The sequence below is a fragment of the Luteibacter sp. HAY1-4A genome (assembly GCF_056755355.1).
In genome coordinates this window covers 1-102,361 of the sequence record NZ_JBNDHZ010000008.1, presented here as the reverse complement: position 1 = coordinate 102,361, position 102,361 = coordinate 1, and the positions used below count along the sequence as shown (strand labels likewise).

The 102,361-nt window shown below is 66.7% G+C and carries 92 protein-coding genes, 1 pseudogene and 1 riboswitch; of the genes and pseudogenes, 48 read left to right on the top strand and 45 right to left on the bottom strand.

Going from position 1 to position 102,361, the window contains the following annotated elements; translation table 11 throughout:
* Window positions 1-80: 80 nt before the first annotated feature.
* From frr to ACPYOD_RS04230, 12 genes are all read left to right on the top strand, one after another.
* Window positions 81-638: a ribosome recycling factor gene (gene frr, locus ACPYOD_RS04285; protein ID WP_481300490.1), complete on the top strand. Its 558-nt coding sequence runs from the start codon at window positions 81-83 to the stop codon at window positions 636-638.
* A gap of 21 nt (window positions 639-659) precedes the next feature.
* On the top strand, window positions 660-1,394 hold the full coding sequence (gene uppS / locus ACPYOD_RS04280) for a polyprenyl diphosphate synthase (RefSeq protein WP_481300489.1): 735 nt from the start codon (window positions 660-662) through the stop codon (window positions 1,392-1,394).
* 12 nt (window positions 1,395-1,406) lie between these two features.
* The gene (locus ACPYOD_RS04275) at window positions 1,407-2,225 is read left to right on the top strand and encodes a phosphatidate cytidylyltransferase (RefSeq protein WP_481300488.1); all 819 of its coding nucleotides are present in this window, start codon (window positions 1,407-1,409) and stop codon (window positions 2,223-2,225) included.
* A 2-nt stretch (window positions 2,226-2,227) separates the two neighbouring features.
* On the top strand, window positions 2,228-3,412 hold the full coding sequence (locus ACPYOD_RS04270; protein ID WP_481300487.1) for a 1-deoxy-D-xylulose-5-phosphate reductoisomerase: 1,185 nt from the start codon (window positions 2,228-2,230) through the stop codon (window positions 3,410-3,412).
* A gap of 45 nt (window positions 3,413-3,457) precedes the next feature.
* The gene (rseP, locus tag ACPYOD_RS04265; RefSeq protein WP_481300486.1) at window positions 3,458-4,801 is read left to right on the top strand and encodes an RIP metalloprotease RseP; all 1,344 of its coding nucleotides are present in this window, start codon (window positions 3,458-3,460) and stop codon (window positions 4,799-4,801) included.
* Between the two features lie 150 nt (window positions 4,802-4,951).
* On the top strand, window positions 4,952-7,375 hold the full coding sequence (gene bamA / locus ACPYOD_RS04260; protein ID WP_481300485.1) for an outer membrane protein assembly factor BamA: 2,424 nt from the start codon (window positions 4,952-4,954) through the stop codon (window positions 7,373-7,375).
* Window positions 7,376-7,531: 156 nt separating this feature from the next.
* Complete coding sequence (lpxD, locus tag ACPYOD_RS04255; protein WP_481300484.1) at window positions 7,532-8,560, top strand: UDP-3-O-(3-hydroxymyristoyl)glucosamine N-acyltransferase; 1,029 nt, start codon at window positions 7,532-7,534, stop codon at window positions 8,558-8,560.
* A 5-nt stretch (window positions 8,561-8,565) separates the two neighbouring features.
* On the top strand, window positions 8,566-9,030 hold the full coding sequence (gene fabZ / locus ACPYOD_RS04250) for a 3-hydroxyacyl-ACP dehydratase FabZ (RefSeq protein ID WP_481300494.1): 465 nt from the start codon (window positions 8,566-8,568) through the stop codon (window positions 9,028-9,030).
* Window positions 9,027-9,800, top strand: a complete 774-nt coding sequence (lpxA, locus tag ACPYOD_RS04245; RefSeq protein ID WP_481300483.1) for an acyl-ACP--UDP-N-acetylglucosamine O-acyltransferase — start codon at window positions 9,027-9,029, stop codon at window positions 9,798-9,800. Before fabZ ends, lpxA begins: the two co-directional genes overlap by 4 nt.
* Window positions 9,801-9,890: 90 nt before the next feature.
* Entirely contained in the window at window positions 9,891-11,099 is a 1,209-nt protein-coding gene (lpxB, locus tag ACPYOD_RS04240) for a lipid-A-disaccharide synthase (protein ID WP_481300482.1), read from the top strand.
* A 132-nt stretch (window positions 11,100-11,231) separates the two neighbouring features.
* Window positions 11,232-11,924, top strand: a complete 693-nt coding sequence (gene rnhB / locus ACPYOD_RS04235) for a ribonuclease HII (protein WP_481300481.1) — start codon at window positions 11,232-11,234, stop codon at window positions 11,922-11,924.
* A 108-nt stretch (window positions 11,925-12,032) separates the two neighbouring features.
* Window positions 12,033-12,398: a hypothetical protein gene (locus ACPYOD_RS04230; protein ID WP_481300480.1), complete on the top strand. Its 366-nt coding sequence runs from the start codon at window positions 12,033-12,035 to the stop codon at window positions 12,396-12,398.
* Window positions 12,399-12,447: 49 nt separating this feature from the next.
* Here the strand turns inward: ACPYOD_RS04230 and ACPYOD_RS04225 are convergent, their stop codons facing one another.
* From ACPYOD_RS04225 to moaA, 5 genes are read right to left on the bottom strand one after another with little or no spacing between them, the layout of a single operon-like run.
* Window positions 12,448-13,638 carry a molybdopterin molybdotransferase MoeA gene (locus ACPYOD_RS04225; RefSeq protein WP_481300479.1) on the bottom strand — a complete coding sequence of 397 codons (1,191 nt, stop codon included), beginning with the start codon at window positions 13,636-13,638 and terminating at the stop codon, window positions 12,448-12,450.
* On the bottom strand, window positions 13,638-14,576 hold the full coding sequence (gene moaCB / locus ACPYOD_RS04220; RefSeq protein ID WP_481300478.1) for a bifunctional molybdenum cofactor biosynthesis protein MoaC/MoaB: 939 nt from the start codon (window positions 14,574-14,576) through the stop codon (window positions 13,638-13,640). Before moaCB ends, ACPYOD_RS04225 begins: the two co-directional genes overlap by 1 nt.
* A complete protein-coding gene (locus ACPYOD_RS04215) occupies window positions 14,573-15,058 on the bottom strand; it encodes a molybdenum cofactor biosynthesis protein MoaE (RefSeq protein WP_481300477.1) in 486 nt (161 codons plus the stop codon). The genes moaCB and ACPYOD_RS04215 overlap by 4 nt, the downstream gene beginning before the upstream one ends.
* A gap of 2 nt (window positions 15,059-15,060) precedes the next feature.
* Complete coding sequence (locus tag ACPYOD_RS04210) at window positions 15,061-15,312, bottom strand: MoaD/ThiS family protein (protein ID WP_481300476.1); 252 nt, start codon at window positions 15,310-15,312, stop codon at window positions 15,061-15,063.
* A 25-nt stretch (window positions 15,313-15,337) separates the two neighbouring features.
* On the bottom strand, window positions 15,338-16,312 hold the full coding sequence (moaA, locus tag ACPYOD_RS04205) for a GTP 3',8-cyclase MoaA (protein ID WP_481300475.1): 975 nt from the start codon (window positions 16,310-16,312) through the stop codon (window positions 15,338-15,340).
* Between the two features lie 87 nt (window positions 16,313-16,399).
* Here moaA and ACPYOD_RS04200 point away from each other — a divergent pair, with 87 nt between their 5' ends.
* From ACPYOD_RS04200 to ACPYOD_RS04165, 8 genes are all read left to right on the top strand, one after another.
* Complete coding sequence (locus ACPYOD_RS04200; protein ID WP_481300474.1) at window positions 16,400-17,377, top strand: XdhC family protein; 978 nt, start codon at window positions 16,400-16,402, stop codon at window positions 17,375-17,377.
* The gene (locus tag ACPYOD_RS04195) at window positions 17,374-17,982 is read left to right on the top strand and encodes a nucleotidyltransferase family protein (protein ID WP_481300473.1); all 609 of its coding nucleotides are present in this window, start codon (window positions 17,374-17,376) and stop codon (window positions 17,980-17,982) included. Before ACPYOD_RS04200 ends, ACPYOD_RS04195 begins: the two co-directional genes overlap by 4 nt.
* A 101-nt stretch (window positions 17,983-18,083) precedes the next feature.
* On the top strand, window positions 18,084-18,911 hold the full coding sequence (locus tag ACPYOD_RS04190) for a cytochrome b/b6 domain-containing protein (RefSeq protein WP_481300472.1): 828 nt from the start codon (window positions 18,084-18,086) through the stop codon (window positions 18,909-18,911).
* Entirely contained in the window at window positions 18,904-19,659 is a 756-nt protein-coding gene (locus ACPYOD_RS04185) for a molybdopterin-binding protein (RefSeq protein ID WP_481300471.1), read from the top strand. Before ACPYOD_RS04190 ends, ACPYOD_RS04185 begins: the two co-directional genes overlap by 8 nt.
* Before the next feature lie 167 nt (window positions 19,660-19,826).
* Window positions 19,827-20,219, top strand: a complete 393-nt coding sequence (locus tag ACPYOD_RS04180) for an HU family DNA-binding protein (RefSeq protein WP_413625629.1) — start codon at window positions 19,827-19,829, stop codon at window positions 20,217-20,219.
* 925 nt (window positions 20,220-21,144) lie between these two features.
* Window positions 21,145-21,531, top strand: coding sequence for a BlaI/MecI/CopY family transcriptional regulator (locus ACPYOD_RS04175; protein ID WP_481300470.1), 387 nt, complete (start codon window positions 21,145-21,147; stop codon window positions 21,529-21,531).
* 1 nt (window position 21,532) lies between these two features.
* Window positions 21,533-23,347, top strand: coding sequence for a M56 family metallopeptidase (locus tag ACPYOD_RS04170; RefSeq protein ID WP_481300469.1), 1,815 nt, complete (start codon window positions 21,533-21,535; stop codon window positions 23,345-23,347).
* An 87-nt stretch (window positions 23,348-23,434) separates the two neighbouring features.
* A complete protein-coding gene (locus ACPYOD_RS04165) occupies window positions 23,435-24,100 on the top strand; it encodes an HAD-IA family hydrolase (protein ID WP_481300468.1) in 666 nt (221 codons plus the stop codon).
* Window positions 24,101-24,116: 16 nt separating this feature from the next.
* Here ACPYOD_RS04165 and ACPYOD_RS04160 read toward each other — a convergent pair whose 3' ends face one another.
* The 5 genes from ACPYOD_RS04160 to ACPYOD_RS04140 all read right to left on the bottom strand — a co-directional run bounded on the left by ACPYOD_RS04160 (window position 24,117) and on the right by ACPYOD_RS04140 (window position 28,589).
* Window positions 24,117-25,463, bottom strand: a complete 1,347-nt coding sequence (locus ACPYOD_RS04160; protein WP_481300467.1) for a sulfite reductase subunit alpha — start codon at window positions 25,461-25,463, stop codon at window positions 24,117-24,119.
* A complete protein-coding gene (locus ACPYOD_RS04155; protein ID WP_481300466.1) occupies window positions 25,460-26,500 on the bottom strand; it encodes an FAD:protein FMN transferase in 1,041 nt (346 codons plus the stop codon). Before ACPYOD_RS04155 ends, ACPYOD_RS04160 begins: the two co-directional genes overlap by 4 nt.
* 118 nt (window positions 26,501-26,618) lie before the next feature.
* The gene (locus ACPYOD_RS04150; RefSeq protein WP_481300465.1) at window positions 26,619-27,428 is read right to left on the bottom strand and encodes a DUF4198 domain-containing protein; all 810 of its coding nucleotides are present in this window, start codon (window positions 27,426-27,428) and stop codon (window positions 26,619-26,621) included.
* A gap of 14 nt (window positions 27,429-27,442) precedes the next feature.
* The gene (locus ACPYOD_RS04145; RefSeq protein WP_481300464.1) at window positions 27,443-27,955 is read right to left on the bottom strand and encodes a DUF2271 domain-containing protein; all 513 of its coding nucleotides are present in this window, start codon (window positions 27,953-27,955) and stop codon (window positions 27,443-27,445) included.
* A 10-nt stretch (window positions 27,956-27,965) separates the two neighbouring features.
* Entirely contained in the window at window positions 27,966-28,589 is a 624-nt protein-coding gene (locus ACPYOD_RS04140) for a PepSY-associated TM helix domain-containing protein (RefSeq protein ID WP_481300463.1), read from the bottom strand.
* A gap of 166 nt (window positions 28,590-28,755) precedes the next feature.
* Here ACPYOD_RS04140 and ACPYOD_RS04135 point away from each other — a divergent pair, with 166 nt between their 5' ends.
* The 3 genes from ACPYOD_RS04135 (at window position 28,756) to ACPYOD_RS04125 (ending at window position 31,851) form a co-directional block, all read left to right on the top strand.
* Window positions 28,756-29,430: a response regulator gene (locus tag ACPYOD_RS04135; RefSeq protein ID WP_481300493.1), complete on the top strand. Its 675-nt coding sequence runs from the start codon at window positions 28,756-28,758 to the stop codon at window positions 29,428-29,430.
* On the top strand, window positions 29,423-30,835 hold the full coding sequence (locus ACPYOD_RS04130; RefSeq protein ID WP_481300462.1) for a sensor histidine kinase N-terminal domain-containing protein: 1,413 nt from the start codon (window positions 29,423-29,425) through the stop codon (window positions 30,833-30,835). Before ACPYOD_RS04135 ends, ACPYOD_RS04130 begins: the two co-directional genes overlap by 8 nt.
* Window positions 30,836-30,987: 152 nt before the next feature.
* On the top strand, window positions 30,988-31,851 hold the full coding sequence (locus ACPYOD_RS04125; protein WP_481300492.1) for an alpha/beta hydrolase: 864 nt from the start codon (window positions 30,988-30,990) through the stop codon (window positions 31,849-31,851).
* Window positions 31,852-31,867: 16 nt separating this feature from the next.
* Here ACPYOD_RS04125 and tsaB read toward each other — a convergent pair whose 3' ends face one another.
* The gene (gene tsaB, locus ACPYOD_RS04120) at window positions 31,868-32,557 is read right to left on the bottom strand and encodes a tRNA (adenosine(37)-N6)-threonylcarbamoyltransferase complex dimerization subunit type 1 TsaB (RefSeq protein ID WP_481300461.1); all 690 of its coding nucleotides are present in this window, start codon (window positions 32,555-32,557) and stop codon (window positions 31,868-31,870) included.
* On the bottom strand, window positions 32,554-33,888 hold the full coding sequence (creD, locus tag ACPYOD_RS04115) for a cell envelope integrity protein CreD (protein ID WP_481300460.1): 1,335 nt from the start codon (window positions 33,886-33,888) through the stop codon (window positions 32,554-32,556). Before creD ends, tsaB begins: the two co-directional genes overlap by 4 nt.
* Window positions 33,889-34,081: 193 nt before the next feature.
* Here creD and ACPYOD_RS04110 point away from each other — a divergent pair, with 193 nt between their 5' ends.
* Window positions 34,082-34,303 (top strand): hypothetical protein, encoded by a 222-nt coding sequence (locus ACPYOD_RS04110; protein WP_481300459.1) that lies wholly within the window; start codon window positions 34,082-34,084, stop codon window positions 34,301-34,303.
* Here the strand turns inward: ACPYOD_RS04110 and yoaA are convergent.
* Window positions 34,300-36,207 (bottom strand): DNA repair helicase YoaA, encoded by a 1,908-nt coding sequence (gene yoaA, locus ACPYOD_RS04105; RefSeq protein WP_481300458.1) that lies wholly within the window; start codon window positions 36,205-36,207, stop codon window positions 34,300-34,302. The genes ACPYOD_RS04110 and yoaA overlap by 4 nt on opposite strands.
* 48 nt (window positions 36,208-36,255) lie before the next feature.
* On the opposite strand from yoaA, the gene ACPYOD_RS04100 reads away from it, so the two are divergent.
* Window positions 36,256-39,009: a valine--tRNA ligase gene (locus ACPYOD_RS04100; RefSeq protein ID WP_481300457.1), complete on the top strand. Its 2,754-nt coding sequence runs from the start codon at window positions 36,256-36,258 to the stop codon at window positions 39,007-39,009.
* A gap of 138 nt (window positions 39,010-39,147) precedes the next feature.
* Here ACPYOD_RS04100 and ACPYOD_RS04095 read toward each other — a convergent pair whose 3' ends face one another.
* Window positions 39,148-39,570, bottom strand: a complete 423-nt coding sequence (locus ACPYOD_RS04095; protein ID WP_481300456.1) for a DNA polymerase III subunit chi — start codon at window positions 39,568-39,570, stop codon at window positions 39,148-39,150.
* 10 nt (window positions 39,571-39,580) lie between these two features.
* Complete coding sequence (locus tag ACPYOD_RS04090; RefSeq protein WP_481300455.1) at window positions 39,581-41,074, bottom strand: leucyl aminopeptidase; 1,494 nt, start codon at window positions 41,072-41,074, stop codon at window positions 39,581-39,583.
* A 97-nt stretch (window positions 41,075-41,171) separates the two neighbouring features.
* Here ACPYOD_RS04090 and lptF point away from each other — a divergent pair, with 97 nt between their 5' ends.
* Both lptF and lptG read left to right on the top strand, forming a co-directional pair.
* Window positions 41,172-42,275, top strand: coding sequence for an LPS export ABC transporter permease LptF (lptF, locus tag ACPYOD_RS04085; RefSeq protein ID WP_481300454.1), 1,104 nt, complete (start codon window positions 41,172-41,174; stop codon window positions 42,273-42,275).
* Window positions 42,275-43,372 (top strand): LPS export ABC transporter permease LptG, encoded by a 1,098-nt coding sequence (gene lptG / locus ACPYOD_RS04080; RefSeq protein WP_481300453.1) that lies wholly within the window; start codon window positions 42,275-42,277, stop codon window positions 43,370-43,372. Before lptF ends, lptG begins: the two co-directional genes overlap by 1 nt.
* Window positions 43,373-43,391: 19 nt before the next feature.
* Here the strand turns inward: lptG and ACPYOD_RS04075 are convergent, their stop codons facing one another.
* Window positions 43,392-46,889: an ATP-binding protein gene (locus ACPYOD_RS04075; protein WP_481300452.1), complete on the bottom strand. Its 3,498-nt coding sequence runs from the start codon at window positions 46,887-46,889 to the stop codon at window positions 43,392-43,394.
* Between the two features lie 123 nt (window positions 46,890-47,012).
* On the opposite strand from ACPYOD_RS04075, the gene ACPYOD_RS04070 reads away from it, so the two are divergent.
* The 5 genes from ACPYOD_RS04070 (at window position 47,013) to ACPYOD_RS04050 (ending at window position 51,677) form a co-directional block, all read left to right on the top strand.
* Window positions 47,013-48,464: a GTPase gene (locus tag ACPYOD_RS04070; RefSeq protein WP_481300451.1), complete on the top strand. Its 1,452-nt coding sequence runs from the start codon at window positions 47,013-47,015 to the stop codon at window positions 48,462-48,464.
* A 102-nt stretch (window positions 48,465-48,566) separates the two neighbouring features.
* A complete protein-coding gene (locus tag ACPYOD_RS04065) occupies window positions 48,567-49,190 on the top strand; it encodes a YceI family protein (protein ID WP_481300450.1) in 624 nt (207 codons plus the stop codon).
* Window positions 49,174-49,758, top strand: coding sequence for a cytochrome b (locus tag ACPYOD_RS04060; protein ID WP_481300449.1), 585 nt, complete (start codon window positions 49,174-49,176; stop codon window positions 49,756-49,758). Before ACPYOD_RS04065 ends, ACPYOD_RS04060 begins: the two co-directional genes overlap by 17 nt.
* Entirely contained in the window at window positions 49,755-50,321 is a 567-nt protein-coding gene (locus ACPYOD_RS04055) for a YceI family protein (protein WP_481300448.1), read from the top strand. Before ACPYOD_RS04060 ends, ACPYOD_RS04055 begins: the two co-directional genes overlap by 4 nt.
* A gap of 9 nt (window positions 50,322-50,330) precedes the next feature.
* Window positions 50,331-51,677: a DUF697 domain-containing protein gene (locus ACPYOD_RS04050; RefSeq protein ID WP_481300447.1), complete on the top strand. Its 1,347-nt coding sequence runs from the start codon at window positions 50,331-50,333 to the stop codon at window positions 51,675-51,677.
* Between the two features lie 133 nt (window positions 51,678-51,810).
* On the opposite strand, the gene ACPYOD_RS04045 is transcribed toward ACPYOD_RS04050, so the two are convergent.
* Window positions 51,811-52,035: a glutaredoxin family protein gene (locus ACPYOD_RS04045; protein ID WP_481300446.1), complete on the bottom strand. Its 225-nt coding sequence runs from the start codon at window positions 52,033-52,035 to the stop codon at window positions 51,811-51,813.
* A gap of 78 nt (window positions 52,036-52,113) precedes the next feature.
* Between ACPYOD_RS04045 and ACPYOD_RS04040 the strand changes: the two genes are divergently transcribed.
* Complete coding sequence (locus tag ACPYOD_RS04040) at window positions 52,114-53,496, top strand: L-serine ammonia-lyase (RefSeq protein WP_481300445.1); 1,383 nt, start codon at window positions 52,114-52,116, stop codon at window positions 53,494-53,496.
* Between the two features lie 99 nt (window positions 53,497-53,595).
* Here ACPYOD_RS04040 and ACPYOD_RS04035 read toward each other — a convergent pair whose 3' ends face one another.
* Window positions 53,596-53,976, bottom strand: a complete 381-nt coding sequence (locus ACPYOD_RS04035; protein WP_481300444.1) for a hypothetical protein — start codon at window positions 53,974-53,976, stop codon at window positions 53,596-53,598.
* 161 nt (window positions 53,977-54,137) lie between these two features.
* Between ACPYOD_RS04035 and ACPYOD_RS04030 the strand changes: the two genes are divergently transcribed.
* Window positions 54,138-55,811 carry an APC family permease gene (locus ACPYOD_RS04030; RefSeq protein WP_481300443.1) on the top strand — a complete coding sequence of 558 codons (1,674 nt, stop codon included), beginning with the start codon at window positions 54,138-54,140 and terminating at the stop codon, window positions 55,809-55,811.
* Between the two features lie 865 nt (window positions 55,812-56,676).
* Here ACPYOD_RS04030 and ACPYOD_RS04025 read toward each other — a convergent pair.
* The 3 genes from ACPYOD_RS04025 to metX are packed head-to-tail and all read right to left on the bottom strand — an operon-like array spanning window position 56,677 to window position 59,972.
* Window positions 56,677-57,741, bottom strand: a complete 1,065-nt coding sequence (locus ACPYOD_RS04025; RefSeq protein ID WP_481300442.1) for a homoserine dehydrogenase family protein — start codon at window positions 57,739-57,741, stop codon at window positions 56,677-56,679.
* Window positions 57,738-58,931 carry a cystathionine gamma-synthase gene (gene metB / locus ACPYOD_RS04020; RefSeq protein WP_481300441.1) on the bottom strand — a complete coding sequence of 398 codons (1,194 nt, stop codon included), beginning with the start codon at window positions 58,929-58,931 and terminating at the stop codon, window positions 57,738-57,740. The genes ACPYOD_RS04025 and metB overlap by 4 nt, the downstream gene beginning before the upstream one ends.
* A 3-nt stretch (window positions 58,932-58,934) precedes the next feature.
* Window positions 58,935-59,972: a homoserine O-succinyltransferase MetX gene (gene metX / locus ACPYOD_RS04015; protein ID WP_481300440.1), complete on the bottom strand. Its 1,038-nt coding sequence runs from the start codon at window positions 59,970-59,972 to the stop codon at window positions 58,935-58,937.
* An 89-nt stretch (window positions 59,973-60,061) separates the two neighbouring features.
* A riboswitch (SAM riboswitch) is annotated at window positions 60,062-60,174 on the bottom strand.
* 268 nt (window positions 60,175-60,442) lie between these two features.
* Here metX and ACPYOD_RS04010 point away from each other — a divergent pair.
* On the top strand, window positions 60,443-62,044 hold the full coding sequence (locus ACPYOD_RS04010; RefSeq protein WP_481300439.1) for a peptide chain release factor 3: 1,602 nt from the start codon (window positions 60,443-60,445) through the stop codon (window positions 62,042-62,044).
* 1 nt (window position 62,045) lies between these two features.
* Here ACPYOD_RS04010 and ACPYOD_RS04005 read toward each other — a convergent pair whose 3' ends face one another.
* Window positions 62,046-63,704: an FAD-dependent oxidoreductase gene (locus tag ACPYOD_RS04005; protein ID WP_481300438.1), complete on the bottom strand. Its 1,659-nt coding sequence runs from the start codon at window positions 63,702-63,704 to the stop codon at window positions 62,046-62,048.
* Window positions 63,705-63,836: 132 nt separating this feature from the next.
* Here ACPYOD_RS04005 and ACPYOD_RS04000 point away from each other — a divergent pair, with 132 nt between their 5' ends.
* The 5 genes from ACPYOD_RS04000 (at window position 63,837) to ACPYOD_RS03980 (ending at window position 70,760) form a co-directional block, all read left to right on the top strand.
* Window positions 63,837-64,742, top strand: a complete 906-nt coding sequence (locus ACPYOD_RS04000) for a CPBP family intramembrane glutamic endopeptidase (protein WP_481300437.1) — start codon at window positions 63,837-63,839, stop codon at window positions 64,740-64,742.
* 100 nt (window positions 64,743-64,842) lie between these two features.
* Complete coding sequence (locus tag ACPYOD_RS03995) at window positions 64,843-68,370, top strand: response regulator (protein ID WP_481300436.1); 3,528 nt, start codon at window positions 64,843-64,845, stop codon at window positions 68,368-68,370.
* A gap of 1 nt (window position 68,371) precedes the next feature.
* Window positions 68,372-69,211, top strand: a complete 840-nt coding sequence (locus tag ACPYOD_RS03990; protein WP_481300435.1) for a CheR family methyltransferase — start codon at window positions 68,372-68,374, stop codon at window positions 69,209-69,211.
* Window positions 69,208-69,777 (top strand): chemotaxis protein CheB, encoded by a 570-nt coding sequence (locus ACPYOD_RS03985; protein WP_481300434.1) that lies wholly within the window; start codon window positions 69,208-69,210, stop codon window positions 69,775-69,777. Before ACPYOD_RS03990 ends, ACPYOD_RS03985 begins: the two co-directional genes overlap by 4 nt.
* Window positions 69,774-70,760 carry a diguanylate cyclase domain-containing protein gene (locus tag ACPYOD_RS03980; RefSeq protein ID WP_481300433.1) on the top strand — a complete coding sequence of 329 codons (987 nt, stop codon included), beginning with the start codon at window positions 69,774-69,776 and terminating at the stop codon, window positions 70,758-70,760. Before ACPYOD_RS03985 ends, ACPYOD_RS03980 begins: the two co-directional genes overlap by 4 nt.
* 28 nt (window positions 70,761-70,788) lie before the next feature.
* Here ACPYOD_RS03980 and ACPYOD_RS03975 read toward each other — a convergent pair whose 3' ends face one another.
* Entirely contained in the window at window positions 70,789-71,664 is an 876-nt protein-coding gene (locus ACPYOD_RS03975; protein ID WP_481300432.1) for a LysR substrate-binding domain-containing protein, read from the bottom strand.
* 91 nt (window positions 71,665-71,755) lie between these two features.
* Here ACPYOD_RS03975 and ACPYOD_RS03970 point away from each other — a divergent pair, with 91 nt between their 5' ends.
* A complete protein-coding gene (locus tag ACPYOD_RS03970; RefSeq protein ID WP_481300431.1) occupies window positions 71,756-72,769 on the top strand; it encodes a YeiH family protein in 1,014 nt (337 codons plus the stop codon).
* A gap of 13 nt (window positions 72,770-72,782) precedes the next feature.
* Here ACPYOD_RS03970 and ACPYOD_RS03965 read toward each other — a convergent pair whose 3' ends face one another.
* From ACPYOD_RS03965 to ACPYOD_RS03925, 9 genes are all read right to left on the bottom strand, one after another.
* Window positions 72,783-73,562, bottom strand: a complete 780-nt coding sequence (locus ACPYOD_RS03965) for a CPBP family intramembrane glutamic endopeptidase (protein ID WP_481300430.1) — start codon at window positions 73,560-73,562, stop codon at window positions 72,783-72,785.
* A 93-nt stretch (window positions 73,563-73,655) separates the two neighbouring features.
* Complete coding sequence (locus ACPYOD_RS03960) at window positions 73,656-73,970, bottom strand: non-heme iron oxygenase ferredoxin subunit (RefSeq protein WP_481300429.1); 315 nt, start codon at window positions 73,968-73,970, stop codon at window positions 73,656-73,658.
* Window positions 73,967-74,500 carry a GNAT family N-acetyltransferase gene (locus tag ACPYOD_RS03955; RefSeq protein ID WP_481300428.1) on the bottom strand — a complete coding sequence of 178 codons (534 nt, stop codon included), beginning with the start codon at window positions 74,498-74,500 and terminating at the stop codon, window positions 73,967-73,969. Before ACPYOD_RS03955 ends, ACPYOD_RS03960 begins: the two co-directional genes overlap by 4 nt.
* A 108-nt stretch (window positions 74,501-74,608) precedes the next feature.
* Window positions 74,609-75,856, bottom strand: coding sequence for an aminotransferase class V-fold PLP-dependent enzyme (locus tag ACPYOD_RS03950; protein WP_481300427.1), 1,248 nt, complete (start codon window positions 75,854-75,856; stop codon window positions 74,609-74,611).
* A 20-nt stretch (window positions 75,857-75,876) separates the two neighbouring features.
* Window positions 75,877-77,196 (bottom strand): Fe-S cluster assembly protein SufD, encoded by a 1,320-nt coding sequence (gene sufD / locus ACPYOD_RS03945; protein WP_481300426.1) that lies wholly within the window; start codon window positions 77,194-77,196, stop codon window positions 75,877-75,879.
* Window positions 77,193-77,978: a Fe-S cluster assembly ATPase SufC gene (sufC, locus tag ACPYOD_RS03940; RefSeq protein ID WP_167124348.1), complete on the bottom strand. Its 786-nt coding sequence runs from the start codon at window positions 77,976-77,978 to the stop codon at window positions 77,193-77,195. Before sufC ends, sufD begins: the two co-directional genes overlap by 4 nt.
* An 18-nt stretch (window positions 77,979-77,996) precedes the next feature.
* Window positions 77,997-78,407 carry an ACT domain-containing protein gene (locus ACPYOD_RS03935; RefSeq protein WP_481300425.1) on the bottom strand — a complete coding sequence of 137 codons (411 nt, stop codon included), beginning with the start codon at window positions 78,405-78,407 and terminating at the stop codon, window positions 77,997-77,999.
* Window positions 78,407-79,867, bottom strand: a complete 1,461-nt coding sequence (gene sufB / locus ACPYOD_RS03930; protein WP_481300491.1) for a Fe-S cluster assembly protein SufB — start codon at window positions 79,865-79,867, stop codon at window positions 78,407-78,409. Before sufB ends, ACPYOD_RS03935 begins: the two co-directional genes overlap by 1 nt.
* 14 nt (window positions 79,868-79,881) lie before the next feature.
* Complete coding sequence (locus ACPYOD_RS03925) at window positions 79,882-80,316, bottom strand: SUF system Fe-S cluster assembly regulator (protein ID WP_481300424.1); 435 nt, start codon at window positions 80,314-80,316, stop codon at window positions 79,882-79,884.
* Window positions 80,317-80,564: 248 nt separating this feature from the next.
* Here ACPYOD_RS03925 and ACPYOD_RS03920 point away from each other — a divergent pair, with 248 nt between their 5' ends.
* Complete coding sequence (locus ACPYOD_RS03920) at window positions 80,565-80,903, top strand: P-II family nitrogen regulator (protein WP_481300423.1); 339 nt, start codon at window positions 80,565-80,567, stop codon at window positions 80,901-80,903.
* On the top strand, window positions 80,893-82,218 hold the full coding sequence (locus ACPYOD_RS03915) for an ammonium transporter (RefSeq protein ID WP_481300422.1): 1,326 nt from the start codon (window positions 80,893-80,895) through the stop codon (window positions 82,216-82,218). Before ACPYOD_RS03920 ends, ACPYOD_RS03915 begins: the two co-directional genes overlap by 11 nt.
* Window positions 82,219-82,236: 18 nt before the next feature.
* Here ACPYOD_RS03915 and ACPYOD_RS03910 read toward each other — a convergent pair whose 3' ends face one another.
* Window positions 82,237-84,804: a dermonecrotic toxin domain-containing protein gene (locus ACPYOD_RS03910; protein ID WP_481300421.1), complete on the bottom strand. Its 2,568-nt coding sequence runs from the start codon at window positions 84,802-84,804 to the stop codon at window positions 82,237-82,239.
* A gap of 210 nt (window positions 84,805-85,014) precedes the next feature.
* Here ACPYOD_RS03910 and ACPYOD_RS03905 point away from each other — a divergent pair, with 210 nt between their 5' ends.
* Window positions 85,015-88,032: a dermonecrotic toxin domain-containing protein gene (locus tag ACPYOD_RS03905; RefSeq protein ID WP_481300420.1), complete on the top strand. Its 3,018-nt coding sequence runs from the start codon at window positions 85,015-85,017 to the stop codon at window positions 88,030-88,032.
* Window positions 88,033-88,050: 18 nt separating this feature from the next.
* Here the strand turns inward: ACPYOD_RS03905 and ACPYOD_RS03900 are convergent, their stop codons facing one another.
* Genes ACPYOD_RS03900 through ACPYOD_RS03890 form a run of 3 tightly spaced genes read right to left on the bottom strand, consistent with a single transcriptional unit; the run spans window position 88,051 to window position 90,546 of the window.
* Entirely contained in the window at window positions 88,051-88,539 is a 489-nt protein-coding gene (locus ACPYOD_RS03900; RefSeq protein WP_481300419.1) for a RidA family protein, read from the bottom strand.
* Between the two features lies 1 nt (window position 88,540).
* Window positions 88,541-88,948, bottom strand: coding sequence for a c-type cytochrome (locus ACPYOD_RS03895; RefSeq protein WP_481300418.1), 408 nt, complete (start codon window positions 88,946-88,948; stop codon window positions 88,541-88,543).
* Window positions 88,945-90,546 carry a flavin monoamine oxidase family protein gene (locus ACPYOD_RS03890; protein WP_481300417.1) on the bottom strand — a complete coding sequence of 534 codons (1,602 nt, stop codon included), beginning with the start codon at window positions 90,544-90,546 and terminating at the stop codon, window positions 88,945-88,947. Before ACPYOD_RS03890 ends, ACPYOD_RS03895 begins: the two co-directional genes overlap by 4 nt.
* A 134-nt stretch (window positions 90,547-90,680) precedes the next feature.
* On the opposite strand from ACPYOD_RS03890, the gene ACPYOD_RS03885 reads away from it, so the two are divergent.
* The gene (locus tag ACPYOD_RS03885) at window positions 90,681-91,691 is read left to right on the top strand and encodes an aminoglycoside phosphotransferase family protein (protein WP_481300416.1); all 1,011 of its coding nucleotides are present in this window, start codon (window positions 90,681-90,683) and stop codon (window positions 91,689-91,691) included.
* Complete coding sequence (murU, locus tag ACPYOD_RS03880; RefSeq protein ID WP_481300415.1) at window positions 91,688-92,365, top strand: N-acetylmuramate alpha-1-phosphate uridylyltransferase MurU; 678 nt, start codon at window positions 91,688-91,690, stop codon at window positions 92,363-92,365. The genes ACPYOD_RS03885 and murU overlap by 4 nt, the downstream gene beginning before the upstream one ends.
* Before the next feature lie 15 nt (window positions 92,366-92,380).
* Here the strand turns inward: murU and ACPYOD_RS03875 are convergent, their stop codons facing one another.
* The 5 genes from ACPYOD_RS03875 to ACPYOD_RS03855 all read right to left on the bottom strand — a co-directional run bounded on the left by ACPYOD_RS03875 (window position 92,381) and on the right by ACPYOD_RS03855 (window position 96,479).
* Window positions 92,381-92,653 (bottom strand): hypothetical protein, encoded by a 273-nt coding sequence (locus tag ACPYOD_RS03875; protein ID WP_481300414.1) that lies wholly within the window; start codon window positions 92,651-92,653, stop codon window positions 92,381-92,383.
* 181 nt (window positions 92,654-92,834) lie between these two features.
* Window positions 92,835-93,857, bottom strand: coding sequence for a flagellar motor protein MotB (gene motB, locus ACPYOD_RS03870; RefSeq protein ID WP_481300413.1), 1,023 nt, complete (start codon window positions 93,855-93,857; stop codon window positions 92,835-92,837).
* 6 nt (window positions 93,858-93,863) lie between these two features.
* Entirely contained in the window at window positions 93,864-94,718 is an 855-nt protein-coding gene (gene motA / locus ACPYOD_RS03865; RefSeq protein ID WP_481300412.1) for a flagellar motor stator protein MotA, read from the bottom strand.
* Window positions 94,719-94,796: 78 nt separating this feature from the next.
* Window positions 94,797-96,110: a two-component system sensor histidine kinase NtrB gene (locus tag ACPYOD_RS03860; RefSeq protein WP_481300411.1), complete on the bottom strand. Its 1,314-nt coding sequence runs from the start codon at window positions 96,108-96,110 to the stop codon at window positions 94,797-94,799.
* A 108-nt stretch (window positions 96,111-96,218) separates the two neighbouring features.
* The gene (locus ACPYOD_RS03855) at window positions 96,219-96,479 is read right to left on the bottom strand and encodes a hypothetical protein (RefSeq protein ID WP_481300410.1); all 261 of its coding nucleotides are present in this window, start codon (window positions 96,477-96,479) and stop codon (window positions 96,219-96,221) included.
* A 203-nt stretch (window positions 96,480-96,682) separates the two neighbouring features.
* Between ACPYOD_RS03855 and ACPYOD_RS03850 the strand changes: the two genes are divergently transcribed.
* A complete protein-coding gene (locus ACPYOD_RS03850; protein WP_413625573.1) occupies window positions 96,683-96,922 on the top strand; it encodes a hypothetical protein in 240 nt (79 codons plus the stop codon).
* A gap of 80 nt (window positions 96,923-97,002) precedes the next feature.
* Here ACPYOD_RS03850 and secF read toward each other — a convergent pair whose 3' ends face one another.
* The 4 genes from secF to tgt form a co-directional block, all read right to left on the bottom strand.
* Window positions 97,003-97,968: a protein translocase subunit SecF gene (gene secF, locus ACPYOD_RS03845; RefSeq protein ID WP_481300409.1), complete on the bottom strand. Its 966-nt coding sequence runs from the start codon at window positions 97,966-97,968 to the stop codon at window positions 97,003-97,005.
* Between the two features lie 13 nt (window positions 97,969-97,981).
* Window positions 97,982-99,856, bottom strand: coding sequence for a protein translocase subunit SecD (secD, locus tag ACPYOD_RS03840; RefSeq protein ID WP_481300408.1), 1,875 nt, complete (start codon window positions 99,854-99,856; stop codon window positions 97,982-97,984).
* A 69-nt stretch (window positions 99,857-99,925) separates the two neighbouring features.
* Window positions 99,926-100,273, bottom strand: a complete 348-nt coding sequence (yajC, locus tag ACPYOD_RS03835; RefSeq protein ID WP_481300407.1) for a preprotein translocase subunit YajC — start codon at window positions 100,271-100,273, stop codon at window positions 99,926-99,928.
* Between the two features lie 240 nt (window positions 100,274-100,513).
* A complete protein-coding gene (gene tgt / locus ACPYOD_RS03830; RefSeq protein ID WP_481300406.1) occupies window positions 100,514-101,644 on the bottom strand; it encodes a tRNA guanosine(34) transglycosylase Tgt in 1,131 nt (376 codons plus the stop codon).
* A gap of 115 nt (window positions 101,645-101,759) precedes the next feature.
* Here tgt and ACPYOD_RS03825 point away from each other — a divergent pair.
* Window positions 101,760-102,361: pseudogene (locus ACPYOD_RS03825) on the top strand (hypothetical protein); the annotation flags it as partial.

The window sequence follows — 102,361 nt, the reverse complement described above, 5'->3', positions numbered from 1 at the left end:
AGATGTGTATAAGAGACAGGCACGGCCCTCGCCGGCCGCGCTGCTATACTCGCGTGCTACCCGTTCCACCGGACAAACCCATGATCAACGACATCAAGAAAGATGCTGAGACCCGCATGGGCAAGAGCATCGACTCGCTCAAGCACGACCTGAAGACCATCCGCACCGGTCGCGCGAATCCGTCGATCCTCGAGAACATCAAGGTGCCCTACTACGGCACCGACACCCCGCTCTCCCAGGTGGCCAACGTCACCACGCCGGACGCGCGCTCCCTCTCGGTGAAGCCGTTCGACAAGAGCATGGTCGGCCCGATCGAAAAGGCCATCATGGCATCGGACCTCGGTATCACCCCGACCACGATGGGCATGGACATCCGCCTGAACTTCCCGCCCCCGACCGAGGAGCGCCGCAAGGAGCTCGCCAAGAGCGTGGCGAAGGAAGGCGAGCAGGCGAAGATCGCCATCCGCAACGTGCGCCGCGACGCCATCCAGCACGTGGACAAGCTGCTGAAGGACAAGACAATCACGGAAGACGACAAGAAGCGCGCCGACGACGACATCCAGAAGCTGACCGACAAGTACGTCAAGGAAGTGGACGACGTGGTCAAGGACAAGGAAAAGGAGCTGATGGCGCTCTGAGGCGCCATCGGTCCGGCACCCATGGCAGCGAAGCCCGTCGACCGGGTTCCCCGCCACATCGCCATCGTCATGGATGGGAACGGCCGCTGGGCGAAGCAGCGCCTGCGTCCGCGTCCGTTCGGTCACCACGCCGGCCAGAAGGCGGTGCGGGAAGCGGTGGAGTTCTGCCTGCGCAAAGGTGTCGCCTCGCTCACGCTGTTCGCGTTCTCCAGTGAGAACTGGCAACGCCCCGCCACCGAGGTGTCGGCGCTCATGGAGCTTTTCCTGAAGGCGCTGGACAAGGAAGTGGACGAACTGCACGGCAACGGTGTGCGCATCCGCTTCATCGGCAATCTCGACGCCTTCGCGCCGGAACTGCGCAACCGCATGCTCGGCGCCATGGAACGCACGGCCGGAAACACCGCGCTCAACATGAACGTGGCGGTGAACTATGGCGGGCGCTGGGACATCGCCCAGGCGGCGCGTCTCGCCGCCGAAGCCGTCGCGCGGGGCGAGTTCGCCGCCGCCGACATCGACGAACAACGCCTGCACGGATACACCTGCCTGGCCGACCAGCCTCCGCTCGACCTCTTCATCCGTACGGGCGGCGAGCGCCGGGTGAGCAACTTCCTGCTCTGGCAGATCGCCTATGCCGAGCTCTATTTCACCGACACCCTGTGGCCGGACGTCGACCATGCATGCCTCGCCGAGGCGCTGGACGATTACGCTCGCCGCGAGCGCCGTTACGGGCGCACGGGCGAACAGGTCACGGGCTGACGCCGGAATCCCATGCTGAAGCAACGCATCACCACCGCCGCGATCCTCATTCCGCTGGTCCTGGCGCTCATCCTGCTGCCACCCACGACCTTCTTCGCGTCGCTGGTCGCCATCGTCTTCGTCGGCGCCGCGTGGGAATGGAGCCTGCTGTCGGGCTGCCGCACCCAGGCCGGCCGCGGCATCGTCGCCGCGGCGGCCGCCGCCATCTTCGTCGCGCTGATCGCCGTGCGCACGCCTGGCCTTCTCCTCATGCTGACCCTGATCGGCGTCGCATGGTGGATCGGCTGCTGCTTCTGGCTCCGCCATTTCACCTTCGCGGCCGCGCCGAATGCCGAGAACCGCATGCTCAAGCTCGGCGTGGGTGCGTTGGTGATCGTGCCCTCGTTCGCTTCGGCCATCCTGCTGCACGCAAGCAGCCGCGGGAACTGGTGGACGCTGCTGGCCCTCGTGATCGTATGGGCCGCCGACACCGGCGCGTATTTCAGCGGCCGGCATTTCGGGCGGCGCAAGCTCGCGCCGCGCATCAGCCCGGGGAAGACCTGGGCGGGCGTTTATGGCGCCATTGTCGCTGGCGGGTTCGTCGCCGTGCTCGGCGGTTTCCTGATCGGCGTGCGTGACGGCGGCCAGCTCGTCGGACTGCTGCTGCTCGGTGTGGTCACCGTCGGCATCGCCGTGGTGGGCGACCTCTTCGAGAGCCTGATGAAGCGCCACGCCACCGTGAAGGACTCGGGCAACCTGTTCCCGGGCCATGGCGGCCTGCTCGACCGCCTGGACAGCGTCTTCGCGGCCTTGCCGGTGTTCGCCGCCGGCAAGCTCCTGCTGGGTCTTTGACCATGACCGTGCGCCAGGTCGCCGTGCTCGGTGCCACCGGGTCCATCGGCGGCAGCACGCTCGACGTGGTCGCGCGCCACCCCGATCGCTTCCGTGCCAGCGTGCTCGCGGCGAATCGCGACACCGAGGGCCTGGCCGCGCTCTGCGCGCGCTTCCGGCCCGACCTCGCCATCGTCGCCGACCCCGCGATGGAAGCGGACCTTTCCCGGCGCCTCGCCGCGGCAGGAGTGCGCTGCGATGTCGCCAGCGGCGCCGACGCCGTGACCACGGCAGCCGCCGGGCCGCTCTGCGACACGGTGGTGGCCGCCATCGTCGGCGCGGCCGGTCTCGATTCCACCCTCGCCGCGGCCCGCGCCGGAAAGCGCCTGCTGCTGGCGAACAAGGAATCCATCGTGATGGCGGGCGCCTTGTTGCTCGAAGCCCTGCGCCAGGGCGGCGGCGATCTCATCCCCGTGGATTCCGAACACAACGCCATCTTCCAGTGCCTGCCGGGCGGCCGGCCGGACCTCGGCCGCGCGGGAGTGCGGCGGATCATCCTCACCGCGTCGGGCGGCCCGTTCCGCGGGCGCACCCGGGCCGAACTCGGCCGGATCACCCCGGACGAGGCCTGCGCCCATCCGAAATGGTCGATGGGGCGGAAGATCTCGGTGGACTCGGCCACGCTGATGAACAAGGGCCTGGAGGTCATCGAGGCCCACCACCTGTTCGCGGCGCCGGTCGACGCCATCGAAGTCGTGGTGCACCCGCAAAGCCTGGTGCATTCGCTGGTCGACTACGTCGACGGCTCGGTGCTGGCCCAGCTCGGCAACCCGGACATGCGCACGGCCATCGCCTGCGCCCTCGCCTGGCCCGAACGGATCGAGGCCGGCGTAGCCCCGCTGGACCTGGCCGCGCACGCGCGGCTCGATTTCGAAAATCCGGATACCGACACCTTCCGCTGCCTCGCCCTGGCCTTCGCGGCCCTGCGCGAGGGCGGCGACGCCACCGCCATCCTCAACGCCGCCAACGAGGTAGCCGTCGAGGCTTTCCTGGCCGGCTCCCTCCCCTTCCTCGGTATCGCCGAGGTCGTCGAACGCGTTCTCGCGGAACTGCCGGCCCAACCCGTGGTCGATGTCCAGACCCTCGTCGCCCGCGACGACGAGGCGCGCCGGGCCGCCAGGGGCGTGCTCCACCGCGCTTACTGCTAAACTCGCTCCACCCAAACGTTTTTCCACCGAGACCCACCCTCCCCGATGAGCCCCGTACTAGGTTCCGTGTTCTGGCTACTGGTCACGCTTGGCGTGCTGGTGACCTTCCATGAATTCGGCCATTACTGGGTCGCGCGCCGCTGTGGCGTGCGGGTGCTGCGTTTTTCGGTGGGCTTCGGCCGTCCGCTGTGGCGCCGCGTGGCGAAGGACGGCACGGAATACCAGATCGCCGCCATTCCGCTCGGCGGCTACGTCAAGATGCTCGACGCCCGCGAGGGCGACGTTCCCGCCGCCGAGCGCGGCCAGGAATTCACCGGCAAGTCCGTGTGGAAGCGTATCGCCATCGTGGCGGCGGGCCCCGCGTTCAATCTCCTCTTCACCATCGCCGCGTTCTGGGCGATGTATATGATCGGCAAGCCCGACGTGGCGCCCATCGTCACCGCGCACCAGGGCACGGTGGCGGCCGCGGCCGGCATCCGTCCGGGCGACCGTCTCGTCGCCATGAACGGCGATCCGGTCAACAACTGGAGCGACGCCACCGAGGTCCTCGCCAACGGCCTGCTCGGCAGCGAGCCGTTGCCGGTCAGGGTGCAGGGCACCGACGGCGCGCAGCGCGATGTCGTGCTGCCGCTCCAGCGCCTGGAAGGCGGCGGCGACATCGGCAAGCGCTTCACCCAGCTGGGCATGAGCCTGCAGGCGCCGCCGGTCGTGGGCGAGGTGGTCAAGGGCGACCCGGCCTCCCTCGCGGGCATCCGCGCCGGCGACCGCATCCTCAGCGTCAACGGCAAGCCCGTTTCGGATTTCGACGACTTCACCAGGCTCGTTCCGGAACAGGCCGCCATTTCCCCGAAGCTCGCAGTCGCCGTGCAGCGCGACGGCCAGACGAAAACCTTCGAGGTCACCGCGCGCATGAAGTCGGAGCAGGGCCAGCCGGTCCGCTGGCTCATCGGCGTGGCCCGCCAGCCCCTGGAAGAGGCCACCCTGCGCTACGGCCCCGCGCGTGCCTTCAGCGAGTCGCTGCGCGCCACCTGGACCGGCACGACTTCCACCTTCAACCTGATCGGCAAGATGCTTTCGGGTGAGGCGTCCACCAAGAACCTGTCCGGCGTCATCGGCATCGCCCAGGTGGCAAACGACTCGGCGAATCGCGGCCTGGGATGGTTCCTCAACTTCCTCGCGCTGGTGTCGCTCAGCCTGGCCATCCTGAACCTCCTGCCGATCCCGGTCTTGGACGGTGGACACCTGCTGTATTACCTTATCGAGTTGATCAAGGGCAGCCCGGTCAGCGAACGCACCATGATCGCTGGCCAGTACGTGGGGATCGTCCTGCTGTTCACTTTGATGGGGCTGGCGTTCTTCAACGACATCCAACGAATGCTTGTCTCGTGAGCCACCAGCTCGCGACGCAACCGTATCACCCAGGCTCCTGGCGCTCCCGCGCCCTGCGCCGAACGACGCAAGGCAAGAGTCTTGCGCGTGCTCCTCTTCGGTCGCCGGCCTCGTCCGCTGTCGACTGGAATTAACCCAACGGAATCGACGATGAAGCGTATCGCCGCCCTGATCCTGCTTGCCTCCCTGTCCGCCAATGCGCTTGCTGCCTTCGAGCCGTTCGTCGTTTCCGACATCCGTATCGATGGCCTGACGCGTATCGCGCAGGGCACGGTGCTGAGCTACCTGCCGATCGAAAAGGGTGAAACCCTTAGCGACGACAAGGCGCAGGCTGCCATTCGCGCCCTTTACCAGACCAAGTTCTTCAGCGACGTGGAACTCGACCGCCAGGGTGACATCCTGGTCATCAAGGTCATCGAGCGACCCGCCATCGCCAAGCTCACGCTGCGCGGCAACAAGGACATCAAGGAAGATGACCTCCGCAAAGGCCTGAAGGAGATCGGCCTGGCCGAAGGCGAAACCTTCGACCGCCTCTCGCTGGACCGCGTGCAGCAGGAACTCATCCGCCAGTACTACAACCGCGGCAAGTACAACGTCTCGGTCGACCCGCACGTGACGAAGCTCGACCGCAATCGCGTGGCGATCGACATCGAGATCCGCGAAGGCAAGGCGGCGAAGATCAAGGAGATCAACGTCATCGGCAACAAGGCCTTCAGCGACAAGGACATTCGCGACGGCTTCGAGTCGAACACCACGAACTGGCTGTCCTGGTATTCCAAGGACGACCAGTATTCGCGCGAGAAGCTCTCCGGCGACCTGGAGAAGCTCAGCAACTACTACATGAACCGCGGCTACGCCGACTTCGGCATCGACTCCACCCAGGTGGCGATCAGCCCGGACAAGCGCGCGATGTACGTCGACGCCAGCGTGAAGGAAGGCGAGGTCTATACCGTCTCCGACGTGAAGCTCCTCGGCGAGCTCATCCTGCCGGAAGAGACCCTGCGCAAGCTGGTCTTCATCCATAAGGGCGACACCTTCAACCGCGGCGCCATCGAAGCCAGCACCGACGCCATCAAGGGCATCCTCGCGAACATCGGCTACGCCTTCGCGAAGGTCACGCCGATTCCGAAGCTCGACAAGGACAAGCGCACCGCCGACCTCACGCTCTTCATCGAGCCGGGCAAGCGCGTCTATGTGCGCCGCGTTGTCTTCCAGGGCAACACCCGCACGGAAGACGAAGTGCTCCGCCGCGAAATGCGCCAGCTCGAAGGCGCGTGGTACTCGCAGGGCGCCATCGATCGTTCGAAGACCCGCCTGCAGCGCCTCGGTTACTTCAAGACCGTGGACATCGACAAGGCGCTGGTTCCCGGCACCGTCGACCAGGTGGACCTCACCGCCAAGGTGGAAGAACAGTCCGCCGGCTCGCTGATGTTCGGCGTGGGCTACTCGCAGTACTCGGGCATCATTCTGTCGGCCTCGGTGTCGCAGAACAACTTCCTCGGTACCGGCGACCGCTTCTCCATCGCCGCGGAAACCAGCACGTACTACAAGCGCGTCAACGCCAGCTACACCAACCCGTACCTCACCGATTCGAACATCTCGATCGGCTACAACCTCGGGTACAGCAAGCTCGACTACGGCGACACCGACCTCGCCAACTACACCTACAGCACCAAGTCGTTCGAAACCACGGTGTCGATCCCGATCACCGACTTCGACAACGTGTCGACGAGCCTCGGCGTCAGCTCGAACCTGATCAACACCTCGTTCTACACGCCACAGGAACTGGTGGCTTACCAGAACGCGCTGGGCAACAAGACGATCCATTCGTGGACGTCCAGCCTCGGTTACTCGCACGACACGCGTAACAGCTACTGGGCGCCCACCCGCGGCGGCCAGCTCACCGCGTCCGTTTCGGGCGCGCTGCCGGGTTCCACCGTGCAGTTCTACAAGCTGTTCGGCGAAGCCAACCATTACTGGCCCATCGGCAAGGGCTTCGTGCTCTACCTCGACGGCCAGATCGGCTACGGCAAGACCTACGGGCAGACCTACGACAACGACGGCTACCTGATCAACGCCGACGGCACTCGCGGCGCGCAGATCTACAAGAAGGGCGACAAGATCGACTTCCCCTTCTGGGAGAACTACTACGCGGGCGGCGTGCGCGACGTGCGCGGCTTCCAGGACAATACCCTGGGTCCGCGCCTCTGCGACGGCCTCTCCACCACGCGCGAGCCGGATGCCAAGGGTCGCTGCTCCGGCGGTGCCTACACCTACGGGCAGCCGGTCGGTGGCGCGTTCAAGGTGTTGGGTACCGCGCAGGTCTTCCTGCCGCTGCCCTTCCTGAAGGACGTGAACACTGCCCGCGTGTCCTGGTTCGTCGACGTCGGCAACGTCTACAAGAACTACGCCGCCTTCGACGCCAGCGAACTGCGCGCCTCCACGGGCCTCTCGCTGCAGTGGCAGGCGCCGATCGGCCCGCTGATCATCAACTTCGCCGTGCCGTTCCGTAAGAAGGACGCCGACAGCCGCTTCGTCGAGCGCATCCAGTTCACCTTCGGCAACACGTTCTAAACAGACGAGACATGTGGGAGCCGGCTTGCCGGCGATCCCGCGGCAGCGGGCAAGCTTGTCGCAAGCGGCCATCGCCGCTAAAGCGGCTCCCACACGAAGACCCTGTAGAATTACGGGGGTGGCCAACCAGCCACCCCTTTCTTTTGGGAGCTTTCCGTGAGCGGAATTCCGCAATTCACCCTTGCCGAGCTGGCAGAGCGCTTCGGGCTGGAAGCGCACGGCGACCCGTCCACCACCGTGGACGGTGTCGGTACGCTGGCCACCGCCACGCCGAACCAGTTCACCTTCCTCTCCAATCCGAAGTACACCTCGCAACTGGCCGATTCGCAGGCCGGCATCGTCGTGCTCAACGCCGACGCCTTGCCGCTGCGCAACGGCGCCGCGCTGGTCGCCAAGGATCCCTACGTCGCCTACGCGAAGATCGCCGCGCTGTTCGAGCGCCACGCCGATGCGCCGCACGGCATCCACGTGAGCGCCGTGGTGGCCCCCTCCGCGCGCGTCCACCCCACGGCCAGCGTGGGCCCCTGTTGCGTCGTCGAAGACGGCGCGGTGATCGAGGAAGGCGTGGTCCTCGGCCCGCATTGCACCATCGGTCCGGGATGCGTGGTCGGCGCGGACTCCCGCCTGGTGGCGCGCGTGACGCTGGTGATCCGCGTCACCCTCGGAAAGCGCGTGCTGGTCCATCCCGGCGCCGTCATCGGCGCCGACGGTTTCGGCATCGCCTTCGACCGCGACCGCTGGGTAAAGCTGCCGCAGCTCGGCGGCGTGCGCATCGGCGACGACTGCGAAATCGGCGCGAACACCACCATCGACCGCGGCGCGCTGGAAGACACCGTGCTGGAAGAAGACGTCCGCCTCGACAACCAGATCCAGATCGCCCACAACGTCCATATCGGCGCGCATACCGCCATGGCCGGCTGTTCCGCCGTGGCCGGCAGCGCGAAAATCGGCCGCTACTGCCTCATCGGCGGTAACGCGGGCATCCTCGGACACCTCGAACTGGCCGACCGGGTTACCATCACGGCGAAAAGCCTCGTGACCGCCTCGATCAGGGAACCCGGCGAATATTCCTCGGGGTCCCCGCTGCAGGAAAACCGCCTGTGGCGGCGCAACGCGGCGCGCATGAAACATCTCGACGAGTACGCGCGCCGCCTTGCGGCGCTGGAAAAGGACAAAGGGCAATGACCGAAATGAAAGCTGCCGTGACGCTCCCCGTGAACGTGGAGGAGATCCAGCGGCTCCTGCCGCACCGCTACCCGTTCCTGCTGGTGGACCGGGTGATTTCGATCGATCCCGGCAAGACGATCACGGCGATCAAGAACGTCAGCATCAACGAGCCCTTCTTCCAGGGTCATTTTCCCGGCCATCCCGTCATGCCCGGCGTGCTCATCGTCGAGGCCATGGCCCAGACGGCGGGCCTGCTCACGCAGATCACCAGCCAGGTGGACGGCCAGTCCGGCAGCCCGTTGTTCTACCTCGTGAAGGTGGATAACGCGCGCTTCTCCGCCGTCGTGGCGCCCGGCGACCAGCTGGTGATGGAGGTATCGCTGAAGCGCCTCATCCGCGGCATGGGCCTGTTCGAGGCCAAGGCCTCGGTGGATGGCAAAGTGGTGGCCTGCTGCGAACTGATGTGCGCCGCAAGGAGCGACAAATGATCCACGCCACCGCGCAGATCGATCCGTCCGCGCGCATCGCGGACAACGTCAGCATCGGTGCCTACAGCGTCATCGGCGCCGACGTGGTCATCGGCGAGGGCACCACGATCGGCCCGCACGTGGTGATCGAAGGTCCCACCACCATCGGCCGCGACAACCGCATCTCCCAGTTCGCCTCCATCGGAGGGCCGCCGCAGGACAAGAAGTTCAAGGGCGAGCGCACCGAACTGGTCATCGGCGACCGCAACCTCATCCGCGAATTCGTCACCATCAACCGCGGCACCGGCGACGGTGGCGGCATCACCCGCATCGGCGATGACAACTGGCTGCTGGCCTACGTGCACGTAGCACACGACTGCCAGATCGGAAACAACGTGGTGTTCTCCAATTACTCGGCGCTGGCCGGGCATGCGGAGATCGGCGACTGGACGATCCTCTCGGGCTTCTCCGGCGTGCACCAGTTCTGCAAGGTGGGCGCCCACGCCTTCATCGGCATGGGCTGCCTCGTCGGCTCCGACGTGCCGCCATTCGTGATGATGGCCAACGAAACCCGCGGCCGTCCGCGCGGCATCAACAGCGAAGGCCTGAAGCGTCGCGGCTTCGACACCGCCCGCATCGCCGCCATCAAGCGCGCCTACCGCACGCTGTACATGGCCGGGCTTCCGCTGGCGGAAGCGCGCGAGCAACTGGTGGCGCAGGCCGAAGGCAGTGAAGACGTGCGCCAGATGCTCGAGTTCCTCGACCGCAGCGAGCGGGCGCTCGCGAGGTAACGATCGCCGGCGCTACCATGGCGCCGACGATCCGTCGCCCCTGCGCAGGCAGGGGCCCAGCGCCTTAGCCGGCTGGGGAATCCCATCACCATGCAGCAGACCCGACCTTCCACCGACGCCCCCCTGATTGCCCTGATCGCGGGCGAGGACTCCGGCGACCAGTTGGGCGCCGATCTCATCAATGCCCTGCGCCACCGCTATCCGCGAGCACGCTTCGTGGGCATCGGCGGGCATCGCATGGTCGAGCGCGGATTCGAATCCTGGTACGACATCCGCGAACTCTCGGTCATGGGCTTCGCCGAGGTGGTGAAGCACCTCCCGCGCCTGCTTCGCCTGCGCCGGGAGTTACTGGCGAAGCTGTTTGCCGAGCGCCCGGCGCTTACCGTCGGCATCGACGCACCTGATTTCAACCTCGCCGTGGAGCGCAAGCTGCGGGAAGGCGGGCTCACGACGGCGCATTATGTAAGTCCCTCCGTTTGGGCTTGGCGCGAGAATCGCGCTGCGAAAATCGGCCGATCGGCCGCGCGCGTGCTCTGCCTGTTTCCCATGGAGCCGCCGATCTATGCCAAGCATGGCGTGGACGCCCGCTTCGTGGGTCATCCCCTCGCCGACCGCTTCCCCATGGTGTCCGGGCGCGACGCCCCACGCGAAGCACTTGGCCTGCCGCACGACGCGCCGGTGCTCGCGGTGCTGCCCGGCAGCCGGCCCAGCGAGATCGAGCGCACCGGCGCCATCTTCATCGAGGCGGCGAAGCGCGTGGCCGGGGCCATGCCAGGGCTGCGCATCGTCGTGCCCGCGGCGAACGAGCGGGTGCACGCGCGCCTCGCCGCGCTGCTCCAGGATTTCCCGGGCGTGCCGCCTCTGCTCATCGATGGGCACGCACACGAGGCCATGCTGGCTGCCGACGCCGTACTGCTGGCGTCAGGCACGGCCACGCTCGAAGCGATGCTCGCCAAGCGGCCGATGGTGGTGGGCTACCGCGTGTCGCCAACCAGCTACCGCATCGCCAAGGCCCTGCGCATGCTGAAGACCGACGTCTACAGCCTGCCCAACATCCTCGCCCGTGCCTGCGGCCTCGGCCGGGAGCGCCTGGTGCCGGAGTTCATGCAGGACGACTGCACTCCCGAGAACCTCGCGCGCGCCACGCTGGAGCTTCTGGCGGACAGCGAACGCCGCGGCGCCATCGTCGCCGCGTTCGAATACCTGCACCAGGAACTCCGTGGCGGCCTCGAAGGCCGCGCCGCCGACCATGCGGCCGACGCGCTGGCCGATCTCATCACGCCAAGCCATTCCTTGTAGGAGCCGCCATGGCGGCGAGGGGAACATGCGACAACGCTTCACCGCTCCGTTGGCTTCTCGCCGCCATGGCGGCTCCTACAGCATCGGGTCGGGACTTGCCGCTGCCTTGCCTCGGACAGTACCCTCCCCGCCATGCCTCGCCGCCGTAACGTCACCTCCCAGCTTGCCCGCGACCTCGTTGTCGCCGGCGTGGACGAGGCCGGACGCGGCCCCCTGGCCGGGCCGGTGGTGGTCGCGGCGGTGATCCTCGACCCCACGCGCCCCATTCGCGGACTCGACGACTCGAAGCAGTTGCCCGAAGCGGTGCGTGAGAAGCTGTACGGCCGGATCGTCGAGCGCGCACTCGCCTACTGCGTGATCTTCGTGGAGCGCGAAGAGATCGACCGGATCAACATCTTCCAGGCGACCATGGTCGGTATGACCCGCGCCCTCCGGGGCCTGTCGCTGACGCCGCACATGGCCCTCGTGGACGGCAATCGCCTGCCGCGCACCCTTCCCTGCGAAGGCAGGGCGGTGATCGGCGGCGACGGCTCGGAGCCCGCCATCAGCGCGGCGTCCATCCTCGCCAAGGTCAGCCGTGACCGGCACATGACGGCCCTGGACAGCGTTCACCCCGGCTATGGCTTCGCCCGGCACAAGGGCTATGCGGTGCCCGAGCACCTCGAGGCCCTGGACCGGCTGGGCCCCTGCGAGGTGCACAGGCGCAGCTTCGCGCCCGTGAAGCGCTGGTTCGAGCCCGAGGCCGAACCGGCGCCGATGGACGATCTTTTTGCCGGATCCGTGGACGACGAACCGGCCCTCCTCGTTGCCGGGGTGGCGGCCTGACCTGGCCTTTTGGCCTAGCCTAAAGTCCTGCAGCACCCTGCCGATACGAAGGCTAACGCCCTCCTCCAAGGGTTGGCGTAGCCCTTTCCCTATCGACAGGTAACACCCATGAAGAAGCTCGTCATCGCCATCGCGCTGTTTGCTGCCGCTCCCTTGTCCGCCCAGGCCGCGTGCGCCGCCAAGGACTTCACCATCGACGGCTTCGCCGTGAAGCTCCAGCAGGGTGCGGGCCAGCCGCGCTTCAGCATGAAGGGCAACCTGGTGAACAAGTGCGCGGAAGCAGCCGCCGCGCAGATCCGCATCGACGCGAAGGACGCTTCCGGCAAGGTCGTTGCCAGCAAGCAGGGCTGGCCGGCCGGCACGTCGAACATCGAACCGGGCAAGAGCGTCGACTTCGACCTCGGCCGCCTGTTCCGCTACTCCGCCGACATGCAGGACTACACGGTCGTCGTGTCGGACGTGAAGGCCTGGTAAGACCGGCCCCGGCGCGGGAGCCGCCTTCGCGTCTCCCGCGTCAGCCCGTTCAAATGGCGAGCCAGGGCACCTTCTCGCCCTGGACGAACGCCGTGTCCCGCGCGCGCAACCAGACCAGGGCATGCGCCGAGGCCAGGTTGCTCAGCATGTGCGACTCCTGGCGCGGCAACAGTTCCAGGGACGCTGCGCCGTCCGTCAGGTCCACGCGCATGCGCACCAGCCTGTCGCGTTGCGGGTCGGCCTCCACGGGCGCGGCAAGTACGCCACTGCGCCACGAGGGCTGTTCGCCTGTTTCACCTTCGAGTTGCGCCAAGACGGCGCGTGCATGCACCGCGAGGCAAACCAGCACCGCACCCGGATTGCCCGGCATACCGAGCAGCACCTTGCTGTCGCGCATGCCGAACCACAGAGGCTTGCCCGGCTTCTGCGCCACTTTCCAGAAGATTTCGCGTACCCCCAGGCGGTCCGCCACGAGCGGAACGAAGTCGCGGTCGCCCACGGACACGCCACCGCTGGTGACGACCAGATCGGCGCTGTCGAGCGCCGCGCTCATCGCCTCCTCCAGCGCCGCTTCGTCGTCGCGCACGTAAGCGACGACAGGTTCACCGTATCCGTTCTCCACGAACCAGGCGCGCAGCAGCGGCCCATTCGCGTCGTATACCTGACCCGGCTCCAGCGGCTCGCCGACACGCGCAATCTCGTCACCCGTGACCAGCACCGCGACCCGCGGACGGCGGTAGACCTCCACCGTGTCGATGCCCGCCATCGCGAACGCGGCGAGCAGCCCGGCCGTGATTCGTTTGCCCGGTTCCGCGAGGGTGGCTCCGGCGACCAGTTCCTCGCCTTCATAGCGAACCGCTTCACCCTTACGCACCGCTTCGCGCAGCAGAATGCCTTGACCGGTCCGCTCGACGATCTCCTGGCGAGCCACCGCATCGGCGCCAGCGGGAAGCAACCCACCGGTGAGGATGCGCACGGCCTGCCTCGCAGCGACCGTCACGTCCGCTGGTGCGCCGGCCGCGGACGTGCCGACCAGCGTGCGCGGTGACAGACCGTCCGCGGCCTGCACGGCGTAACCGTCCATGGCGCTCTGCGTGAAGCGCGGCAGCGAGATTCGCGCCTTGGGCGCCTCCGCGAGCACCGAACCCAGCGCCAGTTCCAGCGGCACGCTCTGTGTGGGAAGCGCACGAACCGTCGACCGATACCGCGACAGCGCATCCGCCAGGGGAAGAAGGGCCATCAGGGAGATTCCCCGTAACCGCCCGGATGCCTGCCTCCGGCGCGGCCGGTTTCCAGCAAATGGATCAGGCCCGGCAGCGTTGCCGCCAGGGACTCGCTCGCACCGCCCCGGCTTCCGGGGAAGGTAACGACGAGCGTGTCACGCGCATAGCCGGACACGCCGCGCGAAAGCATGGCGAACGGCATGCGTTTCTGGCCGAAGGCGCGAGCGGTTTCCATGATGCCGGGGATCTCTACGTCCAGGAGCGGACGTACGGTGTCCACGGTGATATCGCGCGGACCCAGCCCCGTGCCGCCCACGGTGATGACGAGCGAGACACCGCCCTCGACGAGCGATCCGAGGAGATTGCCCAGCACGACGGCATCGTCGGCGATCACGGCGTACTCCACCGGATCGAAACCGGCCTCGATAAGGGCATCGCGCACATACGCGCCCGCGGTGTCCGTCTTCGCGCCACTCGCGACCGTGTCGGACAGCACCACGACCGCGGCGCTGCGCGGCTGCGCCAGCGTGCGCCGGTAGTGCGACTTGCCGCCGGTCTTGCGTTCGAGGCGGCAATCCTCGATGTGCAGTTCGTCGGGCTCCGCATAGGGCTTCAGCATGTCGTAGAGCGTGAGCGCCGCCAGGCTGGCCGCCGTCAGTGCTTCCATCTCCACGCCGGTCGGCCCGATGGTCTGCACCTCGGCGATGACGCGGACGGAAGTGTCGCTTAGCTCGTAGTGCACGTCGGCCCGGTGGATCGGCAGCGGATGGCACAGCGGAATCAGTTCGTCGGTGCGTTTCGCAGCGAGGATACCCGCCACCCGCGCGGTCTTCAGCGGATCGCCTTTTTCCGTATCGCCGCTGCGCAGCAGGTCGATGCAGGCGGCGGGAGCATGAAGGGTGGCGGTGGCGCGTGCGACGCGCAGGGAATCCGGTTTCTGGCTGACGTCTTTCATCCGTGGCTCGTATGAGAATGGTGGCGATGCGCTGCCGGGGCGCCTTCATCCAGGTCGTCCCGGATACAACAGCCTTCCACGAAGGCGCTGCTGCCGTCCGTGTAGAACTCTTCCTTCCATATCGGCGCGCCATGTTTCACGGCGTCGACCGCGTAACGACAGGCCTCGAAGGCCTCCGCGCGATGCGGCGCACGCACGACGCACACAATGGCGATGTCGCCGATGGAAAGGTCGCCGAGGCGATGAACGATGCGCACATACGGTACGCCGTAGCGCTCGCGCGTGGTGTGCTCCACCTCGCGGATCACCTTCGCCGCCAGCGGCTCGTGCGCGGTGTACGTGAGATGGCGCACCGAGCGCCCCTCATGATGGTCGCGCACCGTACCGACGAACAGCGCGAGGCCGCCGCATTCCGGATGGGCGTCCAGTTCCAGCAACGGCTCGACGGCCACCGGTTCGTGGGAAAGAACGGCAGGGTTCATGCTCAGCCTCCCGCTACCGGCGGCAACAGCGCGATCCGCCCGTCGGCGGGCACGGCGTCGGCGCGGCGCACGATGGTGTCGCCCGATACGCAGGCGCAGCGTTCCAGCGAGCCTGCAAGTTCAGGGCGCGCGCGCGCGAGCAGCGCCAGCGCGTCGCCGATGGTGGCGACTTCGTCGGCGGCATCGACGCGGCATTCCTTCGTGCCGGCCAGCCGTTCGAGGTTGGCAAAGAGTTCGAAGACGATCGCTTTCATGGGCTTCCTGGCAAAGGGCGGCGATTCATCCGCCCATGGCATGCATGGTCAACGGGCGGTCCACCGGGCCGGGGCGCGATGCATAGCCGGCGTCTTTCAGCCACACGGCCTTGGCGATCTGCGCGGCGAGCGCCGCATCGTCGATGCCCTCCCGCATGCGCGCGCCAAGAGGCATGCCCACGGGCGAGAAGAGGCAGGTAAAGAGCTCGCCCGTCGCGGTAATGCGCAGCCGGTCGCAGGTGGAGCAGAACGGATTGGAGACGGTGGAGATGACGCCCAGCGCATAGTGACCGTCGACGAGGTACGGAGTCGCGGGGTCGTGACTGCGCGCCTGCGTGTCCACACGGTGCGTCCGACCGATGGCCTCGAGGATTTCGGCCTCGGACACCACAGCGTCGCGCTTCCAGTGGCCCGGCGCGTCGAGCGGCATGTATTCGATGTAGCGCAGCGGCAAGCCGCGCGCCATGGCCCATTCGAGCAACGGCACGATGTCCCGCTCGTTGTCGCCCCGGATTACCACGGCGTTGAGCTTGACCCTGGCCCCGGCGTCCGCCAGGGCGTCGATGCCGTCCAGCACGGGCGCGATCTCGCGGCGGGTCAGGCGGCGGAAGGTATCGGGGTCGACGGCGTCCAGGCTGACGTTGAAGTCGTCGATACCTGCCTCGACCAACTCGCGCGCCTTGGGGGCGATACGCGAGGCATTGGTGGTCATGGAGAGGCGTGACAGTCCGCGCTCGCGGAGGGCATCGATAGCGCGCACGCACTCGAGCAGGTCGGGGCGGAGCAGCGGTTCCCCACCGGTCAGGCGAATCTGGTCGATACCGTGGTCGACGAACAGCCCGGCCAGCCGCACGATCTCGTCGCGCTTCAGCAGGCTGGCACGCGGAAGCCAGTCCGGATGCTCCGGCATGCAATAGGTGCAACGGAAGTTGCAGCGGTCGGTAAGCGATATCCGCAGCTTGCGCTTGGTACGTCCGTGGCGGTCGATGAGTGGGGACATGGTCGCCTTAGGAGAGCACGTAGGGCGTGAGACGGGTGTTTCGGCCGTGTCACGCCCCTTCTGGCGCAATCGTGCCAGACTTCGGCCATGAGTGCCTTGGACACATCAACCACCGCCCCCTGGCCCGTCTGGCCCGACTACGCCCTCGTGGAAGACCTGCTGCCGTCGCTGCGGGAATTTGCGCACCGGGGGCGCGTGGCGTTGGCCACCCTGGTCAGCGTGCAAGGCCCCTCGCCGCGGCCGCTGGGCAGCGAGATGGCGATCGCGGCCGACGGCGCCGTCGCCGGTTATGTCTCTGGCGGATGCGTGGAAGCCGCCGTGGCCGCCGAAGCCTCGATGGCGCTGGCGGAACGCCGCCCTCGCCTGCTGGACTACGGGGTCGGCAGCGACGTGCTCGACATCCAACTCAGCTGCGGCGGACGCATCGGCATCTTCGTGCGCGAGCTTCGCGAAGCGACGTCGTACGTCCACGCCCTCGGCGTGGCACGCCGGGAGCGGCGCACCGTTACGGTGCTCTCGGAAGCCGCCACGGGGGACTGGGATATTCGCGACGGCGTCTGCTCCGTTAACGATGGCGCGTACGCCGTCGTCCATCGCCCGCCGCTGCGCCTGGTGGTGGCCGGCGGCGATCCGGTCACGCTGGCAGTGGCTCGCCTCGCGCCGCTCCTCGGCGTGGAAGTGGTACTGCTTCGACCACACGGCCCGGCTTCGCCTCCTGTCGGCGCCACGCTCGCCGGCTACGACGCCCGCTCGCTGCGGGTGGCGCTTGCCGATCTCGCCCTCGACGATCGCACGGCCGTCTATTCGCTCAGCCACGACGCCCATGTGGACCACGCCGTCGCCTCGCACGCGCTGGCGTCGCAGGCTTTTGCGGTGGGCGTGCTTGGCAGCCGGCACAAGATCGACGCGCGGATGCAGCGCCTGCGCGACGACGGCATCCCCGAACAGGCATTCGAGCGCCTGCGCCTGCCGGCAGGCCTGCCGATCGGCGCACAGACGCCGCACGGCATCGCCTTGTCGATCCTCGCCGAAGTCTGCCAGCGCGATCGTGCGCGCGAGGGATGAACACAAACCATGACGCGGTGATCCTCGCGGCCGGCGGCAGCCGCCGGCTCGGGCGCCCCAAGCAGTTGCTCGCCCGCCAGGGCGAAGCGCTGATCGCGCGGGTCGCCCGGATGGTGCTGGCCACGCGGCCGGAACGGACGATCGTGGTGGTGGGTGCGCATGGCAACGAAGTCACGTCCGCGCTGGGCACCCTGGACGTGCAGGTGCTGGTGAACGAACTCTGGACCACCGGCATGGCGTCGAGTTTGCGGCTTGCGGCCGGAGAACTGGCCGGCCGTGAGCGGCCGGCGCTCGTCACCGTGGTAGATCAGCCGGCACTCGAGGCGCACCACCTCCTTGCCTTGATCGATCTGCACGAAGACGACCGCGACACGGTCACCCGCTACGGCGACTCACTGGGCGTCCCGGTGGTTCTCCGCGCGTCGACCCTGTCGCGCGGGATGGAACTGGAAGGGGACGCCGGCTTCCGCCACCTCTGGCACGACCTGGCGCCGCGCAGCATCCGCGCCGACGAACTCGGCGCCGATCTGGACGACGAAGCCGACCTCCGCCGCGCCGTCGCGGCCGGATGGCTGGACGACCCAGCAGGGACCAGCCCGCTGTAGGAGCCGCCATGGCGGCGAGGCAATGTCCCGCGCCTGAGGGTGGGCTGCAAGAAATTGCCCGCTGGCACGGTCATACTCCAGGTCGCCCACCGGGAGTTCCCATGCCCAATACACGCCTCGTCTATCGGCACCGCTGGCCCGTGCGCGTGATGCACTGGATCAACGTGGTGTGCCTTTTTGTGCTGCTCGGCAGCGGCCTGCAGATCTTCAACGCGCACCCCTCGCTGTACTGGGGCCAGCGCTCCGATCCGGGCACCGCGGTGCTTTCGCTGCAAGGCGGCGTCGACGCGCAGGGGAACCCGCGCGGCACCACGCACATCGGCAGCCACGCGTTCGATACCACCGGTGTGCTCGGCGCCTCGAAGGTGAACGGGCAATGGCGGTCGCGCGGCTTCCCCGCCTGGGCCACCATCCCGGGTCCCGCCTGGCTTGCCATGGGCCGCCGCTGGCACTTCTTCTTCGCCTGGCTGTTCGTCGCCAACGGCATCGCCTACGTGGGCTGGTCGCTTTTCAGCCGGCACCTCGCACGAGACCTCGTGCCGACGCGAAACGACTGGCGCGGCATGGGCCGCTCGATCGTCGACCACCTGCGCTTCCGCCATCCGCAGGGTGACGAAGCGGCCCGCTACAACGTGCTGCAGCGCCTCGCCTACCTCGTCGCCATCTTCGTCTTCGGCGGCGGCATCGTGCTGATGGGCATCGCCATGTCGCCCCGCATGGACGCCGTGCTGCATTGGCTGGTCGACCTCGTCGGCGGACGCCAGTCGGCCCGGACCATCCACTTCATCATCGCCACCGCCTTCGTCGCTTTCGTGCTGGTGCACGTCTTCGAGGTGTTGGTCAGCGGCCCCCTCAACCAGTTGCGCGGCATGATTACCGGCTGGTATCGCATCCACGGCAATGACAAGGAGACGGCTCGCCATGACTGACCGCCGCCACTTCCTGCGCAACACCCTGCTGGCCCTCGGCGGCGCCGCGCTGTCTGGCTGCGACCGCATTTCCGAAAGCGAGAGCGGTACGAAGGTCCTCGAATCCGCGGAAGCCGTCACGCGGCGGGTCCAGCGGTTCCTCTCGCCGTCGCGCGCGCTCGCGAAGGAATACGCGGAAGCGGACATCTCGCCCGTGTTCAAGCCCAACGGCACCACCATGCCGGACACATCGCTCTATCAGGCACTGCTGCGCGGCGGATTCGCCGACTACCGCCTGGAAGTGGACGGGCTCGTGGCACGGCCGGCGAGGCTGTCGATCGACGAACTCAAGGCGCTCGGCACGCGCACCCAGATCACCCGCCACGATTGCGTGGAAGGCTGGAGCGCCATCGGCAAATGGACGGGCACACCGCTTGCCGCCGTGCTCGATCGCGTGGGGCCGACGGACGCGGCCCGGTACGTCGTCTTCCATTGCTTCGACAACTACGACGAAGACACCCCGTACTACGAGAGCGTCGACCTCGACGAGGCCCGGCATCCGCAGACCCTCCTTGCCTACACCCTCAATGGCGAGCCCTTGCCCGTGGCCAACGGGGCGCCGCTGCGGTTGCGCGTGGAGCGTCAGCTTGGCTACAAGCATGCCAAGTACCTTCGCCGGATCGAACTGGTCGCCAGTTTCGCGGACATCGGCGAGGGGAACGGCGGGTACTGGGAAGACAACGGTTACGAGTGGTACGCGGGCATCTGAGCGGTTTTTCTGCATTGCGTCACGTGAACCCTGAAAAAAAGGGCTCATAAATGCGAAAAAACTTCGCGGACCCTATTTTCAGCGGACGAAAGCAACGCTAGAGTGAGTCGCCCGCTGGGCATCGGCCGGTAAGGCCGCCTCATTCGATCAAAGTGACAAGGATAACCATGGCCAAGACCACCAAATCGGCGGCGAAGAAGGCTGCCAAGGCTCCCGCCAAGGCAACGAAGGCGCCGGCCGCCCTCAAGCCCATCAAGGATCCGCTGTCGAAGTCCTCGCTCGTCTCGCACATCGTCGAGCAGAGCGGCGTGGACAGCAAGAGCGTGAAGGCCGTACTGGCCTCGCTCGAAGGCGCGATCTCCGCGTCGGTTCACAAGAAGGGCGCCGGCACGTTCACGCTGCCCGGCCTGCTCAAGATCACCTCGGTCGCCGTCGCGGCCAAGCCGAAGCGCAAGGGCAAGGACCCGTTCACGGGCGAAGAGCGCTGGTTCGCCGCCAAGCCCGCTTCGGTCAAGGTCAAGGTCCGTCCGCTGAAGAAGCTGAAGGACGCCGCCGCCTGATCCCTCGCGGTGGAGCATCCACCGCGATCAGGAGGTACCGAAAACCCCCGCCCGAAAGGCGGGGGTTTTTTGTTGGTTCTTCACGCATTACCGGGGACCAGGCCAGCCTTCGAGATGACGACATTGTCGATGGTTCGATCAGGCTTGTCGTGGCGTTCGCGCGACTTGGTATCGCCAGAGCGCTATACACCGATGCGTCTCGCGGGAGACCTTGCTGCCCACCCTCGCTGCTCAGACAGGTCCTCCGCGTTCGAAAAGGAAGGCCGCTTGCGCGGCCCGTGTGCCTGATTGGCCTTCGGCCGCTCTCTTGTGCGGAACTCGCCTCGAGGGTGGGCAGCAAGGTCTCTTCCGGACAGTGCGGTGGGGTGGTGGGAGAGCCGCCGGCGTGCGATGCGGTGGCCTGCACTGGCGGTGTGTGATGCGTGCGACGGTGCCCGGACAAGGAGGCGTCCGGCGTCACGAAAGGCCCAACCGGCTGACGAGGCTAGACGAGTCCCCGCGAGCCGCGGCTTCTGTCTCCGGCGGTGATGCTCTCCGGACACGCCGCCTCTGTCATGGAAAGAGTCTTCGGTGTCCACCCTCGAGGCGAGTTCCGCACAAGGGAGCGGCCGTAGGCCATTAGGTACACGGGCCGCGCAAGCGGCTCCTCCCTTTCGAACGCGGAGGACTGTCTGAGCAGCGAGGGTGGACACCGAAGGCTCTGGCCTCACCATCCGAGCCAACGGCGGCGCCAGCCGCTGGACACACGCATTCGCCTTGGCGAATGAACCGATATACCCAGGCAGCCTCCCGACTCCCGCGAAGGACCTTTTTGTTTCGGCGCATTTCGGGCCTCTCCTGCGAAGCTTCCATACCGTCGAACGACCCGCTTGACTACACCTGTCGTCAGGCGCATGCTGCCTACAAGTGTAGTCAGGAGGGTGGCATGAGCAAGAAGACGATCGGCGACCAGGAACTCGCGCTCCTGCAGTACATCGAGGAAGCGCCGAAGAGTTCCGTGGCGGAAGTGTGCGCGGGTTACGGCGAAGCGCGCGGTCTCGCGCGGTCCACCGTGCTCACCATGATGGAAAGGCTGCGTGCGAAGGGGTACCTCACCCGCCGCAGGACCGACGGCAGCTTCCGTTACAGCGCCACCAACGGTGCCGCCGAGGTCATGACCGGTGCGGTGGCCCGCTTCGTGGAGAAGACCCTGCAAGGGTCGGTATCGCCCTTCGTCGCCTGGATGTCCGAACGCGGACAGGTCAGCGACGAAGAGCTGGCCGAGCTCGAAGCGCTGGTCGGCACGCTCCAGTCACGGCGCAAGGGGCGCTGACATGGACGCCCTTTTCGACACCCTGCTCTCCCGCCTTGCGTATGCATCGGTGCAGGCGGTCCTCCTCGCCGCGCTCGTCTACGCCGCGTGCCGCCTGTTGCCGTCCCTGTCGGCCGCTGCGCGTACCGCGCTGTGGTGGCTGCTCGGCGCACAACTGGTGCTGGGGCTCGCCTGGCCCGCGCCCGTCGCGCTTCCGCTGCTGCCGGCACCGGCCGTACAGACGCACGTCACTACCGGCGCGTTCGACATCGCGACGGCCGACATGCCGGCCATCGCCGCGGCACATGAAGCGACGATGCCCTGGACGACGCTGGTGCTCGCCGCCTGGGTGCTGGCGATCCTGATCCAGCTGGTCGTGGCAGGCGTGCGGGCCCGCCGTCTCGCAGCCGTGGTGCGTCGTGCGATGCCGCACGACGACGTGCGCGTCGACACGCTGTGCGCACGGAGGGCACGCGAACTGGGGCTGCGCCGGTCGCCACGACTCGCGGTGTCCGCGGAGGTCGATTCGCCCCAGGTCATCGGCCTGTGGCGTCCCACGATCCTCCTGCCCCTTGAAGACCGGCTGGACGACGAGGAACTCGACATGGCGCTGATGCATGAACTCGCCCATGTGCGCCGGGGCGACCTCGTGCTCGGCTGGATACCCGTGCTGGCACGCACCTTGTTTTTCTTCCACCCCCTCGTCCACCTGGCCATGCGCGAGTACGCGCTATGCCGCGAAGCCGCCTGCGACGCCCTGGTGGTATCGCGGGGCCGCCAGGCACCACGGACGTATGGACGTCTGTTGCTGCGCCTCGGCGTGGCTCCCCACCCGCACCACGCCCTGCCCGGGGCGTCGCCCACCTTCCGGACACTGAAACGGAGAATCGACATGCTCGGACAAGCTACCAACGCGCCGCCGCGCGTGCTCACTGCCTGCCTCGTCGTGCTCGTCGCGGCCGTCGGCGTCACTCCCTGGCGCGTGGTCGCCGCGGACGGTGCGGACGAAGCGCCGGCGCAGGTTGCAGCGACCCCCGCTCCCCATCCCGAGCCCGCGACGGCCGCGGCTCCCGCAATGCCCGCAGCGGCGGCGAAGCCTGCCGCCCGGGCAGCGAATGCGGCGCCCGCGGCGGCACCAGCGCCGGCGATGGCCTCGCGACTCTCGCCTGCGCCGATGCCTTCGACGCCGACCACACCGACGACGCCGCACACGCCGTTAACGCCGCCCACGCCCCCCACACCGCTCACGCCGCCCGTACCGTCGCTGGCCGGCGGCCCGTCCGACCAGACCTTCATCTTCTTCAGCGATCACATCACGCGCATATCCAACGGCAGCGACGAAGACATCCAACGCGCCAGGGGCGAGCGCCAGGGACCCGGGGACTATGCGTGGTTCAGCAAGGGCGGGAAGGCGTGGGTACTGCGCGATCCGGCCTACGTCAAACGCATCCGCGCCGCCTATGAGCGCAGCCGGATCCCGGCGGAGGAAGCCAGCCAGAGCGCCGAGAAGCAGGCCGAGATCGATCTCCAGCAGGCCACGCTGAACGAGCAGATGGCGCGACTGTCCGCGAAGCAGGCCGAACTGGCTTCGCGGCAGTCCGACCCGAGCGGCTCCCGCGATCCCGCCGCGTATGCCGCGGGGAACGCCGCCATCGGACGTGAGCAGGCGGAAATCGCGAAAAAAATCGCCGAACTCGACAAGCGCCGCGCCGACATCGGCCAGGTTCACGTGGCACAGTCCCGGCGCGAAGCCGACGCCGACCGCAGGGCGAACGACGAGGTACGGGCGATCATGGACGAGGCGATACGCAACCACGCGGTGGAAAGCGCGCGCTGAGCGCTACGAACATTACAGATCGGCGGTAACCCGGTATCGTGGAGAGCTTCGCGCCCGCGCGGCGTACTTCACGATACCGGAGGCAGCATGCAACTCGAATCGGGCACGGTCGTCGAAGCGAAGGCCCTGCTCTTCGATATGGACGGAACGCTGGTCGATTCCCGAGTCGTCGTGGAAAAGATCTGGAAACGCTGGTGCGACGAGAACGGCGTCGATTGGCATTACGTCCTTCCCCGCCTGCACGGGGTACGCATGCTTGACTCGGTGAAGATGTTCGCCAAGCCAGGCATGGACATCGACGCCGAGTACGAACGCCTGTATCGCGAAGAGCTCGAAGACGTGGAGGGCATCGTGCCGATTCCCGGCGCGGTCGAACTCCTCGCCGCCCTCCCCGCCGGCGCATGGACCATCGTCACGTCCGCCGACACCCCGCTGGCCGAAGCACGGCTTCGCGCTGCGGGTATCGCGCCGCCGCCACGCATGGTCGCCGGCGAAATGGTAAGGAATGGCAAGCCGGACCCGGAGGGTTACCTGCTGGGCGCGGCACGCATGAGCGTGGCCGCCACCGACTGCGTGGTGTTCGAGGATGCGAAGGCCGGCATCGATGCGGGGCTCGCCGCCGGTGCACGTGTCGTCGCCATCGCAGGCGACCATTCGGGCGAAGTGCCGGCAAACGTAGAACGGATCCGCGACCTGACGGCGCTGCGCTTCGATGGGATGAGCGGCGGCAAGGTACGCCTGGCCGTCGTCTGACGGCGAACACGGCGGCTCAGTACACGTCGCGGCGGTAGCGCCCCGTGGCGGCGAGTTCGGTGACCGCCGTATCGCCCAGGGCTTCCCTGAGAGCCGCATCGACGCCGGGCGCCATGCCCTTGAGGCTGCCGCATACGTACACACTCGCGCCCTGTTCCACAAACCGCCGCACTTCCACGCCCACGGCACGCAGGCGGTCCTGCACATAAAGCGTGCCGCGGTTTTCGCGCGACCATACGAGATCGAGCCGTTCAATGATCCCGGCAGCGTGCCAACGCTCCAGTTCGTCCACGTGGAGCCGGTCGACGGCGGCGTGGCGTTCGCCGAACACGAGCCAGTTCCGATGGTGACCGCGAGCGATGCGTGACTTCAGCAAGGCGCGCAGCCCGGCGATGCCGGTGCCATTACCCACGAGCAGCAGCGGTCGCTCGTCCGTCGGTGCGTGGAAGCCGGCGTTGCGGCGCACGCGCAGGTCGACGAGGTCCCCCACCCGCGCACGTTCGGTCAGCCAGCCGGAGCCGAGGCCCAACTCGCCGTCCGCGCGGCGCATCTGCCTGACGACGAGGTGCAGCGCCCCGTCGTCAGGCAGCGACGCGATCGAATACTCGCGATGGGGCAGCACCGCGTCGTCGTCCCTGCCGCTGCGTGGTCCGATTTCAGCAATGTCGCCGGCCTCCCACGCAAGGTTCGCGGCGTCTTCGGGCACAAGTGCGAGGTGGTAGCAGGGCCCACCGGAGCTGCCGGGATTCAGGAGTTGCCGATCGACGAGCCGCCAGGGCTGGTAAGCCGGTCGTGACCAGTCGGTCATGCCCGGAAGACCGGCGAGTTGGGCGACATGATGCTGCCAATGGCGAAGACTGCCTTCGTCGCCGTTGTCCACGTCCACGCGATCGAACAGCGGCATCGCCCCGCTGCTGCGTAGCCAGCCATCGAGGCGTCGGCCGAAGCCGCAGAAGTCGTCGTATTCGCGGTCGCCCAGAGCGAGCACGCCATACGCGAGCCCATGCAAGGTGGCGGGCTCACGCATGAGCTTTCCGTCGAACGCCGTCGCAATGTCCGGAGCGTCGCCCTCTCCCGTCGTGCTGGCGACAAACAGCACGCGCGACGCCGCGGCAAGGCCACCCTGTCCGACCTGGTCGATGCCGCGCACGTCGACGGCGACGCCACCCGCGCGCAGCGCCTCCGCCGTACGATCCGCGAGTTCGGTGGCGAACCCCGTCTGCGAGGCATGCACGACGAGGATGCCGCCCGCCGCGTCGCCTTCCTTGCGCGCCCCACGACGCGCACATGCGACGGTAAAAGCCACCCATGCGAGCACGAGGCCGCCGGCGAGGGCGAGGCGCGGCAGCTCCGTGGCGATCACGGCGCGACCAGCGCGGCGAACGCCGGCGACATGCGCTCCACGAAACGGCCGTCGTCACCATGCAGGATGAACAGCGCCGCGATGCCATGCCGTTTTGCAAACGCCATGCCCTCCTCCGGCCCGAGCACGGTCAGGGTGGTGCCCAGCGGATCGGCATGCATGCAGTCGTTCGCGACGACGCTCACGGAAGCCACGCGGTGGGTGACGGGATAGCCTGTGCGCGGATCGATGTGGTGCGAGAAAAACCTCCCGCCGCTCTCGAAGAAGTGACGGTAGTCGCCCGAAGTGGCGACGGACTTGTCGTCCAGGGAAAGCACGCGGCCCACTTCATCGGGATCGTCGACGGCACCGGCGGCGGCACCGGGACGCTCTATGCCGACGTGCCAGGGCGATCCATCGGGCTTGCGGCCATGCGCCCGGAGTTCGCCGCCCACTTCCACGAGGTAGGCCTTTACGCCCGAGCGATCGAGGAAACGCGCCACCTGGTCGACACCGAAACCTTTCGCGACGGCCGAGAGATCGACGTAGACGCCGCCGGGTTGGAAAGCGCGGCGATGTGCTTCATCCAGCCGGATCTTCTGCCAGCCGACGCGTTTCCGCGCCGCTGTGATGGCGGCCGCATCAAGTGGGGCGTACGGATGGACAGGGTCGTGCGAAGACGGCTTGCCTGCGGAGACCTGGCCGGGGCCGAAACCCCAGAGGTTCACCAGCGGACCGACGGTCGGGTCGTATGCCCCGCCCGACTCTTTTGCCAGTTGCAGCGCGTAGCGCAGCACGGTGAACATTTCGGGAGGCAGCGCCTGCCACGTCCCTGCCGGTGCGCGATTGAAGCGGGTGAGGTCCGAATCGTCGTCGTAGGTGCTCATCTGCGCCACTACGCGATCGACCTCGGCCTGGATGCCGCGCTCGATCGAGCGCGCATTCGTGCCGTCGGGCAGCACGGCATTCACCGACCACGTCGTGCCCATCGTTTCGCCTTCGAAGCGGCGTACGTCGTTGGCGGTTGCCGCGCCGGCAAGGCACACGAGCAGCAGCACGAAGACTCCGTGTGCGAGCCGCTTCAGCGGCAACGGAGGCTCGTGGCGAGCGTGCCCGCTGCCGCGGGATCGCCGCTGAAGCGGCTCCCACAGAGTATCCAGGCCGTAATGCACAGGCTTACTGCGGCAGCACTTCCAGCGTCGCCGTGTAGGCGAGCCGGCGGTTCTTCGCTTCCTTCACCGAGGTGCGCTGGTCTTCGGTGGAAGCGTTCACCCAGTACATACCGGCAGCAGGCCAGGTGAAGCTGAACTTGCCGTCCTTGTCGGTGGTGGTGTCCATCTCGTCCTGCGCGTTGCGATAGCGCGTGGCGCCGTTGATCGCCACGACCTTCAGGTTCGCCGCGGGCTTGCCATCCAGCAGGAGCTGGAAAGTGGCCTTCTCGCCCGCCACCAGGTCGTTCGGCTGGCTGACCGGCACCAACTCCAACCCCTTGCCGACGGGTTTCAGCGCGCCATCGCTGGGCGAGCCCTGGGTGACGAAGGTTTCCACCCGCGACGCCACTTCGCCCACTTCCACGTTCTTGGCGCCGGCGGGAATCGCCGCCTTGAACTCGGCCGGTGTTCCGCGCCAGCGCTTCTTCTGGCCGTCCATCTCGTAGCTTGCGAACATGCCCTGGTTCACGAGCGCGAGACGATAGGTGCCCTTCTGCGGAACGGGCACGTCGAAGGTGCTGCGGTACTTTCCGGTGGCGGCGTTTTCCGCTTTCACGCTCGAGCCGTCGGGCGCCGTGATCACCAGCTGGTCGAGCTTCGCGGGAAAGTGATCGGGGTAGTAGAGGTCGTTGGATATGGCGGCATCCACGGTCACCCAGGCGTCGTCGCCGGAGATCACCGTGGCACTGGGCACCATCCACATCTTGTGGGCCTGTGCCGCGAACGGCAGGACGAGAGCGGCGCAGAACGCGGCGCGGACGAGCGTGTGCTTCATCGGAATGACTCCGGTCACGGGTTGAGGTCGAGATCGATCTGGCCGAGTTCTTCGCTGCCCTTGGCGGACAGGTGCACGGGCGCCTTCGCCGGCCAGTCGAACGGAATGCGCTGGGCTTCGCGGCCGCCGACTTCACGTGCGGCCTCCACCACCAGTTCGTAATGCCCCGGCGCAAGCGTGCCCAAGGGAGGCTTGCCATCGGCGAAGCGCAGGCGATGCTGGCCGGCGGGACGCGTGGCGCCGGATACGCCGTCGATCGGCATGGTCTGGTCGCGGCCGCTGCGCCGCCACCATTGGCGCATGTCCTTCAACCACTTCGTGCCTTCGCCGTCGGCCTTCTTCATCTCGTACCAGACGGCGAGGTTCGCGGCGACGCTGTGGTCTTCACGCTCGATCCATACCGCGACATAGGGCCGGTGATACTCCGCCACCTTCAGCGCCGGTATCTCCACGGTGATGTTCATGTCTGCCGCGACGGCGGGAGCGGCGCAACAGGTGCAGAGGGCGAGGATCAAGACGCGGCGCATGACGATTCCTTCAATGGATGAACACGAGGGCGATGACGACCGGCAGCACGAAGCCGAGGGCAACCATGGGCCAGGTCATTCCGCGCTGGGCGGCGTGCATCTTGAGCAGCACAAGGCCGGTCACCGCGAAGACGAGGCAGGCCAGCGCGAACACATCGATGAAGGCGCTCCACACCTGGCCGGTGTTGCGGCCCTTGTGCAGGTCGTTGAGCCAGGCGAGCCAGCCGCGGTCGGTGACCTCGTACTGCACGTCGCCCGTCTCGCGATCGATGCTGACCCATGCATCCCCGCCCGGCCTCGGGAGCGACACGTACACCTCGTCGTCGCTCCAGTCGCCGGCGCGTCCTTCGATGGGCGCGCCGGTTTCGGTGCGCACGAAAGCGGCCACGCCAGCCGGAACCGGCGCGGACTTCGCTCCCGGATCGGCCAACTGGCGTACCAGCGGCGCGGAAAGCGTCGCTACGTGGCGCGATACCTTCGGCGAGGCTTCGATGCCCGCGGCATGGTTGAGCGTGAAGCCCGTGACCGAGAAGAGCAGCAGCGCGACCAGCGACACGGCCGAACTGATCCAATGCCAGCGATGCAGGTGCTTGAGCCAGAACGCGCGGCGTTGCCGGTCGACGGTGTCGCGCATGTGTTCGGAAGCCCCTGGATAGCCATGATCGCAGCGAGCCATGCTAAATCAAATGGGAATCGTTCGCAATTGAGTGTTACGCGCCGCGCCCGTCTCGGGAAAGCGGCTTGAAAGCCTGCCGCGACAGGATGCGCGAATTCCTATCCGGAGCGTATCCTTGGCCCTCATGCGCATCCTTCTGGCCGAAGACGACGCCGCCATCGGCGCGGCAGTACGAGCATCGCTCGAACAAGGCGGGCATGCCGTCGATCACGTGACCGACGGCGCCAGCGCCGACCACGCCCTCCGGGACCACGATTACGACCTGCTCGTGCTCGACCTGGGCCTGCCGCTGCTCGACGGCAGCGAGGTCCTGCAACGAACACGCAAGCGCGGGTCGGGGCTGCCGGTCCTTGTGGTCACAGCGCGGGAAGGCCTGAAGGAGCGCGTACGCGTGCTCGACCTCGGCGCCGACGACTATCTCGTGAAGCCCTTTGCGCTCGCCGAATTCGATGCCCGTGTGCGAGCCCTGCTCCGTCGACGCACGAGCCAGGGCACCCCCGAATTTCGTATCGGGCGGTTGCGCCTGGACATTCCCGGACACCGCGCCTGGATCGGCGACACGGCGCTGGACCTCACCGCCCGCGAGTTCGGCCTGGTGGAAGCGCTTGCCCTGCGGGCCGACAAGGTCACCAGCCGCACCCAGCTGGTCGAGGCGCTGTGCAACTGGGACGAAGACCTGACCGACAACGGGCTGGACATCGCCCTGCACCGGCTGCGCAAGAAGCTGCAAGGCTCGGGAACCAGCGTGCGCACCATCCGCGGCCTCGGCTACCTCCTCGAAGAAAGCGCGGATGCCTGATCGCCGCCACGCGGCGGCGCGGCGGCCGTCACGCCCGAGCCTGCGGCGGCGGTTGCTTACCTTCCTGCTGGTGCCGGTACTAGGGGTGCTCCTCCTGGACGCGGTCATCGGCTACTTCCTGGCCCTGGCGTATTCCAACCGGGTGCACGATGCCACCCTCTCGGACAATGCGCTGACGCTTTCGGAAATGATCGGCAGCGACGCGCTGCGCGGCGAACTGACCGAGCAGGCGCGGTTCCTCCTCGAATACGACCCCAACGGGCGCAACTACTACACCGTGACCAGCGATCGCCACGGCAGGGTGATCAGCAATGCGATGCTGCAAGGGCCCTCGGTCGCCGTGGATGCCCCGCCGCGGCTCTACGACACGGAGCTGGGCCATCGGCCTCTGCGTGCGGCGACCATGCGGGTGCCCAGCCGCCACGACCCGGACGACGTGCTCACGATCACCGTGGCGGAAAACCTGCGCGACCGGCATGCCCGCGCACGGGAGATACTGCTGCTTACCCTGCCGATGCAGGCGCTGCTCATCGTCGCCGTGCTCTTCCTCGTGTGGCTGGGCGTGAGCCATGGCCTGCGCGTGCTGGAACCGTTGACGTCGCGCCTGGCAAGGCGCGAACACGACCTGGGGCCCATCGGCGAGGAAGACGTGCCGGTGGAGATCCTTCCGCTTACCCGCACCATCGACGACCTGTTCGCCCGCATGCGCAACATGCTGGGCCTGCAGGAGCGCTTCATCGCCGATGCCGCGCATCAGCTGCGCACGCCACTGGCGGGTATCCGGCTGCATGTGGAGCGCCTGGCGGACACCACCGATCCCGCGCAACGCGCCGACGCCATGGATCACGTGCAACGCCTGGCCGCCCGCGCGGCCCGTACCTCGGCGCAGCTGCTCGCCCTCACCCGCACGCAATCGCCGGACCTTCCGGACCGCGACGGCATGGCCGAGATCGACCTTGCGTCCGTGGTGCCCGAAGCCGTCGCGATGCGGGTGCACCAGGCGCTCGCGGCGGGCGTCGACCTCGGTTACGAGGGGGCGGAAGAACCCTGCTTCATCCGCGGCGACGCGCTGCAGGTACAGGAAGCGATCGACAACCTCGTGGACAACGCCTTCCACTATGCAGGGCGCGGCCATCTGGTGACGGTGTCGCTCACTCGCGGCGAGAACGACGTCGTGCTGGCCGTGGAAGACGATGGCCCCGGGGTCGACGACGCGTTCCTCGGGCAACTTGGCGAGCGATTCTTCCGCGTGCCCGGCGTGGATGAGAACGGCACCGGCCTGGGCCTCGCCATCGTCGAGAGCATCGCCGAGCGCCACGGCGCGCGCGTGGCCTTCCTGCACGCGGACGCCGGCGGCCTGCGCGTGGAGCTGCATTTCCCCGCGGCCGCCCCGCCCCAGGCGTAGCCGCTGCGGTAGCCGCCAACGCAACGCGGCAGGTCCGCCAGAAATTACGGCACGTTCCCGAGAACTGACGCCGCTGCCGGGAAAGCCAGCTGAAACGGCCGGTGGGCAACATACGCCGCATGCTGCGGACGATGACGAAGGGCCAGGTGGGCATGTCGCCGGCATTCCGGTTCGAAGGCGGGTCCGAAGGGGTCCTGCTGGTGCATGGACTCGGCCGTACGCCCGACGAAATGCGCGTTCTCGGCAAGGGACTGAACCGCGCCGGTTTTACTGTGCTGGGCGTGGCCCTGGCCGGACACACGGGGAGCGAAGAAGAACTGCTCGCCTCCAACTGGCGCGAGTGGTACGCGAGCGTCGAGGCCGCCGCCGAGGAGCTGCGCGGGCAAGTGGACCGGCTGTTCGTCGCCGGCTCCTCGATGGGTGCCCTCCTGGCGCTGCGCCTCGCCGCAATGCGTCCGGACTGGGTGGCCGGCGTCGGCGTGTTCGGCGCGACGTTCCGCTATGACGGATGGTCGACGGGTTGGGCCGCCCGCATGTCCTTCCTGTTGCCGCTGTGCAAGCGACTGGGCATCGGGCGTCATCGGCGACTGCTGCGATGGCCGCCGCGAGGGCTCCAGGAACAGCGCCTGCGCGAACACTTCGGCAGGACCATGCCGGGCGGTCCCGACGGCGCCTCGCAGCGCGACGGCGATCCGTGGCACGCGCTGGCGGAAACCGTGGAACTCGCACGCGATGTGCGGCGGCGCCTGCCGTCCGTGCTGGCGCCCTGTTTCATCGCGCATGCGCTGGACGACGAGGTGGCCAGCACCGCCAACGCGGACCTCGTCGCACGGCATGTCCGTGGGCCGGTGGAGATGCTGCTGCTCGCCGACAGCTACCACATGATCACGATCGACCGCGAACGTCGCATGCTCATCGAACGCAGTGCCGACTTCTTCGACCGCGTGGCCCGCGAGTCGCGCACCGTGGGAGCCGCTTCAGCGGCGATGGGTGCTCGCGACGCGCTGGCCCGCTGACACCTGATGCGAGCGATCAGGCCTTGCCCTGCTCCACGAGGGTGAGGGCGACCTTGTCGCGCAGGTACACCGGCAGCGCGAGTTCGGGGGCCACGGCCTCGCCATCGCGGAAACGGCGCGCGGCCACTTCCGCGACGTGCCGGGCCTGTGGATAGCGCGCACCATCCGCGGACAGGATGGTTGTGGGAATGCGACTGCGCAGGATCGCCTCGTACGTGGCCCAACCGGTGCCGACCACGTGCCATGCCGCCGCCTCAGGAAGCACCAGGGCTGCCGCCGTATCCACGCGCTCGCGGTCGAGCAGCACCACGCCGCCCTCGCCGTTGCGACGCCACGCGGCTACATAAATCTCGCCCATGCGCGCGTCGATCACGGAAAGGATGGCGGCATCGTCCTCGGGCGCTTCCAGCGCCAGTGCCTGCAACGACGACACCGTGACCACCGGAATGTCGAGCGCCATGGCCATGCCCTGCGCCAACGAAACCCCCAGGCGCACGCCGGTGAACGCACCGGGGCCGCGGCCCACCGCGATACCGTCGAGCGCCTGGCGTTTCAGCCCCGCTTCCGCCAACAACTCGTCCGCCATCGGAAGCACCAGCTCGGCGTGCCGGCGTGGCGCCACTTCGCTGCGCTCGATCACTTCGTCGCCATGGACGAGCGCGACCGAGCAGGCTTCCGTGGAGGTTTCGATGGCAAGGAAATTCATGGCGAATCCGGCATGGGGGATGGCGTGGTCTGCGCGTACCAGTCGATGCGGCGGGTGAGGTACATGAGCAGTGCGATGACTGCCACGAGCACTACCGATCCGATCAGCAGCGCGTACTGTTCGGCACCTATCAGGCCATACAGTATGGCGTAAACCAGGGCGAGCACGCCGCCGAGGGCCAGCCCCGCCCCGCGCGCACGCAGTGCCGCCATGGCATAGCCACCCACGATGAGCACCACGGTGGCCGCGGCCACGGCGTAGGCGGGCCCGAATCCGATCTGCTCCGACAGAGCCAGCAGCAGCACGTAGAAGCTAGTCATCGCCGCGCCCACCAGGAGGTATTGCACCGGATGCAGTCGCAGTCCCTTCAGCACCTCGAAAAGGAAGAACGCGACGAAGGTAAGGGCGATGAACAATAGCCCGTATTTCCCCGCGCGGTCGTTCTGCTGGTACACGCCGCCCGGCTGGTAGAGCTTCACGCCGAAGGCCGATGCCGCAAGCCGTCCCGCCACGTCCGTATCGGCGGCATCCCAGTGCTGGCCGTAGGCACGGTTGAGGTCGAGCACCTGCCACGACGCGTCGAATCCTCGCGCATCGATGCGGCTCTTTCCCGGAAGCAGCGCGCCGGTGAAGCTCGGGTCGGGCCAGGGCGCACGCACGCGCACGCCGTTCGTGCGCGCCAGCGGCAGCACCGAGAAGGATTCGGTACCGGCGATGCGGAGCGTGACCGAGAAATCCAGCGGCGTCTGTCGCTCCGGATCGATGGATACCGGCGTTGCGAGCACGGTGTACGGCCCCATGCGCGCGGCCGACGAGGACAACTTCGCCGTGTGCCCGTCCACCGTCAACGACGTGATGGCCTGCAGCCCGCGCGTGTCGGCGATGAGCAGGCGCAGTTCTGCCTTGTCCGGATACCACGTGGCGCCGCTTTCCGCGGCGAAGCGGCGCAGATCGTCGGGCAGGATGCGTCCGCGCAACGTTACCTCGCCCGTATAGACAGGCACTTCGTACATGCCCGCGTGACGGCGCTCGACAGACAGGTCGGCAACGGTCTCGATCTCGTCGGCCAGCACGATCTCGGTGCCGTCGCGCACGCTCACTACCTTGTCGTCGCTGGAGCGGGTTTCGTAACGCGTGGGCACCCCGAGCACGAAGCCCCCGATGGCCTGCGGGCCGCCCCAGCCTTCGGCGACGCGCGTGGAAGCGGCATCGCGCATGGCCTGGCGCTCGCGAACCAGGCCGTCCGCCTGCGAGAGCGGAATGAGCATGATGAGCGCGAGCATGCCGATACCGAGCACTTTGGCGGTGATGGATTGCATCCAGCGAAACATGGTCTTCCTCGTTTGTTCTCGTGGTCAGGGGATCGTCCCTCGCGGAACGGCGCCACGCGTGGTTCGTTTCTGGCGCCGTGCGGGCAAGCACTGGCAGAAAACGGCGCTTATGCTCACACCCGAAGTGAGAGTGTTCTCATGACGTACCCGTTCGTTCCGTGGAGGATGCACGTACCACTCCACCGAGGACAGCATGATGCTTCCCGTCCAGCTAGCGATGCCCCTGGCCCTGATGGTCGGCGCGGCCATCGCCGCCACGACCACGCCCCTCTGCGACGAGCCGGCACGAAGCGAAACCCCGCAACATCGCGCCGACCGTGCGCGCGCCGGTCTCCTCGACCACGGTCACCACGGTGCCCACGTGCGCATGCACGAACGGCGGCATCGCCGCCATCCGCACCCGCATCACCCTTAGGAGAAGAAACCGACCACGTCGGCCAGGTCGCGCGTGCGCGGCATGGGCGGCAGGCTGGCGAGGAACAGGCGGCCGTAGCCCTTCGTGCTGAGGCGCGGATCGCACAGCACAAGCACGCCGCGGTCGTGCACGTCGCGGATCAGGCGTCCGGCGCCTTGTTTCAGGGCGATCACGGCCGTGGGCACCTGCCATCCCATGAAGGGATTGATGCCCGCCTCTTCCAGTGCTTCCAGGCGGGCCTGCAGCACGGGGTCGTCCGGCATCGCGAAGGGCAGCTTGTCGATCACGACCACGCTCAACGCTTCGCCCGATACGTCCACGCCTTCCCAGAAGCTTGCCGCGCCCAGCAGCACGCCCCGTCCGCTCATCCGGAACTCTTCCAGCAGGCGGTGCCGCGGCGCGGTGCCCTGCACGAACAACGGCCAGGGCACGCGGCCCTCCAGCAGTTCCGCGGCTCGGCGCAAGGCGCGATGGGACGTGAAGAGCAGGAAGGCGCGGCCGTCGGATGCATCGAGCACCGGACGGATGGCGGCGATCACCCGGTCGGTGTAATCGCGTGCCGCGGGGTCGGGCAGATCCTTGGGCAGGTAGGCCAGTGCCTGGCGCTGGTAATCGAACGGACTCTCCACATGCAGCGTCCGCGGATCCTCGAGGCCGAGCTGGCGCGAGAAATGTCCGAAGTCGCCCGCGATCGAGAGCGTGGCGGATGTGTGTATCCACGCCGCGTCCGTGGACATGCGCATGGCTCGCAGCGGGGAGGCGAGGTCCAGCGGCGTGGCATGCAGCGCAAAGCCGCGGGGCCAGGTCTCGTACCAGCGCACGTCGCTCGCGGAGTGCTCCTCCGCAATGCGGTCGAGCCGCAGACTCAGCATCTGCGCCCGTTCGAAGACATTGGCAAGCCCGCGCGACCGCTCGCCGAGGGCGGCCAGGAGGTCGGCCATCGCGGCCATCACGTCGCGCAGTTCGCCGAGCAGGTCGCGCACCCCCGCCTCGCGATCGAGGGCGCCGAACGGGCCGCGCGACGGTAGCGGGTCCATCGCAAGGCGCAGCCGCTTCACCAAGTCCTGGATGGCCTCCACCGGCTCGAGCAACTGGCTCGTGGCACCGGTGACGCCCTGCGCCTCCGCCAACGCGTCCTGGCCCAGGTCGACCACCTGTCGCGAACTCACGCTCTGCGAGAAGAACTGCCCGGCCAGCTCGGGAATCTGGTGCGCCTCGTCGAGGATGAACGCGTCGGCGCCCGGCAGGATCTCGCCGAAACCTTCCTGCTTCAGTGCAAGGTCGGCCATGAGGAGATGGTGGTTCACCACGACCAGGTCGGCCTCCATGGCTTCCCGTCGCGCCTTCACGACATGGCAGTCCTCGAAGAAGGGGCATTCCGAGCCGAGGCAGTTCTCCGGCGTGGACGTGACCCGTGGCCACACCGGCGAATCCTCGGGGATGTCCGCCATTTCCATGCGGTCGCCGCGGCGCGTGCGCGCCGACCAGGCACGGATCGCGGACAGCTGCGAGACGAGCTGGCGGTCGGGATTGCCTTCCCGCACGGCCTGGTCCAGACGGTAGAGGCACAGGTAATTGGCCCTGCCCTTCAGCAGGCTCAGCCGGGCCCGGCTTCCCAGCACGGAGTGCACGCGCGGCAGGTCGCGGAAGAACAGCTGGTCCTGCAGGGCCTTCGTCCCGGTGGACACGATGATCTTGCGCCCCGACAGCAGGGCCGGTACGAGGTAAGCGAAGGTCTTGCCGGTACCGGTACCCGCCTCGGCCACGAGCAGGTCGCGCTCGGCGATGGCGGACGCCACGGCCGAGGCCATGCGCTGCTGGGCCTCGCGGGGCGCGAAACCCGGCACTTCGCGGGCGAATGGACCTTCCGCGCCGAGGATCGCGGCCACTTCGTGTTCAGTCATCCGCCAAGTATCGCCTACAATGACGGTCTTTACGCCCTGAGCCCACGCATGGACAAGAGTTTCGAGCCCAGTCAGATCGAGTCGAAGTGGTACGCCCACTGGGAGTCCAACGGCTATTTCAAGCCGTCCGGCAAGGGCACGCCCTACACGATCATGCTGCCGCCGCCGAACGTCACGGGCACGCTGCACATGGGTCACGGCTTCCAGCACACCATCATGGACACGCTGGTGCGCTACCACCGCATGCGCGGCTTCGACACGCTGTGGCAGCTCGGCACCGATCACGCCGGCATCGCCACCGAAATGGTGGTGACCCGTCAGCTCAACGCCGAGGGAAAGCAACGCGCCGACCTCGACCGCGACGCGTTCATCGCCCGCGTCTGGGAATGGAAGAAGGAGTCCGGCGGCACCATCGGCCGGCAGATGCGCCGCCTGGGCGTGTCGGGCGACTGGAGCCGTGAAGTCTTCACCATGGACGAGGGCCCGTCGAAGGCCGTCGCCGAAACCTTCGTACGCCTGCACGAAGAAGGCCTGATCTATCGCGGCCAGAAACTGGTGAACTGGGACCCGGTGCTGAAGACGGCCATCTCCGACCTGGAGGTGGTCAGCGAGGAGGAAGACGGTTCGCTGTGGTCGATCCGCTACCCGCTCGCCGACGGCTCCGGCGAACTCGTCGTCGCCACGACGCGTCCGGAAACGATGCTGGGCGACGTGGCCGTCGCCGTGCATCCGGAAGACGAGCGCTACGCACACCTGGTCGGCCGCATGCTGAAGCTGCCGCTGTCGAACCGCGAGATCCCGATCATCGCCGACGACTACGTCGAGAAGGACTTCGGCACGGGGTGCGTGAAGATCACCCCCGCGCACGACTTCAACGACTACGCCATCGGCCAGCGCCACGATCTGCCGCTGATCAACATCCTCACCGACGACGCGAAGATCAACGACGCGGCGCCGGAGAAGTACCGCGGCATGGATCGCTACGTCGCGCGCAAGGCTGTGCTGGCCGATCTCGAGGCCGAGGGCCTGCTGGTCGAGACGAAGAAGCACAAGCTGCAGGTGCCGCGCGGCGATCGCACCGGACAGGTGATCGAGCCGTACCTCACCTGGCAGTGGTTCGTGAAGATGGACACCCTGGCCGCGCGCGGCCTCGAACTGGTCGAGCACGGCCACGTGAAGTTCGTGCCCGAGAACTGGATCAACACCTACCGCCACTGGCTCGGCAACATCCAGGACTGGTGCATCAGCCGCCAGCTGACCTGGGGCCACCAGATCCCCGCGTGGTACACCGACGGCGGCGCGATCGTCGTGGCGCGCGACGAGGCCGAGGCGAAGGCCAAGGCCGCCGCGCAAGGCTATACGGGCGCACTCCGCCGCGACGCCGACGTGCTGGAAACCTGGTTCTCGTCCGCGCTGTGGAGCCACTCCACGCTGGGCTGGCCAGACCCGAAGGCACAGGCGGAGCGCGGCTTCGACCGCTACCTGCCGACGAACGTGCTGGTCACCGGCTTCGACATCATCTTCTTCTGGGTGGCCCGGATGATCATGATGACCGACCACTTCACCGGCGAAGTGCCGTTCAAGGACGTCTACGTCACGGGCCTCATCCGCGACAAGGACGGCCAGAAGATGTCCAAGTCGAAGGGCAACGTGCTCGACCCGCTCGACATCGTGGACGGCATAGGGCTCGACGACCTGCTCGACAAGCGCACGCGCGGCCTCATGCAGCCGAAGATGGCGGAAAAGATCGACAAGGCCACACGCAAGGAATTCCCCGAAGGCATTCCGGCCTTCGGCGCCGATGCGCTGCGCTTCACCTTCGCCTCGCTGGCCACGCACGGCCGCGACATCAAGTTCGACCTCGAGCGGTGCGCGGGCTACAAGGCCTTCGTCAACAAGCTGTGGAACGCGTCGCGCTTCGTGCTGATGAACCTGGGTGAAGGCACCGTCGCGCCTGTGAAACCCTCCACGGAAGCCGAGCGCTGGATCCTCACCCGCCTGGGCCAGACCCTGGCCACGGTGAAGGAGCAGCTTGCCCTGTACCGTTTCGACCTCGCATCGCAGGCGCTGTACGAGTTCACCTGGAACGAGTTCTGCGACTGGTTCCTGGAGCTGTCGAAGCCTGCGCTCAACGGCGGCGACGCCGCCGCGGTGGCGTCGACGCGGTACACGCTCGTGCACGTCCTCGAGACGCTGCTTCGCGCGCTGCACCCGCTGATTCCGTTCGTCACCGAGGAAATCTGGCAGCACGTGCGCCCGCTGCTCGGTATCGAGGGCGACACGATCATGCTGCGCCCCTATCCCGAGGCCACCGACATCGTGGCCGACGACGCCGCCACGGCGGAAATCGAATGGGTGAAGGACGTGCTGACGGGTGTGCGTCGTATTCGCGCCGAGATGAACATCGCGCCGGGCAAGGTCATCCCCCTGCTGTTCGCCGATGGCGACGCCGCGGATCGCGGTCGCGCGGAGAAGTTCGCCGCGCAGATCGCCTTCCTCGGCCGCGTGGAATCGCCGGTGTGGGTGTCGGGCGAGGAGCCCGCCGCGGCGGTCGCCGTGGTCGGCGGCATGCGCGTGCTGATTCCACTCGAAGGCCTGATCGACGTGGGCGCCGAGAAAGCGCGCCTCGCGAAGGAGATCGCGCGGGTGGAAGGCGAAATCCGCAAGTGCGAAGCCAAGCTGGGTAACGCGAACTTCGTGGCGAATGCGCCAGCCGAGGTGGTGGAGCAGGAGCGCCAGCGCATCGCCGACTGGACCCGCCAGGCGGATGCCATGCGCGAGCAGGCGCGCAAGCTGGGCTGAGCACGCTTTGTGTGGGAGCCGCTTCAGCGGCGATGCAAGCACCCCATCGCCGACAGGGTCGGCGATGGGGTGCTTGCGATTAGCTTGCCCGCTGCCGCGGTATCGCCGCTGAAGCGGCTCCCACAGAACCGGTACCGATCACATATCGTGCTTCGTGACCTCGAAGCCGGCCTGCTTGTATTGCGTCCACCGCGCTCGTGAACCCTCGCGTTCCGCCGGGTCGGCCGCGACCACCTCAAGCACGCGGTCGAACTGGCCGGGGGCGCAGGTGTCCCGCAGGTTGATCACCAGCGGACGATCAGGCGTTTCCACGCCCGGCGGCACGATCAGCACCGCCGTGTTGGCGTCTTCCTCATCACCCGCCAGCTGGTGCGGAATGAAGGCGTCCTCGTCGAAAGCCCACAGGTATTCATCGACCGCTTCCGCCTGCTCGAAATCCCGCGTGAGGATGAGCGTGGGCTGCTGCGCGCCGAACGCACGCTTCGCGAGTTCGCAGACCAGCAGCAGCGGATCCTCGCGGAACCGCGGTTTGTCGATCAGGTAGAAGTCGGCGCGCGGCATCGGTTCGGGATCAGCCGGCCGCGGCGACGCGGTCGAGTAGCCACTGGGTCAGCAACGGCACCGGGCGGCCGGTGGCAAGACCCTTGCGACCTTCGTCCCAGGCGGTGCCGGCGATGTCGAGGTGCGCCCAGCGGCGGCCTTCGGTGAAGCGGGCAAGGAAGCAACCGGCGGTGATCGCGCCGGCGTACTTGCCGCCGATGTTGGCCACATCGGCGAAACCCGACTCGAGCTGGCTCTGGTAGTCGTCCCACAGCGGTAGGCGCCACGCGCGGTCCAGGGTGGCTTCACCCGCCGCCAGCAGTTCGGCGGACAACGTCTCGTCCTTGGTCATGAGGCCGCTGGCGTGCTTGCCCAGGGCAACGACGCAGGCGCCGGTAAGCGTGGCGGCGTCGATGATGGTGTGCGGATCGAAGCGCTTGCCGGTGTAGGTAAGCGCGTCGCACAGGATCAGGCGGCCTTCGGCATCGGTGTTCAGCACTTCGATGGTGATGCCCGACAGGCTGGTGAGCACGTCGCCCGGGCGATAGGCCGCACCGTCCGGCATGTTTTCCACGGCCGGAACCACGCAGACGAGGTTCACCGGCAGCCGGAGCTTCACGGCGGCCACGAAGGCGCCGAGCACACCGGCGGCGCCGCACATGTCGAACTTCATTTCTTCCATGCCCGGGCCGGGCTTGAGGCTGACGCCACCGGTGTCGAAGGTGATGCCCTTGCCGACGAAGGCATAGGGACGCTCGCCCTCCTTGCCGCCGTTCCACTGCAGGATGACGAGGCGCGGGGCGTTGGCCGAACCGCGGGCGACCGCGAGCAGCGAACCGAAGCCTTCGCGCTCCATGTCGGCGCGGTCGAGGCTTTCGAAGGTGACGCCATCATGGGCGTCCGCGAACGCGCGGGCCTGGTCGGCGATGTAGTCGGGGTTGCAGATGTTCGGCGGCAGGTTGCCCAGTTCGCGCGCATAGCGGACGCCTTCGGCGATGGCGCGCGCCTCGGCGATGCCGGCCTCGCCCTCGGCGGGGCCCACGAGCGTGACCGATGCGAGTTCCGGCTGCGCCTTGTCGCGCGGCTTCACCGTGGCGGTGTAGCGGTAGGCCACGTGGTCGGTGACCAGGGCGGCCACGCGCAGGCGCCAGGCGGCGTCGCGGCCCGGCACGTCGACCTCGGGCAGCCAGCTGGCGGCCTCGGCGACAGGCAGGCGGCCGATGGCGCGGGCAGCCTCGGTGGTGACCCGCTGGTAGCGTGCCGCGTCGAAGGTCTTCTGTGCGCCCAGGCCCACGATCAGCACGCGGGAGGCGGCCACGCCGGCCGGGTGCAGCAGGGTGACGAGGTTGCCGACCTTGCCGGTGACGTCGCCGGCCTCCACGAGGCGCTTGATGGCGCCGTCCGCCGCCGTGTCGATCCGCGCCGCGGCGCTGGTCAGGACGCCGTTCTCGTAGACGCCGACCACGGCCACCGGGGTGGCGGTCGATTCGGGAGCATGGGAACCGAGGCTGAACTGAACCGTCATAGCTAACTGTCCTGCGAAAGCCTGCCGGGGCCCGGACAGGCTAGACTTATGGTTTGCCGGCAGGGACTGACGCGGCACGAACCGCCAATTCTATCAAATGCTCAGCATTCTCGACCGTTACTTCCTGCGCGAGCTGGCCTACGGGGTCCTCGCGACGGCCATCGTGCTGCTGGTGATCTTCGCCGGCGGTGCGTTTGCGACCGTCCTGCAGAAGGTCGCCAACGGCAGCATCCAGCCCAGCGTGATGTTCGAGGTGCTGGGCCTGCAGATGGTGGACCTCCTCTCCACGCTCCTGCCGATGTCGGCCTTCCTCGGCACCCTCATCGCCCTGGGCCGCATGTACCGGGAAAGCGAAATGCACGTGCTCGCGTCCTCGGGCATGGGCCCGCGCGGCATGCTGCGTCCGGTCACCCTGCTGGCCGTCGCCGCCACCATCGTGGTGGGCCTGGTCTCCCTCTGGCTCGGCCCGCTCTCCTCCCGCACCGCCGACCAGGTCATCGCGGCCGCCAACAAATCGGTGATCGCCGCAGGCCTCGATGCCGGCCGCTTCACCGAGCTGCCCGGCAAGGGCGGCATCATCTTCGTCGACACCTTGAGCCGCGACGGCACCGTGCTCGGCAAGACCTTCCTCGCCACCGACCGTACCGACAGCGACGGCAAGCCGCAGGTCCGCGTCGTGAATGCCAGGAATGGCCGCATGTACCAGGAAAGCGACGGCCAGAGTCGCTTCCTCGCCTTGTTCGACGGCTGGCAGTTCGAGATCCCGCTGGGCGCGGACAACTGGCGGCGCATGAAGTACGAGCGCAACGACATCTCGCTGTCGAACATCGCGGACGACGACGAAGACACCGATCCGGCGCATGAGTCGTCCACGACGGACCTGTTCAAGTCCCTCACACCCGATAACCTCGGCGAACTGGTGTCCCGCTTCGCCGCCCCCGTCAGCACCCTCGTGCTGATGATGATGGTGCTGCCGATGTCGCGGCAGGCGCCGCGCGATGCCCGCTATGGCCGCCTGCTCATCGCCGTGCTCGCCTACTTCCTCTACGTGGTGTGGCAGCTGATCGCGCGCGCGCAGATCATCAAGGGCCACCTGCACACCTCGGTCCCCATCTGGCTGCTGCACGTCATCGTCTTCGCCGTGGCGGCTTGGTATTTCTGGCGGCAGAACGCTCCGCGGCGCGTGAAGGGAGCCCATTGATGGCCACGCTCACCGTCAAGCGTGCCGACCGGCTGATCGGCGCCAGCGTCCTGGGCACCCTGCTGCTCGTCTGGCTGGTGCTCACCGGGTTCGATGCCCTCACCCAGTTCGTGCGCCAGCTCGGCAACATCGGCAAGAACGGCTTCACGCTCTACGACGCCATCGCGTACATCATGCTCACGGTGCCCCGGCGCCTGTACCAGATGTTCAGCAACGCGGCGCTCATCGGCGGCCTGCTCGGCCTGGGTGGCCTGGCCGCCACCGGTGAACTCACGGCACTGCGCGCCGCCGGCATGTCCAAGCTGCGCATCGCCGTCTCGGCCGCGGGCGTCGTGGCCGTGCTGACGCTGGCGGTGGTGGTCATGGGCGAAACCGTGGCGCCCTACGGCGACCAGCACGCGCAGGCCATCCAGGTGCGCATGCGCTCCAGCAATCTCGGTTCCACCAGCAGCGGCCTGTGGGCTCGCGACGGCGGCAAGATCATCAACGCCAAGTCGGCCATCGCCACGCAGGACGGCGACCGCGCCACGGTGAAACTGGTCGATGTACGCGTCTACGACTTCACCCCCGACGGACAGGTGAAGACGTTCTCGCATGGCGACAGCGCCATCCACGACGGCAACCACTGGGTCATGACCAACGTGCGCACCACGTCGCTCGATGCGGCGGGCACGCATTCCACGCACGAGGACACGCAGACCTGGGCCTCGAAGCTCAATCCGCACGTGCTCGAGCAGTCGGTCATCCACCCCGAATACCTGTCGATGAGCGACCTGCGCCGCAACATGCGCTACCTCGAGGCCAACGGGCAGAATCCCGGTGCCTATGCCGTGGCCTTCTGGGGCCGCGCGCTCTTCGCGGTGAACACGCTGGTGCTCGTGCTCTGCGCCATGCCTTTCGCCTTCGGCTCCCTGCGCTCGGGCGGCCTCGGCAAGCGCCTCTTCATCGGCATTATCCTCGCCATCGGCTGGTACTTCCTCCAGGGTGCGATGGTGAACTTCGGCACGGTGTACGGCCTGCCTCCGCTGTTGGCGAACCTGTTGCCGACATCGTTGCTGATCGTGGGCGCGCTGGCGTATTTCAGACGCTTCGGCTGACCGCCGCGCCGGCGTCGTTTCAGTGCTCGGGCACCGTGCAAACGCTCTCGAGCATACTGTCCAGGTCACTGCCGGTCATGGGCTTCCGCACCAATGCATCCATGCCGGCTTCCCTCACCGCGGCGAGTTCGTCGCCCGCGGAGCGAGCGGTAACGGCAACGATGGGGATGTCGCCTAGCGCATCCATGCGCCGCACCATGCGCGCTACCTGGAAGCCGTCCATCATCGGAAGGTCGAGATCCAGCAGCATCGCGTCGAAACTGTCGCGCGACAGCTCCGTCATGGCGGCGAGTCCGTCGCCCACTGCCGTCACCACGTGGCCGCGTTCACGCAGAAGGCCGACGATCACCTCGCTGACCACCGCATCGTCTTCCACGAGGAGCAGGCGCTTGCCCGTCACGCTCGGCGCTGCCGGTGGCATACGCGCGGTGCAGTCGCCGCAATGGCAGGGCACGAGGGGGACGCTCACCACGAAGGCGGTACCGTGCCCCGGGTCGCTGCGCACGCGGATGTTGCCTCCCATCAGCGTGCACAGCTCGTGGCAGATCGCGAGACCGAGTCCCGAGCCCTGCGCGCGCTGCGGCGAGCCACCCTGCTCGAATCTCGAAAACACTCGCGCGCAGAGTTCGGCCGACATGCCCGGCCCGGTATCCGTCACCGTCATCACGAGCAAAGCACCCTCGTAGCCTACGTGTAGCGACACGCCGCCCGATTCCGTGAACTTGACCGCGTTGTTCACGAGGTTCTGCAGGACCTGCCGGAGTCGGATGGTGTCGCCCCGAACCGATTCGGGCACGTTCGCATCGAACGCCGACGACAGGCTTAAGCCTTTCTCCCGTGCGTTTCCCGCGGCCAGGGCGATGACCTCGCCGGCCACCGCGCGCAGGGGCACGCATTCGGATTCGAGCACCAGCCGCCGGGCCTCGATACGGGTGAGGTCGAGCGCGTCGTTCACGAGACGAAGCAAGGTCGTGCCTGACCGCCGTACGGCTTCCACGTACGCGCGCTGTGTTTCGTCCAGTGGCGTGCTCGCCATCAGCTCGGCCATGCCGAGCACCCCGGTCATCGGTGTGCGGATCTCGTGGCCCAACGTGGCCATGAAGTCCGTCTTTGCCGCGTTGGCTTCCTCCGCGAGACGCCGCTGCTGTTCGGCGAGCTTGAGACGCATGGCCTGACGCACGCGACGGCGCGTGCTGAGCACAAGGGCCGCGATCGTCGCGATGAAGAGAAGGACATAGCTCAGCCATGCCCACCAACGCAGCCACGGCGGCGAATCGACGACGATCGTCAACGGGTGGGATAGCGTGCCGGCGACCTCGTCGCGGCCGGCGCCCGAGATGCCGAGGCTGTAGACACCGGCGGCCAGCGGACCGAAGGCGCGCTGCCCATCCTTGCCCGTACGCATCTTCGTGATTTCGCCATCGTGTTCGAGGGAGAACACGAGGTGGTTGCGGTCGGGATTGACGTAGGAAAGCGCGCGGGCGCCGACGACCAGCTCGCGCTCGTTCCACGCAAGGCGGAGCGTGTCCTTTTCGATGGGCACCGGTACGCGCGTACCGCCGCGCAGTACCGAGGCGCCAAGCACCACGATGGACGGTTTCCGCGTGTGGTCACGCTGCCGGTCGGGCCGGAAGCCGACCAGGCCGCCGAGCGTGGCGCCGTACATCGTGCCGTCGTCGAGTTGCACCGTGGTGGCGTTGGTGAATTCGCCATTCGCCAGCCCGTCGGCGAGTCCGAACGGGCGGAATTTGTCAGTGCCCGGATCGAAGCGCCACACGCCGGTTTCGCCGTAAAGCCAGAGGCGCCCCGCGACGTCGCGGCGCACGTTGAGGATGTCCGCCGAGGGAAACCCGTGCACCCCCTTGACGCACCGGTCGCGTTGCGCGTGCCGTCCGTCCCAGCGGTAGTGTTCGAGGCCGTCGGGACGCACCACCCAGAATCCGTCCTCGTCGGGTTCGAAGGCGTTGATGCGGCCCGCGGCCACGCCGGGAATGAAACGCATGTCGCCCGAGGAACGATCCATGCGGGCGAGGCCCGCCAGGCTCGCCTGCCATAGCTCATCACCGACGACTTCGATCTGCCGCGTATCGGCCATGCCGCGGCGCGACGCGGCAAAGGGAATCGAGCGTGCCCGGCCCAGGTTCGCGTCCAGCTTGAACAACCCCTGCCCCATCGCCGCGACGTACACCGTATCGTCCGGGCCTCGGGCGAGCATGGTGACGGGATGGTCGATGCTTGCCCGCAAAAGGGGCCGCGTCTTGCCGTCGCGGCCGAGTGAGAGGCCGTTCACCGTGCCGATGAGCAGGCCGCCTGGCGTCTCCAATAGCGACTGCACGCGCATGGCGTCTATGTCGAAGCCTTCCGACGTCTTGCCCGTGGCGGGATCGAAGCCACGAATCCAGCCATAGAGACCGCCGACCCAGAGTTTGGTGCTTCCCTGCGCCGCCACCGCCTTGACCGTGCGGCCCGGGAAACTGAAAGGATCGGTGGCCACATGGGCGAAGCGGGTGAAATCGTCCCATGCAGGGCCGAGGTAGGCGAGGCCCCCGTCGCTCAATGCGAACCACAGGCCATGTTCGCGATCTTCCAGCATGCCGCGCACGGTGCGCCCCGGCAGTCCGCCCTGTGCCGTCCAGGCGCTGCGTACCGCGTGAAGGCGGCCGTAGCGGTCGAGCATGCGCAGACCATCGGGGCCCGACACCCAGAGGATGCCGTGGCTGTCTGCCAGCGAGGCGTAGAAGGGCGACGCCGCGAGGCGACGGTCGCGATGGAGGAGCCCGTCGGGGGCCAGCCGGTACAGGCCGCGCTCGGTCGCGAACCGCAGCTCGGCCGCGTGACCGTCGATGCGCAATACGCGCGGGTGGCTTCCATCTTCGAACGCCACCGGCGTCATGACGCCCGCCGCATCGACCACATCGACGCCGGCGTCGGTGCCGATCCACACGCGACCATCATCGGAGGCATGCAGCGCGCGAATGGAGGCGGACGACGGACCGTCGGACCCGGCGACCCGCTCCTGCCACTGGCTGCCATCGGAGCGCATGTGCATCAGGCCGCTGCCGGTGCCGATCCAGATGGAGCCGTCGCGCGCCTGCGCAATGGCGCGCACGTCGTCGTCCACGAGTTCGTCGCGCCATTGGACGAATGTGCCGCGAGCGGCGTCGTACCTGCCGAGCCCCAGGTCTGCGCCACCGATCCAGACGCGATCTTCCGCGTCGACGAGCAAGGCCGTCACGCCGCCGGCGGGTAACGAAATCGTCTTCTCCGGACCGGTGCCGGGCGTCACGAACTGGACACCGTCGAAACGGGAGAGCCCCACCGACGTGCCGACCCAGATGAAGCCCTGGCTGTCCTGGGCCACGGCGTGCACCTTGCTGCTGGGAAGCCCCTCGAGGAGACCGTAGCTGCGGAACTGGGGTGTCGGCACGGGCGGCATCGTGACGGCGGAGACGGGGAAGACCACGAACCAGCCGATCGCGACCGCGAGGATCCATCCGGGGACGAGCGTGTAGTACATACGCGAATTCCTGTTGCGCTCCCGATCATGCCACGCAGGTCGACCAGGGCAACTGGGAACTCCCTGACAAGTGCGTAGTCCTCCGCCCACATCGGAGCCGACTCGTGGCACTAGAATGCGGACATGTCTTCCCGGCTTCGCCTCCTCCTGGCCGCCGTCGGCCTGCTCGCCCTCGTTTGGCTGCTGCTGGCGGCGCTCGATCGCGCGCTGGCCCTGGCCCAGCGTTTCATGGGCTTGCCCACGGGCATGCGCTGGCTACTGGGCGTCGTCGTGCTCCTGATGGTCCTCGCGGGAATCGCTTTCGTAGCCTGGTGGCTGCGCCCGCGCAAACCCCGGCCACCGGTCGCAGCGCCGGACCGTGCCTCGCTCGAAGCGCGGATCGAACGGCTGCGCGAGGCGGAGACGGATGTTGAGGAACTTCGCAAAGAACTGGGCGAGCTCGACCGCCGCCGCGTGAGCGCACGCACCTATCTCGCGGTGTTCGGCGAGATTTCCACCGGTAAGTCGACCCTCATCGGAACCCTCGTGCCCGGTGCCGCGCCGGCACGCGATGTGCGCGGGGGAACGACGCGCGACGTGACTACTTACGACATGTCCGTCGACGGCCAGGATTGGACGGTCGCGGATGTGCCCGGCTCCTCCGAAGCGGATGGCGAGGCACGCGAGCGCATGGCGCGCGAGGAAGCGCTGCGTGCCCATGCCGTGGTGTATGTCTGCGCGGGCGACCTCACACGCACGCAAGGCGAGGAATTGCGCTGGCTCGGCGACTTCGGCAAGCCGCTGGTACTGGCGGTGAACAAGGCGGACCAGTGGAGCCCCGAGGAACTCGACCGTATCCTGGGGCACGTACGCGAACAGGCCGGTGGCGTCCCCGACGCGGTGGTCGCGATCAGCGCGGGCGGCGAGGAACGCTTCACGCGGCGCCTCGCGAACGGTGGCACGGAGGACGTTACACGCCGTCGCGCCGCCAACGTGCAGCCGCTGCTGGATGCATTGCGCCGCCTCCTCGCGTCCGGTGCGGCCGCGCTGGAGGGGCAGCGCGAGAACGCGGTACTCGCGGGCCTGCACGAGCGCACCGGTGAGCGCGAGCGGGCATACCGCGACGAAGAGGCCCAGCGTATCGTGCGCCGCTATGCCCGCCGCGCCATCGTCGGGGCCATGGCGGCCGTGGCGCCCGGCAGCGACCTCATCATCCAGGGCGCACTCGCCACCGGCATGGTGCGCGCGCTGGCGGCGCTCCATGACGTTCGCGTCACCGACGTCGAGGTCGACAATCTCTTGCGCCAGGTACGCATGACCGTGCGCACCGGCACGTCCGTCGTGCTCGCGATCGCCGGCAATGCCCTGAAGGCCTTCCCGGGCCTGGGCACGCTGGGCGGCGGCGTCTTGCACGCCTTTGCCTATGCGCTCATCTTCGACAGCTTCGGCAGGGCATTGGCCGCCACGCTGGCCGAACGGCACACGCTCGACCAAGACGACGCCAGTGCGCGCATGCGCGAATTGCTGGGCGATGCCGGGGCGTCGCGCCTGCGCCAACTGGCCGAATTGACCGGCGAGGCGCTTCGGAATCGCTGAGCGAACGATGCGTTCACCTCCGGCGGGCTGACAACCTGGCCCCACTCGCGCCACACTCACCTCTATCGGCCGGCTTCCGGCCTCGTGCGACAGGCCACCTGCATGCGTCACGCCCGCCATCTCGTTCCGATCCTGCTTGCGTTCGCAGCGCTGCCGGCGATGGCGGCCCCGGTCGTCTACCGCATCGATCCCGTGCACAGCCAGGTCGTCTTCAACGTCGACCACAACGGATTCTCCCGCTCGTTCGGTCGCCTGCGCATCGCCGAAGGCAGCATCGCGTTCGACCGCGACGACTGGTCGAAGTCGTCGGTGCAGGCCACCATCGACCTGGCGTCCATCGACATGGGCGACGCCGACTGGGACAAGGCCGTGCGCGGCCCGAACCTTCTCGACAGCGACCGTTCCCGCACCGCGCGCTACGTAAGCGAGTCGGTGGAGAAAAGAAGCGACGACGAAGGCGTGGTGCACGGCAAGCTCACCCTGCGCGGCACCACGCTTCCCCTCGACATCCCGTTCCGGGTGAACCGCGTGGGCAAGACCATCTACGGCCTGCACACGGTCGCGGGTTTCTCGGCCCAGGTGTCGGTCGACCGTATCGCGTACGGCATGACCGCCAATCGCGGCTCCATCGGCACCGACGTGTCGGTGTGGCTCGAAATCGAGGCCATCCGCGGCGGCGCCGCCCCTTCCAACGACAAGGACACCCCCGATGCCCCTGCGCAGTGACCACACCCGCTGGAGCACCGTCGTCAAGACATTCCATTGGACGATGGCGTTGTTGATCCTCGGCAACGGCGCTTTCGCCTACTGGATGGATGGCCTCAAGCCGTCGCTGCACAAGATCAACATGTTCGCGCTGCACAAGTCGATCGGGCTCACCGTGCTGGCGCTGTTCTTCCTGCGCCTGCTGTGGCGGGCGGTCGACCGCCGTCCGCCGGACGAACCGGCGCCGGGCTGGCAACGCGCGGCCGCGCATACGGTGCATGGCTTCCTTTACCTGTTGATCGTGGCGATTCCGTTCAGCGGTTGGGCTTTCAATTCGGCGCACGGATTCCCGTTGCAGTACTTCAAGCTGTTCAACCTGCCCGCGCTCGTCGAGAAGAACGACGCGTGGTCGGACATCCTCGAAAACGTGCACATCTACCTGTTCTGGTTCCTGCTCCTGGTGCTCGTCGCCCACGTGGGCGGGGCCCTGAAGCACCACCTCGTCGATCGCGACGACACCTTGCGCCGCATGCTGCCCTTCGGCCGCGCGAAGCGAAGCGCATCCAACCCTCCCGGAGAAACCCCATGAATCCGACGTTCCGCCGCCTGTCCGTGCTCGGTCTCGCGCTGGCCCTTCCCGTCGCCGCCTCCGCGGCGGACTACAAGGTCGGCCCCGGCAGCACCCTCGGTTTCAGCGGCAAGTTCCAGGGCCAGCAGTTCGACGGCAGCTTCGGCAAGTTCGACGCGGCCATCAGCTACGATCCCGCCAACCTGGCCACGTCGAAGTTCGACGTGACCGTCGACGTCGCCACGGCGAAAACCGGCGACGGCGACCGCGACAAGGCCTTGCCCACGTCGGATTTCTTCGACGCCTCGAAGTTTCCCAAGGCTCGTTACGTCACCAACGGATTCAGCAAGGACGCGAAGGGCAATGTCGTGGCGAACGGCAACCTCACGCTGCACGGCGTGACGAAGCCCTTGGCGCTGAAGGTCGTCACTTTCAATCCGAATCCCGGCGGTGCCCGCCTCTCGGTCACCGGCACGCTCAAGCGGCTCGACTTCGGCGTCGGCAGCGGCGATTACAAGGACACCTCGACCATCGCCGACGAAGTCCTGGTCAACGGCACGCTGAACCTGTTGCCGGCGAAGTAACGGCATACGGTGGACTGGCGCGAACGACTGCGCGGCATTGCCTCCCGCTTCCGGCGCGGTGGCAATGCCACGCCCGTTTCCGACGACCGGGGCGGCCCGGTAGCCGCCAGCCTGCGCGACCTGCTGGCCGATCCGTCCATCCCCGCCGACGTCCGCGAAGCGATGGCCACTGATTTCCAGCGCGTCGAACGCATGCTCGACCGCCTGGAGAACGAAGAACTGCACGTGGCCGTATTCGGTCGCGTTTCCGCCGGCAAATCCGCGCTCGGCAATGCCCTCCTGGGACGCGACGCGTTCGCCGTCGGTGTGCTCCACGGCACCACCACGGAAGCCGATGCGGCCCGGCTGGACGAAGCCGCCACCGCGGGGCTGGTACTGATCGATACACCCGGCATCAACGAACTCGGCGGCGAGGCGCGCGAAAAACTCGCGTTCGAGGTGGCCGAGGTCTGCGACCTCGTCGTCTTCGTCGCCGACGGCGACCTCACCCGCGAGGAACGCGACGCGCTGCGCACGTTGGCCATGACAAGGCGGCCGCTGCTGCTCGTCCTCAACAAGGCCGACCGCTACGGCGACGACGAGCGGGAAGGCCTGTTGTCGCGCCTGCGCGAGCATGCGGTGGGGTTGGTCGCACCCGAGGACGTGATCGCCGTGGCGGCTCGGCCGGCGGCGCGCGACATCGTCGAGGTGGACGCCACCGGGCACGAACGGCGGAGCACCGCGCAGCGGCCCGCCGATGTCGCGGCCCTGAAGGACCGGCTGCTCGCGATCGCCGAGCGCGAAGGGAAAGCCTTGTCCGCCATCAATGCGGGACTGTTCGCAGGGCGGCTCACCGACCAGGTGAACGAACGTATCGCGGCCGCACGTCGCGAGGTCGCGGGCCGGGTCATCCGCCAGTACTGCATCGCCAAGGCGATGGCCGTGGCCCTGAATCCCGTCCCCGTCGCCGACCTGCTCCTGGCTGGCGGGCTGGACGCCGCGATGGTCGTGCAACTCGGCCGCGTCTACGGCCTGCCCCTCACGCGCAGCGAGTCGGGCCGGCTCGTGGCCGTCATCACCACGCAGCTGGCGGCGCTGATGGGCGCGGTATGGGGCGTGCAACTCGTGGCGTCGGCGTTGAAGGGGCTGAGCGGCGGGCTGTCGGTCGTGGTCACCGCCGCGGCGCAAGGCGCACTGGGTTGGTACGCCACGGTCCTGATCGGACGTGCGGCCGAGCATTACCTGGTATCGGGCAAGTCCTGGGGCGAGCATGGGGCCAAACGCGCCGTGGCGGCCGTCGTGGCGAGCCTGGATCGCGATTCCATCCTCCGCGAAGCTCGCGACGAGATCCTCAGGCGCCTGAAAACCTCCCGCTAGCCGATCCTGTGGGAGCCGCTTCAGCGGCGATGGACGTTCCGGGCGAGGCTGCTCGCTGCCGCGGGATCGCCGGCATAGCCGGCATAGCCGGCATAGCCGGCTCCCACAATAGCCAGCTCCCACAAGCGATGCGTCAACTGACGAACGCCCTTACGGCCGCCCCGTCGAACGGCCAATCAAGCTCGGCCCCGTCGCTCCGCCGCAGCACCGGCACGCGCGTGCCATAACGCGCCTCCAGCGCCTCGTCGTCGTCGATCCATACCGAGTCGAAATCCGGGAAGCGGGCCTCCGCCAGCAAGGCCAGGGCCTGGTCGCAGAGATGGCAATCGTCGCGCTGGAAAAGGATGAAACGGGACATTCGCGTATGTATGGGGTCGCGGGACGCGGAGGCGTAGAATAACCGGTCACCTCCCACAGCCAACGTCTCCCCCAAGCCATGGCAGTCAGCGTCTTCGACCTCTTCAAGATCGGCATCGGCCCGTCCTCGTCGCATACCGTGGGCCCGATGCGCGCCGGTGCGCGCTTCGCCGAGCACTGGCTCGAGGAAAAAGGCGTGCTGGAACGCGTGGCGCGCGTGCGCTGCGAGCTGTTCGGCTCGCTGGCCATGACCGGGCGCGGCCACGGCACCGATAAAGCGGTGCTACTGGGCTTCGAAGGCGAGTGGCCCGATCGCGTCAACCCCGACACGATTCCCGCCACGCTCGAGCGCATCCGCTCGAGCAAGCGGATCCGCATCCTCGGCCGGCACGAAATCCCGTTCGACGAGAAAGGCGACCTCGTCTTCAACAAGCGCCAGAAACTCCCGTTCCACACGAACGGCATGCGCTTTTCCGCCTACGACGCGGACGGCAACGAACTGGCCACGCGCGACTACTACTCGGTGGGCGGCGGTTTCGTAGTGAATCCCGACGAGGCGGCGGAAGACCGCATCGTCGCCGACACGAGCGAACAGCCCTACGCGTTCTCCACAGGCGACCAGCTCATGTCGCTCTGCAAGGAGCACGGTCTCACCATCGCCCAGCTGATGATGCGTAACGAAGCCATCTGGCGCCCCGAGGCCGAGACGCGCGCCGGCCTGCTCCGGATCTGGAAGGCCATGCAGGATTGCGTGGCCCGTGGCCTGCGCTCACCGGGCGTGCTGCCCGGCGGCCTGAAGGTGAACCGCCGCGCGCCCGCCATGGCGGCGGAATTGCGCGCGCAGCCGGAAGCGTCTCTGCGCGATCCGCTCACCATCCTCGATTGGGTGAACCTGTACGCGCTCGCCGTGAACGAGGAGAACGCCGCCGGCGGCAGCGTGGTCACGGCCCCGACGAACGGCGCCGCCGGCATCGTGCCCGCGGTGCTCCACTACTACCGGCACTTCTGTCCGGGCGCCTCGGAAGACGGCGTCGTGGAGTTCCTGCTCACGGCGGGTGCCATCGGCATCCTCTACAAGGAAAACGCCTCGATTTCCGGTGCGGAAGTCGGGTGCCAGGGCGAGGTCGGCGTGGCCTGCTCGATGGCCGCCGGCGGCCTCACGGCCGCGCTGGGCGGTACCGTCACCCAGGTCGAGAATGCCGCCGAAATCGGCATGGAACACAACCTTGGCCTCACCTGCGACCCTATCGGCGGCCTGGTGCAGATCCCCTGCATCGAGCGCAACGCCATGGGCGCGGTCAAGGCGATCAACGCAAACCGCATGGCACTGAAGAGCGACGGCAAGCACCACGTGTCGCTGGACAAGGTCATCGCCACCATGCGCGACACCGGCCGCGACATGAAGGACAAGTACAAGGAAACGTCGCGCGGCGGGCTTGCCGTAAACGTCATCGAATGCTGATCGCTACATGTGGGAGCCGCTTCAGCGGCGATAGGTGCAAGCGGCAAGCTTGCCCGCTGCCGCGGGATCGCCGCTGAAGCGGCTCCCACGGGCATTGTCCTACCTCGCCGGGCACAGTCTCGGCAGGCGATCCACGGTCTCTACCCGCACCGGTTCGTCCTCGCCCCACCAGTTGGCGACGGCCGTGTAGCACACACGCAACTTTCCGCGACGGGTTTCGAAACGCTGCTTGCTCGTATAGGCGAAGCACGACACCGAGGCCAGGTGACCCATTTCGCGCATGGCGATGGCGCACCGCCGCACGGCTTCCACCGGGTCCTCACCCGGGTACAAGGTGAAGTAAAAACCCTTGGCGGTACGGTCGTATGACTCCGAATCGATCAGCCGGCCCTTGTCGCTCCATTGCTCCGCGGCTGCGGCGACGCCGCATGCCGGAAAGGCAAGGAACAACATGCCAATGGCGACCCACTTCGAATGCATCCGAACCCCTTCGTCCCTACCGCGTCGGTCAGTGTATATCGACGCGACGACGGTTGGGGGTGGCAGCCACTGGCTGACATGGCGGGCCGGGGCTGTCATCATCCGGCCCTTGTGCCGCCCTGGGCCCGGGCTCCCGCCCTGCCCGTTCGACCGGAGTCACCATGTCTCATAGCGCTATCCGCCGCGACGTCGGCGCCTTTGCCCTCATGCTTACCGGCCTGGGCTCGATCATCGGCTCAGGCTGGCTGTTCGGCGCCTGGCACGCCGCCCAGCTTGCCGGCCCCGGCGCGGTCTACGCCTGGATCATCGGCGCCGTCATCATCCTCTTCATCGCCATCACCTACGCCGAACTGGGCGCGATGTTCCCCGAGTCCGGGGGCATGGTCCGCTACGGACACTACTCGCACGGTTCGCTGGTCGGCTTCATCGCCGGCTGGGCCAACTGGATCGCCATCGTCTCGGTGATCCCCGTCGAGGCCGAGGCGTCCGTCCAGTACATGGCGTCCTGGCCGTGGGAATGGGCAGCGTGGACGAAGGACCTGTACGTGGTGACCAATGGCCACGGCGAACTCACGCCGCCCGGGCTCGCCATCGCCGTCGTGCTGGTGCTCGTGTACTTCTTCCTGAATTTCTGGAGCGTGAAGCTGTTCGCCAAGAGCAATACGGCGATCACGGTCTTCAAGCTCGTCGTGCCCGCCGCCACCGGCATCGCGCTCATCGCCACCAGCTACAACCCGGGCAACTTCGACATCGGCGCGCATGGTGGCACGCACGCGATCGACATCTCGTCCATCCTCACGGCGGTGGCCATCTCGGGCATCGTCTTCAGCTTCAACGGCTTCCAGAGCCCGGTAAACCTCGCCGGCGAAGCGCGCAATCCCGGCCGCAACGTGCCGCTGGCGGTGATCGGTTCCATCCTGCTGGCCACGGTGGTGTACGTGCTGTTGCAGGTAGCCTTCATCGGCGCCGTACCGCCCGAGCAGCTCGGCAAGGGCTGGGCCGGCCTCGAATACGCTTCGCCGTTCGCTCAGCTGGCCACCGCGCTGATGATCAACTGGATGGCCATCCTGCTCTACGCCGACGCGTTCGTGAGCCCGAGCGGTACGGGCGCCACGTATACGGCCACCACGGCGCGCATGATCTACGCCATGGAGCGCAACGGCCACCTGCCGAAGATCTTCGGCCACATCCATCCGCGCTTCGGCATCCCGCGTCCGGCGATGTGGTTGAACCTCGTGGTGAGCTTCATCTTCCTGTTCTTCTTTCGCGGCTGGGGCACGCTGGCGGCGGTGATCTCGGTGTCGACGATCATCTCCTACCTCACCGGCCCGGTAAGCGTGATGACGCTGCGCCGCACCGCGCCCGAACTGAAGCGTCCGCTGCGCATCCCCGGCCTGCCGCTGCTCGCCGCGCTCGCCTTCATCTTCGCTACCGAACTGCTCTACTGGGCAAAGTGGCCACTCACCGGCGAGATCATCCTGCTGATGGTCGTGGCGCTGCCGCTGTACTTCTACTACACCGCGAAAAGCGGCTGGGACGAGTTCGGCAAGCACCTGAAGGGTGCCTGGTGGCTCATCGTCTACCTGCCGGTGATCGCGTTCGTTTCCTGGGCCGGCAGCAAGACGTTCGGCGGCCACGACTACATCCCGTACGGCTACGACCTGGCACTGGTCGCCGTGCTCGGCGCCATCTTCTACTTCTGGGGCATCGCCTCCGGTTGGCGCACGCCGATGGTGGAGGCCGCGCGCTTTCACCACGATGACGACTTGGAGCCGGGCGAACCCGAACTCCCGCCAAGCGCGGACGAGGCCGAGAAGATCACCGGCCACCGGTAAAGCAAAACCGCCCTCGGGGCGGTTTTTTTTGGCTTCTTCGCGCATACCAGAGACCAGCCAGCCTTGGTGATGGCGACCCTTTCGACGGTTCGATCAGGCTCGGCGTTCACGCGACCCGGTATCGCCAGAGCGCTTTACACCTGGGCATCTCGCGGGGAGACCTTGCTGCCCACCCTCGCTGCTCAGACAGTCCTCCGCGTTCGAAAAGGAAAGGCCGCTGACGCGGCCCATGTACTTAATCGGCCTGCGGCCGCTCTCTTGTGCGGAACTCGCCTCGAGGATGGGCACCAAGGTCTCTTCCGGACGGTGCGGTAGCGTGGTGGGAGAGCCACAAGCGGCCGATGCGGTTGCCTGCGCGAACTGTGCTTGATGCGCGCGACGGTGCCCGGGCAAGGAGCCGTCCGGAGTCACGAAGGGCCCAACCGACCGGCGAGGCGAGACGATGTCCCGTTAGCCGCTGCTTCTGTCTTCGGCTGTGATGCTTTCCAGACACGCCGCCTCAGTCATGGGAAGAGTCTTCGGTGTCCACCCTCGAGGCGAGTTCCGCACAAGAGAGCGGCCGCAGGCCATTAGGTACACGGGCCGCGCAAGCGGCCCCTCCCTTTCGAACGCGGAGGACTGTCTGAGCAGCGAGGGTGGGCACCGAAGGCTCCAGCCCCACCGTCCCGAGTCGACGGCGGCGCCAGCCGCTGGACACATGCATTCGCCTTGGCGAATGAACCGATGTACCCAGGCAGTGTCCCCGGATTTCCGTGAAGAACCTTTTTTTGGGGGGGGGCTGGGAGCCGGTTATGCCGGCGGTCCGTCGGCAGCGGATGGACTTGCCGCGAGTGACTGTCGCCGCTGAAACGGCTCCCACACGCCGTTACAAAGACAACACGTCGCCCAACAGCGCCTGCGCCGTGATTTCCGGACCCGCACCCGGCCCCTGGATGACCAGCGGCGTAGCGTGATAGCGGGTGGTCGTCAGGGCGAACTGGTTGTCGGTACCGCTAAGCCTCGCGGCGGGATGATCGGGAGAGACCTCGACCAGGCCGACGCGCGCGCGTCCACGCTGGTTGAGGCGCGCGAGATAGCGCAGCACCTTGCCGTTGGCCCGGGCCTCTGCGTGCCGCTGGCGCAGCGGTTCGTCCAGCTCCTCGAGCCGCTCGAGGAATGTCTTCGTGTCCACGTCGCGCAGCGACGCCGGCACGAGGCTCTCCACTTCCACCTCATCGCTGCCAAGGGCGAAGCCCGCATTGCGCGCGATGATCAGCAGCTTTCGCGCCACGTCCTCCCCGGAGAGATCCGACCGCGGGTCGGGTTCGGTGAAACCAAGCCGCCGCGCGTCGCGCAGAAGGCCGGAAAAAGGGCGACTGCCGTCGTACTGGTTGAACAACCAGGACAAGGAGCCGGAAAACACACCTTCGAGAGTCAGCAGGCTGTCGCCGCAGTTGCGCAGGCGGCGCAGCGTGGAGAGAACCGGTAGTCCCGCACCGACGGTGGCGGCATCGCCGTAGACCATGCCATCCGCCGTTGCCTTCTGCAGCGCGCGCCAGCCGGGCAACGGGCCGCCTGCGAGGGCCTTGTTCGCCGTGACGACGTGGTAGCCCGCCGCCAACCATTCGGGATGCCGGCTGGCCTCCACGGCGCACGCGGTAGCGTCGATCACCACCTTGCGCGCCGCTCCGGTCGCGTCCAGTGCCGCCAGCAACGGCGCGTCGTCGCGCTCGTCCCGACCGCGCGCCAGCCGCTCCGGCACTTCGGTGGGCGACACACCGTCCGCAAGAACGTGCTGGCGCTTGGAATTGGCAGCGCCCACAAGGCGCAAGGAGCGCGCGGCCGGCGTGCCGAGCAATGTCAGCAATGCGCGCCCCACGACGCCCGTGCCGAGCAGCACCACGGCCGTACAGGGCGCCTCCGTCGTCGGTGCGATGGCGATCGCGTTCATGCGCCGACCTTGCGTTTGGAGGCCACCGAAGCGACAGCCGCCGCACGCGCGAGGCCGGCCTCGATATCCTCGATGAGATCGTCGCCGTCCTCGATGCCGACCGACAGGCGCAGCAGGTTGTCGGCGATACCGGCAACGCGGCGGGCCTCCGGTGCCATGGCCGCGTGCGTCATGGTGGCGGGATGCGCGACAAGGCTTTCCACGCCGCCCAGCGACTCCGCCAGCGAGAAATAGCGCAGGCCATCGAGGAAGGCTTCGATGGCGTCGGTGCCACCGGCGACCTCGAAGCTCAGCATGGCGCCAAAGCCGTACTGCTGGCGCTGAGCCAGGGCGTGGCCGGGATGCGACGCGAGGCCAGGATAGTAGACCCGCTCGACGGCGCCATGACCGTCCAGCAGCGTGGCGATGCGGCGCGCGTTCTCCTCGTGCGCGCGCAGGCGCACCGACAGCGTGCGGACGCCACGCAATGTGAGGTAGCTGTCGAAGGGCGATCCGGTCACCCCGTTGCAGTTGCCCCACCACTTGAGCTGTTCGGCCACGGCGGCATCGGCGGCGATGACCGCACCGCCCACCACGTCGCTGTGGCCGTTGATGTACTTGGTGGTGGAATGGACGACGACATCGGCGCCCAGCTTCAACGGCTGCTGCAAGGCCGGCGAGAGGAACGTGTTGTCCACGACCGTGAGCGCACCCGCGGCGCGCGCGGCCTGCGCGACGTGACGCACGTCGGTAATGCGCAGCAGGGGATTCGACGGCGTCTCGATCCAGACCAGCGCGGGCTTCGCGGCAAGGCCCTCGGCGAGCGCGGCCGGATCGGTGAAGTCGACGAAACGCACCTGGAAGCGCCCTTTGCGCGCCCAGGCGTCGAGAAGCCGCCAGGTGCCGCCGTAACAATCGTGGGCGGCGAGCACAAGGGCACCGGCGGGCACGAGTTCAAGGGCCAGCCCCACCGCCGACATGCCTGTGCCTGTAACGACCGCACCGGCCCCCTCTTCCAGTTCGGCCAGCGCTTCGGCCAGGAGGTCCCGCGTGGGATTGCCGCTGCGCGAGTAGTCGTAGGCGCGCTTGCGACCGAAACCTTCGAACGTGTAGTTCGTGGACAGGTGCAGCGGCGGGACCACCGCGCCGTGCTGCGTGTCGCATTCGATGCCGGCGCGCACCGCGCGGGTGGAGGGACGGGAATCGGTCATGGCTTAGCGTTCTCCGCAACAGTCGTTGAGTGCCTGACGCAGCACGGGAGCGAGCTGCACGGTTTCTTTCAGGAAGGCGTCGTGGCCGAACGGCGAATCCAGCACTTCGAGCGTTGCCGTGCCGCCGAGGCGGCGCTGGAGTTCGCACAGGTCGGAGAGCGGCACGAGCCGATCGGACGGAAAGCCCACCAGCGTGGCCGGCGCCGCGATCTGCTCCGGCGCGACGTCGTGCAGGTCGATCGATTCGGACAGGGCGAGGAAACGCTCGGGGTCGAACCTTTCGACGAACCGGCGCCCTGCATGCTCGAGATAGTCCTCCACGGGGAAGTGGAAACGGCCGTCCCGGAGTTCCGGGCCCGCCGCGAACCGGCGCGAGAACTCCTCGCTGCCGCGATAGGTGGTCATGGCGAGCTGGCGCGCCAGGGCCAGGGCCTCGCCGGTACGGCCCGACGCAAGCCCGAGCCGAACGATGCCGCGCTGCACTGAGCGCTGCGCCGTGGAGAGGGGGTGCGGCCGGTGCGCACCCGCGAGCAGGACCAGGGACTTGACCTTGCCGGGGTACAGGGCTGCGAACGCCAGGCCCACCATGGCGCCGTAGGACGATCCGATGAACGCCTGCACGCGGCCGACGCCCAACTCGTCCACGAGCGCGGCCAGCGCGGCCGCCTGGTCTTCGCTGGACACGGAAGCCACGCCCTCGATGTCGGCGGGCACGAGCCAGTCGATCGAGAGGACACGGCATGCGGCCAGATCGACCGCGCCGCCTTCCGCCACCAGGGTGTCCCACCAGCCCGCCGCGCGCTCTCGGCCCGCGCAGACGTCACGGTCGGCGGAGATGCCGCCCTGCACGATGACGGTGGGCGCGTCGGGAGCGCCGCACCACAGGTAGCGGACATCTACCGCGACCGGGTCGCTGCCGTATTTCGGCGAGAACACGACGCGGCGCGTCCCGCGCTGCTCGGTGAGGTCGGAGGCACGACGAGACGTGGCGGGGTTGGCCGCTTGGGGGAAGGAGATCACGGTGGCGGGCTCTGCTGGCATGTCCGGGTTCCTGCGTCGGGATCGAGCCCCTGCGGAACCGGTAGGACTGCCAGCGCCCCGGGTACGCCAACGCGTGCCCCGAACGGACATTCCCATCTATCGGCCGGCGTGAAACACGCCCCGCAGGAGTTGGCACCGTCGCGGAAATCCGCAGGTTGCCCCGGCTTCAAAGGGCCTGTCCCTCAGCCGGTCTCGATGAGTGCAACCGACGATACGCATGGATGCCTGCCATGTCAACAGACGTTTAGACGTCCAGATGTCCAATCGCAAGCATGCGGTGGCTCATCTGTGGGAGCCGGCTTCGCCGGCGATCCCGCGGCAGCGGGCAAGCGTGCCGCGAGATCGCATCGCCGCTGAAGCGGCTCCCACACAAAGCCCCCACCCCCAACGCAAAGCCCGGCCCATACGAAGCCCGGCAGTCAAAACCCTGATAGAATAGGGGGTTAGCCCGAATCAGCGACCCCAGACCGATGTCCGCACACCTCACCGAAACCCGCCGCAGGCGCAGCTTCGCCATCGTCAGCCATCCCGACGCGGGCAAGACCACCCTGACGGAAAAGCTGCTCCTGTTCGGCGGCGCCATCCAGATGGCCGGCTCCGTGAAGAGCCGCAAGGCCGCGCGGCATGCCACCTCGGACTGGATGGCGCTGGAAAAGGAGCGCGGCATCTCGGTCACCTCCTCGGTCATGCAGTTCCCGTACAACGAGGCCATCGTGAACCTGCTGGATACGCCGGGACACGCGGACTTCTCGGAAGACACCTATCGCGTGCTCACGGCGGTGGATTCGGCGCTGATGGTCATCGACTGCGCCAAGGGCGTGGAGGAACGCACCATCAAGCTCATGGAGGTCTGCCGCCTGCGCGACACGCCGATCATGACCTTCATCAACAAGCTCGACCGCGAAGGCCGCTCGCCGATCGACCTGTTGGACGAAGTGGAATCCGTGCTGGGCATCGCCTGCGCCCCGGTCACGTGGCCGATCGGCATGGGCTCGCGCCTGAAGGGCGTGTACCACGTGCTGCTGGACGAAGTGCACGTGTTCGAACCCGGCAAGAATTTCACCCGGCAGGACTCCACCATCTTCAAGGGCCTCGACCATCCGGACCTGGCCGCGAAGATCGGGCAGGCGGCGCTCGACGAACTGCGCGAAGAACTCGAGCTCGTGCTGGGCGCGTCGAACCCGTTCGACGTCGAGGCCTACCTCGCCGGCAAGCAGACACCGGTGTTCTTCGGCTCGGCCGTGAACAATTTCGGCGTGCAGCTCCTGCTCGACTTCTTCGTGGAACACGCGCCCTCCCCGCGCCCGCGCGACACCCTTACGCGCGAAGTGAAACCCGAGGAAGAAAAGCTCACGGGCTTCGTCTTCAAGATCCAGGCGAACATGGATCCCGCGCACCGCGACCGCGTCGCGTTCATGCGCGTGTGCTCGGGTACGTACACTGCCGGCATGAAAATGCAGCAGACGCGCACGGGCAAGGAAGTGCGCATCGCGAATGCGCTTACCTTCATGGCCTCCGACCGCGAGATCGTGGAGCGCGCTTATCCCGGCGACGTGATCGGCCTGCACAACCACGGCACCATCACCATCGGCGATACGTTCACCGAGGGCGAACCGCTCTCCTTCACCGGCATTCCGAACTTCGCGCCCGAACTCTTCCGCCGTGCTCGCCTGCGCGATCCGATGAAGATGAAGGCACTGCAGAAGGGCCTGGCGCAGCTGTCCGAGGAAGGGGCCACCCAGTTCTTCCGCCCGATCATGTCGAACGACCTGATCCTGGGCGCCGTCGGCGTACTGCAGTTCGACGTTGTCGCGTACCGTCTCAAGGACGAATACAACGTGGACGCCACGTTCGAGCAGGTGGGCGTGGCCACGGCGCGCTGGATCCACTGCGACGACGCGAAGAAGCTGGAAGAGTTCCGGGAGAAGAACGCCGGCAATCTCGCGATCGACGCGGCGGGCGAACTGGTCTACCTGGCACCCACGCGCGTCAACCTGCAACTGGCGCAGGAGCGCTGGCCCACGGTGCGCTTCTCGGCCACGCGCGAGCACGCGGCCTCGGTCGAGGTCTGACTTACATCGGCGACGGATTGAGGAACCGGTGGATGGCCTGCACCACCACCGACCCTTCGCCCACGCTCGACGCTACGCGCTTGATCGAGCCCGAGCGCACGTCGCCCACGGCGAACACACCGCGCAGCGTGGTGGCGAAAGGCGACGGCGTGGCATAGCCGTCGGCATCGCGTCCGGTCAGCACGAAGCCCTTCCGGTCGAGGTCGAGGCAGCCGTCGAGCCAGGCGGTGTTCGGCTCTGCGCCGATCATGACGAAGAGACTGCCCGCCTTGACACGCTTCTGGGCACCGTCGACGCATCGCCAGCCCACCTCGCGCAGGTACGCGTCGCCGTCGAGGTGATCGACCTGGCAGCGCGTATGCAGCGTGATTCGCGGCGATTGCACGATGCGCTGCACCAGGTAATCCGACATCGTCGCCGCCAGCCCGTCGCCGCGCACGAGGATGTGCACGTGCGCCGCAGTGCGCGCGAGGAACACGGCCGCCTGCCCTGCGCTGTTGCCACCGCCGACCACGACCACTTCCTCGCCCGCGCAGAGCGTGGCCTCCATCGCCGTCGCGGCGTAATGGATGCCCTGGCCTTCGAAACGTTCGTAGTCGAGGTGGTCCAGCTTGCGGTAACGCGCGCCGGTGGCGACCACCACCGCGCGGGCGCGCACCGAGGTGCCGTCGTCGAGCAGCAACCGGTAGGGATGCTTGGCGCAATCCATGCCCTGCACCGACCGCGCGATGGCCATGTGCGCGCCGAACTTCATCGCCTGCACCTGCGCGCGACCCGCGAGGGCCTGGCCGGAGATGCCGGTGGGAAAGCCGAGGTAGTTCTCGATCTTGGAACTCGTGCCCGCTTGGCCACCGGGGGCCAACGCCTCGAGCACCAGCGTGTCCAGCCCTTCGGAGGCGGCATATACGGCGGCCGCCAGCCCAGCCGGCCCGGCACCGATCACCGCCACGTCGTGCACGTGCTCGCTGTCGAGCAGGATGGTGATGCCCAGCTCGTCCGCCAGTTGCGACGTGCTGGGACAACGCAGCACGCGGCGGTCGGGCATGACGACCACCGGGCATTCCGAGGGACGCAGGCCCAGGCAGTCCAGCAGGTGCGTGGCGTCCTCGTCGACGTCCGTGTCCAGGAGCCGGTACGGGTAACCGTTGCGGATGAGGAAGCTGCGCAGGCGCACCGTATCGGCGGCATGCGCGGAACCGGCGAGGATCACGCCGCCCTGCCCGCTCTGGATCAGCCCCACGCGACGCAGGATGAAGGCGCGCATGATGATCTCGCCGATGTCCGGCTCGCCGGAGACGAGCTTCCGGAATGCAGTGGGATCGACGCGGACGAGCCGCGTGTCCGAGCCGGTACGGCCGTTCACCATCACCTGCCTTTCGCTGAACAGGTCGACCTCGCCGGTGAACTGGCTGGGTCCATGCACGGTGAATACGTTGGGCTGGCCTTCCTTGTCGAGGTCGTAGATCTCGATGCTGCCGTCGATCACGAAGAAGTAGTCGATGCGGCGATCGCCGCGGCGGAAGAGGACGGTGCCGGCCGGCACCGTTTCCTCCACGCCGTACTTCACGAGGCGGGCCGCCATCTCGTCGTTGAGCCGCGGGAACGTCTGCTCGCGCCGGTTCTGCGGACTTGAAGGGTCGTTGTCGGGCGGAATGGCCATCGGTGTCGATCCAGGAGCGCGGGGAAGTGCCTCGGCCCCGCGACCTTAGCGGAAGCGGGCCACGACGGCTTGTATCGGAACACCATCATGCCTGCGTAGACTGCGGCTGCAAGCCCATTCACCGAGGCCACCATGTCCGCCGACCCTACCGCCGCGACGCCACCGTCCCTGCCCTTGCGGCTCCTCCGCTCTCCGCTGGGCCGGATCGTCGTCTTCTTCGTCACGATGCTGGCCATCGGCTTCATCGCGGGGCGCGTGTATTCCGGGCTCGGCCTGCCGCGAGGCAACATCCCGTTCGACCAGGTCACTCCCTTGATCGAGGCGTTCCGGCTGGCGCCCGTCGTGCTCGCCTACTGGCTGCTTGTCCGCACCATCGAGAACCGCCGGGTGCATGAACTGGCGGCGCGGAAGGCCATCCCCCATGTCCTGCTGGGCATCGCCGCCGGCGCCATCGTCTTCTCGCTGGTGGTCGGCACCCTGTGGGCACTAGGGGCTTATGTGGTCGACGGGGTGAACGGCGACGTGCACTGGCTCGGACCCGTCCTGGTCATGGGCGTGGGTGCAGGGGTGGGCGAGGAAATCATCAGCCGGGGCGTCATCTTCCGTATCGTCGAAGAAGGTCTCGGTACCTGGGCGGCACTGCTGCTCTCGGCCGCGGTATTCGGCGGCCTGCATATCTGGAACCCGAACGCCACGGCCTGGAGTGCACTGGCCATCGCGCTGGAGGCGGGGCTGCTGTTCGGCCTGCTCTACCACGTGACCCGCTCCCTCTGGGTCTGCATGGGCGCGCACGCCGCATGGAACGTGGCGCAGGGGCCCTTCTACGGCATTCCGGTCTCGGGCTTCGAGCAACACGGGCTGCTGGCCTCGCATATGCAGGGCCCCGACTGGCTGACCGGCGGCGCGTTCGGCGCCGAGGCCTCGGTGGTCGCGCTCGGCCTGTGCTCCATGGCGACCGCCGCCTGCCTGGCCATCGCCGTGCGTCGCGGCAGCCTGGTGGCGCCGTCGTGGCGCAGGAGGCATGCCGTCGTCACGTGACCGACGTCACACTATGAGTCGTGCCTAAGGGACGAAGGCGCCGGTTGGGTGTACCAACGAAGGCGAAGAAGCCCCCTCTTCCGGAACCAGCGATCTACGCATGCCGACCCCCACCAAGCGGAACACCTGGCTGGCCGACCAGCCGTTGCAACGCAAGATCCTGCTCGTCATCGGCGCGATGCTGGCCGCCTTCGTCGCCACCAACCTTGCGAACCTGGCCTCGATCGGCAGTGAGGACGCTAGCCGCGACTTGTCGTCGCACACGTATGTGGTCCTGGTTACCCTTGCGGACGTGAGCGATGCGGCACGGGCGCGCCAGAGTGCCGTACGCGGCTATCTGCTGAGCCGCGACGAGGGCGAATACGCCGACTTCGAAGCCGCGGACGCCGCGCTCGCGAGCAACGTCGAGACACTGCGGCGGTTGACGGCCGACAACCCGCTGCAACAGTCGCGGCTCGACCGGCTCCAGGACCTGCTGGCCCGTTGGCGAGCGGATGCCCTCAGCCTGGCAATGCAGCCGATGCGCGCCACCAGCGGCGACGAAACGCCGGTCGCCGCATTGGCCCGCGAGAAAATCCGGGCTCGCTATTTCGCGGAGCGCAGTGTCACGACCGACGACATGCGAAAGGTCATCGACACGATGTCTTCCACGGAACGTGCGCTGCTCGACACACGAAACGCCAAGGTCGATCGGCAACTCCAGGTGACGAGATGGGTCGATCTCGGCTCCCTGCTCGTCTGTCTCGTCTTCGGCCTGTTCGTCATCCGCATGTCCTCGCGCCTGATCACGCGTCCGATCGTCAAGATGACCGGACTGATGACGCGGCTCGCCAGTCACGACCACACGATCGAAGTGCGGCAGCTCACCCGCCGCGACGAGATCGGCGAGATGGCCCGCGCCCTGCAGGTGTTCAAGGAAATGGCCATCGAGACCGATGGCCAGAATTGGGTGAAATCGTCGGTCACCGCCATTTCCAACAAACTGCAGGAGGCCACGACCTATAGCGAATTCGCCGGTACGCTCATGTCGGAACTGGCCACCTGCCTCCACGCCGGCCTCTGCGTGTTCTATGCCCGGCGCGGCGACACGGGCAGGTTCGAACTGCTCGGCAGCTATGGGTACAAGGAACAAGGCCAGGCGCCGCGGACGTATGGGCCCGGCGAGGGCCTGGTCGGACAAGCGGCACTCGAACGCCGCGCCATCGTGCTGCATGACGTGCCGAACGATTACGCACGCATCCATTCCGCCACCGGCGAAGCGCCGCCGCGGAGCGTCGTGCTGTTGCCGGTCCTTTCGCGCGAGAACGTGCTGGGCGTGATCGAAGCCGCCAGCTTCGCGCCGTTGACGGAACTACAACAGGGGCTGCTCGACGAACTGATGCCGATCGTCGCCCTTTCCCTCGAGAATCTGCGTCGCACGGCGGAACTGCAGGAACAGTCGCAGCGTCTGCTTGCGTCCGAGGAGGAATTGCGCGTACAGGCCGAGGAATTGCACGCATCCAACGAAGAACTGCGCCAGAACGGAACGACGCTCAACCGGCAGAACGACGCACTGGAAGCATTGCAAAGGGAAACGCAGCAGAAGGCCGAGGAACTGGCACGCGCCAGCCAGTACAAGTCCGAGTTCCTCGCCAACATGTCGCATGAACTGCGCACGCCGCTGAACAGCCTGCTGATCCTGTCGCGCAGCCTGGCGGACAACGACGAGGAGAACCTCACCACCGAACAGGTGGAGTCTGCGCGGATCATCCACGATGCGGGTTCCAATCTCCTGCGCCTGATCAACGACATCCTCGATCTGTCGAAGGTCGAGGCGGGCAAGATGGAACTTTCCATCGAGACGTTGTCCCTCGGCGATCTTGCCCGCACCCTCGGCCGCACGTTCAACCACGTGGCGCGCGAGAAGAAGCTCAGCTTCGAAATCAGGCTGGCGCCGGACCTGCCGGCCACCATCCGCACCGACGGTGGCAAGCTGGAGCAGGTGGTCAACAACCTGCTGAGCAACGCATTCAAGTTCACGTCGCGTGGTGGCGTCGACGTGGATATCGCACGGCCGGCGCGTAACGCGCCGTTGCCCACCGGCATGGACCCGGCACGCAGCATCGCCATCGCCGTGAAGGATTCGGGCATCGGCATACCCGCCGACAAGTTCCAGCGGGTCTTCCATGCGTTCGAACAAGTGGATGCGAGCACCAGCCGGCATTTCGGGGGCACCGGCCTGGGGCTGGCCATTTCGCGTCGCATCGCGGCCCTGTTGGGCGGCGATATCGGCTTGCGCAGCGAGCCCGACGAAGGCAGCACGTTCACCCTGTACATTCCCGAGGAAACCCCGGAGTCCGATGCGCGCCCGGAGGTCGTTTCAGCGCAGCAGGCCGCCGCCGAGGCTACCCTGCCCCTGTCACCCGCGCTCCTTCCCGAAGGGGTCGACGACGACCGGGCGATCCTCGAGCCGGGCGACACGGCCATCCTCGTGGTGGAGGACGATCCCGCCTTCGCCCGCATCCTGGCCGACATGATCCGGCGCAAAGGGTACCGCGTGCTCGCGGCCGCGGATGGCGAATCCGGCCTAGCCCTTGCCCGACGCCACCGTCCCACGGGGATCCTGCTCGACGTGATGCTGCCGGGCATGGATGGTTGGACGGTGATCGAGCGGCTCAAGACGGACCTGGCGACCCGGCACATACCGGTGCACTTCATCTCGGCCACCGACGATGCGACACGCGGGCTGGAACTCGGCGCGGTCGGGTTCCTCACCAAGCCGGTGAGCCGCGAGTCGATCACCGCGGCCTTCGATCGCCTCATGCACTTTGCCGGGGGCCGCACGCGTCATCTGCTGGTGGTGGACGACGACGCGAGCGCCCGCGCCGCCGTGCGCACGCTGCTCAAGGACGACGAGGTAACGATCGACGAAGCCCGCTCCGGAGAAGAAGCGCTGGAGATGACGGCCGGCAAGGCGTACGACTGCGTGGTGCTCGACCTCGGGTTGCCGGGCATGTCGGGATTCGACCTCCTGGAACGCCTGTCGCACGGTGGGAACACGCCGCCGGTGGTGGTCTACTCCGGTCGCGACCTTTCGCGCGAGGAGAGCCTGCGCATCCGCCAGTACACCGACAGTATCGTGGTGAAGGGCGCCCGCTCCCCGGATCGCCTGCTCGACGAAGTAAGCCTGTTCCTGCATTCGATCCGCCATGGCGGCCCCTCCCCCGCCGAGCCGGCGGATGCGGAGGCCATGGACACGGAGACTGGCCTGAAAGGCCGCCGCGTGCTCCTTGTGGACGACGACATGCGCAACCTGTTCGCGTTGTCGAAAGTGCTCCGCGCGAAGGGCATCGAGGTGGCGATGGCCCAGGACGGACGGAAGGCACTCGACATGCTGGACAGCGAGGCCGGCCTGGAGCTGGTGCTCATGGACATCATGATGCCGGGCATGGACGGTTACGAAACCATGCGCGAGATCCGCATGCGCCCAGCGGTGGCGCGCATACCCATCATCGCGCTTACCGCCAAGGCCATGCGCGGGGATCGCGAGCGCTGCCTCGAGGCCGGTGCCAACGACTACCTGTCCAAGCCCATCGACGTGGATCGGCTGCTTTCCATGATCCGCGTGTGGCTGCCGCCGCTGGATTGACGTGGACGTCGAGGACATCGAACTTGAGCTCTTCGTGCGCGCCATGCAACTGCGCCATGGGCACGACTTCAGCGGCTACGCGTCCGCTTCGCTGAAGCGGCGGGTCCAGCAACTGGTGCGGACGCATGGCACCGGCAGCATCAGCGCCCTGACCCAGCGCGTACTGCACGAGCCCGGGTTCGAACGGAAGGCGATCGAAGGCCTGTCGGTGCCGGTTTCGGAGATGTTCCGCGATCCGCAGGTTTTTCGCGCCCTTCGCGAGAAAGTGCTGCCGGTGCTCGCGTCGTACCCGCAACTGAACATCTGGCAGGCCGGTTGTGCGCATGGACAGGAGGTGTATTCGCTGGCCATCCTGCTGGAAGAGGCCGGCCTCTACGAGAGGACGCGCATCTACGCCACCGATTTCAACGACGCCGCCCTCGCGGCCGCCGCGGAAGGCATCTATCCCGCGCGCGACGCGCGCGACTGGTCACGCCAATACCTCGAGGCTGGCGGCTCGCGGTCCTTCAGCGACTATTACAGTGCACGATACGAGTTCATCCGGCTCGACCATCACCTGCGTCGGAACGTCACCTTCTTCAACCACAACCTCGTCACCGACAAGGTCTTCTGTGAAGCGCACCTCATCCTTTGCAGGAACGTGCTGATCTACTTCGACAATGCCTTGCAGGACCGCACGCTTGCCCTGTTCGGGGAGAGCCTCGTCCGCGGGGGTTTCCTGTGTCTTGGCTCGCGCGAGAACGTGGATGCCTCTCCCTCGGCGGCGACATTCACGGCCGTTGACGCCGGGCTGCGCATCTATCGCGCAGCCGCCACCCTTCCAAGACCGGCCGCGCCGTGAGCCACTACCGCGCGATCGCGATGGGTTGCAGCGCCGGCGGATTCACGGCGCTGCAGCGCGTGCTGCCTGCGCTCGACCGCGACCTCCGCGTGCCCGTGCTGGTGTGCTGCCATACGGGCTCCGCGGACGTCTCGCTCCTGGTGGAATTGCTGGGTCGCGTATCGTCCCTGCCCGTTACGGAAGCGCGCGAGCGCGCACCGGCGGAGCCCGGCGTGGTACACGTGGCGCCTTCGGGTTATCACCTCCTGGTGGAAGAAAACTTCCGCTTTTCCCTCAGCGTCGACGCGCGGGTATCCTTTGCGCGCCCGTCGATCGACGTGCTGTTCGAGACGGCTTCCGATGCGTGGCGCAACGGACTCGTCGCCGTGCTCATGACAGGCGCCAACGCGGACGGTGCCAATGGCCTGGCCGCTGTCCGTCGTGCCGGCGGCTATGCCGTCGTGCAGGACCCGACGGACGCGGAATCCGACACCATGCCCCTGGCCGGGCTGAAGGTGGCGGGTGCCGATGCGTGCGTCCCCCTTTCCTCCATTCCGGCGATAGTGAACGAGCTGTGCCTGCCATGAACCCGATCCGTCCCAAGATCCTCGTCGTCGACGACACGCCCGGCAATCTCGTCGCGATGCGTCGTCTCCTGTCGCGCGTCGATGCCGATATCTTCGAAGCGTCGAGCGGCAACGAGGCGCTCGCGCTCTGCCTGGACCACCAGTTCGCGCTCGTGTTGCTGGACGTGAACATGCCGGAGATGGACGGCTTCGAGGTGGCACAGCTCATTTCGGAAGCGGACCACTTGCGCGAGACGCCGATCATCTTCGTCACGGCCGCCTACGCGGACGACATCAATCGGATCAAGGGCTACAGTTCCGGCGCCGTCGATTACATTGCCAAGCCCATCAATGACGTGATCCTCCAATCCAAGGTCAGGATCTTCCTTGAGCTGTATCGCGCCCGCGCGCTGCTGCAACAGGCGCTGGACGAACTCTCCCTGCGCAACGCCCAACTCACGAACGAGGTGGCCGAACGCATTCGCATGGAACATCTGGTTCGTCACCAGGCCACACACGACGCACTCACGGGGTTGCCCAACCGTGTGCTGTTCCGCGAACGCATGGAGGAAGCGCTCACGCCCGGTTCCGGCGACACCTGCTACGCCCTCGCCTATGTCGACATCGATGGCTTCAAGGCGGTGAACGATGTCGAAGGCCACGCCGCGGGCGATGAACTGTTGAAGGCCATCGCGGGGCGTATCGACGCGCGCACGCGCGCCACGGACACGGTGGCGCGCCTGGGCGGCGACGAATTCGCGGTGCTGCTGCACGACACGCCCGACGGGGCAACCGCGCTTTCGCGCTGCCAGGTGCTGTGCGACGCCATCGCCGAGCCCTACACGCTCGATGTCGGGGAAAAGCGGCTACCCGTCCAGATCGGCGCGAGCATCGGCGTCACCCTGTTCAAGGAAGGCGCGGACTACGACGACGTGGTCATTGCGGCCGACGTGGCGATGTATGTGGCCAAGCGGACCGGCAAGAACCGCTGCGTGCTGGGCTGACCGACCCGGCCAGCTATGTCGTACGGCGTCAGAGCGACGCCAGGAATGCCTCCAGCACGGCACCGCGATAGCGTTGCCGGTGCAGCAGCACCGACAGCGTCCGGCGCAGGTCGAGGAAGGGTGTCGGAAGCACGACAAGACGCCCCGCCTGCACCGCGTCACCCACAGCGACTTCCGGCAGGCATGCGATGCCCAGTCCGGCAATGACCGCCTGCTTGATCGCCTCCGACTGGTCGAGTTCCAGCACCGTGGTGCCCTCGGGCAGCTCGGCCAGGGCACGCTCGCTCAGGGCACGCGTGGCGGAGCCGCGCTCGCGAAGTACCCAGCGTTGCCCCGCGAAATCGTCGCGCCGCAGTCGCTTCTTCATCGCCAGCCCGTGGTCGGGGCGCGCACAGACCACCAGCCGGTCCTCCCGCCAGGGACGTACTTCCAATGCCGGATGCGTCACCGGGCCTTCGACACAGCCCACGTCGAAATCGTGGTCGAGCACACCCTGCGCAATGCGCGAGGTATTGGCCACGCCCAGCCGCAGGGACACACCGGGATGCGCGGCGGCATAGGAGCCCAGCAACTCGCCCACGAGGTAATTTCCCACGGTGTTGCTCGCTCCCACGCCGATTTCTCCGGCCAGGCCCGCGACGGTGCCCTGCGCCATGCGGGCGAATTCCGCATGGCGCTCGATCAGTTCGCGGGCCAGGGGAAGAAGGTCGCGCCCGCGATCGTTGAGGCGCAGACGGCCGCGTTCGCGCGAGAACACGGGAGAACCGATCTGCCTCTCCAGCTCGGCCAGCGCCATGCTCGCCGCGGGCTGGCTCATGAAGAGCCGTTCGCTGGCGGCACGCACGCTGCCGGAGGTGGCAATGGCGACGAAAACCTCGAGTTGGCGGGGGCTGACCGACTGCATAAGAAACACTTATACATGACATAAAGTATTTTCAATATGCTTATTGCGCGGGCGTACCGACAATACGCGAAGCCTTCCAGGGAACTCGCCCATGTCTTCCGTCGCCGCCAACCCTTCCGTGCCGTCGCGCCTGCCGGGCGTGGCCCTCGCGCTTGCCATCGCCGCCGTCGCCTATGCGCTCGGCCGCCGCATGCCGCTCGTCGGCGGCGCCGTCTGGGGCATCGTGCTGGGCATCGTGGTCCGTCAGTTCGTGCCACCGGGAGCACGTTTCCTGCCCGGCATCCGCTTCGCTTCCAAGCAGGTGCTGCAGTGGTCGATCATTGCGCTCGGCTTCGGCCTCAGCATCACCCAGGTGGCACATACGGGCCTGGAATCGCTCTCCGTCACGCTCGCCACCGTGGCGGCGGCGGGCATCGCCGCGTGGGCGCTCGGCCGGCTGCTGCGCGTTCACGACACGCTGAAGCTGCTGATCGGCGTAGGCACGGCGATCTGCGGCGGCTCCGCCATTGCCGCCATCGTGCCGATCGTCAAACCGGACGAGCACGACACGGCATTCGCGATCTCCACGATCTTCCTGTTCAACCTGGTCGCCGTACTGCTGTTCCCCGCCCTCGGGCATTGGCTCGGCCTGTCCGACCTGGGCTTCGGCCTCTGGGCCGGCACCGCGATCAACGACACGTCCTCGGTCGTCGCGGCCGGTTACAGCTACAGCCATGCCGCCGGCGACTACGCCACCATCGTGAAGCTGACCCGCGCCACCCTGATCATTCCGATCAGCCTTGCCATCGCGCTGGTCGTGGCCTGGCGCGAGAAACGCGGCGGCGCCTCCGACTTCAGCCTGGCGAAGATCTTCCCCTGGTTCATCCTCTGGTTCCTGGTGGCATCGGTCATCCGCACGACCGGCATCGTCCCGGCGCCGGTGCTGCCGGTGATCCACTTCATCGCCGAGTGCCTGATCATCGTGGCGCTTACCGCCATCGGCCTGTCCGCGGACCTGCGCCGCATGGCCTCGACCGGACCGCGGCCGATCCTGCTCGGGTTGGGCGTCTGGGCGGCCGTGGCGCTGACCAGCCTGCTCGTGCAGCACCTCATCGGGCGCTGGTGAAGGCGAGCGCGGATCAGGCCGGGTCGGGATGAAGGCCTTCGTGCTCCTGCTGCGCGGGTAACGCAAAAAGGAGTGCCAGCACGACCAGGTGCGCCGCGGCCGAAAGCAGCGACGACCAGGTGGACGACACGACCTGGTACGGCAGGATGTCGTCGATCAGCACGTTGGCGAGGTTCCAGCCCCAGTGCAGGCCGACCGCGAGCCACAGCGAACCGGTTCGCACCACGGCGGCGGCATAGGCGAGGCCGAAGCAGAACAGCATCGTCCATTCGGCCGGTCCCGCGCCCAGGCGGTAGATGTGATTCAGCACGTAGAGCACGCTGCTTGCGAGCACGAATGCCCACGGCGCCCAGCGCACGCGGATGGCGCGATAGAGCAACCCACGGGTGAGGATGTCCTCCGCCACGGACGGCACGAAAGTCGCGACCAGGGCCCACGGAATGGACGAAAGGAAGGACACGGCAGCGACCGGCGGTGCGGCCGGTGCGCGGGCCAGGTAGACGTTGAAAGCCATGCCGACGCAGACGGCGACGTACTTCACCAACAAGGCCAGCGCGAGACCGCCGGCCAGCAACACGGGCGTGGACCGGTGCCAACCCAGTGCGTAGGCGTCGTAGCCGCGGAAGCCCAGCCAGCGGCCCAGGGGCCATGCGACGGCCACCATCGCCACCATGAAGGCGGCCTGCACGGCGAAGTTGTCGAGCAGGCGTGCTCCTACGCCTTCCGCGGCCTGGTACAGGACGAACAGGAGCGCGAAGGCGAGCGCGGCACGCCGACGGTGGTCCTGAAGCATGGAGGTCCCGGCAGGTAGGATGGCGCCCGGCAAGCTTAGGGCCGCGCAGCGGCCCGCGCCATAGGATTTTCGCCTCCGTTCGCGCTTACGGTTTCAGCGGTCGTCGCGGGTCCAGATGAAGCCTTCCTCTTCCCGCACGGGGAAGACCGCCACCGGCTCGTATGCCGGGGGGCAGGTCACCTCGCCCGAGCGCAGGTCGAAGCGCGCGCCGTGGCGCACGCACTCCACCTCGAAGCCGTGCACGGGGCCACCGGCCAGCTCGCCGCCATCGTGGGTGCATACGTCTTCGACGGCGTAGAGGTCGCCGTCGATGTTGTAGACGGCGATGGCGGTGTCGCCATCCCAGACCACCTTGTACTCACCCGGCAGCATGTCGCTGCGCGTACCGACCTTCACCCAGCCGTTCATGCGCGCAGGTCCTTGGCCAGGTACTCGAAGCGGAGGTCGTCCCGCTGGGGAATGCCGAAGCGTTCGTCACCATAGGGGAAAGGCTTGGTGAGACCGGTGCGCACATAGCCCCGGCGCTCGTACCAGGCGATCAGTTCCGCCCGGATGTCGATCACGGTCATCTCCACGCGCTCGCAGGTCCACTCTTCCCGTGCGATACGCTCGACTTCCTCGATCACGAGCCGCCCGATGCCCGTACCCTGGAAAGGCGGATGTACCGAGAACATGCCGAAGTAGCAGACGGGGCCTTGCCGTTCGATATAGCAGGAGGCGGCGATCAGCCCGTCGCGTTCGAACAGGACGAAGCGCCCGTTCTCGCTGGTGAGCAGTTCCTCGATTTCGGTGACGTCGGTACGCCGGCCGTGCAGGAAGTCGGCCTCGGTGGTCCACCCCGCCCGGCTCGCGTCGCCGCGGTAGGCCGACTCGACCAGGGCTGCGATGACCGGAGCGTCGGCCTGGGTGGCGATACGGAAGGTGTGCTTGGGACTCATGCCGTAGATCTTACTGTGGGAGCCGCTCCAGCGGCGATGGGGTCGCTGCAAGCCGGCCCGCTGCCGCGGGATCGCCGCTGAAGCGGCTCCCACAAAAGCCGATGAGTCTCAGAGGAGGAGTTTGCGCACCTTCGCGATGGCCTCGATGAAACCGTCCACCTCGGCCTTCGTGTTGAAGAAGGCGAACGACGCGCGCAGCGTCGCCGGCACGCCGAAGAATTGCATCAACGGGTGGGCGCAATGGTGGCCGGAGCGGACGGCGACGCCCTGCAGGTCCAGCAGCGTGGCCATGTCGTTCGCATGGGCGCCTTCGACGAGGAAGGAGACCACCGGCTCGCGCTCCTTCGCGCGGCCGAAGATACGCACGCCGGGCACGCTTTCCAGCGCATCGATGGCATACGCCAGCAGGTCCTGCTCGTAAGCGTGCAGGCGATCGAAGCCGATGCCCTGCAGGTATTCGATGGCCGCGGGGATGCCCGCGAAGCCGGCGATGTTCGGCGTGCCGGCCTCGAAGCGATGCGGCGGATCGGCGAACACCGTACCGTCGAAGCGCACTTCGCGGATCATCTCGCCGCCGCCGAAGAACGGCGGCATCGCCATGAGGTGTTCGCGCTTCGCCCACAGCGCGCCGGTGCCCGTGGGGCCCAGCATCTTGTGCCCGGTGATGGCATAGAAGTCGCAGCCCAGGGCCTGCACGTCGATGGCCCGGTGCGGTGCCGCCTGGGAGCCGTCGACGAGCAGCGGAATGCCACGCTTGCGACATTCGCGAGCGATCTCGCGTACGGGATTCACCGTGCCGAGCACGTTCGAGACATGGGCGACGCAGGCGAGCTTCACCTCCGGCGTGAGCATCTCGAAGTATTTCTCGAGGATCAGTTCGCCGTTGTCGTCGATCGGGGCGGCCTTCACCGTCGCCCCGGTGCGTTCGGCCACGAGCTGCCACGGCACGATGTTGGCGTGGTGCTCCATCACCGTGGTGAGGATGGCGTCGCCCTGCTTCAGCTTTGGCAAGGCATAGCTGTAGGCCACGAGGTTGATGGCCTGCGTGGTGCCGGAGGTGAGGATCACCTCGTCGCGCGATGGCGCGTTGACGAAGCGCGCGATGGCATCGCGGGCGCTCTCATAAGCCGACGTCGCCTCTTCGCCCAACTGGTGCACCGCACGCGCCACGTTCGCGTTGTGCATGCGGTAGTGCCGATCGACCGCTTCGATGACCGACACGGGCTTCTGCCCCGTGTTGGCGTTGTCGAAGTAGATCAGCGGCTTGCCGTGAATCGTGCGCGACAACAGAGGGAAGTCGGCGCGGATGCGTTCGACATCCAGCGGCGGCACGGCTGGCGCGGGCTTGGCGTTCATGGCGTAACTCCAGAAACTTCTTATTCGGCGGGGCCGGTCGGCAGGTGGGCGACCAGCCGCTCCCCGAGGTGTTCGCGCAGGGCGTCGTTCGGCAGCGACTCCAGTACCGCGCGGCAGAAGGCCAGCGTGAGCAGGCTGCGCGCCTGGGCCAATGGAATGCCGCGCGAGCGCAGGTAGAACAACGAGCGTTCGTCGAGCTGGCCGATGGTCGCGCCGTGTGCGGCCTTCACCTCGTCGGCGTAGATTTCGAGCTCGGGCTTGGTGTCGATCTCGGCCATGCCCGACAGCAGCAGGTTCTTGTTGCTGAGCGCGGCATCGGCACCGTCTGCGCCCTCGGCCACGAGGATGGCGCCACGGAACACGCCGCGCGAGCGGCCGTCGGCAATGCCGCGCCACAGGGCATCGGATGCCGTGTCGCGAGCCTTGTGGCGAATCTCGAGCTGGGTGTCGACGTGCTGCCGCCCTGCGAGAGCGAAGACGCCGCGAGAGTCGAAGCGTGCCTTGTCGCCGTCCAGGTCCGCATGCAGCTCATGGCGAACCAGGCCGCCGCCCAGTTCCAGCGCATGCAACGTGGCGTGGGCGCCGGCATCGATGCGAAGCTGTGCGCGGCGCACCAGGGTCGTGGCGGCCGACGTGTCCTGCAGCACGACCAGGCCCAGACGGCTACCCTCGCGCAGGGCGATGTCGGAGACGACCGTACCCAACTGCACGGCTTCACCGGCCGAGACGAAATGCTCGACGAGATCGGCAGCGGCGCCCTTGCCCACTTCCACCAGCAGGCGCACGTGCCATGCGGTATCCGCCTGGGTACCGCTGGACACGTGCACGACGTGCACCGGCCGGGTCAGCTGGGCATGGTCGGACACCCGCAGGACGAAACCATCCGTAGCGAGCGCGGCGTTGAGGTGGGCGAACGCGTCGGCGGCGCCGCGGCGGTAGCGGTTGGCGAGCGCGAAGCGCAGCGGCTCAGGATGCGACGACAGCGCGGCCGATAGGGGAGCGAGTTCGATGCCTTCGGCATCGAGCGACGACAGGTCCGCACGGAAAGTGCCGTCGACAAAGACGATGCGCGCACCATCCACGCCGGGAAGTGTGAACAGCGACGGGTCGACGTCGACGCCGGCGGCGGTCGCCCGGTCGGCCAATGCGAAGGCGCGCTGCGACAGCGCGCGTAGCGGCGTGTACTTCCAGGCTTCGTTACGGCCCTCCGGCAAGCCGGCTTCGGCGAACGCCTCGAGGTTCTCGCGACGGGCGGCGTCGAGCCACGCGATACCGCTGTCCGGCAGGCCCTGGGCGGCATCCATCGCCGCCCGCACGAACGGGGACGGCGCGTTGCTCATGCCGGCGCTCCCGCGAGGTCGGCCTTGCGCAGTTCCGGATGCGTCTCGGCGAGCCAGGCGTAGCCCTGTTCCTCGAGCTTGAGCGCCAGGTCCTTGTCGCCGCTCTCGACGATGCGGCCGCCGGCCAGCACGTGCACGTAGTCGGGCTGGATGTAGTCGAGCAGGCGCTGGTAGTGGGTAACGATGACGAACGAGCGATCCGGCGAGCGCAGCGCGTTCACGCCTTCGGCCACCTGTTTCAGCGCGTCGATGTCGAGCCCGGAATCCGTCTCGTCGAGGATCGCCAGCTTCGGCTCGAGCACGGCCATCTGGAAGATTTCGTTGCGCTTCTTCTCGCCGCCGGAGAATCCTTCGTTCACGGCGCGATGCAGCAACTCGTCGGAAATCTGCATCACCTTAAGCTTCTCGCGCACGAGCTTGAGGAAGCGCATGGAATCCAGTTCGTCTTCCCCGCGGAACTTCCGCTGCGCGTTGAGCGCGGCACGCAGGAAGTAGGTGTTGTTCACGCCGGGAATTTCCACCGGATACTGGAAGGCGAGGAACACACCCACGGCGGCACGCTCTTCGGGCTCCAACGCCAGCAGGTCGCGCCCCGCAAAATCCACGGTGCCCTGGGTGACTTCGTAGCCGTCACGGCCGGCCAGCACGTTGCCCAGCGTGGACTTGCCCGCGCCGTTGGGGCCCATGATGGCGTGCACTTCGCCCGGCTTCACCGTGAGCGAAAGGCCTTTGAGGATCTCCTTGCCTTCGACGCGGGCGTGGAGGTTGTCGATCTTGAGCATGTGCATGGCGCGGTCCAATCAGGGCGTGAGGTGCGAGAGCGCGTCGAGGGCATCGTCGCGGCGTTCCCAGGGCACGAAGATGTGGTCGTGCAGGAACGCGGATACGGGGTTGCAGGGAATGCCGCGCTTCGCGAGCGCGGCGGATACGGCGGCCATCATGCCGACGGCGGTAAGGCTGGACTGCACGCGCAGCGTGATGCGCGCCCACAGCATGCGTTCGCTGCCGGCCGCCTCGTCGCCTTCCACGTCGACGATGAGCGTGGTGCCTTCGGCCTCGCGGAACATCATGAGGGCTTCGGCCATGCGCTCGCGCGCCTTCTCATGCGACACGTGCAGGAAGCGCTTCGGAACCGGGTCGATCTCGGGATCGAGCGCGGCGAGCAACACACGCAGATCGGTAAGACCCGGGGCGGAACCGATGATGCCCATCAGCCCACCGCGCCTTCGAGGGACACCTCGAGCAACTTCTTGGCCTCCACGGCGAACTCCATCGGCAGTTCGCGGAACACCTGCTTGCAGAAGCCGTCGACGATCATCGACACCGCGTCTTCCTCGCCGATACCGCGCGAGAGGCAGTAGAAGAGCTGGTCGTCGGAGATCTTCGAGGTGGTGGCCTCGTGCTCGACGATGGCGCTGGGATTCTTCACTTCCATGTATGGGAAAGTGTGCGCGCCGCACTTCTTGCCGATGAGCAGCGAATCGCACTGCGTATAGTTGCGCGCGCCCTCGGCGCCCTTCTCGATCTTCACCAGGCCGCGATAGCTGTTCGAGCTGCGGCCGGCGCTGATGCCCTTGGACACGATCTTCGATTTCGTGCCCTTGCCGATGTGGATCATCTTGGTGCCGGTGTCGGCCTGCTGGCGATGGTGCGTGAGCGCCACGGAATAGAACTCGCCCACCGAGCGGTCGCCGCGCAGCACGCAGCTTGGGTACTTCCAGGTGATGGCCGAACCGGTTTCCACCTGCGTCCAGGAGATCTTCGAATCCGCACCGCGGCAGTCGCCGCGCTTGGTCACGAAATTGTAGATGCCGCCCACGCCGTTCTCGTCGCCCGGGTACCAGTTCTGTACCGTGGAGTACTTGATCTGCGCCCGTTCGAGCGTGACCAGCTCCACCACGGCCGCATGCAGCTGGTTCTCGTCGCGCATCGGCGCGGTGCAGCCCTCGAGGTAGGACACATAGGAGTCGTCCTCGGCCACGATGAGCGTACGTTCGAACTGCCCGGTGTTCATGGCGTTGATACGGAAATAGGTGGACAGCTCCATGGGGCAACGCACGCCCTTGGGGATGAACACGAAGCTGCCGTCGGAGAACACCGCCGAGTTGAGTGCGGCGAAATAGTTGTCGCCCGCCGGCACCACGCTGCCGAGGTACTGGCGAACGAGGTCGCCGTGGTCGCGGATGGCCTCCGACATGGAGCAGAAGATCACCCCGGCTTCGGCCAGTTCCTTGCGGAACGTGGTGCCCACGGACACGGAGTCGAACACCGCGTCCACGGCTACGCCGGCAAGGCGCGCGCGCTCGTGCAGCGGCACGCCCAGCTTCTCGTAGGTTTCCAGGAGCTTCGGGTCGACTTCGTCCAGCGATTTCGGACCGGCCTTGGGCGCGGAGTAGTAGCTGACCGCCTGGTAATCGATCGGCGCGATGTCGAGCTTCGCCCAGTCCGGCTCCGGCATGGTGAGCCAGTGCCGGTAGGCGGCGAGGCGCCATTCGGTCATCCACTCCGGCTCGCCCTTGATCGCCGACAACTGGCGAACGGTGTCCTCGTTCAGGCCGGGCGGGAGCGTGGTGGATTCGATGTCGGTGACGAAACCGGCCTCGTACCGGCGGTTGAGGGCCGCTTCGACCTCGGCGTTGTCGCGCACCGGCGCTGCCACTTCGCGTGTCATGTTCTCGCTCTCGTTCATGCGTTTGCCTGTACGACCGGCGCCGTGGGGCGCCCGGCCAGCATCTGTGCCAGGGTCATGGCGCGCAGCACCCCGTCGATCGTTCCGGAGACGGAGCGCCAGCTGCCGCTGACGCCGCAACTGGACTGCCGCTCGCAATGGCCTTGGGCCATGCTGCATTCGGTGAGGCCGATGGGCCCTTCCATCGCCTCGACGATGTCGGCGAGGCTGATCGATTCCGCCGGCCGCGCCAGCCGATACCCGCCGTTCACACCCCGGAACGATTCCACCAGCCCCGCGTGTCCCAGCAGCTTCAGCAGCTTGGACACCGTCGGCAGCTCCAGGCGCGCCTCTTCGGCGATCTGGGCGGTGCTCAGAACGTCGGAAGGATGGGCGGCGATGCAGGTCATCACCACCGTCGCGTAATCGGTCAGTCGGCTGACACGGAGCATGGGGGAAGGGGGATCGTCAATACCGGACCAAAATGGTACTGATTCCTGCGGCGTAAGGCAAGCCAAGGGCTCCCGGCCGTAGCCGGGCGATGCGGTCCCGCGTGCTCTAGCACCGCCCTGGCTCGCTCGTTTATCGAGCAAACATTGATCCAATTTGGTGCTTTTCCATCATCGGCCTGCGCTGCCAAGCCATTTCCGCCTGGCACGGAACCTGCTGATCCCCATCCGGGCCAACGAAGGGGCAACTCATGAAGTGGATCAACGCGATCATCAAGCCGTTCACTCTGGACGATGTGCGCGAAGCGCTGGCCGAGGTGGGCATCCAGGGGATGACGGTGACCGAGGTGAAGGGATTCGGTCGCCAGCATGGGCATACCGAGCTTTATCGCGGCGCCGAATACGTCGTCGACTTCCTGCCCAAGCTCAAGGTGGAAATAGCGGTGACGGACGACCAGGTGGAGCGGGCGGTCGAGGCGATCGGCCACGCCGCCAGGACCGGCAAGGTGGGCGACGGCAAGATCTTCGTACTCGACCTGGAGCAGGCCATCCGTATCCGTACCCAGGAGGTCGACGACGATGCGCTTTGATCTGTCCCGCACACTCCTCGGCTGCGCCACCCTCCTCCCCTGTGCCGCGTTCGCGCAGGCCGCTTCGCCCGCCGTGCCCGACTCCGGCGACACCGCCTGGATGCTGACGGCGACGATGCTCGTGCTCATGATGACCATTCCCGGTCTCGCGCTTTTCTATGGCGGCATGGTCCGCGCCAAGAACCTGCTTTCCGTACTGATGCAGTGCTTCGCCATTACCGCGGTCGTCACCGTCGCATGGATCGCCTACGGGTATTCGGTGGCATTCGACGACGCAGGGATGGCGGCGGGGACCACGGGCCTGCATTCCTTCGTCGGCGGCCTCGGCCACGCGATGCTTGCGGGCCTCACGCCGGGAACGATGCATGGCACGATTCCCGAAGCGCTGTTCGTGATGTTCCAGATGACCTTCGCCATCATCACGCCCGCCCTCATCATCGGTGCCTTCGCCGAACGCATGAAGTTCTCGGCGCTGCTGGTGTTCACGCTCTTCTGGCTCACCATCGTCTACCTGCCGCTGGCACACATGGTGTGGGGTGGACCGGGATCGTTCCTCGGCGACCTGGGCGTCATCGATTTCGCGGGCGGCACCGTGGTGCACATCAATGCCGGCATCGCGGGCCTCGTCGGCTGCCTGGTCATCGGGAAGCGCCGCGGCTATCCGCACACACCGATGCCGCCGCACAATCTCGGCTACACGCTGATCGGCGCAAGCATGCTGTGGCTGGGCTGGTTCGGCTTCAATGCCGGCTCGGCGCTGGCGGCGAACGGAAGTGCGGCGATGGCGATGCTCGTCACGCAGGTGGCCACCGCAGCGGCGGCTATCGGCTGGACCGCCGTGGAGTGGATCGTGCACCGGCGCCCGAGCGTGCTCGGTATCGCCTCCGGCGCCGTGGCCGGGCTCGTTGCCATCACGCCGGCCGCCGGCTCATGCGGGCCCGGCGGCGCGCTGGTCCTCGGCCTGTGTGCGGGCGTGGTCTGCTTCTTTTGCGCCACGCGGCTCAAGAGGCGTCTGGGCTACGACGATTCGCTGGACGTCTTCGGCGTGCACGCGGTGGCCGGCATCCTCGGTGCGCTGCTCACCGGACCGCTGGCGTCGCCCGCGCTCGGCGGCTACGCGGCCGTGTCGCATCCACTCGAACAACTGTGGATCCAGTTCGAGGGCGTAGCGTTCACCGTCGTCTATAGCGGAGTACTGAGCTATGGCATCTTCAAGGTCATCGCCGTGACCATGGGCCTGCGCGTGGACGATGAGCAGGAAGAGGTCGGACTCGACCTCGCGCTTCACGAGGAACGCGGCTACAACCTGTCCTAGGATGGCGGGCTTTGCGGCTCAAGGCACGTTCCAGCGCGCTTCGGAGAATTCGCTAGGTGCGTCGATGTCCAGGTGGCCATCGACGTATTTCACGAACGCTTCCAGCGGAACGCCGTACGGCGTGGATACATGTTTCGATTCGATGATTTTTGCGAGGATCTTCTGAATCTCTGGATCGTACGAATCGATGATGAAAATATCTTTCGCGGGAATATCCGCCGGGAAGTGGACTTCGTCCAGTTCGATCTCGTGATCGCCAGGACCGATATTGTCGGAAGCCGAAACGACTTCGCGTCCTTCGGTCCACACCGCATACTGGTTGAAGTGCTCGCGGTTGGCGAAGCCGGCTCGGTTCCACTCGCGAAACACAGTATTGCTCGCCGCAAGCGAACCACTGCCTATCGTCGCGTCGGTCGACAACATCTCGTGCAGTGCGTAGAAACACTGGCTCGGCCCGAACCTTCCCTGGGAAAGCAATTCTCGCGGCGACCTGGCGTCGACACGATAGACGATGGAATGGTTTGCCGTGTGATATCCCTCCGAATTGCGAATCCATTCACCGTGCTCGTCCAGGTGGTCCTCCATCCTAAAATCGTCCAGCCGGTGGCGCCGTGCATCGACTTCGGATTTTTTCAAGGCAAGGACCTTGGAAACCCGACTTGCCGCTGCATCGGGGATAACCGTGACGGTATATCCTGCGTCGGCCAACTCCTGGATCGCGTCACCGTCGGCGAAGGTCCATGCCGGCCTGTCTTCGTCGGGTTCGACAGGATCCAGCACGGGTGGACGGGGCGAAATCCCGCCGACCGTGCCTAGCCCTTCCTCCTCATGCCACCATGGCGCCCGCAGCGGACTCATCGGGTAGCCTATGCGGCCGTTGATCCTGCTGGGCGTCACAAATAGCGGGGCCCCGCCCCGGGATGGGCTCTCGCCCTCGGCGTGGCCACCCCGACTTCCGAACGCCGCGCCCAATGGCACGCTCGTCACGGCCGTCATGACCGCCTGGCCGAAACCGCTCCTGCGTTCTTCCAACGTCCGTCCGTCGATGCCTTGTTCGATACCCGTGCCGATCCCGACCAGGGCCGAGCCCAGCTGCACCGGTAGCGCCAGCACCGGCACATAACCGAGCGGAGCGAGCAGTGTCGTCGTGCGAGCGATCGTCGACCGCCAGGCTTCCCAGGCGGTACTCGCTTCCATCAGGGCGTCGTCGCGCATCCGTTGCTCGATCCGAGCTTGCATATCCGTGAAGAGGTCGCCGACGACCGTGGCATTCGAGTGATCGATGGCACCGCTGTCTGCCTTCCACTCGCCGCTGCCTATTTGGCCGAGCGCTTTCGCAACTCCCGATCGGAAAACGCCGTCCTGCTTGTTGTAGGTGGAGAAATGCAAAAGCAGATCGTCCAGGCTTTTCACATCCCTTGCCTTCGCCGCCACCCACCGCCGAAGCGCGTCCTCGTTTTCGAACGCCACGAACGCGCGTTCCGCACCTGGGATATACAGCACCTCGCTTCCGTCGGCAGCGATGAAGCGGACCATGTCGCTCGAGGCGTAGCCATTGATGTCGAAGCGACGGACATGGGCACCGGGCGCCGTCGGTAGCTGCAGCTGCGCGAGGGTTACCGGCCCTTCCACGGGCACGTGCGCGGCACCTGCACGCAGTACCTGCGTCAACTGCTCGCGGCTTATCCGTCCCAGGGCCTGTGCCTTGCGCGCATCCCATACGAACCGATAACGCGCCACAACCGTCCAGGCGTGCCTGTTCTCCACCCAGTATGTGTCCAGGGATCGGTTCAGCGCCTTTACGTAGGGCAACTCAGCAAAGGTACCCACGTGTTCGAATTGCTCGACAAGTTGCGCGAGCCGTAGCGGGCTTTCGGCGGCAGCGGTAAATCCCTTGTCCGCATGAAATATCCCAAAAGCCTCGTCCAACGTCCGCCGGTCTTCCCGGACGGTTTCGATGACGTTGCCGCCGGCAAAAAAAGTGTTGTAGAGGTAACCCGGACCCGTCCTGCTCCACAGGAACGCACCCGCGCGCTTCAGCACGTCGCCTGCGGTCCTGGCGTGCGTCAATCCCTCGACGAGCGCAAGAACGCCGGGACTTTCGTTTCCGCCGCTGTTGAGTGCGCCAACCGTGTCCGCCACCTCCGCGAAAAAGGTGTGCCGGGCGTGTTCGGGAAAGGCCTGCATCAATGCTTCCGTGAGCTTCTGCGTATGATCGGGCCTACCCTTGGCGCGATCGTCTGCCGATGCGAAATGGGCAACGACATGGGCATCGCCGTCGATGCCAAGGTGTTCCTCAAGGAAGGCCCTGGCTACCGCCCTCGCATCCGGGGCCGGGGCGCCGTAAGCCTTGCGCGACAATTCCCAGTATGCCTGGGCGTCCTTCTCTGTAGCGAACAAAGGCGCGAAAAGCGGCACATTCAGAACGTGCGGCGCAGCAGCGTCCTTCACCTCCACATCCATATCCATATCCATATCGTCGAAGTACGTGACGACTTGTTGGCCAAACACGCTCGTGGCGCAAAGCAGCGAGCCCGCGGCTAGCAGCCGGGCGATTACGGCCGCTCGTGGAAAAAGAATCTTCAAGACGATGGGTCCTTCGGCTGATGAACCGCGGGACTTTACCTACGTCCATCGGCCCGATCTGTCGGATGAAGCCATGGCTAAGCGTAGGCAGGCCACGAAAACGACATTCGCCGCAATTCGGCGTGGTTAACCGCCTTACGCCTACCTGCGACATTGCTCCCATGTCGCCTACGTCATGTCCGACATCCTCGCGCGAGGCAGCTGGATATCGTGATCGCCACCATCCCGATCGACGGTAACGCAATGACCGATCCCTCCCAGAAACGCCTCAGTCTCGCTGGCGCCATCCTTCTTGCTTCCACCATGACACACGCCCCAGGTAGTTTCGCCGGCGTGGTCCATCCATCGACAGACGGCCCGCATACGTTCACCGACACCTACCAAGTAGCGGACGCCCTCGCGGACGCGTCCGGACAACGAGAAGCATCGCTTCCTGACGTATCGCCGGTTGCCGTTCAATTCGTAAGCGCTGCGGACACGGCGGAATTCAATGCTCTTGTTCGCACTCACGATGTCCTCGCACCCGATGCCCGCGGCCTGGCCAAAGCGTTCATACGAGAGCAGCTCGGCATCGATGGTGACACCCACGTCGTCGCCCATTTCGCCACGGCGGAAAGCCGCGTCCAGGGCAATCCCGACCAGGCTACTTCGCTGACTGACGCCTTGATGGGTGCCTTTCCCGACCACGCAAGGCATAACTTCCTGGCACTCTCCGCCGACGCCGTCGGAGGCCTCCTTCGCGGAGGTGAAGCAAGCGTCGATCCGGTTTCATTCATCCGAGGTGTCGCACATACCCGCGACGGGAAAGACTTCTTCCAGAGGCTGTGGACCTATTGCCGGGGCTGGACAGGACCGGGATACCTCTACAACACCTTTTTCGCCAAACGAAACATCATCGACAAGGTGCGCGAGGACTCGCGTCCGCTCGATGAGGCCTTCGGCATTTACCGCCGTGGGGGCTATACCCGGGAGTACGCCAGTCCATTACTGCTGTCGCAATTGGTGAGCGCCTTCGGCGCATCGGGCGCATTCTCGGAGTTGCCCTATGTCAAGCGTCTCAATCAGGCGATAGACGGCTACTGGGTGGCAAATCGGGCCAACTGGTCCTTGCTCGCGCGCTATGAATTCATCACGCGGGCACGGCAAGCCCACAGCGCCGGCGAACTGACCGACGATCAATACGCACTTGTCATGCGTGGTGGGGCACCTCGAGTGCCCTTGAGCGGACCGGTAACGCTGGCGCAACTGCGGAGTACCGTGCGCGAAGGCGGCGTCACTGTCAGACGTTTCGACGTCAACGGCTATGTGGCCAGCGACCTGGTTCGCTTCATTGCAGCGGATGGCAGCGAAGTCATGTATATCCCCGGCGGAAGCCCAGGCTTCGTGGCTCTCGAGAGCGAACAGGCGCTCCGTCATTGGGTGAAGGCCCAGACACGAGATCCGCGAAGCCTGGAAGCGGTGCTGTCGCATTTTTCCATCTACAACACACAGGACGGTACATTCTGGACCGGCGTGAAGCAGGGACTGGAATACATTCGCGACGGCCAGTGGCAGTCCGACGGCGGCTCCGTCGATCACAAGAATGCCGAGGTCACGGATGACGTGTTCGAAGACATGCGGGTGCAGACGGAGCGGCGCCTGCGCGACGACGCGCGGATGCAGGCCAGCACGGCATGGGATGCATGGCGCACCACGCTCGACCGTGCCGCGACGCTATTGGCGCCACTGGGCTTCGTCCCGGCATTGACGATGCCCGTCATGATGCTCGCGGGCGCCGAGCAGACAGGTACTGGAATCGAGCAGGCCATCGATGGGCGAAACCAAGAGGATCGGACCGAAGGCCTCTTGAAGACGGGGACAGGTATTGTCTCCACCGCCCTCGCCGGCATAGCGCCGGCGAGGGAGACGGAAGCACAGCGGCCTTGGTTTCGTGACCCGCAGAGGGTCAACGGCCACATAGGTTACCCGCTGAGTCCTACCGGATCGCCAAGGTTGCCGGCGCTCGAGCCTGCGGCAAACGACTTCCTCACACAGATCGCGCAAAGGAACCCGCACGGGCCACTCATTACCAGCAATCCCAGGATGCTCCAGAGAGCCAGCGAGATACTCGACGAACTTGGCTTGCCCGACGAGGCATTGCGCGGCATAGACCCGAAACACGCCGAGCAGTCGCCGCTGGCAATGCTCGCACTGGGACACAGCTTCCTGGAAAACCTTCCCGCTCGGCTTCTCGACGAAGCAGATGGCCCGTGGAGTGAGATGGAGGCACGTGTAATCGCTCCAAACCTGGCCAAGGCCCTCGAACGCCCTCTCGCATTCTACGACTCGGGTACGCTCGAGTATGTCGCGATGCCTGGCGGCAGAATCGACAAGGCAATTCACCTTCCAAATGGCCGCGCCCCGCTGAACTCGCTGGATATAAATCGCGTCGGCAACAAATACCACGTTACGAACAACAGCGGCAGGCCCGGCACCTTCGACTCTGTGGTCACCGCGACCGAATGGCTGATATCGCCGACTGAATCAAGTCAGTACGCCTCCAGGTTTGAAGGTCCTGGGCGAATCGCCACTTGGCAGGACGATATCCATCTGAGAAAGCAACTTGTGAAGGATCTGGAAAGCCGATCAACTCTGCCAGAACTCGAGCGCATGCATCGGGAGTGGTTCAAGCGAGACCTTCCCGCGCGAAGCCGCCTCGTAGCAATCTCGAAACTTCGTCATGGCATTTTCAACGAGTATGAAGACCTGACGACAGCCGAGCTCATGCGCTTACAGAACGCGAACAACGGAAAACTTGGCCGCATGGGGAGTTCCGTCGCAACAAATGAAGATGCTGCAAAGGCCGCCAACGAGGCGCTGAAGGACATCGTCGCCAAGGAGAGCGCGCTGTTACCTGAAACCCTCGACCATCTCCTTGTCAAGGACAGCTCCGCGCTTCCGAGAACCTTCACCCCGGACGGTGACGACTGGACTATGCACGGGCGGCGCTACGTGCAACTGAGGGACCTCCACGGCCGCACCCAAGTGATCGAAACCGGGCCTGAAGGCTTGAATGGCCGTCGCGCGATCCTGGTGCCGGGAAAGAACCCGGAGCCAAGCGATGCGACGCATGAAATATTCAAATACGAAGGTGCGTGGTATCCGGTGGATTCGGCGTTCGCCCGGCAACCCACGATAAGACTCCGGGCTGGCAACGAGCCTATCTTGACGCTCCCAACCATCCCGTAATGTGGGAGTGGCCGCCGCTCAAGGACGAACGGCGGTCACCTCGATCTCCACAAGGAAACCGGGAGCGGCCAACGCCGCCACCTGCATCGCCGAGCGCGACGGCAGCTTCGGCTGCTCCTTTGTACCGAAGAACTGCGTGTATCCCGCCATGAAACCTGCGAAATCCATCTTGCCGCCCTTCGCGGGATCGCCGACCAGGAACACCTGCATCTTTACGACGTCGCCCAGCGAAAGGCCCATGCCCTTCAGCTGTTTCTCGATCGACGTGAGCACCCCGACGGTCTGCACCTTGGTGTCGCCGTAGGATTCCAGGCTTCCTTTCGGGGCGTTGGCATCCGCCACCGGCGGCACGACGCCGCTCAGGAAAACGAGCGTCTTTCCGGTGGGGATTTCCACCGCCGCCGAAATAGGAAAGTCGCTGCCCGGAATCTTGTGCCGGACGACGTCGGATGCGATGGCGGGCGCTGCCGCGACGAACGCGAGGGATGCAAGGAAGGCTTTCAACATGTCAGTGGTGCTCCGTTTCGGTGTTCGGGGGCCGGAATGCCTTCACGTCCTCCGGCGACAGCGGATCGACATAGGCATTGCCGAAATGCGTGCGTACATAGTTCACCACTCCGGCTATTTGCGCATCGGTGAGCAGCGGGCCGAATGCAGGCATGTTGCTACGACCGTTGATCACCATGGCAACGGGGTACGCCGCAGAGGCCAGCCTGGCGTTGTGCGCCAGCGCCGGGTATCGCCCCGCGCCGGTCGCGCCCCGACCGTCGGGCATGTGGCAGCCCTGGCAGATGTGCGTGTATAGCTGCTCGCCCGTCAGCTGGGACAGCCCGTCGTAATGCCTGGCATCGAAGCGCTGCGCAGTGGAGGTGTCGGCGCATAACGCGAGGCCCGCCATGAGGACGATCTTCTTCATGCAGCGGCCCCGGCCATGGCGCGACGATGCAGCGCCTCGATGGCGGACAACGACGAGAGGATCGCGCCCTCCTGCCATGCGGGCAGATAGGACGCGTGCTCGCCGGCGAGCACGATGCGGTCGTCCATCGCGCAGATGTCGGCGTAGTGCTTGGCCCTCGCCTCGTCCGTCCAGCCGCCGAAGCAACCGAGCGTGCCGGGCGAACGGTGCCATGCCACGGCCATGCCGCTCTCGAACTCGCGCGCATACTGCGGATGGATCTTCGAACCGTCCCCTATGGCCGCGCGTATACGCGCGGCCGGGTCCATTGCCGTGTATTCGTATGCATCGAGAAACAAGGTGTAGGCACCCAACAACACCCCCTTCTTCGTGCCGAAGCCATGACTGGGGTAAGAAATCATGCCGATCGGCTGGTCGGTGACGGTGATGCCACCGTAGATCGCTTCGTCCTCCTCCCAGAAGCGCCGCTTGAACTGGAGACCCACCTTGACCGAACCCCAATAGGGCACGGCGGCGATCGCCGCCCGCTTGGCCTGGGATACCTGTATCGGTATCTGGTTGAGGATCGACAGCGGAATCGTGCAGACGCACCAGTCCGCCGTGGCCTGCCGATTCTGGCCGGGCTTCGCGGTGTCTTCGTACGTCACGGTGACGCCGCGGCCGTCCTGGGCAATGTCGGTCACCCTTGCGTTGTAGCGGATCACATCATGGCCGATCTCGCGCACGAAGGCCTTGCCGATCGCATCCATGCCACCCACCGGCTGGAGGAGCGTGGTCTGGAACTCGTACATGCTGCTCATGCCCAGGTACTTCCACAGATGGCTGCCGAGCACGTCGTGCAGGGAGACCGGCTTGGAAAATGCCGGGGCACCGTCGGCCCCACCCGCCGCGTCCTTCGTGTAACCGCGGCGAGAACTGCTTGCCTGGCACGCCACGTAACGGAAGTCGTTGTCCAGCCCACCGAAGCCGCGCAGCGCTTCCAGGAGTATCTCCTTGTCTTCCTTGTTCACCAGGTCGTCGAGCCGACCACTCCCCGACGCCTTCGCGAGCAGTTCGGCTACACCGCCATTGAAGTCGCTCTGTACTTCCCGCATGCGCTGCGGCTTGCCACCGAACGCATTCCTGGCGTGCAGGTACGCGTTGTGGTTCACCTGGACAAACGGCTCGAGCGCCACACCGAAACGGCGGCAGTAATCGAGTACGGCGTGATGGTGGTAGGGAATGCGCCACGGACCGGGATTGAAGTACTCGCCCTTGTCGAACTCGCAAACCTGGCGATACCCACCGAGTTCGGTGTATTCGTCGCCGCCGCGCAGCGTCCAGTTGCGACCGCCGGCGCGCGCGTTGTACTCGAGCACCTGGACCCGATAGCCGGCCTTGCGCAACTCGTACGCGGCCACGAGCCCCGCCAGTCCCGCGCCGAGGATCAGGACGCTGCCGTGGCCGGTGCCCTGGAGCGCCGGCGCCTGGCGATAAGGCGATTCGCTGGCGAAGCCCATGCTGGTCATCGCCTGGTACATCAGCGCGCCGCCTCCGGCGAGCCCGATCATCCGCAGGAGGTCGCGACGCGTCATCGGTGCCGCACCGGTGCTTCCCATGATGATCGTCCCCCGATAGAACGTCTGGTGTCCGAGCATAGGCCCATGTGGCGAACCGCAACAATGGGCCGGAGCGCCATGACAGCCTATGACAAAGGCTCTAAGCTCACGAAAATGCCGCTGCAAAGACCCGCATGACTGCCACCAACCGCTCCGACGCCCGCCTGGCCTGGGCCCGCCAGGCCACCGGCCTGCCCTCCCTCGCACTGGAACCCGCATCCGCGGACGCCAGTTTCCGCAGCTACTGGCGCGGGTACGTCGACGGCCAACCGGTCATCGTGATGGACTCTCCGCCGGACCGAGAGAACCCGGCGCCCTGGGTCGAGATCGGTGGTCGCCTGGCCGCCGCGGGCCTGCACGTGCCCACGGTGATGGTGGCCGACCTGGCCCAAGGTTTCCTCCTGATCGAGGACCTGGGCACGCGCACCTACCTGCCGGAACTCAGCGACCAGACGGCCGACGCGCTTTATGGCGACGCCCTTGACGCCCTCCTGCGCATGCAATCCCGGGTAGACACCGCAGGCCTTCCCGCCTTCGACCACGCCTGGCAGACCATGGAACTGGAGATCATGCCGACCTGGCTGCTGCAAAAGCACCTCGGCGTGACCGTGGCGTGCGAGGAATGGGACATCATCGAGAACGCATTCACCGCGATCATGCATACGATCGCGGAGCAGCCGCGCGCGTTCATGCACCGCGATTACCACAGCCGCAACCTTCTGGTCACGACGGAACGCTCGCCCGGCATCATCGATTTCCAGGGCGCCATGTCGGGCCCCATCACGTACGACCTCGCATCGTTGCTGCGCGATGCATACATCACGTGGGACGAGGAACGCGTGCGCGGCTGGGTGGAGGCGTATCGCCTGCGCCTGCTCGACGCGCGCCTGCTGGACGAGAGCGTGGACGCCGATCGCTTCCGCCGCTGGTTCGACCTGACGGGCCTGCAGCGGCACATCAAGATCCTCGGGCTGTTCTGCCGGCTCTGTTACCGCGATGGGAAGCCTGGTTACCTCGACGACCTTCCGCGTGTGCTGCATTACGTGCTCGACACCGCGCGCAGGCACGCCGACGTGGCACCTCTCGCAGACTACCTCGAGGCGAAGATAGGCGGCCGGGATATCCGCGTGGCGGCCCGCGCATGAGGCACGCGCTCATCCTCGCCGCCGGTCTCGGCGAGCGCATGCGGCCACTCACGACGCTCACGCCCAAACCGCTGCTGGAGGTGAACGGCAAGCCGCTCATCGTGCACCACATCGAGAAGCTGGCAGCGGCGGACATACGGTATATCGTCGTCAATACCTCGCATCTCGCGGAGCAATTTCCGCAGGCTCTCGGCGACGGCTCGCGATGGGGCGTGCGCTTGCGCTATTCCTACGAAGGCCCGGTGCCGCTGGAAACCGGCGGCGGCATGCTCGCCGCGCTGCCTTTGCTCGGACCCGAGCCCTTCGTGGTCGTGAGTGCGGACATCTGGAGCGACATCGATTATGCAGCGCTTCCACGCGAGCCCAAAGGCGTGGCGCATCTGGTGATGGTCCCGAATCCCGATTTCCATCCCGCGGGCGATTTCGCGCTGGCCGATGGACAGCTCTACGAAGCCGACGCTCCGGAGCGTGCCGAGCGACTGACGTTCGGGAACGTGGGCGTGTATCGCCGCGAGATCGTGGAACGTGAGATGCCGGGCCGCTTCAAGCTGCTGCCGATGTACAGGCGCGCCATTGCCGAAGGCAGGCTCACCGGCGAACGCTTCGACGGCTTCTGGCGCAACGTGGGCACGCCGGCGCAACTCGAAGAACTCCGCCAGACGCAGCGTGCATAGAACTGTGGGAGCCGGCTACGCCGGCGATCCCGCGGCGGGCACGCTCGATGCAAGCTCGTCGTCGCCGACAGAATCGGCTCCAACCACGCGCAAGCGCTCGTGGCCGAGCGCGAAGGCTTCGTTGAACGCGCTGGTGATGTCCTGGAAATCATTGGTGCCGGTGCTTGCCTCGATCTCCTCGCCGATATGGTCGAGGATGCGATAGCTGGCGCGATACACCTGTTCGCCGGCATCGCCATGATGCTTGACCGCCTTGGCGACCACTCTGTACTTACTGTGATTTTCCACTACGCCTTCCCTCCCCTGTCTTCTCGATACTGCCGGGGCGGGGTGACCGTTGCAAGTGACTCCCGTGACACACCGGCGACATTGTGACAACGCGGTCTGGTGTTCACAGGCTGGCCCGCCATAGGACGATAAGGCAGTGGGCGCCTTGCGCCGGTAGGGCAGCGTGAAGGCTGTCGAGGCGTCAGCCCTTGCGCAGGACCCGCGGCGCGGTCACCGCGGTTCCCACGTTGGAGTCGGGCGCCGGGACCGGCATGTCCGGCACACCGCCGCCCAGGTGTTCCTGTTCCGCCGAATGCGGCGTAGCGCTCGCATCGGGCACGTCCGGCTCGTCGGCGACTTCCTGGGAAAGCGCGGCCCGTGCCGCTTCCTTCGTCATCACCACGATGCTGATGCGCCTGTTGATCGCCGCCGCGGGATCCGCCTTGTCGAATGGCACCGACGCCGCCAGCCCGACCACGCGCGCCACCTTGCCGGGCTGCATGCCGCCTTCGACGAGTGTGCGCCGCGCGGCATTCGCACGGTCGGCGGAAAGCTCCCAGTTGCCATAGGCGCTATCGGCGCGAATGTAAGGCGCGCTGTCCGTGTGACCCGAGATGCTGATCGAATTGGGCACCTGGTTCACGAAGCCCGCCAGCTCATGCAGGATCTGCACGGTATATGGCTTCATGACTCCGCTGCCGGTGTCGAACATGGGACGGTTCTGCTTGTCGACGATCTGGATGCGCAGGCCTTCCGACGTGATGTCGAGGAGAAGCTGGTCTTTGTACGGCGCCATCGCCTGGCTCTTGGCGATGGCCTCCTTGAGGTCGCGCATGAGTTGTTCGAGACGACGCTTTTCCTGTTCGCGGGCGAGCTTGTCGACCTCGGACGAACTCGGTTTGGCGAATGCCTTCTGGTCGCCCGGCCCCTTGGGCAGGTCGAGCGCGCCGCCGAGCTTGATCATGCTGGTGCTGGCACCGCCCGGCCCCATCTTGCCCGACGGCGACATGGTGGACTGACCCTGCGTCATGCTCGGATTCTTGAAATATTCCGAGATGGCCGCGCGCTGCTGCTTCGTGCCGGCACCGACGAGCCACATGACGAGGAAGAAGGCCATCATCGCCGTGACGAAGTCGGCATAGGCGACCTTCCAGACACCCCCATGGTGCGCATGGCCGGCCTTTTTCCGTTTCCGGACGATGATGACCTGCTTCAGATCGCTCATGACCGATTACCGGACGGCCTTCAGGTGGGTTTCGAGGTCCTGGAACGACGGGCGCGACGAGGCTTGCAGCGACTTGCGCGCGAACTCCACGGCCACCATCGGGTTGTACCCGCGCAGGTTGGCCAGCAGGGCCACCTTCACGCATTCGAAGGCCTTGCCGTCCGTGCCCACCCGGGCTTCCATCGCCGCCGCGAGCGGACCGACGAAGCCGTAGGAAAGGAGGATGCCCAGGAACGTGCCGACCAGCGCGCCTGCGATGTGCTCGCCGATCACCGCCGCGTCGCCGTCGATCGACTTCATGGTGATGACGATGCCGAGCACCGCCGCGACGATGCCGAAACCCGGCAACGCGTCTGCCATCTTCTGGACCGCCAGTGCCGGCACCAGCGCTTCGTGATGGTGCGTTTCCAGTTCCACGTCGAGCAGTTGCTCGAGTTCGTGCGGGTCCATGGCGCCACCCACGATGAGGCGCAGGCAGTCGGTGGTGAAGTCGATGAGGTGGTGCTCGGCGACAAGCCGCGGATAGGCCGAGAACAGCGTGCTGTTCGCCGGATCCTCGATATGCGCCTCCATGCCGAGCTGCCCTTCCTTGCGCATCTTCACGAAGATGTCGTAGAGCAGCGACAACAGGTCCACGTAATCCTGCCGGCGGTACTTGGGCCCCTTGAACAACGCCACGACGTCACGCCCGGCGCCCTTTACCACCTCGATGGAGTTACTGCTGACGAAAGCACCCACTGCCGCACCGAAGATGATGAGCAGTTCGTAGGGTTGCCAGAGCGCGCCGAGTTCGCCGTGGGAAAGTATGTAGCCGCCCAGTACGGATACCAGGACGACGATGGAGCCGATGATGACCAACATGCCTTGCTTCCTCCAGTCCTTCTGCTTATCGGCCAGACGGGAGGAAAATTGAGGAACTTCGTCACGTTTTGTGAACGTTCACTCCGTGAGCACCTGCAGCTCCTGATAGCGCGGAAACACAAGCCGGAAGCGGGTTCCGACGCCGGCTTCGCTCTCGATCTCGATGGCCCCACCTGCTTGCGCGACCATGCCGTACACCTGCGCCAGGCCGAGCCCTGAACCGCCTTCCTTTGTCGTGAAGTAAGGCTCGAACAGCCGCTGGCGCACTTCCTCGGACATGCCGCCGCCGGTATCGGTCACGCTGACGAAAACCTGCCGGTAGCCGCCGGCCTCGTGCGAGAGCCCGGGAAGCACGCCGTCGCCCGTGCGCTCCCCCACCTCCACGACGATGCTGCCGAAGCCGTCCATGGCGTCGCGCGCATTGAGGCAGACGTTCATGAGCGCCTGCTCGACGCCGTGCCGGTCCAGCCATACCGGCAATGGCCCGGGTTGGCGCAGCACCTCGAGCCCGACGCGTCCCCCGAGGGCGTGCCGCGCGAAATCCGCGAAGGCGACGACGAGCTCGCCGAGATCGGTCGCTTCCGGCTGGCCGTACTGGTTGCGTGCGAAGGCCAGTAGCCGGCGCGTCAGTGCGGTGGCGTGACGGGCGCCCTCCACGGCGTAGGTGATCATGCGACGGTGCCGGGGCGACAGCTCGTCCGAATCGTCCTGGAGCCCGGACAAGCTGACGATCACCGTCTGCAGCATGTTGTTGAAGTCGTGGGCGATGCCGCTCACGAGTTGGCCGATCGCCTGCTGCTTCTGAGCCTGCCGCGCGCCGGCCTCGGCCAGTTCCCTCGCCCGGTTCGCCATGTCGAGCTGCTCACGGACACCGGCAAGGCGGCTCTCGGCGTCACGCCGGGCCCCATGTTCCGACTCCAGCCGCTCCATCAGCGTGCCGTAGCGGGTGCTGGCGGAGGCCGACCTCGCCACGGTCTCGTTCAGGCGGTCCTGGAGCAGTTCGATGATGGCCTCCAGGGAGGCCTGCAACTCCACGCGCTCCGTGACGTCGCGACTGATGACGATGAAGTGGTCCAGCGTATCGCCCGCCACCACAGGCGCGACCATCACTTCCCACCACCGGGTGGGCCCGTGGCCGGGACGCCTCGCGCCGACGAAGTCCACGCGCTCGCCGTGGGCGGCACGATCGAGCACGCGCATCACCATGTCCTGGGCTTCGAGCGGCCACAGGTCCAGCCAGCGCGTCCCGACGAGGCGATCCGTGCCCTCGGGCGCGAGCGCGGCACAGCCCAGGCCCGCGACGAAACGGATGGTGCCGTCGCGATCCAGTTCCTTCATGCAGTCCGAGGACGCCTCGACGAATTGCCGGTACCGCCCAACCCCCTCGCTCATGGCCGCCGCCGTCCTTTTGTCACGCCCGGTGTGACGCTAATGACGCTATGACGCGCCGCGATACGGCATGCTGTCAAGCCGTCCTTGTATGGGAGCCAGCGAAAGGACTCAGGTTTCGTCGTCGAAACCCGTTTCGCCCTCGGCGAAGACGGGCGCGCCGTCCTCCTCCACACCCAGGACCAGACCCAGCGCTTTTTCCGCCGCGGCCGCCGCACTGGCTCCGTCGCGGAAGCTGCGGTTCTCGTAAACGGCGAAGTAGCTGGGGTAGCTTCCGTCGGCGGGATGGGCCGACAGCAGGGCCGTGTAACGCGAGCCCTCTCGGGTCGCGCCGCTGCGCAGGGTGAAGCCGGGGAATTCGCGCTCTGCCATGGATCCGATCTCGAGGAAGGAGGAAAGTCTAGCGCAGCCCGGAGCTTGCCGAGCCTGTTGCAGGAAAGCCCTTACGAATATTGAAAAATGTGAACGGGCTGGCACTTGCTCACCCCGGTTTTGTAGGGTATTTCCTACACGCAAGCGACCTCACATCACCTTCACGAAGGTCGCGAAACAGGGGAAACAGGGGCAATAGCAGCATGAACCTCATCACCACCGCGTCGCCGTCACGGCGCCTCGCGTGGACCGTCGCTACCGTACTCGCGCTCGCCGGCATCATCGGCCTGGCCCTGGCGCCGCGTGTGGCCGCCGCCATACCGAGGACGGCGATCCAGATGGTCTACGCCTGGCTGTGCGCATCCCTCGTGGGCTCCGCCTACGTCGTGGTCACCTTGGCCAACGACGCAGAAGGTGCCACTGAGGACAGCGAGGATTTCTGACGCCCAGGGATGAGGGCTATGACGAAAAAGCCCGCCGGTGACGGCGGGCTTTTTCGTATCTCTCGATACCTCGGCGCAGATTACGGCCGGCGTTCGAGTTCCGGATCTTCCTTCGAGCGCGGCATGAGGTCCTGCTTCGACACGCCAAGCCACAACAGGATGGGGCTGGCGACGAAGATGGACGACAGCGTGCCGACCAGGATGCCGATGAGCATCGTGATCGAGAAGCCGTGCACCACGGGACCGCCGATGAAGTACAACGCGGCCATGGTGATGCCGGTGAACAGCGAGGTGATGATCGTTCGCGACAGCGTGCTGTTGATCGAGCGGTTCAGCACCTCTTCCGGCGTGGCATTGCGGCTGGTGCGGAACAGTTCGCGCACGCGGTCGAACACCACCACCTTGTCGTTGATCGAGTAACCGACCACCGCCAGTACCGAGGCCAGCACGGTCAGGTCGAACTCGCGCTGGGTGATGGCGAAGATGCCAAGCGTGACCAGCACGTCGTGGATTTCCGTGGCCAGCGCCGCGATGGCGAAACGCTTCTCGAAGCGGATCCACAGGTAACCCATGATGCCGACGATGACGAAGATGACCGCGACGATACCGTCGCTGCGCAGCTCCTCGCCCACCTGCGGGCCGACGAACGACTTGCTCTTCATCGCCACGTCGGGGCGGGAGGCCTTCAGCGCCGCCATGATGTCGTTCGATACCCTCGTGGCCGCCTCGTCGTTCGTGAGATTGCCGGCGGCGGCGACGTCGCCCTTCGGCTGCAGGCGAATGGTGAATTCGCGGGTGCCGCCGACCGCCTGCACCAGCGGGTTCTCCAGGTGCGCCTTGTCCAGGGCGGAGCGCACGTCGCTCGGATCGACCGGCGTCTGATATTCCACCTGCACGGCCACGCCGCCGAGGAAGTCCTGCCCGTAGTTGAAGCCCCGGGTCATGATCAGTGCGATGGAGCCGACCATGAGCAGCACGGCAAGGCCGATGCTGAACTTGCGCAGGCCCAGGAAGTTGAAGTTCGAATTGTGGTTGAAGATTTCCATGGCGTCCCTCCCGTCAGACCGACAGGGTCTTGAGCTTGCGGCCGCCGTGGATCAGCGCCGTGATGGCATGGGTGACCGTCACCGACGTGAACATCGAGGTGAGGATACCGATGAACAGGGTGACGCCGAAGCCCTTGATCGGGCCCGAGCCCATGGTCATGAGGCCGAGCGCGGCGAGCAGGTGGGTGACGTTGGCGTCGAGAATGGTGGCCCACGCCTTGTCGTAGCCGGTGCGGATGGCCGCCAGCGGTGACGAGCCGTTGCGCAGCTCCTCGCGCACGCGTTCGCAGATCAGCACGTTCGCGTCGATCGCCATACCCAGGGTCAGCACGATACCCGCGATGCCCGGCATGGTGAGGGTGACGCCGATCATCGACATGACGGCAACGAGCAGCACCAGGTTGAAGAACAGCGCAATGTCGGCCACCAGGCCGAAGAGCTTGTAGTAGATGGCCGCGGCCACCAGCACGAGCCCGAGGCCGAGCATCACCGCCTTGAAGCCCTTGTCGATGTTGTCCGCGCCGAGGCTGGGACCGATGACGCTTTCACCGACGATGTCCACCGGCGCGGCAAGCGAACCGCCGCGCAGGAGCAGCGCCAGTTCCGACGCTTCGGCGTCGCTGGGCAGGCCGTTGGTGGAGAACTGCTTGCCGAAGGGCGAGCTGATGTTGGCGTAGTTGATCACCTCTTCGGTGATCTTCGGCGTCTTCACTTCCTTGCCGTCGACCGTCTTGGTTTCGACGGTGCGCGTGATGTAGAGCACCGCCATCGGCTTGCCGACGTTGTCGTTGGTGAACTCCTGCATCTTGCGGGCACCCGCGCTGTTCAGCGTGACGCTGACGTTCGGCGTGCCGTTCTGCTGGTCGCGGCCGGAGATGGCGCTGGTGAGTTCGTCGCCCTTCGCGATGACCTTCTTGCTGAGCAGGTAAGGCCGGCCGTCGCGGCCGTAGTAGAGCTTCGCATCCGGCGGCACGCTGCCCGAGCGGGCGGCGTCCACCGCCTGCTGCGGGGTGTAGAGGCCCGCGCGGTACTCCAGGGTGGCGGTGGCGCCGATGATCTTCTTCGCTTCCGCCGTGTCCTGCACGCCCGCGAGCTCGACGATGATCTGGTTCGGGCCCTGCTGCTGGATCAGCGGCTCGGACACGCCCAGGGCGTTCACGCGCTGGCGCAACGTGGTCACGTTCTGGCTGATGGTGCTCTGGGCCAGTTCGCGCAGCTTGTCGGGCTTCACCGTGGCGTTGAGCACGAAGCGGTTGCCCGTGCTCGCACCGTCGTTGACGACGAGGTCGGGGTAGTCCGTGCCGATGAGTGTGGCCGCCTGCTGGCGGTCGGCTTCGGAACGAAGCACCACGCTCACGCCCTTGCCGCGTGCGTTGCGATTGACGGCGTCGTACGACACGTTCTTGTCGCGCAGCAGCGAGCGGATGTCGTCCGCGTAACGGGTTTCCTGCGCGTCGATCACCGCGTTCTGGTCCACTTCCATCAGGAAGTGCACACCGCCCTGCAGATCGAGACCGAGCGGCATCGAGTTCGCATGGATGGCGCGCAGCCAGGACGGCACGGTGGTGGCCAGGTTCAGGGCCACCGTGTACTTGTCGCCGAGGTCGGCGCGCAGCACGTCGGATGCCTTCGCCTGCGAATCGACATTACCGAAGCGGGCAAGCAGGCGGGTGCCCTTGTCGTCCAGCTCGATCGACGAGGCCGGCACCTTCGCCGTGGCCAGCAGGCCTTCGACCCGGCTCTTCAGGGCCGTGTCGACGGAGGCGCCGCGGTTGCCCGAGATCTGCACCGCCGGCTGCGGCGGGAAGACGTTCGGCAGCGCATACACGATGCCGAACAGCAACACGATCACGACCAGCGCGTACTTCCAGCGTGGAAAATCACTCATGCCTTACATTCCATGGGAGCGGGAGCGGCCGTGCGCCGGCCGCGGCTGACGCATTGTCGGATGGAAGTCTTACGACTTCTTGAGGCTACCCTTGGGCAGCACCTGGGTGATCGAACCCTTCTGCACCTGGACGACCACGCCCGGGGCGATCTCGACGCGGACGAAGGACTCGCCGACGTCCTCGATGCGGCCGGCCATGCCGCCGCTCATCACCACTTCGTCGCCCTTGGCGAGCGCGGCCAGGAGGGCACGGTGCTCCTTCTGACGCTTCATCTGGGGGCGGATCATCATGAAATAGAAGATGCCGAACAGCACCGCCATCATGATCAGCGGCGAAAAGCCGAAGGCGCCCTGCGGAGCGGCCCCGGCGGCGGGAGCGGTGGCCTGGGCAATGGCGGCGAATGTGGTGAGGCTCATCGGAATTCTCGCAAGTCATGGAACGGCCAAGGAAAAGCGACCGTTCACGGAAAAAGATCGTGGATTATGCCACGCGGCCCGGCGCTTTGTACGTGGGGCCTCCGTGGATGTGGGACCCGGCAATCCGCGGGGACCGGCAACCTGTGGGGGCCGGCTTTGCCGGCGATCCCGCGGCAGCGGGAAGTTTGCCGCAAGCCGCCATCGCCGCTGAAGCGGCTCCCACACAAAACCGCCCCTTGCTCAGCCGTCGACCTCGGCCTTGCGCCGGGCCGCATAGAACGCGGCCACGAAGTCCTCGAGGCCGCCCGCCTCGATGGCGCCCCGCAGGCCGGCCATCAGCCGCTGGTAGTGACGCAGGTTGTGCATCGTTGCCAGCTGGCTGCCGAGGATCTCGTTACAACGGTCCAGGTGGCGCAGGTAGGCTCGGGAGAAACCGTTGGCGCAGGCATAGCAGTCGCAGCCCTCCTCGATCACCCGGGTGTCCATGGCGAATTTCGCATTGCGTATCCGCAACGTGCCCTCGGCGGTGAAGAGGAAGCCGTTGCGGGCGTTGCGGGTGGGCATGACGCAGTCGAACATGTCGACGCCGCGGCGTACGGCCTCCACGATGTCTTCCGGCCGGCCCACGCCCATGAGGTAACGGGGCCGGTCCTTCGGCAGCATGGGCAGGGTGAAGTCCAGCGTGTGGTTGCGCTCGGCCTCGGGCTCGCCCACGGCCAGGCCGCCCACCGCGTAGCCGTCGAACCCGATCTCCACCAGCCGCTCCGCGGAACGCCGCCGCAGGGCTTCGAAGGTGCTGCCCTGGACGATGCCGAACAGCGCATTGGGATTGCGCAGGTCGTCGAAAGCCCGGCGCGAGCGCTCCGCCCAGCGCAGGCTGAGTTCCATGGAGTCGGACGCCACTTTCTCCGTGGCCGGATACGGCGTGCATTCGTCGAAGATCATGGCGATGTCCGAATCCAGCACTTTCTGGATCCGCATCGACTCCTCGGGCGAAAGGAACACCTTCGAGCCGTCCACCGGCGACGCGAACGTGACCCCTTCCTCGGTGATCTTCCGCTTGTGGGCCAGCGAGAACACCTGGAATCCGCCCGAGTCGGTGAGGATCGGCTTGTCCCAGCCGATGAAGCGGTGCAGGCCGCCGAACTCGCCGACGATATCGAGGCCGGGGCGCAGGAACAGGTGGAAGGTATTGCCGAGGATGATCTCCGCGCCGATGTCCCGGACATCGCGTGGGGTCATGGCCTTCACCGAACCGTAGGTGCCCACGGGCATGAAAGCGGGGGTTTCCACGGTGCCGCGGCCAAATCGGAGACGGCCGCGCCGCGCCGCGCCGTCGGTGGCGAGGAGTTCGAAGGGAAGCTGGGTCATTCGCCCATTCTACCTTGCCGGCGCCTTCCTAAAGTTTCGCAAGTTCCCGCCGATCCTCTAGCTCACAGGAGCGTGCCCATCCGCGGGCCCGCCAAGCCGCGGGAGGATATCCCCCTTGATCATCCAGCCGACCAGTCTCGCTGCCCAGTTGTGGGCGGGCGCGGCCGCGGGTACCACGGCCACGGCGGACAGCTGGCGGGTCGGCACCCTGCTCATGGCTCGGGTGATGGGCCAGAACGACCTGGGCAAGTTGCTGCTGGAGATCGGCGGGCTCACCGTCGAGGCCGATACGGCCGGCACCCAACTCCCGCCGCAGTTCCAGGTGCGCGTGCTTACCCAGGGGGCTCAACCGCAACTGGAGGTGCTGCCGGGCAACGTCGACGAGCGTGTGGCCATGCAGGGCCTGCGCGAACGCCTGCCCCAACAGAACGGCTACGCCCCGCTTCTGGGCGTGCTGGCCGCGCTGGGGCGACGACCGATCGCGCGCCTGCTGCCCGCGCCGCTTCGTGCCGCCCTGGCCACGCTCGAGGCCTCGATCAACAAGCCCGCCGAAGTCAGTTCGCCCATGGGCATGAAGGAAGCCATCGCCCGCAGTGGCACCTTCCTGGAAGCGCACCTTGCCGAGCCGAAGCAGGCGACACCGGCGGCGGCGAGAGGAATCTCCACCATCCACAAGCCGGCTTGCGGCTGCGATTCGAGTTGGGCGATCTCCACGCG

Excerpts from the sequence above, each read along its gene's own strand:
- frr (WP_481300490.1), top strand. The coding sequence starts at position 81 with ATGATCAACGACATCAAGAAAGATGCTGAGACCCGCATGGGCAAGAGC.
- uppS (WP_481300489.1), top strand. The coding sequence starts at position 660 with ATGGCAGCGAAGCCCGTCGACCGGGTTCCCCGCCACATCGCCATCGTC.
- ACPYOD_RS04275 (WP_481300488.1), top strand. The coding sequence starts at position 1,407 with ATGCTGAAGCAACGCATCACCACCGCCGCGATCCTCATTCCGCTGGTC.
- ACPYOD_RS04270 (WP_481300487.1), top strand. The coding sequence starts at position 2,228 with ATGACCGTGCGCCAGGTCGCCGTGCTCGGTGCCACCGGGTCCATCGGC.
- rseP (WP_481300486.1), top strand. The coding sequence starts at position 3,458 with ATGAGCCCCGTACTAGGTTCCGTGTTCTGGCTACTGGTCACGCTTGGC.
- bamA (WP_481300485.1), top strand. The coding sequence starts at position 4,952 with ATGAAGCGTATCGCCGCCCTGATCCTGCTTGCCTCCCTGTCCGCCAAT.
- fabZ (WP_481300494.1), top strand. The coding sequence starts at position 8,566 with ATGAAAGCTGCCGTGACGCTCCCCGTGAACGTGGAGGAGATCCAGCGG.
- lpxA (WP_481300483.1), top strand. The coding sequence starts at position 9,027 with ATGATCCACGCCACCGCGCAGATCGATCCGTCCGCGCGCATCGCGGAC.
- lpxB (WP_481300482.1), top strand. The coding sequence starts at position 9,891 with ATGCAGCAGACCCGACCTTCCACCGACGCCCCCCTGATTGCCCTGATC.
- rnhB (WP_481300481.1), top strand. The coding sequence starts at position 11,232 with ATGCCTCGCCGCCGTAACGTCACCTCCCAGCTTGCCCGCGACCTCGTT.
- ACPYOD_RS04230 (WP_481300480.1), top strand. The coding sequence starts at position 12,033 with ATGAAGAAGCTCGTCATCGCCATCGCGCTGTTTGCTGCCGCTCCCTTG.
- ACPYOD_RS04225 (WP_481300479.1), bottom strand. The coding sequence starts at position 13,638 with ATGGCCCTTCTTCCCCTGGCGGATGCGCTGTCGCGGTATCGGTCGACG.
- moaCB (WP_481300478.1), bottom strand. The coding sequence starts at position 14,576 with ATGAAAGACGTCAGCCAGAAACCGGATTCCCTGCGCGTCGCACGCGCC.
- ACPYOD_RS04215 (WP_481300477.1), bottom strand. The coding sequence starts at position 15,058 with ATGAACCCTGCCGTTCTTTCCCACGAACCGGTGGCCGTCGAGCCGTTG.
- ACPYOD_RS04210 (WP_481300476.1), bottom strand. The coding sequence starts at position 15,312 with ATGAAAGCGATCGTCTTCGAACTCTTTGCCAACCTCGAACGGCTGGCC.
- moaA (WP_481300475.1), bottom strand. The coding sequence starts at position 16,312 with ATGTCCCCACTCATCGACCGCCACGGACGTACCAAGCGCAAGCTGCGG.
- ACPYOD_RS04200 (WP_481300474.1), top strand. The coding sequence starts at position 16,400 with ATGAGTGCCTTGGACACATCAACCACCGCCCCCTGGCCCGTCTGGCCC.
- ACPYOD_RS04195 (WP_481300473.1), top strand. The coding sequence starts at position 17,374 with ATGAACACAAACCATGACGCGGTGATCCTCGCGGCCGGCGGCAGCCGC.
- ACPYOD_RS04190 (WP_481300472.1), top strand. The coding sequence starts at position 18,084 with ATGCCCAATACACGCCTCGTCTATCGGCACCGCTGGCCCGTGCGCGTG.
- ACPYOD_RS04185 (WP_481300471.1), top strand. The coding sequence starts at position 18,904 with ATGACTGACCGCCGCCACTTCCTGCGCAACACCCTGCTGGCCCTCGGC.
- ACPYOD_RS04180 (WP_413625629.1), top strand. The coding sequence starts at position 19,827 with ATGGCCAAGACCACCAAATCGGCGGCGAAGAAGGCTGCCAAGGCTCCC.
- ACPYOD_RS04175 (WP_481300470.1), top strand. The coding sequence starts at position 21,145 with ATGAGCAAGAAGACGATCGGCGACCAGGAACTCGCGCTCCTGCAGTAC.
- ACPYOD_RS04170 (WP_481300469.1), top strand. The coding sequence starts at position 21,533 with ATGGACGCCCTTTTCGACACCCTGCTCTCCCGCCTTGCGTATGCATCG.
- ACPYOD_RS04165 (WP_481300468.1), top strand. The coding sequence starts at position 23,435 with ATGCAACTCGAATCGGGCACGGTCGTCGAAGCGAAGGCCCTGCTCTTC.
- ACPYOD_RS04150 (WP_481300465.1), bottom strand. The coding sequence starts at position 27,428 with ATGAAGCACACGCTCGTCCGCGCCGCGTTCTGCGCCGCTCTCGTCCTG.
- ACPYOD_RS04145 (WP_481300464.1), bottom strand. The coding sequence starts at position 27,955 with ATGCGCCGCGTCTTGATCCTCGCCCTCTGCACCTGTTGCGCCGCTCCC.
- ACPYOD_RS04140 (WP_481300463.1), bottom strand. The coding sequence starts at position 28,589 with ATGCGCGACACCGTCGACCGGCAACGCCGCGCGTTCTGGCTCAAGCAC.
- ACPYOD_RS04135 (WP_481300493.1), top strand. The coding sequence starts at position 28,756 with ATGCGCATCCTTCTGGCCGAAGACGACGCCGCCATCGGCGCGGCAGTA.
- ACPYOD_RS04130 (WP_481300462.1), top strand. The coding sequence starts at position 29,423 with ATGCCTGATCGCCGCCACGCGGCGGCGCGGCGGCCGTCACGCCCGAGC.
- ACPYOD_RS04125 (WP_481300492.1), top strand. The coding sequence starts at position 30,988 with ATGTCGCCGGCATTCCGGTTCGAAGGCGGGTCCGAAGGGGTCCTGCTG.
- tsaB (WP_481300461.1), bottom strand. The coding sequence starts at position 32,557 with ATGAATTTCCTTGCCATCGAAACCTCCACGGAAGCCTGCTCGGTCGCG.
- creD (WP_481300460.1), bottom strand. The coding sequence starts at position 33,888 with ATGTTTCGCTGGATGCAATCCATCACCGCCAAAGTGCTCGGTATCGGC.
- ACPYOD_RS04110 (WP_481300459.1), top strand. The coding sequence starts at position 34,082 with ATGATGCTTCCCGTCCAGCTAGCGATGCCCCTGGCCCTGATGGTCGGC.
- yoaA (WP_481300458.1), bottom strand. The coding sequence starts at position 36,207 with ATGACTGAACACGAAGTGGCCGCGATCCTCGGCGCGGAAGGTCCATTC.
- ACPYOD_RS04100 (WP_481300457.1), top strand. The coding sequence starts at position 36,256 with ATGGACAAGAGTTTCGAGCCCAGTCAGATCGAGTCGAAGTGGTACGCC.
- ACPYOD_RS04095 (WP_481300456.1), bottom strand. The coding sequence starts at position 39,570 with ATGCCGCGCGCCGACTTCTACCTGATCGACAAACCGCGGTTCCGCGAG.
- ACPYOD_RS04090 (WP_481300455.1), bottom strand. The coding sequence starts at position 41,074 with ATGACGGTTCAGTTCAGCCTCGGTTCCCATGCTCCCGAATCGACCGCC.
- lptF (WP_481300454.1), top strand. The coding sequence starts at position 41,172 with ATGCTCAGCATTCTCGACCGTTACTTCCTGCGCGAGCTGGCCTACGGG.
- lptG (WP_481300453.1), top strand. The coding sequence starts at position 42,275 with ATGGCCACGCTCACCGTCAAGCGTGCCGACCGGCTGATCGGCGCCAGC.
- ACPYOD_RS04075 (WP_481300452.1), bottom strand. The coding sequence starts at position 46,889 with ATGTACTACACGCTCGTCCCCGGATGGATCCTCGCGGTCGCGATCGGC.
- ACPYOD_RS04070 (WP_481300451.1), top strand. The coding sequence starts at position 47,013 with ATGTCTTCCCGGCTTCGCCTCCTCCTGGCCGCCGTCGGCCTGCTCGCC.
- ACPYOD_RS04065 (WP_481300450.1), top strand. The coding sequence starts at position 48,567 with ATGCGTCACGCCCGCCATCTCGTTCCGATCCTGCTTGCGTTCGCAGCG.
- ACPYOD_RS04060 (WP_481300449.1), top strand. The coding sequence starts at position 49,174 with ATGCCCCTGCGCAGTGACCACACCCGCTGGAGCACCGTCGTCAAGACA.
- ACPYOD_RS04055 (WP_481300448.1), top strand. The coding sequence starts at position 49,755 with ATGAATCCGACGTTCCGCCGCCTGTCCGTGCTCGGTCTCGCGCTGGCC.
- ACPYOD_RS04045 (WP_481300446.1), bottom strand. The coding sequence starts at position 52,035 with ATGTCCCGTTTCATCCTTTTCCAGCGCGACGATTGCCATCTCTGCGAC.
- ACPYOD_RS04040 (WP_481300445.1), top strand. The coding sequence starts at position 52,114 with ATGGCAGTCAGCGTCTTCGACCTCTTCAAGATCGGCATCGGCCCGTCC.
- ACPYOD_RS04035 (WP_481300444.1), bottom strand. The coding sequence starts at position 53,976 with ATGCATTCGAAGTGGGTCGCCATTGGCATGTTGTTCCTTGCCTTTCCG.
- ACPYOD_RS04030 (WP_481300443.1), top strand. The coding sequence starts at position 54,138 with ATGTCTCATAGCGCTATCCGCCGCGACGTCGGCGCCTTTGCCCTCATG.
- ACPYOD_RS04025 (WP_481300442.1), bottom strand. The coding sequence starts at position 57,741 with ATGAACGCGATCGCCATCGCACCGACGACGGAGGCGCCCTGTACGGCC.
- metB (WP_481300441.1), bottom strand. The coding sequence starts at position 58,931 with ATGACCGATTCCCGTCCCTCCACCCGCGCGGTGCGCGCCGGCATCGAA.
- metX (WP_481300440.1), bottom strand. The coding sequence starts at position 59,972 with ATGCCAGCAGAGCCCGCCACCGTGATCTCCTTCCCCCAAGCGGCCAAC.
- ACPYOD_RS04010 (WP_481300439.1), top strand. The coding sequence starts at position 60,443 with ATGTCCGCACACCTCACCGAAACCCGCCGCAGGCGCAGCTTCGCCATC.
- ACPYOD_RS04005 (WP_481300438.1), bottom strand. The coding sequence starts at position 63,704 with ATGGCCATTCCGCCCGACAACGACCCTTCAAGTCCGCAGAACCGGCGC.
- ACPYOD_RS04000 (WP_481300437.1), top strand. The coding sequence starts at position 63,837 with ATGTCCGCCGACCCTACCGCCGCGACGCCACCGTCCCTGCCCTTGCGG.
- ACPYOD_RS03995 (WP_481300436.1), top strand. The coding sequence starts at position 64,843 with ATGCCGACCCCCACCAAGCGGAACACCTGGCTGGCCGACCAGCCGTTG.
- ACPYOD_RS03980 (WP_481300433.1), top strand. The coding sequence starts at position 69,774 with ATGAACCCGATCCGTCCCAAGATCCTCGTCGTCGACGACACGCCCGGC.
- ACPYOD_RS03975 (WP_481300432.1), bottom strand. The coding sequence starts at position 71,664 with ATGCAGTCGGTCAGCCCCCGCCAACTCGAGGTTTTCGTCGCCATTGCC.
- ACPYOD_RS03970 (WP_481300431.1), top strand. The coding sequence starts at position 71,756 with ATGTCTTCCGTCGCCGCCAACCCTTCCGTGCCGTCGCGCCTGCCGGGC.
- ACPYOD_RS03965 (WP_481300430.1), bottom strand. The coding sequence starts at position 73,562 with ATGCTTCAGGACCACCGTCGGCGTGCCGCGCTCGCCTTCGCGCTCCTG.
- ACPYOD_RS03960 (WP_481300429.1), bottom strand. The coding sequence starts at position 73,970 with ATGAACGGCTGGGTGAAGGTCGGTACGCGCAGCGACATGCTGCCGGGT.
- ACPYOD_RS03955 (WP_481300428.1), bottom strand. The coding sequence starts at position 74,500 with ATGAGTCCCAAGCACACCTTCCGTATCGCCACCCAGGCCGACGCTCCG.
- ACPYOD_RS03950 (WP_481300427.1), bottom strand. The coding sequence starts at position 75,856 with ATGAACGCCAAGCCCGCGCCAGCCGTGCCGCCGCTGGATGTCGAACGC.
- sufD (WP_481300426.1), bottom strand. The coding sequence starts at position 77,196 with ATGAGCAACGCGCCGTCCCCGTTCGTGCGGGCGGCGATGGATGCCGCC.
- sufC (WP_167124348.1), bottom strand. The coding sequence starts at position 77,978 with ATGCTCAAGATCGACAACCTCCACGCCCGCGTCGAAGGCAAGGAGATC.
- ACPYOD_RS03935 (WP_481300425.1), bottom strand. The coding sequence starts at position 78,407 with ATGGGCATCATCGGTTCCGCCCCGGGTCTTACCGATCTGCGTGTGTTG.
- sufB (WP_481300491.1), bottom strand. The coding sequence starts at position 79,867 with ATGACACGCGAAGTGGCAGCGCCGGTGCGCGACAACGCCGAGGTCGAA.
- ACPYOD_RS03925 (WP_481300424.1), bottom strand. The coding sequence starts at position 80,316 with ATGCTCCGTGTCAGCCGACTGACCGATTACGCGACGGTGGTGATGACC.
- ACPYOD_RS03920 (WP_481300423.1), top strand. The coding sequence starts at position 80,565 with ATGAAGTGGATCAACGCGATCATCAAGCCGTTCACTCTGGACGATGTG.
- ACPYOD_RS03915 (WP_481300422.1), top strand. The coding sequence starts at position 80,893 with ATGCGCTTTGATCTGTCCCGCACACTCCTCGGCTGCGCCACCCTCCTC.
- ACPYOD_RS03900 (WP_481300419.1), bottom strand. The coding sequence starts at position 88,539 with ATGTTGAAAGCCTTCCTTGCATCCCTCGCGTTCGTCGCGGCAGCGCCC.
- ACPYOD_RS03895 (WP_481300418.1), bottom strand. The coding sequence starts at position 88,948 with ATGAAGAAGATCGTCCTCATGGCGGGCCTCGCGTTATGCGCCGACACC.
- ACPYOD_RS03890 (WP_481300417.1), bottom strand. The coding sequence starts at position 90,546 with ATGGGAAGCACCGGTGCGGCACCGATGACGCGTCGCGACCTCCTGCGG.
- ACPYOD_RS03885 (WP_481300416.1), top strand. The coding sequence starts at position 90,681 with ATGACTGCCACCAACCGCTCCGACGCCCGCCTGGCCTGGGCCCGCCAG.
- murU (WP_481300415.1), top strand. The coding sequence starts at position 91,688 with ATGAGGCACGCGCTCATCCTCGCCGCCGGTCTCGGCGAGCGCATGCGG.
- motB (WP_481300413.1), bottom strand. The coding sequence starts at position 93,857 with ATGAGCGATCTGAAGCAGGTCATCATCGTCCGGAAACGGAAAAAGGCC.
- motA (WP_481300412.1), bottom strand. The coding sequence starts at position 94,718 with ATGTTGGTCATCATCGGCTCCATCGTCGTCCTGGTATCCGTACTGGGC.
- ACPYOD_RS03860 (WP_481300411.1), bottom strand. The coding sequence starts at position 96,110 with ATGAGCGAGGGGGTTGGGCGGTACCGGCAATTCGTCGAGGCGTCCTCG.
- ACPYOD_RS03855 (WP_481300410.1), bottom strand. The coding sequence starts at position 96,479 with ATGGCAGAGCGCGAATTCCCCGGCTTCACCCTGCGCAGCGGCGCGACC.
- ACPYOD_RS03850 (WP_413625573.1), top strand. The coding sequence starts at position 96,683 with ATGAACCTCATCACCACCGCGTCGCCGTCACGGCGCCTCGCGTGGACC.
- secF (WP_481300409.1), bottom strand. The coding sequence starts at position 97,968 with ATGGAAATCTTCAACCACAATTCGAACTTCAACTTCCTGGGCCTGCGC.
- secD (WP_481300408.1), bottom strand. The coding sequence starts at position 99,856 with ATGAGTGATTTTCCACGCTGGAAGTACGCGCTGGTCGTGATCGTGTTG.
- yajC (WP_481300407.1), bottom strand. The coding sequence starts at position 100,273 with ATGAGCCTCACCACATTCGCCGCCATTGCCCAGGCCACCGCTCCCGCC.
- tgt (WP_481300406.1), bottom strand. The coding sequence starts at position 101,644 with ATGACCCAGCTTCCCTTCGAACTCCTCGCCACCGACGGCGCGGCGCGG.